Raw genomic sequence first — 114722 nt, 5'->3', positions numbered from 1 at the left:
TATTGTTGCCATTGTCCCTGACTACGGTGTGATCGCAGCCTGGTCTCCACCTTTAAATAGCTACGGCAACTCCGCCCGTGGGATGGCGATGATTCGCAATCTCGCCAATCAATTAGGTCTTAGTGTCTATTAGTACATTGACCCGCGCCGGAGGCCAGGGAAGATCGTAATCAGCCAGCAGGTTTGCCAGGCTACCGTCCTCAATTAACGGCTGCAGCACCTGTTGCCACTCTTCTAAACTAAAGCCCTTTGCCGGGTTGACCAGGGTCCGCAATTCGTAGGTATCGTAGGGCTCGCGCTTAAGCAACAAATCATCGAACCATGGCTCATGGCGAAGCTGGTGCAGGTACTCATCATGCAACATGACCACATCCAGCCGACCGTTGAGCAACATTTTGATGTTCACTCTATGGCTGAGTGACAGGTAGACATTGTAATGATCTTCTAAAACAGCCTGATCAGTCTGGTTATTCAAAAATGGATAATGGTAACCTGTTAATCCGCCAAAGCGTAAGCCTGGCTGCGCAAAGAAACTCTGTCCCCGATCTTCTTTTTGCAGAGCTACAAAGCGTTCAGCACCCTGCACTAAAACTCTTCCCGCGCGAATTCCCGGAAACTGCTGTGGCCAACCCCAGGCCGGCGACTCAAACAGGATCATGTCGCAGCACCCAGCTTCGCTGAGCGCGCGAAAGCGTGCTTTTGAAGGTATGTCCTCAAGGACAAAGAAATAATCGCTCTGGCGGCTGTTGAGGGCCTCCAGGAGGTCTCCTACCAGGTGAGTATCACTGTAAGCTGAGAAATAGGGAGGGAAATCGTATGCAGCTACCACGATCTGCTCAGCAGCCTGAGGTTTGGCAGCCTGCACCGGCGCGAAAGCAGCGGCCACTATAAAAACAAAAAGCAACGTAAATTGACGCACTAGGGCCTCGGTATCAGCTAATCTGCCATCATCTTCGTTTGCACCCCAGCGAATGTCAAGCCATTGCCAGTTGCGCGACTGGAAAGACGTTATGCCACAGTTATAGTCTTACTCCGTCCTCTCAATAAAAAAGGGAGCCGAGGCTCCCTTTTATCAATGCGTCAGTTGTACGCCGCGTAATTAGTCTAAGATTTTAGAAACTACGCCAGCACCTACTGTACGGCCACCTTCACGGATTGCGAAGCGTAAACCTTCGTCCATCGCGATGGGGTGAATCAGGTCAACAACAAACTTCAGGTTGTCGCCTGGCATTACCATTTCCACGCCTTCTGGCAACTGTACTGCACCAGTTACGTCAGTTGTACGGAAGTAGAACTGTGGACGGTAGCCTTTAAAGAATGGCGTGTGACGGCCACCTTCTTCTTTGTTCAATACGTATACTTCCGCTTCAAACTTAGTGTGCGGAGTGATTGAACCTGGCTTCGCCAGTACCTGACCACGTTGGATCTCGTCACGCTTAGTACCACGCAACAAGGCACCGATGTTCTCACCTGCACGACCTTCGTCAAGCAGCTTACGGAACATCTCAACACCAGTTACGATAGTCTTCGTAGTGTCTTTGATACCTACGATTTCTACTTCATCACCTGTGCGAACGATACCGCGCTCTACACGACCGGTAACTACAGTACCACGGCCTGAGATTGAGAATACGTCTTCGATTGGCATGATGAACGGCTTATCGATATCACGCTCTGGCTCTGGGATGTAGCTGTCCAGTGCTTCTGCCAGTTCGATGATTTTCGCTTCCCACTGCTCTTCGCCTTCCAACGCTTTCAGCGCTGAACCTTGAATCACTGGTAAGTCGTCACCTGGGAAGTCGTATTCAGAAAGAAGTTCACGAACTTCCATCTCAACCAGTTCCAACAGCTCTTCGTCGTCAACCATGTCACATTTGTTCATGAATACAACGATGAAAGGTACGCCTACCTGACGTGACAACAGGATGTGCTCACGAGTTTGTGGCATTGGGCCGTCAGTCGCAGCTACAACAAGAATCGCGCCGTCCATCTGCGCAGCACCGGTGATCATGTTTTTCACATAGTCAGCGTGTCCTGGGCAGTCAACGTGAGCGTAGTGACGCGCTGGCGTGTCATACTCAACGTGTGAAGTTGAAATGGTGATACCACGCGCTTTCTCTTCTGGTGCGTTATCGATCATAGCGAAGTCTTTCGCTGAACCACCGTAGGTTTTTGCCAATACAGTGGTGATCGCTGCAGTCAGAGTAGTTTTACCATGGTCAACGTGGCCGATTGTACCGACGTTCACATGCGGTTTCGAACGTTCAAATTTTTCTTTTGACATGACTTTTCCTTAACTTAAGTTAAAAGTCCGGTCCCTTAGAGAACCGGACCAGACTCTACTTAATCTTTAGTTTGACGAGCAGCAATAACCTGCTCAGCAATGTTGTTTGGTGCTTCAGCGTACTTCAGGAATTCCATTGCATAAGATGCACGGCCCTGAGTCTGCGAACGCAGGTCAGTAGCGTAACCGAACATTTCTGATAATGGAACTTGCGCGCGGACTTCTTTCAAATCACCTGCAGCATCTTCCATGCCTTCGATGATACCGCGACGACGGTTCAAGTCACCAACTACGTCACCCATGAAATCTTCAGGAGTAACGACTTCGACTTTCATCATCGGCTCTAGAATCGCTGGATTCGCTTGCAATGCGCCTTTCTTGAACGCCATGCTACCTGCGATTTTAAACGCCATTTCAGAGGAGTCAACATCGTGGTATGAACCATCATACAAGGTTGCCTTAACGCCGAGTAGCGGGTAACCAGCAAGTACACCATTCTGCATTTGCTCTTGGATACCTTTATCTACCGCAGGAATATATTCCTTCGGTACCACACCACCAACGATTTCGTTAACGAATTCGTAGTTTGCGGTCTCTTCGTCAGAAGCATCGAATTCCATCGGCTCGATCTTCAACCAAACGTGACCAAACTGACCACGACCACCTGATTGACGTACGAACTTACCTTCAACTTCCACTGGTTTGCGGATAGTTTCACGATAAGCAACCTGCGGTTTACCTACGTTACACTCAACGTTGAATTCACGCTTCATACGGTCAACGATGATGTCCAGGTGAAGCTCACCCATACCTGAGATGATCGTTTGACCAGACTCTTCATCGGTTTTTACGCGGAAAGACGGATCTTCTGCAGCCAATTTACCTAAAGCAATACCCATTTTTTCCTGGTCAGCTTTAGTTTTTGGTTCTACCGCAACAGAAATTACCGGCTCAGGGAATTCCATCCGCTCAAGCGTAATAATGTTGTTCGGATCACACAGAGTGTCACCGGTAGTGACGTCTTTCAGGCCGATTGCAGCTGCAATGTCGCCCGCCAGGATTTCTTTGATTTCCTGACGATCGTTTGCATGCATCTGAACCATACGACCGATACGCTCACGCTTGCTCTTCACTGGGTTGAAAACAGTATCGCCCTGTTTTACTACACCCGAGTAGACGCGTAAGAAGGTCAAAGTACCGACAAACGGGTCAGTTGCGATTTTGAATGCCAATGCTGAAAACGGTTCAGCATCATCAGACTTACGCACGCCTTCTGACTCATCGTCCAGAATACCGCGAATCGCTTTAACTTCTGTAGGTGACGGTAGGTACTCGATAACAGCATCAAGTACAGCCTGTACACCTTTGTTCTTAAATGCAGAACCACACAAGCACAATACGATTTCGTTGTTCAGTGTACGCTCACGCAGACCAAGCTTGATTTCAGCTTCAGTCAACTCACCTTCTTCAAGGTATTTGTTCATCAGCTCTTCGTTAGCTTCAGCTGCTGCTTCAACCAACTCGGCGTGATATTCCTCGGCTTGATCAACCAAATCTGCTGGGATTGGGTCATAAGTGAAAGTCATACCGGAATCTTCTTCGTTCCAGTTGATCGCTTTCATTTTGATCAAGTCAACAACGCCTTTGAAGTTTTCTTCAGCACCAATTGCCAAATGAATTGGCACTGGCGTCGCGTTCAGACGAGCTTTGATCTGCTTAACAACACGCAAGAAGTCCGCACCTGCACGGTCCATCTTGTTAACGAAGACCATACGTGGAACTTCGTACTTGTTAGCTTGACGCCAAACAGTTTCTGTTTGCGGCTGCACGCCTGATGATGCACACAGAACAACAACAGCGCCATCAAGTACACGCAAAGAACGTTCTACTTCAATGGTGAAGTCAACGTGTCCTGGGGTGTCGATGATATTAACGCGGTGTTCTGGGAACTGTGCATCCATACCACGCCAGAAACAGGTAACCGCAGCAGAGGTAATAGTAATACCACGCTCTTGTTCCTGTGCCATCCAGTCGGTGGTTGCTGCACCGTCATGTACCTCACCAATTTTGTGAGATAAGCCGGTGTAGAACAACACACGTTCTGTGGTGGTTGTTTTACCTGCGTCTACGTGAGCACAGATACCGATATTACGGTAGCGCTCAATCGAAGTTTTACGGGCCATAAATTCCTCTTTAGGTTAACTGTGAATTTACCAGCGGTAATGGGCGAACGCTTTGTTCGCTTCGGCCATACGGTGGACGTCTTCACGCTTCTTCACAGCAGAGCCTTTATTTTCAGATGCGTCTAGCATTTCACCTGCTAGGCGCTGAGCCATGGATTTTTCACCCCGAGTACGCGCGGCATCAACTAACCAACGCATAGCCAGTGCATTACGACGCACCGGACGAACTTCTACTGGTACCTGGTAAGTTGAACCACCAACGCGGCGCGACTTAACCTCTACCGTAGGACGTACGTTGTCCAATGCTGTTTCAAATACTTCTAAGTGCTCTTTCTTGGTCTTTTCAGCCATGATGTCTAAAGCACCGTAGATAATATGTTCTGCGACAGATTTTTTGCCGTCTACCATGACGACATTGATAAATTTAGCCAACAACTCTGATCCGAACTTAGGATCCGGCAGGATTTTACGTTGACCAATGACGCGTCTTCTAGGCATCTTAATATTCTCCGGTTATTTCAGGGTTACCCCAAAACTAAAAATTTACAGTGTTTGGCCTTACTAACGGAGAACCGTTAAGACTTGGGCCGCTTCGCGCCGTACTTCGAACGGCCTTGACGCCGATCGTTTACGCCAGCGCAGTCAAGCGCACCGCGCACTGTGTGATAACGTACACCTGGCAAGTCTTTTACACGGCCGCCGCGAATCAATACGACAGAGTGTTCTTGCAGGTTGTGACCTTCACCACCGATGTACGAAGATACTTCGTAACCATTGGTCAAACGCACACGGCATACTTTACGTAGCGCTGAGTTTGGCTTTTTCGGGGTGGTTGTATAAACACGGGTACATACACCGCGTTTCTGTGGGCAAGCCTCAAGCGCCGGAACGTTGCTCTTAACAACCGGCTTTTGACGACCTTTGCGCACCAGCTGATTAACTGTTGCCATTCAATACTCCTGATTTTGTTGATGTCGCTCAACAGAGTGAAAATCCAAGTTTCCCTGCACCACGGGCTAAATGCCCTAGATATAGGGAGGCCGAATTTTAATGGTCAATAATTGGACTGTCAAGGAAAAGCGGTGATTGGAGGAAAGCGGGTGCTGCTATTTTGCCCTCGTCGGGTCACTAAGTAGATGTTGTGTCTCACCATTCATTAGCGAATGCCATTTTACCACAGTTCTTCATTCGGCAAATAAAAAAGGCCAGCCGATGAAACGGCTGGCCTTTCATATCACAAGCTACGAACGCTTATTCTGCGTTATCGCCGCTGTCCTTTTCTTCGTTGCCGAAGTTCAGAGCATCTGCCAATTGCTGTTCTGCTTCTTCTGCAGTCAGCTTCGGCGCAGCTTCACCCTGACCCAGTGCTTCCATGCGCTTGCGCGCACGTTCGCGGTGGTAGGCGAAACCTGTACCCGCAGGGATCAGGCGACCCACGATAACGTTCTCTTTCAGACCACGTAACGGATCCTGCTTACCTTGTACGGCAGCTTCGGTCAGTACGCGCGTCGTTTCCTGGAACGATGCCGCAGAGATGAATGACTCCGTCGACAATGACGCTTTGGTAATACCAAGCAATTGACGCTCATAAGTCGCTGGCAGCTTGCCATCAGCCTCAGCTTTCGCATTGGCAGCAAGCACTTCAGACAGCTCCATCATTTCGCCTTCAAGCAGCTCCGTTTCACCTGGGTTCAAGATAATCGCTTTACGCAACATCTGACGCACGATGGTCTCGATGTGCTTATCGTTAATCTTAACACCCTGCAAACGGTAAACTTCCTGAACTTCGTTAACGATATAGTTTGCCAACGCGCTTACGCCACGCAGACGCAGAATATCGTGTGGCGCCTCTGGACCATCAGCAATAACTTCACCTTTGGTCACTGATTCACCTTCGAAGATGTTCAGCTGACGATGCTTAGGAATCATCTCTTCGTATTGATCATTACCATCATGTGGCATGATCAACAGACGACGCTTGCCTTTCGTCTCTTTACCGAAACTCACGGTACCCGTGACTTCTGCCAAAATTGCTGGCTCTTTCGGACGACGTGCTTCGAACAAGTCGGCAACCCGTGGCAGACCACCGGTGATGTCGCGAGTCTTCGAACCTTCTTGCGGAATCCGCGCAACTGTATCACCAACTTTCACCTCAGCATTATCTTCGAGGTTAATGATGGCATTACCTGGTAAGAAGTACTGCGCTGGCATATCGGTGTCAGCAATGTTGACATCCTTGCCTTTCGCATCGACCAGCTTAACCATCGGCCGCATGTCTTTACCGGCACTTGTACGCTGACCTGTTTCCAGTACAACGATACTTGACAGACCGGTCAGTTCATCGGTTTGACGGGTCATGGTGACGCCATCAATCAAATCAACAAACTTCAGACGACCTGCTACCTCGGTGACGATTGGGTGCGTGTGCGGATCCCAGTTCGCTACGATTTCGCCAGCTTCGACGGTATCGCCTTCGTTCTTCTTCAGCACTGCACCGTAAGGTACTTTGTAGCGCTCACGCTCACGGCCGAACTCATCAATAAGGGTCAGTTCAGTTGAACGCGAGGTGATTACAATGTGGTCATCGCTGTTGGTAACGTACTTAGCGTTATGCAACTTCAATGTACCTTTGTTCTTCACCTGAATGTTGTTGGCGGCTGAGTCACGTGATGCTGCACCACCGATGTGGAAGGTACGCATCGTTAACTGAGTACCTGGCTCACCGATAGACTGGGCAGCGATAACACCTACTGCTTCACCTTGGTTGACCAGATGTCCGCGCGCCAAATCACGACCATAACAGTTGGCACATACGCCGAAGTCTGTATCACAGGTAATGACCGAGCGAACTTTAACTTCGTCGATTGAGTTCTGTTCCAACACGTCACACATCTTCTCATCAAGAAGCGTATTACGGCCGATCAGAACGTCGTTACTGCCAGGGGCAAGCACGTCATCACAAACCACACGACCGAGGACACGTTCACGTAGTGGCTCAACGATATCACCGCCTTCGATCAATGGTTTGATGAAGAGGCCATCGTGGGTACCACAGTCTTCCTGAACGATAACAACGTCCTGCGCAACGTCGACGAGTCGACGGGTCAGGTAACCTGAGTTCGCTGTTTTCAGAGCCGTATCCGCCAAACCTTTACGCGCACCGTGCGTCGAGATGAAGTACTGAAGTACGTTCAAACCTTCGCGGAAGTTCGCGGTAATCGGCGTTTCGATGATGGAGCCGTCCGGCTTCGCCATCAGACCACGCATACCCGCCAACTGACGAATCTGAGCAGGGCTACCACGAGCGCCTGAATCAGCCATCATGTAGACCGAGTTAAACGAGTCTTGCTGTTCTTCTTCGCCTTTTGCGTTGATAACAGTTTCTTTCGACAGGTTTTCCATCATTGCCTTAGAAACTTTCTCATTCGCAGTCGACCAGATATCGATAACTTTATTGTATTTCTCGCCTGCGGTAACCAAGCCTTGCTCGAACTGTTCCTGAATCTCCGCAACTTCTTCTTCAGCTGCGTCGATGATCTCTTTCTTCGCATCAGGAATAACCATGTCATCGATACCTACCGATGCACCTGCAACCATTGCGTAATGGAAACCGGTGTACATGATTTGGTCAGCAAAAATTACCGTTGGCTTCAAGCCGATGTCACGATACGAGCGATTCAACAAGCGACCGATTTGCTTTTTGCCCATCGACTGGTTGATCATTTCGAACGGCATGCCTTCAGGAAGAATCAGCGACAGAATGGCACGACCAACAGTCGTGTCATAAATCGTCGTTAATTCACTACGCTCGCCTTCTTCACTGATCAGCACTTCGTCTAAACGCACTTTAACGCGCGCATGCAATTCAGTCGCACCAGTACGGTAAGCTTTTTCAGCTTCCTTGGCGTTCTTGAAGATCATGCCCTCGCCTTTAGCGTTAATCTTTTCGCGCGTCATGTAGTACAGACCCAAGACCACGTCCTGTGAAGGAACGATGATCGGATCACCACTGGCAGGTGACAAGATGTTGTTGGTCGACATCATCAGGGCACGAGCTTCAAGCTGCGCTTCGAGTGTTAACGGCAAGTGGACGGCCATTTGGTCACCGTCAAAGTCAGCGTTATAGGCCGCACACACCAATGGGTGCAACTGAATCGCTTTACCTTCGATCAGGACAGGTTCGAACGCCTGGATACCCAAACGGTGCAAAGTTGGTGCACGGTTGAGCATCACTGGGTGTTCTTTGATCACTTCGTCCAGCACGTCCCACACTTCCGGGATTTCGCGCTCTACCATTTTCTTGGCAGCTTTAATGGTGGTCGCTAAACCGCGGCCTTCAAGCTTGCCGTAGATGAATGGCTTGAATAACTCCAGGGCCATTTTCTTAGGTAGACCACACTGGTGTAAGCGTAACTTAGGACCAACAGTGATAACTGAACGGCCTGAGTAATCGACCCGCTTACCCAACAGGTTTTGACGGAAACGACCTTGTTTACCTTTAATCATATCCGCAAGTGACTTCAATGGACGCTTATTGGTGCCGGTAATGGCACGGCCACGACGGCCGTTATCCAGCAATGCATCCACTGCTTCTTGCAGCATACGCTTTTCGTTACGTACGATAATGTCCGGTGCTGCCAGATCTAACAAACGCTTCAGGCGGTTGTTACGGTTGATAACACGACGGTACAAATCGTTCAGGTCTGAGGTTGCGAAACGGCCACCATCCAGCGGTACCAAAGGACGTAAATCCGGTGGCAGCACAGGCAGCACTTTCAGGATCATCCACTCGGGCTTATTGCCTGACTGGTGGAATGATTCCAGCAACTTCAAACGCTTGCTAATTTTCTTACGTTTGGTTTCTGAGTTGGTTTCTGGCAGCTCTTCACGCAAGGTTTTGATATCCGCTTCGATATCAATATGCTTGAGTAAGCTCAGTACCGCTTCAGCACCCATTTTTGCTTCGAACTCGTCGCCATTTTCTTCTAACGAATCAAGGTACTCGTCTTCAGTCAGAATTTGGCCACGCTCAAGCGATGTCATACCGCCTTCGGTAACGACATAAGATTCGAAATACAATACCCGCTCGATATCACGCAAGGTCATATCCAGCATCAAGCCGATGCGGCTTGGCAATGATTTCAGGAACCAGATGTGCGCAACTGGGCTCGCCAGTTCAATGTGACCCATACGCTCACGACGGACCTTGGTCAGGGTGACTTCAACGCCACACTTCTCACAGATCACACCGCGGTGCTTCAAGCGCTTGTACTTACCGCACAAGCACTCGTAGTCTTTTACCGGGCCAAAAATACGCGCACAGAACAGACCATCACGCTCAGGCTTGAACGTACGATAGTTGATCGTTTCTGGCTTTTTCACTTCACCGAAAGACCAGCTGCGGATCATGTCCGGAGAAGCAAGTCCGATGCGAATCGCATCGAACTCTTCAGTCTGATTTAACGGCTTTAAAAACTTTAATAAGTCTTTCACGATTTATCTCCTGGCAATTAGCGTCCGGTGTGGTCTCAGTCTTGGTCCAACTCAATGTTGATACCGAGCGAGCGGATTTCCTTCAGCAATACGTTGAAGGACTCCGGCATACCTGCTTCCATCCGCAAGTCGTTGTCGACAATGTTTTTGTACATCTTCGTCCGACCATTTACGTCGTCCGACTTCACCGTCAACATTTCTTGCAAGGTGTACGCAGCACCGTATGCTTCCAATGCCCAGACTTCCATCTCACCGAAGCGCTGGCCACCGAACTGAGCTTTACCACCCAACGGCTGTTGGGTAACCAAGCTGTACGAACCGGTCGAACGTGCGTGCATCTTGTCATCAACCAAGTGGTTAAGTTTCAACATGTACATGTAACCGACGGTTACATCACGCTCAAAGCGCTCACCAGTACGCCCGTCATACAAAGTGATCTGGCCAGACTCTGGCAAATCACCCAGTTTCAGGAGTTCTTTAATTTCACTTTCTACAGCACCATCGAAAACTGGCGTTGCGGTCGGCAGACCTTTCTTCAAGTTGGTCGCAAGACGCATAACTTCGTCATCGCTAAACTCGCTGATCTGAACGTCCTGACGCGTTGAACCCAGGTCATAGACCTTTTGCAGGAACTCACGCATCTCTGCCACTTTCGCTTGCTGCTTCATCATTTTTTCGATCTTGGTACCGATACCACGAGCAGCAAAACCTAAGTGCGTCTCAAGGATCTGACCGATGTTCATACGCGAAGGTACGCCCAACGGGTTAAGTACGATATCGACAGGATTACCATCAGCATCATAAGGCATGTCTTCAACCGGTTGGATGGTTGAGATAACACCTTTGTTACCGTGACGTCCAGCAAGCTTATCACCTGGTTGGATGCGACGACGGACTGCCAGGTAAACCTTAACAATCTTCAATACGCCTGGGGCAAGGTCATCACCCTGGGTGATCTTGCGGCGCTTGTTCTCAAACTTGTCATCGAAATCGGTGCGCAGTTCTTCATACTGCTGAGCGATCTGCTCAAGCTGCAGCTGGGCATCTTCATTCTTCAAGTTCTGCGTTAACCATTTGCTCTGCTCCAGACCGGCCAGTTTTGACTCATCAAAACCGTTCGCCAGCAACAGGCTACGTGCACGCTCGTAGATACCACGCTCAAGAATCTTGAATTCGTCAGTTAAGTCTTTCTTGACTTGTTCCAACTGCATATTCTCGATATCAAGCGCGCGCTTGTCTTTCTCTACGCCGTCACGGGTGAACACCTGAACGTCGATAACAGTACCCGTGACACCATTAGGCACACGTAATGAACTGTCTTTTACGTCAGATGCTTTTTCACCAAAAATAGCTCGCAATAGCTTCTCTTCAGGCGTCAGCTGGGTTTCACCTTTAGGCGTTACCTTACCGACCAGAATATCACCACCGTTGACTTCGGCACCGACGTAAACAACACCTGACTCATCAAGTTTGTTCAACGCTGACTCACCAACGTTTGGAATATCAGAAGAAATTTCTTCCGCGCCAAGTTTAGTATCACGGGCAACACAGCTCAGTTCCTGAATGTGAATGGTGGTTAAGCGGTCTTCTTGTACCACTCGCTCCGAGATCAAGATTGAATCCTCGAAGTTGTAACCATTCCATGGCATGAATGCCACGCGCAAGTTCTGACCCAATGCCAGCTCACCCATGTCCGTAGACGGACCATCGGCCAGTACGTCACCACGAATTACCGGCTCACCAACATTGACGGTCGGGGTCTGGTTAATACAGGTGTTCTGGTTCGAACGGGTGTACTTCACAAGGTTATAGATATCGATACCGGCTTCGCCAGGTACCATTTCTTCTTCATTGACTTTAACAACGATACGGCTCGCATCGACTTTGTCGACCACACCACCACGCTTGGCGACTACGGTTACACCCGAGTCAACAGCTACAGTGCGCTCAATACCAGTACCTACCAGCGGCTTATCAGCACGCAGAGTTGGCACGGCCTGGCGTTGCATGTTCGAACCCATCAAAGCACGGTTCGCATCATCGTGTTCAAGGAATGGAATCAAGCTCGCAGCGATCGAAACGATCTGTTGCGGCGCAACGTCCATATACTGAACTTGTTCTTTCGACATCAGGGTAAATTCGTTCTTATGACGACACGGCACCAGGTCTTCGACCAATTCACCTTTGTCATTCAAAGCAACGTTTGCCTGTGCGATAACGTACTGACCTTCTTCGATCGCTGATAAGTAATCAACATCGTCAGTCACGACACCATTGTCGATACGGCGATATGGCGTCTCGAGGAAACCATACTCGTTGGTGCGCGCAAAGGTCGACAAAGAGTTAATCAGACCGATGTTTGGACCTTCAGGAGTCTCAATCGGACACACTCGACCGTAATGCGTTGGATGCACATCTCGAACTTCGAAACCAGCGCGTTCACGCGTCAAACCACCCGGACCTAAGGCAGAAATACGACGCTTGTGCGTGACTTCTGACAACGGGTTGTTCTGATCCATAAACTGCGACAACTGGCTGGAACCAAAGAACTCTTTTACCGCAGCACTAATAGGCTTGGCGTTAATCAAGTCTTGTGGCATTACCGCATCCAGATCACCGAGGCTCAGGCGCTCTTTTACTGCACGTTCTACACGTACCAGACCAACCCGGAACTGGTTCTCCGCCATCTCACCCACAGAGCGGATACGACGGTTACCCAAGTGGTCAATATCGTCCACTTCATCGATGCCGTTACGGATTTCGATCAGCTTACGCATGACTTCGATGATGTCTTCTTTGGTCAGGGTACCTGAACCGGTCAGATCATCACGACCCAGACGACGATTGAACTTCATCCGACCTACCGCCGATAAATCGTAACGGTCATCACTGAAGAACAAGTTGTCGAACAAGGCTTCCGCTGCTTCTTTCGTAGGTGGCTCACCCGGGCGCATCATACGATAGATTTCAACCAGCGCTTCCATACGGTTGTTGCTTGGATCAATACGCAGCGTCTCGCTCATGTACGGACCATGATCCAGGTCGTTCACGAACAAGGTTTCAAATTTCTTGAAGCCTGCTTCACGTAATTCAGCTAACAATTCCAGCGTCAGTTCGGCGTTCGCTTCGGCGACCACTTCACCGGTTTTCTTATTGACGTAATCCTTCGCCAGCACTTTACCGACCAGATATTCTAATGGAACTTCCATCTCTGGCTGATTCAGGCTTTCGATCTGTTTGATATGACGCGCAGTAATACGACGTCCTTTATCTACGATCACTTCGCCGTCATCGTTTTTAATATCAAACTTCGCAGTTTCGCCGCGTAAACGCTCTGGCACTAACTGCATAAATACTTTCTTACCACGGAACTGGAAGTACGTGGTATCGAAGAACATCTCAAGGATTTCTTCAGTGGTGTACTCGAGGGCACGCAAAATGATCGACGCCGGTAATTTACGACGACGGTCAATACGTACGAATACGTTGTCTTTCGGGTCAAATTCAAAATCCAACCACGAACCACGGTATGGGATCACACGTGCGTTGTAGAGCACTTTACCTGACGAGTGGGTTTTACCCTTGTCATGGTCAAAGAACACGCCCGGCGAACGGTGCAACTGAGAAACGATAACGCGCTCGGTACCGTTAATAACAAAAGTACCATTCTCGGTCATGAGCGGAATTTCGCCCATGTACACTTCTTGCTCGCGCATATCTTTTACGGTACCTGCCGCTGCTTCTTTATCATAAAGAACCAGACGCAGTTTTACTCGCAATGGAGCAGAATAGGTAATACCGCGAATTTGACATTCTTTCACGTCAAATACCGGCTCACCAAGACGATAGCTCACATATTGCAGTTCCGAATTGCCTGAATACGCAGTAATCGGAAATACTGAGCTAAAAGCTGCTTCCAGACCGTTGTTGCCTTCTGGATCCAGCTCAATGAATTTTTTAAATGAATCTAATTGGATTGACAGCAGGTATGGCACTTCAAGTACATGAGGCCGCTTACCAAAATCCTTGCGAATACGTTTTTTCTCAGAGTAGGAGTACGCCATGGGGTTCCTCAGCTAGCTGATTGATGACCCTAACCACCGGGGAGTCGATGGTTAAAAACAAGCTTTTTAACGACTTGTCGTTCCCGTTTTTGTCACCGCGAGCATGCACCCCAATAACGGGCAAAAATGATACATGCTTAACAGCGCAAAAAGCCTGGTGACTCAAAAAGTCACCAGGCCCAGGCCTAATTGGCCAAGTTTTTTGTATGCAGTTGTTTATTTAATTTCAACTTCTGCACCAGCTTCTTCAAGCTGCTTCTTCAGTGCTTCAGCTTCGTCTTTGTTGATGCCTTCTTTAACGGCAACAGGTGCAGACTCAACCATAGCTTTTGCTTCTTTCAGGCCAAGACCAGTTGCGCTGCGAACTGCTTTGATCGCGCCAACTTTGTTTGAGCCCGCTGCTTTCAACACAACGTCGAATTCAGTTTGTTCTTCAGCAGCTTCAGCAGCGGCAGCTGGACCAGCAGCTACTGCAACAGAAGCAGATGCGTCAACACCAAACTTTTCTTCTGCAGCTTCAATCAACTCAACCAGTTCCATAACTGGCATTTCAGCGATTGCATTCAAAATATCATCTTTAGTAAGAGCCATAACTCTAAACTCCTGGGTTATAAATTACAAAAAATTGGTTAATAAAACCGTCTCTATTTAGCGTCTTTAATTGCCGCCAACACCCGCACAAATTTAGTAGGAACTTCGTTAACTGTACGAACGAACTTACTAACAGGTGCTTTGAAGGTGGCCAGCAATTTCGCCAATGCTTCGTCACGCGTCGGAAGAGATGCAACTGCATCAAGTTTATCTGCACCCATCACACCGTTACCGATATGCAGGGCAGTTACTTTAAGGTGCTTGTTTGCTTTAGCGAAATCTTTGAACAGACGCGCAGAAGCGCCTGGTGCGTCCAAAGAAAAGCCGTAAACAAGTGGGCCTTTCAGTACTTCGTCCATGTCGTTAAACTGCGTACCTTCAAAGGCACGTTTCGCAAGCGTATTCCGAATAACTTTCAGATATACACCTTGCTCACGCGCTTGACGGCGCAGCACGGTCATGTCCGCAACTTCCATACCGCGATACTCAGCAACAGCGACGGATAGAGCGTTTGAAGCAACTTCGTTAACTTCTTTAACGATTGCTTTTTTTGCTGCTAAACCTAGTGCCACTGATATCACCTCTTTTTTTAGTCCTTGGCAAAGCCGCGGACTATCGTTACACATAGGCAGACCGGAACTGCATCTACCACGTTGTCACGGTGAATCTCTTACCCAGAGAGTCTGAGCCGGATTACACCATCTGCGCAGGAAATTAAGTGTCGCTAATCATTTCTTCGCAGAAATCACCGCGAGACACCTGCGGTCTTGGACGGGAGCCACATTCACTTAGCTATTACACTGAAGTGGCGACTCCAACCCACAAACCTTTACTTGCTATCCAACGTACCCTGGTCGATGGCTACGCCAGCGCCCATAGTTGTCGACAAGCTAACTTTCTTGATGTACTGGCCTTTTGCTGAAGAAGGCTTAGCTTTCTTCAGAGCTGCCAATAGCGATTCTAAGTTTTCTTTCAATTTGTCGTTATCGAAATCAACTTTACCGATAGTTGCGTGGATGATACCCGCTTTATCGTTGCGATAACGAATCTGACCCGCTTTCGCGTTTTGTACCGCTGTTGCTACATCAGGTGTTACCGTGCCCGTTTTCGGGTTTGGCATCAGGCCACGTGGGCCTAAGATTTGGCCTAACTGGCCAACAACACGCATAGCGTCTGGAGAAGCGACAACAACGTCAAAGTTCATTTCGCCTTTCTTCACCAGCTCAGCCAGGTCTTCCATACCGACCAGGTCAGCACCAGCTTCTTTAGCTTTTTCTACGTTTGCGCCGCTAGTGAATACTGCTACGCGAACGTCACGACCAGTACCGTTAGGCAGTACAGTTGCACCACGAACGTTTTGGTCAGATTTACGAGCGTCGATACCGAGGTTGACAGAAACATCAACGCTTTCTTTAAATTTTGCTGTCGCAAGTTCTTTCAACAGGCTGATAGCTTCGTTGATTTCGTAATCACGAGCTTCAACTTTTTCTGCGATCATGCGAGCGCGTTTGCTTAATTTAGCCATCTTACAGACCCTCCACATTCAGGCCCATCGCGCGAGCAGAGCCGGCGATAGTACGTACTGCTGCATCAAGGTCAGCCGCTGTTAAGTCAGGCTCTTTAACCTTGGCAATCTCTTCTAACTGAGCACGGGTAACGGTACCCACTTTCTCTGTGTTAGGACGACCTGAACCACTTTTGATACCTGCCGCTTTCTTCAACAAGAAGGCTGCTGGAGGAGTCTTAGTGATAAACGTGAAAGAACGATCTTCGAACACTGTAATTTCAACTGGAACTGGCGCGCCTTTTTCAAGCTGGTCAGTTGCTGCGTTGAACGCTTTACAGAACTCCATGATGTTCACACCGTGTTGACCAAGTGCTGGACCAACAGGAGGTGACGGGTTAGCTGCACCAGCTGCTACTTGCAGCTTGATGATAGCACTTACTTTCTTAGCCATGTTCTATACCTCTTGGTTTGGGTCTAACGCCTTGTAAGTCTTCAATTTTTGCTGTCATTTTCAGACCTCAAAAACCAAGGGGTGACTTACTCAAACGGCTCCCCTACGGAAAAAAGGACGCGAATTATAGCTGTATTCGCACCCTATTGCAATACACCGAGCCACAATAGTGGTCGTTATTCGTACACTATTTTTTAGCATCAGCACAGTTGCCGATTTCGGCCTTACGCTTAAGCTTTCTCGACCTGAGCAAACTCAAGTTCAACTGGCGTCGCACGGCCAAAGATGGAGACCGATACTGTCAGGCGACTCTTTTCGTAGTCAACGCTTTCAACGGTACCGTTAAAGTCTGCAAATGGACCATCGTTAACGCGCACGACTTCACCTGGTTCAAATAAGGTCTTAGGACGTGGTTTATCAACAGACTCCTGCAGGCGGTTAAGAATCGCGTCTGCTTCTTTCTGTGTGATCGGGGTTGGGCGGTCTTGCTTACCACCGATGAAACCCAGTACCCGAGGAATGCTTTTCACTAAGTGCCAGCTTTCTTCGTCCATGGCCATTTCGACCAAAACGTAACCCGGGAAGAATTTGCGTTCGCTCTTGCGACGCTGTCCCGCTTTCATTTCGACGACTTCTTCGGTTGGCACAAGAACTTCACCGAACTTGTCTTCCATACCGTGCATCTTGATGTACTCGCGTAACGATTGGGCAACGCGAGCTTCATAACCTGAAAATGCCTGGACCACGTACCAGCGTTTCTTATCGCTCATTATTTAAAACTCCAGTCCGGTGAAAAAGCCAACTACGCGTACTAGAATGGCATCCATACCCCACAGAATCAATGATACGATCGCTGTTGCGATGACCACGATGATAGTGGTTTGAGTGGCTTCCTGACGGCTTGGCCATACCACGCGGCGCACTTCAGTGCGGCTTTCTTTCGCGAAAGAACGGAAGCGACGGCCCTTACCGGTCATCCCTGCGACAATACCAGCTACCGCAACAAGCACGACCACGGCGATGGCACGATAGAGTACAGATACGGTTTCACCGTAATAGTAGTTACCCACCACGGCTGCAGCCAAAAGCGCGATAGCGATGATCCACTTAATGCTATCGAAAGAACTGCTTTGCGTTTCGGAAGTTGCACTCATTATTCAATCCTGTTCATTAAAAAATCGTTTTCGTGACTCGTACGTTCGGCTCCGCCTCACTTTTCGTGCGTTCGCGATACTCGCTCTTCGTGTAAAACGAACAACAAAGTGCCGAGCAGCGAAGCGTTCGAGTAACGAGGAACGCCTTTGAATATTCTTTGGCAGGGGTGGAGGGATTCGAACCCCCAACCGTCGGTTTTGGAGACCGCTGTTCTACCAATTGGAACTACACCCCTAAAATTTCCCGCGATATTCGTCGGAAAATGGACGCTGTATTATACCGATCAAGTGACTTAAAACAAGAGCGTTCCTTGTTATTCGTGTGTTTCAGTTCACCCCATCAAAAAAGGGAGCCGAGGCTCCCTTTTTTCAATGCGTCAGTTGTACGCAGCGTAATTAGTCTAAGATTTTAGAAACTACGCCAGCACCTACTGTACGGCCACCTTCACGGATTGCGAAGCGTAAACCTTCGTCCATCGCGATGGGGTGAATCAGGTCAACAACAAACTTCAGGTTGTCGCCTGGCATTACCATTTCCACGCCTTCTGGCAACTGTACTGCACCAGTTACGTCAGTGGTACGGAAGTAGAACTGTGGACGGTAGCCTTTAAAGAATGGCGTGTGACGGCCACCTTCTTCTTTGTTCAATACGTATACTTCCGCTTCAAACTTGGTGTGCGGAGTGATTGAACCTGGCTTCGCCAATACCTGACCACGTTGGATCTCGTCACGCTTAGTACCACGCAACAAGGCACCGATGTTCTCACCTGCACGACCTTCGTCAAGCAGCTTACGGAACATCTCAACACCAGTTACGATAGTCTTCGTAGTGTCTTTGATACCTACGATTTCTACTTCGTCACCTGTGCGAACGATACCGCGCTCAACACGACCGGTAACTACAGTACCACGGCCTGAGATTGAGAATACGTCTTCGATTGGCATGATGAACGGCTTATCGATATCACGCTCTGGCTCTGGGATGTAGCTGTCCAGTGCTTCTGCCAGTTCGATGATTTTCGCTTCCCACTGCTCTTCGCCTTCCAACGCTTTCAGCGCTGAACCTTGAATCACTGGTAAGTCGTCACCTGGGAAGTCGTATTCAGAAAGAAGTTCACGAACTTCCATCTCAACCAGTTCCAACAGCTCTTCGTCGTCAACCATGTCACACTTGTTCATGAATACAACGATGAAAGGTACGCCTACCTGACGTGACAACAGGATGTGCTCACGAGTTTGTGGCATTGGGCCGTCAGTCGCAGCTACAACAAGAATCGCGCCGTCCATCTGCGCAGCACCGGTGATCATGTTTTTCACATAGTCAGCGTGTCCTGGGCAATCAACGTGAGCGTAGTGACGCGCTGGCGTGTCATACTCAACGTGTGAAGTTGAAATGGTGATACCACGCGCTTTCTCTTCTGGTGCGTTATCGATCATAGCGAAGTCTTTCGCTGCGCCACCGTAGGTTTTTGCCAATACAGTGGTGATCGCTGCAGTCAGAGTAGTTTTACCATGGTCAACGTGGCCGATTGTACCGACGTTCACATGCGGTTTCGAACGTTCAAATTTTTCTTTTGACATGACAGCCTCTCTTTGGACAACGTACGGTGGCTTACCACCAAAAATTTAGTCAAATAAGTAAATTTACGTAACCGAGGAATGGGCTGCAAGGACGGACCGAAAAGATGGTGCTGATAGGCGGATTCGAACCGCCGACCTCACCCTTACCAAGGGTGCGCTCTACCAACTGAGCTATATCAGCACGACAGATTATGTGGAGCGGGTAGTGGGAATCGAACCCACATCATCAGCTTGGAAGGCTGAGGTAATAGCCATTATACGATACCCGCATGCCTAGAATCGGGCCACCTCAAACCATTCTGGACTCACCGCATTCTAAAGAAATGCAAATTGGTGGAGGGGGCAGGATTCGAACCTGCGAAGGCTGAGCCGTCAGATTTACAGTCTGATCCCTTTGGCCACTCGGGAACCCCTCCGAACAAATTTTGAGTTGGTGCCGGCACCAAGAGTCGAACTCGGGACCTACTGATTACAAGTCAGTTGCTCTACCAACTGAGCTATGCCGGCACCCCGGTTAGGTGGAGCGCATTCTATTGTATCGATTTTGATGATGCAATAGGAAATGCCGATTTTTTTACTATTCCGCGACTGATTGGTTAATTTGCGAACGGATGGCGCAAAATAATCGTTTCAGCGCGGTCTGGACCTGTCGAAATAATGTCCACAGGAACACCAGTCAGTGCTTCAATACGCTTGATATAAGCAAGCGCTGCAGTCGGTAAATCTTTATGTTCTGTGATACCCACTGTGCTTTCTTCCCAACCTGGCATAGATTCGTATACAGGTTCAACCGTATCGTAATCTTCCGCAGCCATCGGTGGGTATTCGGTAATACTACCATCTGGTAATTTATAACCAATACAAATTTTCAATTCCTGCAAACCATCCAGTACATCCAGCTTGGTCAAACAAAAGCCACTGACCGAGTTGATTTGTACCGCACGGCGAGCGGCTACCGCATCAAACCAGCCCGTCCGGCGTTTGCGGCCGGTGGTTGCACCAAACTCGTGGCCTTTAACACCCAGGTGCTCTCCCACATCACAGTCCAGTTCTGTCGGGAACGGACCACTACCAACACGCGTGGTGTAAGCTTTCACAATGCCCAGTACATAATCGATATAACGCGGGCCAAAGCCTGCACCTGTCGATACGCCACCCGCAGTGGTGTTTGATGAGGTCACGTATGGATAAGTACCGTGATCGATATCCAGCAAGGTACCCTGAGCGCCTTCGAACATAATGTTCTCACCGGCTTTACGGGCATCGTCAAGCAATCCTGGGATATCCGCGACCATGCCCTGCAGCTGTTGAGCCACTTCTTTGCAATAGGCAAGAACTTCTTCCACGTCAACAGCGTCAACATGATAGTAATTGGTCAAGGTAAAGTTATGGAACTCGACCACTTCACGCAGTTTTTCTTCAAAACGGGTGAAATTGAATAAATCGCCAACTCGCAGCCCGCGGCGGGCCACTTTATCTTCGTACGCTGGACCAATGCCGCGGCCGGTGGTACCGATGGCTTTATTACCACGCGCTTTCTCGCGCGCCTGGTCCAAAGCAATATGGTAAGGCAGAATCAGCGGACAGGCTTCACTAATCAGAAGTCGCTCACGTACGGGAACGTTACGCTTTTCCAGCATCGCAATTTCTTCCATCAGAGCTTCTGGCGACAGCACGACGCCGTTACCAATCACACACTTCACGTTCTCACGCAAAATGGCCGATGGAATTAAATGCAGAACGGTCTTCTCACCGTTAATTACAAGAGTATGACCGGCATTGTGGCCCCCTTGATAACGAACTGCCAGAGAAGCCTTATTGGTAAGTAAATCAACTATCTTACCTTTACCTTCGTCACCCCATTGCGTGCCGAGAATTACGACGTTTTTACCCATGATACCTGTCACCAGCTTTACTGTTGAAAAAACAGGCGGCGATTTTAACAGGAATTCGCCCCCTTCGGTAGCCCGTTCAGCCGACAACGAACGCTTTTTTCAGTTGTTCGTAGTCACTCGCATCGTGATAGAGGGCAAAGCCAAATCGTAACCTGCGGCCGCGCACATCGGTCTCGATGCCGGCTTGCCTTAACACAGCAGCCAGCTCCGCGGCCTGGGCGGGCGTGTCGAGTTCAAAGGTCAGGAAGTGGCCGTGATGGTCCAACCGATCCGCTAACAAAGCCCCACGATTCAGTAACGGGTGCTCCAGCTCGTCGATAACCTTTAAGAAACGGGCTTGCAACTGCTGCACATAAGCGTGCACCTGCGCCACGTTAATCCCGTCGCGCTGCCACCAGTCCAGTACCGCCTGTAAGCGATACAAAGCGGTAAAATCCATGGTCGCACCGGCAAAGCGCAGGCCATCGCCAGCGTAACCTACCTCTCCCTGTTGCGGCTTTTCCAGGTTGGCAAAATCCGCAAACCAGCCGGTATACTCCGGGCGCAGCTCGCAGTTGCGAGGCACGGTCATAAAGCAACAGCCCTCGCCGGCTTGCAGGTACTTGTAGCTCCCCGCGAGGTAAAACACGCGATCAGCCACACTACGCAGGCTGGTGGGTAACGCACCACAGCCGTGGTAGCCGTCAACCATGACCAGCGTCGACTCACTCAGCATATGCAGCCAGTCTTTGATGGGCGGTGCCACCACACCTGAATTAAAAAACACCTGGCTGGTGAACACCAGCTCATAACAATCTTCTCTGACCGCTGCCTGCCAGCGCTCAGGGAAGCTATGATAAGGCTCGCAGGCAATGCGCACCACCTCAACGTTCGGGCGCTCCTGCAGCCGCCGCAGTTGCCGGGAAAAGCTATGGAATTCACCGTCGGTGGTCAGGATCCGTAAAGGTTGTTGCGGGTCGAAACAGGTCATCACCCGATACAAAAGCTCATGAGTATTTTGCGCAAACACAAACTGCTCAGGTGCCGGGTGATCTAACAAGCGCGCCAGATGCTGCTGCACCGCAGGAATGCGCTCACCAAAAATAATATCCCATTTATGGTCAGCACCTTTGGCACTATCCTCCCAATAATCAAGTTGTGCCTGACGGGTGACGTCGGGCCAGTAATGGTGACTGTGAGGCGAGCAGTGCAGAGTCTGAGGGTGCTGTTGCAGAAAGTACTGATAATGTTTTTTATAAGTCATAAGCTCACAAAATCGATAAAAAAGCCGGCGCGAGGCCGGCTTTTGAATTATTTCCCTGACATGTTTTTCAGGTATTTAAAGAACTCACTGTCTGGCTCGAGTACGAGCACATCGTTACCACCTTCAAAGCTCTTCTGGTAGGCTTGCAGGCTTCGAATGAAGGCAAAGAACTCCGCATCTTTCTGATAGGCTTCCGCGTATATGCCTGCGGCCTCTGCGTCACCTTCACCACGCAACTCGCGTGATTCACGGCTGGCATCAGCTAACATGACGGTGATTCGGGCATCAACATCAGCGCGAATGAATTCCGCCTGCTCACGACCTTCAGAACGGTGTTCCATCGCTACTGCCTGACGCTCTGCACGCATACGTTGGAAAATGGACTGGCTGACTTCCGTCGGCAGGTTAATCTGCATGACGCGAACGTCGATAACTTCAATTCCAAGTTCCTTGGCACTGTCCGCACCACGAATCAATGCTTCACGCATCAGATTATCGCGCTCACCAGAGACGATCTCTTTGATGGTGCGACTACCAAACTCAGCGCGCAGACCACTGTTCACCCGACGGGTCAACAAGTCTTCTGCCTGCGCCTGATTACCACCGTTGGTGGACAGGTAATAAGTTGCGAAGTCAGAAATACGCCACTTCACGTAGGTATCCACGATCAGATCTTTCTTCTCGCTGGTTACAAAACGATCCGGGTCGCCATCAAGAGTCTTGAACCGTGCATCAAGCCGCTTTACTTGCTCGATAAACGGAAGTTTGAAATGTAAACCTGGTTCATAAACCGTTGGCATACCGGTATCGGCATCACGCTGGACTTTACCAAACTGGATGACGATTGCGCGTTGCCCTTCATTCACCACAAAGAGTGAAGAGAAACCTAACAACGCGGCGATAATCACGAGTATTGCTATTAAATTTTTCATGGTTTAGCCCCGACCTCCGTCGTAACGATCACTGGTACGACCCGTTGGATTTGTTGTCGTGCTCCGATTGTTGCTTTGCGCACTGTCCGGGTTGCTTGAGCTTTGCCCCTGGTCACCAATGCTATCCATGCCACTTGAGCTGATTGAGCGACGTTGTCTTTCCAGGATCTTCTCCAGCGGCAGGTACATCATGTTGTTGCTACCTTCCACATCGATCATCACCTTAGCGGTCTCAGAATAGATCTTCTCGATAGTTTCCAGGTAGAGACGCTCACGTGTCACCTGTGGCGCGGCTTGGTACTGTGGCAGCAAGGCATTAAAACGAGCCACCTCACCCTGAGCTTTCAGGATTTGTTGCTCACGATAAGCCTGTGCTTCTTGCAGGATACGCCGTACCCGACCACGTGCTGTCGGCTCACGCTCACGCGCATAAGCTTCGGCTTCACGAATAAAGCGTTGCTCATCCTCTTGTGCTGCAATGGCATCATCAAAAGCATCTTTTACGGCCTCAGGAGGACGCGCAGGAAGCAAGTTGATGTCAACGATTTGAATACCTAACTGGTAAGGCGCGGTAATGTTCTCGAGCAACTCTAAAGTGTTCGCACGAACATTCTCACGACCCACGGTTAAAACTTCATCCATCGTGGTGTGACCTACCACATAGCGCAAGGCGCTATCCGTGGCCTGGGCCAGACTGCTGTCCGCATTTTCTACCGCAAACAAATAGTCACGTGGGTTAATCACCCGGTACTGAACGTCAAGCTCAACGTGGACTACGTTTTCGTCCTGAGTCAGCATAAAGCCTTCTGACTGGAACTGACGTACGTTGCTGACATCGACTGTTTCAACAGTATCAACAAAGATCGGACGCCAATGCAGACCTGACTCAACTAAGTTATGAAAGTTACCAAACCGCAGGACTACGCCGCGCTCTGCTTCTTTCACTGTATAAAAACCGGCGATAAACCAAACCACAACGAGCAGTACCGCGATGATACCAAAGCCTTTACCTGAAAAGCCGCCACCGCTGGACTTGCCGCCACCTTTTTTACCTGAGCCGCCGAAGCCCAGCTTGGCTAATAAATTTTTGACCGCTTCATCAAGGTCAGGAGGACCTTGGTCGCGACCACCTTGATTTTTCCATGGATCACGGTCGTTGTTATTACCGTTTCCCGGTTGATTCCAGGCCATTGATTACTCCAGATTTGGATCGAATTTAAGGTTTAATTACGTTTTCGTTGCTATCTATTCTACAAAGCCTTGCAGACTAGCGCCATACTCATCGGCAACTTGTTTACACAGCCGCCGCCAATCGACCGCTGACATCCGTATTTTCAGGGCCATTGCGCCATCATCGCAAGCTTGCTCTTCAGTGACACTGTGCAAAGCATACAAACGCCCGCGCAACTTACCCATAGACGGCGGAATGCGCAATGAAAGATTGACCATTTCCGGTCGTAAGCGTTGCACCAATGCTTGTTCAAGTAACTCAATTCCCACGCCGGTTTGTGCTGACAGCCAGACTCGAATTGGACGACCATTGTCGTCGTAATCGATGCGGGCATCGGCCTCAGCAAGCTGGTCGATCTTATTACAAACCAATAGCTGAGGAACTTCATCGGCGCCAATTTCCTCCAGCACCGCGGTCACCTGTTCGACATTCTCCTGTTGCCGCTCGTCACTGATATCAATGACATGCAGCAGCAAGTCAGCATCCTGAGTTTCCTGCAGTGTCGCTTTAAACGCTGCCACTAACTCATGGGGAAGATGCCGAATAAAGCCTACTGTGTCGGCCAGAATAACGGTACCAACATCTTCCAGTTCCAGTTTTCGCAAGGTCGGATCCAAGGTTGCAAACAGCTGATCCGCTGCGTAGACCTTACTCTCTGTTATCCGGTTAAACAACGTCGACTTGCCCGCGTTGGTGTAGCCGACCAGAGATACCGTTGGCACTTCCGCGCGTTGCCGCGCCCGGCGGCCCTGTTCACGCTGCTTCTGGACTTTTTCCAGGCGGCCGAGAATATTTTTAATGCGGCCGCGGATCAACCGGCGGTCGGTTTCCAGCTGGGTTTCACCCGGACCGCGCAGACCGATACCACCTTTTTGTCGTTCAAGGTGGGTCCAGCCGCGAACCAGTCGCGTCGAAATGTGCCGCAGTTGGGCTAACTCAACCTGTAATTTACCTTCGTGGGTTCGCGCGCGCTGCGCAAAGATATCCAGAATCAGTCCGGTACGGTCTAGTACCCGGCACTGACACAGTTTTTCCAGGTTACGCTCTTGCGTGGGGCTTAAACTGTGATTGAAGATGACGATATTGGCATTGTGCAGCTTCACCGCTTCCGCGACTTCCTCTGCTTTACCACTACCGACAAAATATCTGGAGCTGGGTGTCGAACGCGATGCAGTCATGACAGCAAGGGTCTCTACCCCTGCCGAAGACACCAGTAATTTAAGTTCAGAGAGGTCTTCCCGATCCGTCTCAATGGGAAAATCGACGTGCACCAGGATAGCCTGTTCACCACTTTCAAATCTATCAAACAAGCTACCACTGCTCCTTCAAGAATCGTTTATTAATCAATTGCCTCTTCACTACCCGCTTCTTGTTGCGGGAGGTAGTTCTGTGGGATGCGAGCTGGAACCACAGTTGAAATTGCATGCTTATACACCATCTGACTTACGGTATTTTTCAGCAGAATCACAAATTGGTCGAAAGATTCAATTTGCCCCTGCAACTTAATGCCATTCACCAGATAGATAGAAACCGGTACGCGCTCCCGACGCAAAGCGTTCAAAAATGGGTCTTGTAATGTTTGCCCTTTAGCCATTAGTTGCATCCTTTTTCTTTTTATTGTTTTGAATCCGGCAGTTTCCTTGCGACCTACTGTGCCAGTCCGCTCAACTATAATCTAACATGCTTTGTCTTACTGCAAGGTTAGACACCCTATTTGTACTCACTCTTTAACTATAAGGCCAATTTGACTTCTTTCAAGGTTTGAACCGAGTAAAGTTTTCAGGCTCTTGCTGGCAATAGCTGACAACCTTCTCAGGCAAGTCCCCGGCCAGGCTGTCAAACCATTTTACGCCTGGCCATTTCCGCAACCAGGTCAACTGCCGTTTGGCCAGCTGCCGGGTCGCGAAAATACCCTTATCGATCATGGTCGCCTCATCGTACTCGCCATCCAGGTATTGCCAGACCTGTCGGTAGCCGACACAGCGCAGTGCTGGCAAGTCGAGATGCAAGTCATGACGTTGCCGTAGCTGCTTGACCTCATCAACGAAGCCTTCTTGTAACATCTGTCTGAATCTCATCTCGATACGTTCATGCAGAACTTTTCGATCGTCCGGCGCCACAGCAATTTGCAGAACTGGATAAGGCAACGCTCCGGTACGGGTCTGGCTCAAGGCTGTCAGGGATTTACCGGATAACCGGTAAACTTCGAGTGCACGAATCAGGCGTTGTGGATCATTCGGATGAATCCGTGCCGCGCTGATGGGGTCGACCTGCCTGAGCTCTTCGTGCAGGCTCTGACTGCCCTCTTGCGCCAGCCTTTCTGTTAATTCCGCACGCACGTCAGGATCCGCCTCAGGTAATTCGGACATACCTTCTAACAGCGTTTTGAAATACATCATAGTTCCACCCACCAGCAAGGGGGTGCGTCCGGCCGCGATAATGGCTTCAATCTCGCGCCGTGCGTCAAGGGCAAACTGTGCTGCCGAATAGCGCTCCGCTGGATCACAGATATCAATAAGTCGATGCGGGGCCTGCGCCAGCTCTGCCGCCGTCGGCTTGGCAGTACCTATATCCATACCACGGTAAATCAATGCTGAGTCGACCGAGACAATGTCGGCATCTAAACGCTGGCTTAACTCAATAGCTAGCCCAGTTTTACCTGCAGCCGTTGGTCCGTACAAACAAATTACAAAAGGCTCACTCATCGCAGTCGCTCCGGCAATGCAGGCAGTTGGACGTTAACACAATACGACGGATCAGCATGCAAATGCTCCTGCCAGATACCGAGCCAGTGCTCACCCTGGACCTTGTTATAACGGGTGGTCAGTTGCTGTTGCGCCAACCAACACCAAAACGATTGCGGCAATTCAGCATGGTCAACCAGAGTCTGACTAAGTTTGGCTAAACTCGCCGTAATATCTGTATGCCGCAAAGCTGCTGGCACTTGCTTCACCACCACCGCGCGGCCTTCGGTGCGCACCATCACGCCCAGCCGCGCCAGGCGCTCTTCATCAAGTTCACGTATCCGCGCGAGGCAGTCCTGCTCGGTCAGCTTCACTGGTATCAACAGCGGCTGTCCGGCCAATCCAGTTTGGTACTGCCGCTGTAACTGCTGCATGACATAAGCCTGCTCGACCGCTTGCAAGTGCAGCAACCTGAACTCGTCATCTTGAATAAACAAGGCCATGCGTTCATCGACGATACTGAGCACTATAGCTGACTCAACGCCTGCAGTCTGGATCGCCGCAGTTGCCGGCACCGATGGTCTGGGCGCTGACGCTGTCGGGACCGCCGGTGCGCCCGGCTGCTGGCCCATTACGCCTGGCAGTGGCAGACGATTGCGTGGTTGCAGTTCTGCAACTTGTTGCTGCAAACTCTCGTTCGCCGCCTGATAGCTATGCGACGGCATCTCGCGAGCTGTTGCCTCAGCGCCGGCCTGCAAGGCCTCGCGGACACTCTGCAGAATAAAGTCATGGACTTCACGGGCCTGTTGGAAGCGCACCTCGTGTTTGGCGGGATGCACATTCACATCCACTTCTGTCGGTGGCAGCTCAAGGTAGAGCACATAGGTTGGCACACGCTCATCGTCCAGCCGATCGCCAAAAGCCTGGCGTATGGCATGGTTGAGCATGCGGTCGCGCATCATCCGGCCATTCACATAGAAATATTGACCGTCAGCTTGATGGCGACAGGCGTGCGGCGGTGCTACCCAGCCCCATAATTTCAATCCCATCGCTTCCACGGTCAGCGCAACCGCATGATCAGTAAAAGCAGTTCCCATAACTCGTGCCACGCGATCAATACGTTGTGCGGGGCTGACCGCCGGATAATTACGTACGCTTTTCTGATTGTGATTCAGCGTCAAGCGCACATCGAACCGGCTCAACGCGATACGCTTAAGGAGTTCGTCGATGTGATTAAATTCGGTCTTGTCGGTACGCAGAAACTTACGCCGCGCAGGCGTATTGAAAAACAAATCTTCTACATCCACGGTGGTGCCGTCGGGGTGGCTGGCCGGTGCCAACTCGGCCTGCATGTCCCGGCCTTCAACCCAAGCCCGCCAGGCCTGTTGCTGCGCGGCAGGTTTTGACGTCAGAGTTAAACGCGAGACCGAACTGATACTTGCCAGAGCTTCGCCGCGAAAGCCTAAGCTCTGGATGGCTTCCAGATCGTGCAAAGATGCTATTTTACTGGTCGCGTGCCGCGCCAGGGCCAGCGGCAGCTCGTCTTTGCTGACGCCCGCACCGTCGTCGCGGATACGAATACGCCGCCGACCACCTTTTTCGATATCGACCACCAATTGCAACGCGCCAGCATCAAGGCTGTTCTCGACCAGCTCCTTCACCACCGATGAGGGTCGCTCAATGACTTCACCGGCAGCGATCTGGTTTGCCAGACTAATAGGTAACAGGCGGATGGGCATGAGAATGGTTATTCCGGACTTGGGATTTCTAGAACCTGGCCAATGCGGATGACAGAGCTGTCCAGGTTATTGTGCGATTTTATCGCTCTCACCGATGTGTTGTAGCGCTGCGCCAGAATAGATAACGACTCGCCGGAGCGCACCACATGGCGACTGGCACGATTTTTCGCAAACAGCGTACCGTCCGGTGGGCGCCGCATGAAATAACCACGTACGCCTTGATAAATGGCTCGCGCTAACTTTTGTTGATGTTGATTACTCGCTAACAACTGTTCTTCTGTCGGGTTTGAAATGAATCCCGTCTCTACCAACATGGACGGCATGGCGGTGGACGTTAATACCGCCAGACTGGCGTGCTGCGGATCTTTTTTATGCATTTTGGTAATGCGCCCTAATTCACTCAGCACCTGTGTTGCCGCTTCATAACCACTAAGCATGGCATGGTCCATTTTCATTGAAACCAGAGTTTCGTTGAGAAATTCCTGTTCGTTGGCAGCAGGTTCTACTCCGGCGAGAACATCCGACAAGCGTTCTTTGTTTTCCAGCAAGCGACCCATTTCGCTGGTTGCGCGGCGATTGGACAGGATCCAGATTGAGGCGCCACGAGGTTGCGGTGTCACAAAGGCATCGGCGTGAATAGAAACAAACAGATCGGCATTGATACGTTCAGCTTTGCGCGGTCGCTCATTCAAATCAACATAGTAATCATCGGAGCGGATCAGGTACGCCTGCATGCCCGGATCAGAGTTAATCATGCTCGCCAGGGCACGCGCAATTTTCAGCACCACGTCTTTTTCATAAGTTCCACGCGGCCCAATCGAACCAGGATCCTCGCCACCATGTCCAGCGTCAATCGCCACCGTGACTTTGCGCTCCTGCAGATCTTCCGCACTTAGAGCTGCGCTATCGCGCTTTAACGATTGGCCCGGAAGATCAATCACCAGCCGATGTCCATACCCGCCCTGCGGCCCCAGTGACTGAATCACCGGCTCAATCAGCTTATTTAATTCGATGACCAGCCGAGTACTGTTGGCATTCTGCGGGGTACTGGTGCGGATCGTCTTGACCAGCAGTGAGTTCGACTCGAAGCGGTCGAGGTTAAACTTAAGATCCGTTTGGGTGAAATCCACAACCAGCCGGTAAGGGTGAGACTGATTGAGTTGGAAGTAGCTGTACGCTGGCTCTTCACCCATGTCAAAGACCACACGCGTGCGCTCGGGGGACGGCCACATGCGAATGTTGTCAATTGTGTTTTTTGCTGTCACAGGTACAGCAAAACCCACTAACATCAGTGAAAACAGGACAGCGATTAAGCGTTGCATCAGAGTTTATCGAGGAGTTCCCGACCTCTTGTTGTTAGCGCACCAAACGTCAACGACCGCGACGTATCCGCGTACTCGATGACAATAGTCATATCCGGCTCTGGTAGCACCCCTGCTCCACGCTGGGGCCACTCCGCCAAAATTATTGTATTAGTGTCAAGGTAATCACGAATGCCCATAAATTCAAGTTCTTCAGGGTCGGCCAGTCGATATAAGTCAAAGTGATGAATCTGCCAAGGGTCCAGTTCATAGCTTTCCACTAACGTGTAGGTCGGGCTTTTGACGTTGCCCTGATGCCCCAAGACCTGGATAAAGCCTCGACTAAAGGTCGTTTTACCGGCCCCAAGCTCACCGAACAAATAGAAGGTAAGTGCCTGTTCCGGGGTCGTTGCACTCTCACTTACCACATTCGCAAGTCGCCGGGCCAGTGCCAGCATCTCCGCTTCATCAGCGAGGAAAAAGTTTTTTTCAATCATGGATTCACTAACTTCCGCAAAGGCTCCATTAAATCGCTCGGTAGTGTACCACGTTCCCCCGCAATTGCAGCCTGTTCACCGGCCCGTCCATGCAACCAGGCGGCACAGGGTAAAATGGCTTCTGCAGCGAGCCCCTGTGCAATCAGACTGCCGGCGATGCCACTTAAAACATCACCGGAACCACCCACTGCCAGTGCCGGGGAGCCGCGAGTACAGATTCGTATCGTTTCGGACTCGGGCCCGACAATAAGAGTTCCAGCGCCTTTAAGTAGCGCAAAGGCATTCAGCTCTTGTGCCAGACGTCTGACGGCTTGCCAGCGGTCTTGTTCAATGGCATCGCTGGTCGTGTCCAATAGCCGCGCGGCTTCGCCCGGATGGGGAGTGATCCACAAGGGCGCGGAGCGGTTTGCCCATGCGCGGTGTTGCGCGACCACATTGAGACCATCGGCATCCAGAAGCACAGGCACCTCGGTACCTAAAACCCACTGACAAAGTCGCGCGCCCCAGTCCTGCTGATCAAGCCCAGGGCCAAGAACAACTGCATCGGCACGCTCGAGAAATTTCACAACATCGGTTTTCGAAGCTGCCTCGGTACTTGAAACCATGAGCTCCGGTTGGGCCGAGGCGATCAATGCATGACTCTCAGGGTGAGTGAGTACTGAAACTTTGCCGGCACCTGCTCGCAACGCCGCGCGCCCGGCCAGAACCACAGCTCCGGACATGCCCGGCGCACCACCAACAATGACCACATGGCCGTGGCGCCCTTTGTGGCTAGTACGACTGCGAGGGGGTAAATGACGTGCGACATCATCCTGCTCTACTAAGGTTGCAAAGGGCTGCTCTAAATGCTGAAAGGCTGCGGCAATTCCCAGTTCAGCGAGTTCCAGGCGGCCGACATAATGGGCCGCCTGAGCAGTCAGCAGTCCCGGTTTCAGCGCCACCATGGTCACCGTGTAATCGGCTTCCACCGCTACCGGAATCGCCACGCCCCGGTCACTTTGCAAGCCGGTTGGGCAATCGATACTGAGGACCCAAAGTTTATGAAAGTTTTTCGCGTCGTTTAAGGTCTCGACCGCTCGACAGTAGGATGCGTCCAGATCCCGGCTCAGCCCTGTCCCCAGCATGGCGTCGACAATGACATCGTATTCAGCGATGTGGGTTCGATCCAACTTCTCTAGTGGCTCCACCGTCCCCTGCTCATCTTCCCAGGCTGCAGCGGCCTGTTTAGCGAGATCGCTTTTAGGCTGAGCCGCCACTACCTGCACGCGATAGCCGTGGGTTCGTGCCAATCGCGCCAGCACCCAACCATCACCACCATTGTTGCCAGGACCACATAAAATCATCACCCGTGCCGGAGCTGGATACTGTCGCTCCAGCGCGGCGAGGCAGCTCTTCGCGGCCCGTTGCATTAACTGCTCGGCAGAGACCGAAAGTGACTCAGCGGCTTCAAGTTCGCGTTCCCGAACCTGCTCCGTACGATAAACTAGTTGCTGTACACTTACCGGCATCAATGCATCTCCATGGGATTTTTGTTATTTTAACCACTTGCACCTAAGCATAAGACGAATTTTATGGATTTCCACCAACTTGCTGCAGATATTAAACAATGGGGTCAAGAACTTGGCTTCCAAAAGGTTGGCATTACCGATCTGGACCTGAGTGCAGAACGTGAAGCACTGCAGCGTTGGTTAGCAGACGGTATGCATGGCGAGATGGATTACATGGAGCGCCACGCTGATTTACGTACCCGGCCGGACCAACTTCACCAAGGCAGTGTGCGGGCGATCTCAGTGCGCATGAATTACCTGCCCGCCGAAGCTGGCTTTGCAAAGACGCTGAAGAATCCCAAACTAGGTTATATCAGTCGCTACGCTTTAGGTCGTGACTACCACAAGTTAATGCGCAAACGCCTCAAACAATTGGGCGAAAAAATTAAAGCGGCTTGTGCCGAGCTTGATTACCGGCCTTTCGTTGACTCAGCGCCCATTATGGAACGTCCACTGGCGGTGAAGGCTGGGTTAGGCTGGACCGGGAAACACACGCTCGTGCTTGACGAACAGGGCGGCTCCTGGTTTTTCTTAGGGGAGTTACTGATTAACTTGCCGCTGCCGGTGGACGAGCCCGTGGAAGAAAAATGTGGCAGCTGTAAAGCCTGCATTACCATTTGCCCGACGCAAGCGATCGTAGAACCTTACAAACTGGATGCGCGCCGCTGCATTTCTTATTTGACGATCGAACTCAAATCAGCGATCCCTGAGGAATTCCGCCCCTTAATTGGCAACCGCATCTACGGCTGTGACGACTGCCAGTTGGTCTGCCCCTGGAATCGTTATTCGCAAATCACTGACGAGGGTGATTTCGCACCGCGCAAAGATTTGCACGCTCCTGAACTACTCACCTTATGGAGCTGGGACGAAGCCACCTTCTTAAAAACTACCGAAGGCTCGCCGATACGCCGCATCGGGTTTGCTTCCTGGCAGCGAAATTTAGCCGTAGCCTTAGGCAACGCGCCGCACGATCCCGCCATTATTGCGGCTTTGGAAGCACAGCGCGGGGCGGTGAATGCTATGGTGGATGAACACATTGACTGGGCGTTACAGCGGCAGCGCAACAAAAGTGCTACCGCCAGCAAACAGGTGTTACGACTGACCCGGGCAGTCGAGAAAGGCTTGCCCCGCGATGCTTAAGCCTCGTTATTCGCGCGGCTCTTGCAGGCACTGAGCACGGCTTCGAAAAAACCAACGCCACGACGTTCGGCTTCAGCGCAGTTATTTTCCGGAATCAGATCAGGGTTTGGATAACGCTTTAGTACCCGCTCCAGGCTTGCTTCGCGGAGTAAATGCAGCACCGGATAAGGTGCCCGATTAGTGTAGTTCGCAGCTGCATCAGGGGCACTGCCAGCAAACTGGTAGCGGGGATGAAAACTGGCAACCTGTAAGATCCCTTCAAGATCAGCTTCGCGCAGATAAACATCGGCATAATCTAACAGTTCAAGATAATCATGAAAGTCGTCAAAGCCGTCGCTCAAGACCAGTAAGGTCGTCTCTTTCTGATCGTTTGCGAGCAGCTGGCTGGCGGCATCCGCAAAGGCCTGCAATGCCGCGCCCAGCTCAGTAGCCGCGCAGTCCTGATAAACAATGGTCTGACGCTCAACTTCCCGGTGCGCAAACGGGCAAAAATTTAGCCCGACAACCACTCGCTCAACCCATTCGCGCACCGCATCACACGCAGGTGTCAACACTCTCGCTGGAGCGTGACCCGATTTACCTGCAGAGAAGTTAACCACTTAGCACTTGCCTGCTGCATGCTCAAGCGCACCGCGCACTGCCGCTACCTGAGCATCAACACATTCAACCGGATTGGTATTTGCACTATCCGGATAAACTTCAGTAGTGGTCACAAACCGCGCGTTGGTCATGCCCATGCACAGCCCCAGCTCTTTAGCGTCGTATTCAATGACACCTTCCTGCACCATAGGAGCACCAATCAGGCAACCACTTTCGTCAGGCGGCGCAATATGCGTTACTGGTTTTATCGTTTCGATAATAGCGCGCTGGAACTCTGGCTCCTCGCGTGAGCTATCCGCCACCAGATAAAAGCCGTCAGGTATATTCCAGTTGTCGTTGGTCGTGCCATTGCGCGCGGCCAGAGCCGGACGAAATTCGGAATTATCCGTATCCGTGGTCTCATGTAAATCGACATGAACACTTGGTGCTATTTCATGCACTTCCAGATACTGCATGAGCAGCGCTGCTTCCTGAGCCGGGCTGTCGGTAACGAAAGAGCGATTCGGGTCCACCGCAGCTGGATTCCAGCGGTTTATCGTCTCGTAACCCCAGGGACTCACACAGGGCGCCACCAAAATATTGAAACGTGCTAGGTGGTTCACCGCTTCCGTTTCCAGAAAGTATAAGGCGCCATGCACACCGCTGGTCTCATAGCCATGCACACCGCCCGTAACCAGCACTGTGGGGCGGTCAACGCGCCAGTTTTGACTGCGCACAACGTATAACGGAAAGCTGCGGCCGTCATAGTTCAGCTCACCATAAGTCTCAACGTCGAACTGCTCCCGCAAGTGATCGATACGACGAATGACATTGTCCTTGTAATCGCGCTGCTTACTCTGTTGCTCGAACCATGCTTGTTTCTCTTCGTCGCCCCAAGGCTTACCCGGAGTTCCAATAGGATACTGCTGCGTCATAGGTGACCACTCCCTGAACGTTGCTGACAAATAACTACTTTCATTAAGTTGCTTTAGTTTAGGCGATTTTAGCTTAAGCCTCCAGCCACCCGAGCTCCGCTAACCCAATATGAGGAGGGTCAGCCAGCCGGCAAGTACTGCCAGCACACTCACACAGACTGTGATAAGCCACATTGAGCGATGGCCCAGCATTACGACTAAGGCAGCTTTGACCAGCGTATTGACACTGGCGGCAATGATAATGGCGCGGGCGGCAACGTCCAGCTCCAGGCTGTAATTCCCGCTCGCGCCTGCCATTTTTGCCATCGATAAGGTGATTGCATCGACGTCTGTCAGGCCGGACACGGCCGCCACAGCGTACACACCGGAGGCATCAAAATACTGATGAGCATAGTGGGCAAGCAGCAACACGATGACCAACAGGCCTGCAAACTTAACTGCGGTGATGATATCAAAGGGATTCTTCAGCTTAACCCTGGGATGATGACCATTTCTGCCGCGACGCCAAAGCAGCCAGAGCACACCGATCAGGGGCACCAGGGTCATGCTGAGTAAAGGCGCCGCAACTCTGGGTAAGAGTTCGCGATTGACGATAGCGACCTCGATCAACATTCGCGGAAACATGGTGCCTGCCGCCAGCAAAATGACCGCAACCAGAAAGCCATGGGAACGGCTTTGCTGGCGTCCTAAATGCGCCATACTCAACGTCACCGCGGTCGATGAAGCTATGCCGCCAAATAATCCGGTGACCAGTAATCCGCGCGCCTGCCCCAATAGTTTTACCGAAAAATAGCCCACGAAGGAGATGCCGGTAATCAATACCACCATCCAACCCACCAGGTAGGGATTGATGACGTCGCCGGGACCATAGCCGGTATTGGGCAACAACGGCAATACCACGACGCTAATCACCAGCATTTGCAATATTGCCAGTAGCTCACGCTGCTGTAATGCCTCAACCCAGCCATGCAACACGGGCTTCAGGCCAAGCAGTAATGCCACCACTATCGCGACGGGCACCGCTATTTCGACCTGGCCAACAAGGCACATAGCGCCTAAGCAGAAGGTCAATAGGAGCGTGGTCGGAGTGGTAATGCCGACGTCATGGTCGCGACGCACTTCAAGTAGGTGCGCGATGATGACAAGCAGAGAAAAACAGCCGAAACTGATCAGCCAGATAAGATAAGCTGGCGGCGCTGCCAGATGTTGGCTTAATAAGGTGACAACCCCACCAAACAAGCTAGCAACGGCAAAGGTGCGTAAGCCAGCGAAACGCTGGCCTTCGGCGCGACCGCGCTGACTCCAGCCGCGCTCGAGCCCGATAATCAAGCCGACAGCAAGCGCGTAAGCCAGTTCCAGCAGCGCGAGTTCCACTGGTCAGCCTAGTACATTGACCAGAGTTGCATTGCGCACTGCACCAAGATTGCAATATTGGCAACTGCACCGAGCGCAAAAAACCAGCTGCGCGGACTTGGGTTCTTCTCTGTCGCAATGGCGTAGTACAAAATCATGTGTAAGATGCGCGCCACGGCAAACACCACAACCCAGTAGCCAAACCATTCACTTTGCAAGCCTAAAAACAAAGCCAGAAACACCGTCGCCACAAACATTGGCACGTTCTCCAGCGAGTTCATAAAGGTGCGGTGGCATCTGAACACCAAAGAGTCATGACTTAAGCCCTGTGGAATTTTGCCGGGAACGGCATCGGCTTGTTTGGCTTTGACCGCAGCGGCGACGGCCCACTGGATCAGCCAGGTGACCAAAATAATCCATAAACCAGTAAATACTAATGTCGTCTGTGCTTGCATAGCTTATCCCTTCTGTAGTTATTATTCGGGTTTAAAAATGCCGATCACATTGTCGTCTTTTACTGCTTTGGCGCTCGCTGTGGCGGGTTCTTGCTGAGGCTTCTTATCCTGTTCTGTGAAGCGGTGGTGGCAGGACACACACTCAACCTGCTCGTCAGGCTCGCCGCTGACTGTCTCAGTTATGAGTAACATCAGGGTATCGCTGGCCTGACAAGCGGGACATTCAGCCCCAGCAATAAAACGTTTACGTGTACGTGCCATATTCACCTCGTTTCGCTTCAGGTATAATTGTCGCAGATTCATTCACCAACACCAAGCACAAGGTTAGTCATGATTTCAATCCGTGGCATGGCGCTCATGCGCGGCGGTAACGTACTGCTCGAAAACACCGATCTCGCTATCTTTCCCGGCCACCACGTCGGTATCGTCGGACGAAACGGCACGGGCAAATCATCACTGTTTGCGTTGCTGCGGGGCGAACTGCAAGTGGAGCAAGGTGAATGTGACGTGCCATCGCAATGGCGCATTGCCAGTGTCAAGCAGGAAACGCCCGCCCTGGATCGTACTGCCCTCGACTATGTGCTTGATGGTGATACGGAGCTGCGCCAACTGGAAGATCAGCTTAGTATGGCTGAGCAGGCCAATGATGGCCATGCCATCGGTCGTTTGCATGATCAGCTTGCCGCCATCGGTGCGTACGAGGCTCCTTCCCGGGCCGCATCTTTACTCTCGGGGCTAGGCTTTACCGATGCGCAATTTCAGCAGCCGGTCAAAGCTTTTTCCGGCGGCTGGCGGATGCGCCTGAACCTGGCACAGGCATTGATTGCTCGAGCTGACCTGTTACTGCTGGATGAACCGACGAACCACCTTGATGTCGACGCCATATTTTGGCTTGAGGACTGGCTACAGCGCTTTCCGGGGACTTTACTACTAATTTCACACGATCGTGATTGCCTCGATGCGATTTGTCAGCAGATCATTCATATCGAACAACAAACCGCGACGTCCTACACCGGTAATTACAGCAGTTTCGAGCGCCAGCAGGCTGAGCAGATCGCCCAGCAACAAGCGCAGTTTGAAAAGGAACAGGCCCAACGTAAACATCTACAGACCTACATTGACCGTTTTCGTTACAAAGCCAGTAAGGCCAAACAAGCACAAAGCCGCATCAAGGCCTTAGAGCGCTTACAGTCCAGCGCTCCCATTGTTGCCAACAGTCAATTTCAGTTTCGTTTTCGCAAACCCATGCAGCTACCTAACCCGCTGCTGACGCTGGAAAATGTCCAGGCCGGCTACGGCGATACGGTGATTTTACGCTCCATCAAGTTTGACCTGGTGCCGGGCAGTCGCATCGGTCTGCTCGGACGTAACGGCGCCGGTAAGTCAACGCTGGTCAAATTACTTGCTGGCGAGCTTGCGCCGCAAAGCGGTACTGTCGCGCTGAACTCTGGCATTAAACTCGGCTATTTTGCCCAGCACCAGCTGGAAACGCTCGATCTTAAAGCCAGTGCGTTACAACACGTACAACGACTGGATCCGCAGGCAAGTGAGCAGCAATTGCGTGATTTCCTGGGTGGCTTTGGCTTTACCGGCGATCAGGCAACGCGGCTGGTGGCTCCCATGTCAGGTGGTGAAAAAGCTCGCCTGGTATTAGCGCTTATCGTTTACCAGAAACCTAACTTACTGCTACTCGATGAGCCGACCAACCACCTGGATAGCGTCATGCGGGAAGCATTGGTGTATGCCCTGCAGGATTTTGAAGGGGCAATGGTGATTGTCTCGCACGATCGGCACCTGTTACGTACTTGTGTGGATGATTTCTTCCTCGTTGCTGATGGTCAGGTGAGTTTGTTTAATGACGACCTCGACGGTTATCACCGCTGGTTACAGGATCGGCAGCGGCCCAGCGACAACACTTCATCCGCAAGCTCTGGCAAAGCCGATCGCAAAGCGGAGAAACGTGATGCGGCCGAGCGACGCAAGCGCCTGAAGCCGTTTAAAGACGCCGTTGAGCGTTACGAAAAACAGGTTCATAAACACGAGAACGACCTGGCCGAGCTCAACACCTTACTGGGCGACAACAGTCTTTATGAAGACGCCAATAAACAGCAGTTGCAGCAGTTATTGCAGCAGCAGACACAAGCGCAACAGTTGCTGCAAGAAGCCGAAGAAGCCTGGATGAGTGCCGAAGAAGCCTTACAACACGCTGAAGCACAGGAGTAACACAAGAGTATGCAAATTCCATGGCAACAGCTGGATCCAGAATTGCTCGATAGCGTAATTGAAGCTTTCGTCTTACGAGAAGGTACAGACTACGGTGAGCAAGAGAAGACACTCACGGAAAAAGTCGCAGATGTGCGTGCTCAGTTAGAGCGCGGCGATGCCATTCTGGTTTGGTCGGAATTACATGAAACTGTCAATATCATGCCTCGGGATGAGTTTGATGGCGAATAAACACATTGCGCCAGTTCACCGCTTCATCTCCCAGAATAACAAAATTTGGATTGCCTAAATCAGCTTCTTTATTGTAGGTGATAGGCTTAAAGTGCTCGCTTACAATACTGCCTCCGGCTTCACCGACGATGACATCGGCCGCAGCAGTATCCCATTCTCCGGTAGGTCCAACCCGTAAAAAGCAATCCGCCTGCCCCTCGGCAATTAAGCATGCTTTAAGTGAACAACTGCCTGCAGGTACGGTACTTATCTCACGGTCTGGATTCATCCGCTGTAATACCCGCTCGCGTGGCTGCCGGCGGCTGATGGCCAACCTTAAGGGATCCTGTTCCGGATTGCTAAATTTATGCACGCGAAGGCGCTGTTCGCCGTTAATGTCCCGCCGAAATGCACCGCGATCTTTTTGCGCCAGATAGAGCTTGTCCCCGGCAGGCCAGTATATCACTCCCAGCGTAGGCTGGTGTTGTTCAACCAGGGCAATGACGACGGTAAAGTCGCCGCTACGGGCAATAAATTCCTGTGTACCATCAATCGGGTCAATCAGCCAGTAACGTTGCCACGCCTGGCGCTCAGCCAACGACAGATGCGCGCCCTCTTCAGAGAGCACCGGAATGTCGGGCGTTAAGGTTTTAAGTTGATCGGTGATGAACTTGTGTGCCGCCAGATCAGCACTAGTGACTGGCGAGCTATCAGACTTTTCATAAGTGGCATAGGCCTGCTCTTCGTAGAGCTCCATGATTAAATCGCCCGCCTGCAGCGCTACATCGGCAGCGCCTTCCAGCCACTGTTGTAGTTGCTTAGTTGGAGTCACGCTCAAGTTTCCTTAGGGTCATCAGTAAAGCCGCGATACTCCGCGCTTCGGTGAAGTCCTCCTGGTCCAGCAGCGCTTGTGCCTTACTCAGCAGCCAGGGTACCCGCTCCAGCGGTTCCGGCTCATCGCCCTCCAGCTGCTCAGGATAAAGGTCTCGGGCGATAAAAATATGCATGGTAGCGGAAAAGAACTGCGGTGCCATAGTGACACTTTTTAGCGGAATGAGTTGCTGCGCACCAAAGCCAATTTCTTCTTTAAGTTCGCGGTTGGCCGCCTGTTCCGGTGTCTCTCCCGGATCGATCAACCCCTTGGGAAAGCCGAGCTGATAATTGTGCAGGCCAGCGGCGTACTCACGGACTAACATTAGGGTATCAGCGTCGACGAAGGGCACGATCATGACTGCGCCGCGACCACTGCTTTGCATGCGTTCAAATTGCCGTTCGACGCCATTGCTAAAGCGTAAATCGACGGCTTCAATGCGCAGCAGGCGACTGCGCGCTACAATTTGTCGTTGAAGAATTTCTGGGGTAGGTTTTCGCGCCATATTTTTTCTGCCAACCAGAGTTGCCATCGCAATCGGTGAAACTGATATCCAGAATAAGCCTGGGTTACTGGCTTCCGAACTGCTGTTTCGGTTACTATAACGGCTTGTAACTAGCGGTACAACAAAGAGGAGCTTTTCATGAGCGAAACCACAGCACAATATGACGCCGTAGTCATCGGCAGTGGCCCCGGTGGTGAAGGTGCAGCCATGCAACTGGTGAAAAACGGTCGCAGCGTCGCGCTCATCGAAAAACACGAATCGCTTGGGGGCGGTTGTACCCATTGGGGCACGATCCCATCAAAGGCATTACGACACTCTGTCAGCCGTTTAATTGAATTCAATAGCAACCCGCTTTTCTCCGGTGAAAACATTCAGCGCGGGTTATCCTTTGCTGACATTCTCCGTCACGCGCAGGGTGTTATTTCAAAACAAGTGCAAATGCGTAGTGGATTTTACCAACGCAACGGGGTAACGGTGCTGCACGGCGTCGCTACTTTTGAAGACGCCAATACCATTAAAGTTACTCAGCCGGACGGAACCCTTGAATACATCGGTGCAAAACAGATAGTTATCGCCACTGGCTCACGTCCCTACCATCCGCCTGATGTAGACTTTAAGCACGAACGCATTTACGACTCCGACACCGTGTTGTCACTTAAATATGAGCCACGCAGCATCATTATTTATGGTGCCGGTGTGGTGGGTAGTGAGTACGCCAGCATCTTCCGTGGCCTGGGCGTCAAGGTCGACTTAATCAATACCCGCGACCGCCTGTTGTCGTTCCTCGATGCCGAGATTTCCGATGCGTTAAGCTACCATCTGCGTAACAACGGCGTAGTGATCCGCCACAATGAAGAATACGAGAGAATTGAAGGGCATGAAGATGGCGTCACATTGTTTACCAAGTCAGGTAAACGTCTTGATGCAGATTGTCTGCTGTACGCTAACGGCCGCTCCGGTAATATCGAAGAGCTTAACGTCGAAGCAGTGGGGTTAAAACCAAACTCTCGGGGACAGCTCGATGTTTCTAACCAGTACCAGACTGAGGTGGAAAACATTTATGCCGTCGGCGATATCACGGGTTACCCATCACTGGCGTCAGCGGCGTATGACCAGGGACGAATTGCCGCCACCGCAATGCTTCCCGGTGATTGCGCAGAACGTTTGATTAGCGACATACCGACCGGAATTTACACCATCCCTGAGATTAGTTCGGTCGGTAAAACTGAAGAAGAACTGACCGAGCAGAAGGTACCTTACGAAGTCGGTCGCGCGCAATTTAAACACTTAGCCCGGGCGCAGATCTCCAATATGGCGGTAGGTAGTCTGAAGTTACTATTTCATAGAGAAACCAAAGAAGTTCTTGGGATTCACTGCTTTGGTGAACGTGCTGCAGAGATCATTCACATTGGTCAGGCCATTATGGAACAGAAGAATGGCGGCAATACCATTGAGTATTTCGTCCGCACCACGTTCAACTATCCAACCATGGCCGAAGCCTATCGGGTGGCAGCATTGAACGGTTTAAACCGGGTTCGCGAATAAGTCGTCGGATTTCGCGGCTGGTAGCTCAATGCGAACTGCCAGACCGCCAAGTTTCTGGCTCCGCCCGAATGATATACGCCCGTTATGCCGCTCGATAATACGTTTCACGATCGCTAGTCCCAATCCTGAGCCTTTCGCTGCGCGAGCTTTGTCGCCCTGAGTGAAGGGTTGCAGTACGTGCTCGACCTGACTTGCCGGAATGCCCTCGCCGTCATCACTGACGGTAACCCAGACGCTTTCCCGGGCGGCATGATAGCCAGTTTCAATACTGATCCGACGGCCTCCATAACGCTCGGCATTTTCTATCAGATTTAGCAGTACCCGCTTAATGGAAACGGCCCGCATCGGGATTTTCGGGATTTCGCCGTAATGCACCTCGATAGTGCTTTGCCAGCTCTCCGGCACATGACCAACGACGTCCTCAATGAGGTAGTTAAGATTTTCGCAGTCACTGTCAGCCTGGGTATCCACGCGCACATAATCAATGAACTGATCGATAATGGCGTTCATATCGTCAATGTCACCAATAATACCCTCGGCCAATGCATCTTCACTCGGCGGCATCATTTCGGTCGCCAAACGTATGCGGGTTAGCGGGGTGCGTAAATCATGCGAGACCCCAGCCATCAGCAATACTCTATCCTGCTCCAATTGCCGTACCCCCTGCGCCATTTGGTTAAATGCCTTGGTCACCGCAATGACTTCAGTAGAACCACGTTCGGGCAAGGCCTCCGGATAATCTCCGCGACCAACCTTGAGCGCGGCCGCTTCCAGTGACTTAAGGGGCTTATTCTGCCAATTGGTAAACAGCATGCCGCCTAAAATACTTAAGGCGCCAATCAGGATGAGATAAAACAGCAAGGGAGAGAACCGGGCTTCATCAAAGGTTTCCAGCTCCACCCGCAGCCAGTATCCTTCAAGGGATTCGGTTTGAATCCAGACGAAGTAGACATCGTCCTGCGAAATACGAACTTCGGTATTTGCCGCAAGTTGTTGGCTCATTTGCTCAGAGAGGAAATTGTAGATCGTGGCCTGCTGTAAGCCGTTCGCCAAAGCTTCTTTTTCGGTGAAACCATCGATACCCACGGCTTGGGTATAACGCTCGGCCAGATTGCGTTTTTCAAACGCTGACATCTCATGAGTACTCAACCACTGGTCAAGCACAATAATGCCCTGCACCTGTTTCGATACCACCGAGCTGATCTGTTGCATGGTTGGCTTCACTACATACAGGCCAACCATGACGTAAGACACTACCTGATTAATGAATAGCAATAGCGCGATCAGGGCGACCGTGCGGGCAAACGCGGAACGCGGAAGGATACGCATCAACTGGCTTTTTTACTGCCATCCGGCACGAATACGTACCCGAGTCCCCATACGGTTTGTATGTAGCGCGGGTTAGCTGGGTCCACTTCCAGCATGCGCCGCAAGCGTGAAACCTGAACATCAATACTGCGCTCCAACGCGCTGTAGTCGCGCCCGCGAGCCTGATTCATTAATTTATCACGCGACATCGGCTGGCGGGGGTGAGTGACCAAAGCCTTCAGAACGGCAAATTCGCCACTGGTCAGCGGCATTGGCTCAGCACCGCGGTACATTTCCCGGGTGCCCAGATTCAGTCGGAAATCACCAAATTTAATTTCTTCATCATCCGCTGACGGTGCACCCGGGATTGACTTGCCTCGGCGCCTCAGCACGGCGCGCACGCGGGCAAGCAACTCGCGGGGGTTAAAAGGTTTAGCTAAATAATCGTCGGCACCAAGCTCAAGACCGATGATGCGGTCGACCTCGTCGCCTTTTGCAGTCAGCATGACAATAGGGATGTCGTTGCTTGCCTGACGCAATCGTTTACAGATGGATAAACCATCTTCACCGGGAAGCATCAGATCCAGCACCATCAGATGAAAGTTTTCACGTTCCAGCAAGCGGTCCATTTGCTCACTTTCCGCTGCGGAGCGCACGTAAAATCCTTGCTCAGTGAGGTACCGCTCCAGCAAGCTCCGCAATCGTGCATCGTCATCCACGACTAATATTTTAAAAGTCTCTTGCCCCATGCCTGCGATGTCCTATGGCTATGTCAGTAGTGCAACTATAAAAGAAGCTTGGCGGTTTGCCAACGCAGCGGGAACTAGCCGCAGCCGCTTTTTGTATCCAAATGTGTTCTGCCCTAGCCCAGCTGATGTTTTAGGACCTTACCGTTGGCGTTGCGCGGCAACTCCTCCATGACCTCATAGAGTCGCGGCAACTTATAATCTGCCAACCGTTCTTGCAGAAACTCGCTCAGTTCCTGCTGCGGAGCTGCCAGCGGCTGCCGCAAAATCACAAACGCCTTCACCGTCTCTCCCCATTCCTTATGTGGCACGCCGATAACGGCAGCTTCGATGACAGCCGGATGCGCCGCCAGAGCATCCTCTATCTCGCGTGGGTAAAGGTTGACACCACCGCTGATGATAATGTCTTTTTTACGGTCCTTAATCCAATAGAAACCGTCCTCATCACGGATAGCAACATCGCCGGTTTTCAGCCAACCATCTGCGGTGAAGGCCGCAGTGGTGGCGTCCGGATTATTCCAGTAACACTGCATCATGCCCTCGCCGCTGATCTCGACCTCACCCGGCTCGCCAGTCGCGGGTTCCTGCCCCGTTTCCGTGCGTAATCGTACTTCGGTGTTAAAAGCTGCGCGCTGACCGACGGACCCCGCTTTGGTTGCATGTTCATGGGGCAATAAGAGCGTGCCCGACGGGCCGGCTTCGGTAAGTCCGTAAACACAATAAAACTGATCTGAACCAAAAGCCTTTTGTACCAGCTGTGTTTGCTCAGTGGACATCGCTGCACCGCCGTAAATCCAATGACTGACACTGCTAAGATCGGCGGTTTCTACTGTCGGCTGCTGAGCCGTCAGTAGGTAAGCCACGGGCGCACCAAAAAAGTGGGTCACCTGATGTTTGGGCACCAGACTTAATAACAGGTCCGGTGTGAAAGTAGGTGCGACCACATGAGCTGCGCCGACCAGGGTGCCGGCCATGAGAAATAAATTCAGCGGCGCGGAGTGCGTAAATGGCATTAAATGCAGCAACTTACTGTGCGGCGTCATCGCCATTTCCAGGGCAATCATGGTGGCTACAGCATGAATTGCGGTGTGCTGGAACAGGACGCCTTTCGGCCGCCCGGTGGTACCCGATGTATAAAGTAAAAGGGCCGGGCGGTCAGACTCCGCCAGCGGCACATCTAACTCTCCGACAGAAACGCCAGCCATCACTGAGAAATCGTCCAGCCAGAGACCGGCCAGGCCTTGCTCAATCAATGGTTTAAGCGCACTGTCCGTCATTGAGCAAGTGAGTACTAACTTTGCTTCAGCATCGCCAAGAATATACTCCAGCTCTGGAGTGGTAAGGCGCACATTGATAGGCACGGCAATAGCGTCTAACCGCTGGATGGCAAAAAAACCGACGATAAAAGCGATACTATTAGGTAAAACCAGCGCGACCCGATCGCCCGCTTGGACCCCCTGTTCCTGCCGTAACCAGGCCGCGGTGCGCTCTACCTGTCTGGCAAGCTCCTGCCAGTTGAGTTCCTGCTGGTCATCGGTGACCGCCAGGCACGCTGGAAACTTGCGCGCATTACGCGCCAGCATCTGATAGATCGTCATCGTCATTCTCTCCTTGTCCCTCAGGTTGTCATTAAGCAGGCCAGGCGCGCGACAGGATCTGCCTGGCTGCAGTAGGGTCAGTTAACCTACCATACCCCATGTGCTCTGTTACGCCTAAACGCGAGCTACAGAACGCATCGGCGACTGCATTGGGCGCATGCTGTTGCAACAAAGCGCCTTGTAGCGCCCGCGCCATCAACTCCACCAGTTGTCTGGCATAGAAAGGCTGCTGCTGCGCCGTTTTCAGGCGCTCGGGCAGCGCTGCAATAGCCGCATCAAGGTTGGCGTGGCTGCCTTTGGCGCGATTGAGCTCCTTTAAAAAGGCAGCAAAAGAGTCCGGCTGTTTTGCCACGGCCCGCAACACATCCAAACACTGAACATTGCCACTGCCCTCCCATATAGCATTGATAGGTGCCTCACGATACAGCCGTGGCATGATGCAATTCTCCATCACCCCACTGCCGCCGATGACTTCCATGGCTTCATAGGCATGTTCTGGAGTGCGCTTGCAGATCCAGTACTTACCAACGGCCACGGCAATACGGGCAAAGGCGCGTTCATGTTCGTCGTGTTGATGATCCATGGCCCGAGCCATGCGCATCGTCAGGGTCATCGCTGCTTCGCTCTCCAGCGCCAGATCCGCCAGCACATTCTGCATTAATGGCTGGTCGATAAGTTGGGCACCAAATGCTGCCCGGTGATGACAATGATGAACAGCTTGCACTGTGGCCTGCCGCATTCCCGCCGAAGAGCCAATCATGCAGTCGTAGCGCGTCATAGCAACCATCTCAATGATGGTGCGCACACCGCGTCCCTCATCCCCCACCATCCACGCCAGCGCACCGCGCAGTTCAGCTTCACTGGAGGCGTTCGCGACATTACCCATTTTGTCTTTGAGGCGCTGGATCTGTAGGGGGTTCTTGCTGCCGTCAGGCCGCCAGCGTGGCAGCAGGAAGCAACTTAATCCGGCTTTTGTTTGCGCCAACACCAGGAAGGCATCGCACATCGGTGCCGAAACAAACCACTTATGGCCCACCAGCTCATAGGCTTGGCCCGGCCCCTCTTTGCCAACGGGATAAGCATAGGTAGTATTGGCTCTGACATCAGAGCCGCCCTGCTTTTCGGTCATTGCCATGCCAATGGTCACCGCCTGCTTCTCGCCATCAGGGACATTGCGCGGATCGTAGCTGTTTTTTAAAATCTTCGGCAGCCAATAAGCCGCCAAATCCGGCTGGTGTTGCAACGCCGGAACTGCAGCAAAGGTCATGGTGATCGGGCAGCCATGCGCAGCCTCGACCTGGGTGTGCAGATAATACCTGCAGGCACGGGCAACATGCGCTCCTGGCCCGGGCTCTGCCCAGGGCGAAGCATGCAAGCCGTGCTTCGTGGCCAACGCCATCAGCTGATGATAAGCGTCGTGATACTCGACCAAATCGGTGCGGTGACCGAAGCGGTCCTGCGGCTCAAACTGCGGCCGATAGGCATTTGCCAAAAATCCGAGGCGGATGGTCTGAGCCTGGCCAGCAAGTTCACCGAACGCAGCAACCGAGTCCCGGGCCCAACTCGCCCCTTCGCGCTTGAGTGCCTCTTGCAGGGCAGTATCTTGCGCAAATAAATTATAGTTCTCGAGCGCCGGAGGTTGATTCTGAACCTCGTGCGTGCGCGCCAGAAATCGTTCTGCCTGTTGCCAGCTTGTCATAAAACCCCCTTATCAAAACCTTACCATCGCACCCGTGCCAGCGCTCATCAGTTGGGCATGCCCGCAGCTAAGTGCTATTATCCGCGGCTAGTCCTCAACCGTTACCGAACCCTTATCGCATGATGGTATACACGACATGGCACGCACGAATCTGATTACCCGCAACGGCTACTATAAACTCCAGCATGAGCTTGACCACTTGTGGCGGGTCGAGCGCCGCGAGACCACCGAAAAAGTGACCTGGGCTGCGAGCTTAGGAGATCGCTCAGAAAACGCAGACTACAAATATAATAAACAAAAACTGCGACAAATCGACCGCCGTATCCGCTTTTTGCGTAAGCGCCTGGAAGCCCTCAAGATTGTCGATTATGCGCCCTCTCAAGAAGGAAAAGTATTTTTTGGCGCCACCGTGACCATTGAAAATGACGATGGTGTCGAAAAACAATTTACCATTGTTGGTCCCGATGAGATCTACGACGATAAGACAGTCATCTCTATTGATGCGCCTATGGCCCGCGCCGCGATCGGTAAACAGCTTGACGACGAGGTGCGGGTCACCACGCCTACCGGCACCCACGAGTGGTTTATCACTGCGATTCATTACCAACGCACGAAACCCGACGCTTGCTAGGTCAGCTCTACCCTGCACAAATCATCACGACGAGGTCGCGCCTGCTGCGCAATGACTGTTATACTGGCGCGCAACTTTTCAGGCATTCACTAACAAGAGAGAATACATGAGCTCGATTCCCCAGCAAATCGCGAACGAGTTAGCAGTCAGTTCGCAGCAGGTTCAAGCTGCTATCGCGCTTCTCGATGATGGCGCCACCGTCCCCTTTATCGCTCGTTACCGAAAAGAAGCCACCGGCGGTCTTGATGACACTCAGTTACGCAATCTGGCGCAGCGGTTAACTTACCTGCGTGAGCTGAATGATCGTCGTGAAGTGATTCTGGCCAGTATCCGCGATCAGGAAAAGCTCACACCGCAACTGGAACAGCAGATCCGCGCCACCCAGTCGAAAACCGAACTGGAAGATTTATATCTGCCCTATAAACCGAAGCGCCGGACCAAAGGTCAAATCGCTATTGAAGCAGGCCTGGAGCCGCTCGCGCTAAGCCTGTTAGAGAACCCGGCTCAAGATCCAGAGCAACTTGCCAGCGGCTACATTAATCAGGATGCGGGCTTTGCGGATAGCAAAGCAGTTCTGGAAGGCGCGCGCTTTATCTTAATGGAGAAGTTCGCCGAAGATGCAGCATTATTAAAGAAAGTACGTGATTATTTATGGAATAACGCCGAGATTTCCAGTGTTGTTGCCACCGGTAAAGAGCAGGAAGGGAGTAAATACCGTGATTACTTTTCCTTCAGCGAAGCACTGAAGAAAATCCCTTCGCATCGAGCCCTCGCTTTATTCCGGGGCCGTAATGAGGGCATGCTGCAGCTCAAACTGAACGCCGACCCGCAACAGGAAGACCCGAAAGCACGCAGCTATGGCGAACAGATCATCGCTGGTCATATTCAGTTTACCCCTGCGGACCGGGCTGCAGACGCCTGGCTACAGCAAACCATTCAGTGGACCTGGCGAATTAAATTACTGCTGCATATGGAAACCGAGCTGTTTGGCACCGTACGCGAACGTGCCGAAGCTGACGCGATAAAAATCTTCGCCAACAACCTGAAAGATCTCCTGATGGCAGCGCCGGCCGGTGCGAAAACGACCATGGGCCTGGATCCAGGCGTGCGCACGGGAATTAAAGTGGCAGTAGTGGATAGTACCGGCAAGGTCCTCGGCACTAATACCGTATTCCCGTTCCAGCCGCAGAATCAGGTAGATAAAGCCATGCGCACCATCGCGGGCATGTGCAAACAGCATAAAGTTGAACTCATTGCCATTGGTAACGGCACCCACTCCCGCGAAACCGATAAACTGGTGGGTGACTTACTTAAAGCGGATGCAGATCTTAAGGCCAGCAAAGTCATAGTAAATGAAGCCGGCGCATCAGTGTATTCAGCATCGGAACTTGCCGCGCAGGAATTTCCCGATTTAGACGTGTCCTTACGCGGTGCAGTCTCTATCGCACGGCGCTTGCAAGACCCACTGGCTGAGCTAGTGAAGATTGAACCTAAATCTATCGGTGTAGGCCAATACCAGCATGACGTGAGTCAGGCTCAGCTGGCGCAAAGTCTCGATGCCGTGGTTGAGGATTGTGTTAACGCGGTGGGTGTGGATGTAAATACCGCGTCCGTGGCACTCCTGGCGCGCGTTGCTGGTCTCAATAAAACACTGGCGCAAAACATGGTCGCGCATCGTGACGCCAATGGACGATTCGAGCATCGCAAGAGCTTACTGGACGTCAGTCGCATGGGCCCTAAGTCGTTCGAACAGGCCGCAGGCTTCTTGCGGGTGATGGATGGCAGTCAGCCGCTGGATCGCTCTGCCGTCCACCCGGAAGCCTATCCTCTGGTCGAGCGCATGGCGGCCGATCACGACAAACAGGTGGCGGAACTTATTGGCGACAGTAACTTCCTGAAGAGCCTGGATGCCAATGCGTACACCGATGACACTTTCGGTCTGCCTACGGTTCGCGACATCATCCGTGAACTCGATAAGCCCGGCCGTGATCCGCGTCCTGAGTTTAAAACTGCCAGCTTCAAAGAAGGCGTGGATACACTGCAAGACCTGCGACCCGGCATGACGCTTGAAGGGGTTGTTTCCAACGTTGCCGCCTTTGGTGCTTTTGTAGATATTGGTGTGCACCAGGACGGTCTGGTGCATGTCAGTGCCCTGTCCGACAATTTCGTCAGCGACCCCCGTGAAGTCGTGAAAGCGGGTGATATTGTCAAAGTGAAGGTCATGGACGTTGACGTACAACGCAAACGCATCAGTTTGTCGATGAAGCTCAATGACGAAGTGACCGCCAGGGACGGGGCGAAGCCTGCCGCTGCAGCCAGCACCAAGGGTTCCGGCAAGCCCAAGTCAGCACCTGCTGGCAAGAAGCCGACCGCGAAAGGCCAGCCATCGCTTGGTAACTCAGCGATGGGCTCAGCCTTTGCTGACGCGTTCGCAAAAGCGAAGAAATAACTTTAGCTAAAGAAGTACCTGAAACAGAGTAGAGCCGAACATACTGTCCACAGGACCAGGCTAAAAACCGGTAGCGCTACCATCACCCGTACTGTCGCTGAGCGATTCCGGGTGGTGGTATCAAGGAAATGCGGTTAATTTATTTGTGGCTGCTGCAGTAACATCTTGAATTGACGCTTATGTTGCAAAAAAGCGTTGCGTAATTCTGCTACCTTTTCGTGCATCTCTTCGAGCGTTGGCATATGCTCAGCCAGCGCTTTGGTCTTGCTGTCAAGCAGCTGTTTGCGCGCTTGATAGTACTCACGTAAGCGCAACAGTAATGCATCGTACTCATCATGGAGTTTCTGCATCGTTGTCTCGCAGCTTATCGGCGCTTTGGCGGTGAGTTTCTTAAACTGCATTTCCAGTTTAGCTTTCTCCACCTGATAGCCATGAGTACGTTTTAGGTTGCGCGTGAGGCCCAGCCAGGAGCACCCGCGAATCAGCCATTTGGTCGGGTCAAACTGCCACCAACGGATACCATTGCGATAGTCCGCGGAGAAGATGTGGTGGTAGTTATGGTAGCCTTCGCCAAAGGTCAGAAACGCGAGAAAGCCGTTATCGCGCGCAGTATTTCTGTCAGTATAAGTCTGCTTGCCCCAGATATGCGCAAGCGAATTAATAAAGAATGTGGTGTGGTGATTAATGACCAGTCGCGCAAAGCCTACCAGAATAACCGCACCCCAAACATCACCCAGCATCAGGCCAATCGCAACTGGCCAGCCGATCGTGGTCAATAAGGTCAGCGTCAGGTAGTGACGGTGTTGCCACATCACCACGCCATCTTTTTGCAGGTCTTTGACGTTGTTGTAGTCGTGATAGCGTGACGCCTGGTACTCGCGCAGCATCCAACCGATATGTGAATACCAGAAGCCGCGTTTCGCTGAGTACGGGTCTTTGTCGTTGTCATCCACATGCTTGTGATGTTCACGATGATCCGAGGACCAGTGCAAGGCGCTGTTCTGCACTGCTAAGGCTCCGCCTAATGCAAAGAGTACACGCAAGGACCAATGCGCATCATAAGTGCGGTGAGCCCAAAGCCGGTGATAGCCAGCAGTGATGGAGATTCCGGCAAAACCAATGGTGCCGATTAAAGCCAACCATAAGCCAAAGGAAAAACCGTGGGTTAAACCATACCAGGGTACGCCAATAGCGGCGACCAGGAACGTAATGGTGAAAACGAGGGTGTTCAGCCAGATGATCTTTGGCTTCGCAGATTGAGACGTCGACATAAAGTACCTACATAAAAAAAACGGCATGCTGCTGAACTGTTTCGTTTAGCGAACATGTGTACGCTGAATTTACTTACATTTAGCGTAGGGTGCAACCCTTATTTGCTCAAAAGCGATGAATTGCGTGAACAGGCGTTCACTGACATAATCGCTGCAAGAGCGCCAGCGCTCATTCGCCAGAGTTAAAAATTTAGGCAACAAAACCGTTAAGGAAGTTCAATTTATGGCCGGTGTTCGTGCTGCGCAAAAAGAAAAGACTCGCCGCGCTCTGATTCAGGCAGCGATGAACCAGTTAAGCGCAGAGCATGGCTATGCTTCGTTGAGCTTGCGCGAAGTGACCCGCGAAGCAGGTATTGCGCCTACTTCTTTTTACCGTCACTTTCAGAACATGGAAGAATTAGGGCTCACTTTGGTCGATGAAGGTGGGCTGGCCTTACGCCAACTGCTGCGCCAGTCACGCCAGCAAATCGCCAACGGCGGCTCTATCATTCGCGCATCCGTCACCACCTTCATGGAGTTTGTCGCCAACAATACGGCGATTTTCCGCTTACTCTTGCAAGAAAAGTCCGGCAACTCGCGCGAGTTTCGCCTGGCGGTGCAGCGGGAAGTTGAGCACTTTACTGCAGAGCTGGTGGATTACCTGGTGGATGAGCAGGACTTCCCGCGTCAACTCGCTGAGCTGCAAGCCGACGCCATTGTCCGTATCGTCTTTAGTGCCGGCGCCGATGCGCTTGATGCTTCACCTGCGGAACGCCACCAGCTGCTAGAAGCAACCGTAGCGCAGGTGCGTATCGTTGCCCGCGGCGCTGCAGTTACCCGTACATCGGCCATGTCAGTGAAATCATAATAACCGCAATCACCGTCATCACGATTGAAAGTGGCAAGCCCAGCCGCCAGTAGTCGGCGAAACGGTAACCGCCCGGCCCCATGACTAAGATATTCGACTGGTGCCCGATCGGTGTTAAAAAGGGTAGTGCTGCACCAAGAGCGACAGCCATCAGGAAAGGATCCATGGACGCCCCCAGCGTATCCGCCATACTGATGCCTATCGGTGCCATCAGCACCGCAGCCGCCGCGTTGTTAATGACATTTGATAACAACATGGTGACCACCAGTAACAAGCTCAGGGCGACGAAATCAGGCGACCCCTGACTAATTGCCAGAGCTGCGTGCGCCAGCGTATCGGCCGCGCCACTTCGTTCCAGAGCGCCACCTAGGGGTATGGTTGCAGCAAGTAACACGATGATCGGCCATTCGATATGTTCATAAAGCTCGCGAATCGGAATGACATTGGCCAGCACCATAACGCCCGCAGCCATAGCAAACGCCACCGGCACACTAAGAAAATTAAACGCGCTTAACCCAATCGCAGTCGCAAATATCGCCAACGGCAGCAGAAGCTTGCGCTTGCTGCCCAGCCGCAGACTGCGCTGCGCCAGCGGAAAACAGCCAAATCGATTGAAAACATCATTCAACACCTCGGCATCACCTTGCAGCAGGAGCACGTCTCCGGGCTTAAAGCGGACGTTAGATAGACTCGGCTTCAACGGCTGTCCTTCGCGCGCCACCGCCAACACGTTCACACCGAATCGATGACGTAACCGTAAGTCCGCTGCAGAGCGTCCAATGAGTCTTGAATCGTGTCCTACAATCCCTTCAATCACCTTGATTTCATCTGAGATCAGGAACCGCGTATCCAGCTCTTCTTCGGCATTTAACTCAAATTTCGTCAGATCAATAATTTGCTGCAATGTCTCAGTATCTGCTTTCACGATCAGCACATCTTCGGCTTTCAAGCGCTGGTAGCGTGGCGGTCCGCTAATCATCTGCTTGCCGCGCTTTAGCGCAACCACCACGAAGGGATCCTTAATTTGCGATTCAAACTCAAACAGAGTTTGCCCTACCAGACTCGAACCGGCAGGAAGGTAGAGTTCGGTCAGGTAGGCGCTGACATCGTAAGGGGAGTTCGAAGTATCGCGGCTTTTGCTACGCGGAACCAGCCAGTGCGCGGTCAACCACATGACCACCAAGCCCGCTACCGCTACGCTTAAGCCGACCGGGGTAAAGTCGAAAATGCCGAAGGGTTCAGCGCCATGACTGGCGCGAATATCTGAAATGATGATGTTAGGCGGAGTCCCTATCATGGTGATGGTGCCGCCGAGCAGAGAGCCAAACGCCATTGGCATCAGCATCAGTGAAGCATGTCCTGCGCCATTGCGGGAAAGCTGCAGCGCCACTGGAATCATGATCGCCATGGCTCCGGTATTACTGATAAACGCCGAAACAAAGGTCGTCAGACCGGTCAGTACAATCATCTGCAACCAGACCCGGTCGCCGACTTTCTTGACACTACTGGCCATTGAGTCGACCACTCCTGAGCGCCACAATGCATGGCTGATTACCAGTACCGCAGCAACGGTGATGACGGCGGCATTGCCAAATCCGGCAAATACCTCCTGCTTCGGTATCAGCCCAACAATGTAAGCGGCAAACAGCGCCCCCATGGCCACGAAGTCGTAGCGCCAGCGGTCAACTACGAACAGCACCAAAGCTGTGATTAGAATAGCGCCAATCCAGATTTGATCCGCCATACAACTTTTCCCTTATGAAAAACCCAAAGGTTAGAGTGGCTTGATTTCGTGGGAAGTCAACTATTTTGCTGCTACTATGGAGAAGGAAAATAACATGTATAGGAGAAAACGATGTTCCTTCGGATAGGTCTCACAGCACTTTGTGCGGCACTTAGCATGAGTGCCTCAGCTCGTGATATTTCACTCACAGAAACAGTCACAACGCAGTCCATCAATAGCGTTGCCATAAGTGATGATGGCCAGGTGGCCGCCTTTACCCGGGTTTCACCGCGTACGCCCTATGTTGATGACGATGGCGGTTCCTTTGTAGAACTTTTCGTTGTTCGTGGCGAGAACGAGCCGGTGCCTTTCATCTCCGACAAACAAGGTGTCAGTGACGTCAGCATTCATGGTGACTTTATTTACTTCACCAGCAAACGTGATGGCGATGACCACACCAGTATTTACAAGATATCCCTCAACGGCGGCGAAGCTCAGAAAGTCTTTGAGCACGAGAACGGCATCTACACTTATGCACTGAGTGCCGATGGTCGTTACCTTGCTTTTACTGCCCGTGCCGCAGCTGATAAGACCGAGAAAAAGCTCGCCAAAAAAGGGTTTAAAGCCGAAGTCTACGAAGAAGAAAACGAGTTCACCCACGCCTGGTTTGTTGACTTAAGTGCCGAGTCACAAATTGCAGCGCAACTGACCGACGACCGTCAGGTGTTCTCGGTTGCCTTCCGTCCGGATCAGGAACAGCTTTTACTGCGCACAGCACCGACGCCGTTGGTGGATGACAGCTACATGAGTAGCAAATATGAGCTGGTTTCTTTCGCCGGCGTGCAGGAATCAAGCTTCGCTACCGTAGGGAAACTGGGTAAAGCAGAGTTTTCACCAGATGGTCGCTACCTGGCGGTGATTGGCGCGGCGGATTACAATGATCCAGCCACCGGCCGCTTGTACGTTTTCGACCTGCAGAACGACAACAGTGTCCGTGATGTATTGCCCGACTATCCCGGCCATGTTCAGGATATCGACTGGCGCAATAACGATGAACTGATTTACCTCGGTCACGTTGGCACCGAATCAGAAGTACATGCCATCACCATGCAATGGCTCGAAACACGGCCACTGCTTGAGCCCGGTAATGCCATTGTGGTGGACATCGAAGCAGCGCCAGGTCAGACCGGTGTTTACGCTCGCGCACACCGCGCTGAACATCCAACGGAGCTGTTCCGACTGGAAATGCAAAGTATGATTCGCCTGACCAACTCCAATCCCTGGTTAAGCGAAATCACTATGCCGACTCAGGAAACCGTAACCTATGAAGCGCGTGACGGTCTCGACCTGCAGGGCATTCTGGTGTACCCCACTGATTATCAGGAAGGTACCCGCTACCCATTGATTACCGTGGTTCATGGTGGCCCTGAGGCACACTACAGCAACGGCTGGTTAGATCGTTACTCCAGCCCAGTGAAGCATGCCGCACAGCAAGGCTACGCTTTGTTCTTCCCGAACTACCGAGGCAGTACTGGCCGTGGTGTGGAATTTTCTAAGTTGGGACAGAACGACTACGCTGGTAAAGAATTCGACGACATCGTGGATGGTAAGAACTTTCTGGTTGAGCGCGGCATCGCAGACGGCGATCGCGCAGGTATTACCGGCGGTTCCTATGGCGGCTTCGCATCAGCCTGGGGCGCGACAGCGCAGACCGAGCATTGGGCAGCCAGTGTCATGTTTGTCGGCATCAGCGATAACATTTCCAAGTTCGGTACCACCGACATTGCCAAAGAAATGCATGCCGTACATGCCCGTAGCTACCCGTGGGAAAAGTGGCAATGGTACCTGGAGCGCAGCCCGATTTACCACGCAGAAAAAGCCCGGACCCCGATTTTAATTATGCACGGTAAAGAAGATACCCGGGTGCATCCTAGTCAGTCCATGGAGCTTTATCGCTATCTGAAAACCCATGGTAACGTGCCGGTACGACTGGTGCTTTACCCGGGCGAAGGACATGGTAATCGCCGCGTCGCGGCACAGCTCGATTACAGCATGCGTCTGATGCGCTGGATGGACAGCTTCTTAAAACAGGGTGCAACTGAAGCACCTGCACACGAGCTTCCTCATGCAGAGCACATCGACTAGTATCAACTCACCATTGGACCCGCGTTATCGGCGGGTCCAATTTTTACGTTCACTGCTATGGGTCCTCATAGTGGTGTCCCCAGTCCTTGCCATTATTAATCAGCTTTTCGATCAAAATCACCTTATGATCGCCCTCGAATACCTGCTCTTTGCGGTCGCTATTGGTCTTTATATCTGGCTTCGCTATCGCCCTCAGCATGTGATTGTTATCAGCTGGATTGTCACGCTTATCATTGCCATATTAATCGCGGTTTACGTAGTGATAAGTAAGGGGCAATCCTACGCTCTTTATTGGCTGGCCACCTTCCCGCCCATCGCTTATTTTCTGCTAGGTGGCAAAAGGGGTCTGATTACCAGTGTCATATTTTTTGCACTGTGCTTTATTTTTCTCACGCAGGCCACAGATGACTGGGAGTCTGCACCTTTTACGTTGCACTCGCTGAACAATATTTTCATCGCAACTGTCGCACTTATTATTATTCTTCGTCACATTGAACAAACCCGTGCTGAAGCTTTTCACTACCTGGAAGAACACAGCCAAAGGCTCGAGTATATCGCCGTAACCGATCGGCTCACCGGCTTATATAACCGCGCCAAGCTGGATAGTGCATTAAGCGATGCGTTGCGCAAAACCAAGCACCATCAGCGCGAGTTTTCGGTTGTTTTATTGGATATCGATCACTTCAAGCGCGTCAATGATACCTACGGGCATCAGGTTGGCGACAGTATTCTGGTTGAGCTCGGTCAGCTGCTACGCTGCAATGTGCGCAGTACTGATGTCGCGGGCCGCTGGGGGGGTGAAGAATTCCTGCTGGTGCTGACGGAACATACACGCCAGCATGCAGTGATGCATGCCGAACGTCTACGTCACGCCATCGAGGCTTATGAGTTCCGTGATGGTATTCGCATCACGGCAAGCTTTGGTGTAGCTTCTTATCGCCCCGGAGATGATGAATCCAGTATCATCAAGCGGGTCGACCAGGCGCTTTATCGCGCCAAAGACGAAGGCCGCAATCGCACCATCAGCGACGCCCAATAAAGGCGCGTCCCATCATTCGCCAGGAAGGCTCTTTGCCATACATGGTAATGCCCATGCTAAACAGCCGGATGGCGGCAGAACGAATGGTATAGGTCATTAATAGCAGTAACAGTAAACTGCCCAGAACTTCCCACCAGCTTACGCTGCCGTCTGCGATGCGCAAAGGCATCACCGCAAAGGAGGTCAGTGGAAACCAGGATAGAATCTGGGCAAGAATGCCCTGTAAGTTATCCATCACGCCAAAGCCGGCACCAACAAAGAGTGCCGGAATTAACATCATCGCGGTGCGTCCCGAGTGATTCGGATCATCAATGGTTGCGGCAAAGCCTGCCATCAAAGCATTGATCATCACCAGTCCAACAATGGCAAACACAGTGGTGCTGCCCAGAACCGTCCAGTTAATGGACGGGAAGTCTAACGGGCGGCCTTCAATCACCATCATTAACAACGACACCAGAACAATAATCAAAAGCACAGTGGCCATGCTTTTCAGACAGTGCAATGTAATTCCCAGAATCTTGCCATCGATCCACTCGGGCGGGCGAATTATGGTCAATAGCTGTTCCGTTACCCGTTGTTGTTTTTCCTGGGTGATGGCGGTCATCATCAAGCCAAAACTACCGAAAACGCCGACCATAATGCTGACCAGAATCAACATCGGAATCACCTTGCTGGCGGAGCGGCTGGTTTCTTCCTCTCCACGCTGCACGGTGATCGACACCCGAACGGGGTCGTTGAGCAGCGCTATCTGACTCGCGTCGAGGGGCAGTGCCTCAAGCTTTTGCTGTTGCAGCCAGGCCTGGAGTTGCGCCTGCATGCGGTCCTGCCAACCACTGGTGTTTGCTGCCCATAGTTCGGCTCCATAGCCCTCTTCCGGACTCGCGGAAACACGCAATACACCACTGTAGTTTTCACCGAGCTCGGTAAGCGCAGTGGTGGTATCTGACACCGGTTGCCATTTAATGTTGGCAAGCTCCGGTAAGGTCACTGGGGCAACAACAGCAACGGTATGAGTCTCTTCCAGCGCAGTTTTTAACACGCCCCAGCCCGCGGTCACACCGAACAGTGCCCCGATCAGGACCAGTGAAAAGAGTTCTTGTTTCCATTTAAAAAAGCGGCGGAATTCAAAGCCGCCAATCCGGATAACCTGGCGCCAGTGTTTCATGAGTTCACCTCCGCGCGAACGGCTTGTAAGTAGAGATCATGCAGTGCTTGTCGCTGGGGGCTAAACTCAGCCACTGGCGCAATGTCCTGCAGTTGCATCAGTAACTTGTCAGCGGCAAGTTGATCATCGCAGGTCAGTTCAAAACGGGTGTCGCTCAGAGGCACAGCCTCAATCACACTTGTCAGTATCGATATCTGCTCCGCCTGCACCGACTGGGTAAACTCCACCTGCAGTCGCTGCTGCTGAACCAGTTGCTGGCGTACCTCTGCCAGACTGCCCTGTGCAATCACCGCGCCCTTATTCATCAACACCAGCTTATTCGCCATGCGCTCGACCAATGCCATCTGATGGGCGCTTAAAATGACGGTGGTTCCGGTACTACGTAAGTCATTAAGCACGCTCAGCACAAATTCCTGATTCATGGGATCAAGTCCAGAGAAAGGCTCGTCCAGCATGACCACTTGCGGCTCATGAAGTAAGGTTGCGATCAGCTGAATCTTCTGTTGATTGCCTTTCGATAGTTGGCGCATGGGTTCACTTGCACGGTCAGTAAGTTCGAACCGGTCCAGCCAGCGCTGGATACTTTGTTCCGCTCTGGTTTTATGGACACCTCTCAAGCGGGCGATGTAACGAAGGTTATCCAGGACCGTGCGCTCCTGATAAAGCCCCCGGTCTTCGGGAAGGTAGCCAAAGGCAGTGCTGGGTAATGCCGTCAAAGGCTGCTGATCCGCTGCGGACCGATAGACAATCTGGCCGCTGTCCGGCTGAGTTAAGCCCACCATCATGCGCACCAACGACGACTTGCCCGCACCATTGGGGCCCAGTAACGCGAGGATCTCGCCACCTTTTGTAACCAGACTCACCTGGTCGACAGCCCGTACCGTGGCGTACTCTTTGGTGACATTATTCACTTCAACGTACATGGATGGTTCTCCAGCTCAACAAGGGATCGCTAGAGATTATTCCACACCACGCCCGATAAGGTCGGTAACTTTAGTTAATAATTTGTTTGCAAATGTGTCGGAGAGCGCTCTGCCGGGCATAAAAAAACCCGCCAGAAGGCGGGTTTTTATTATCTTTTCGTTAGCTTTTACTTTAACTGAGGTCCGGCAGCAACAAGTGCCTGACCTTCTTCATTATCGGTAAATTTTTCGAAATTAGCTACGAAACGGCGCGCCAGATCGTTTGCTTTCAAATCCCACTCAGCGACATCTTCGTAGGTCTTACGCGGGTCGAGTAAAGAGGTATCCTCAACGCCATGCAACTGAGTTGGCATTGCCAGGTTAAAGTAAGGCAGATTCACAAACTCTGCGTCTTCAATGCTGCCATCCAGAATCGCGTCAATAATGGCGCGTGTCGCTTTGATCGAGATACGTTTGCCACTACCGTTCCAACCAGTATTCACCAGGTAGGCTTCTGCACCAGCGGCTTCCATACGCTGCACCAGTACTTCGGCGTACTGCGTTGGGTGTAAGCTTAGGAAAGCTGCGCCAAAACAGCTCGAGAAGGTCGGGGTCGGCTCGGTAATACCGCGCTCAGTACCTGCCAGTTTGGCCGTGAAACCTGACAAGAAGTGGTACTTGGTTTGCTCTTTGGTGAGTTTGGAAACCGGAGGTAATACGCCAAATGCGTCTGCTGTCAGGAAGATAACCTTCTTCGCATGACCCGCTTTGGAGACCGGCTTAACGATGTTATCGATGTGATAAATCGGGTAAGAGACGCGTGTATTTTCGGTTTTTGACCCGTCGTTGAAATCGACAGTACCGTCGTCGCGAACAGTTACATTTTCCAACAAGGCATCACGGCGGATCGCATTATAGATATCCGGTTCAGCTTCTTGCGATAAGTTAATGGTTTTGGCATAACACCCGCCTTCGAAGTTAAACACGCCGTCATCGTCCCAGCCGTGTTCATCATCGCCAATTAACTGACGTTTTGGATCTGTTGAAAGGGTGGTTTTACCCGTACCTGACAGGCCAAAGAAAATTGCTACATCGCCGTCTTCGCCGACGTTTGCGGAGCAATGCATCGAGGCAATTCCCTGCAACGGCAGGAAATAGTTCATCATCGAGAACATGCCTTTTTTCATTTCGCCGCCATACCAGGTGCCACCGATCAACTGGATGCGCTCGGTGAGGTTAAAGGCGACAAAATTCTCTGAATTCAGCCCATGTTCCTGCCATTTTGAATTGATGCACTTGGCACCATTCATTACCACAAAGTCAGCTTTGAAGGTCTTCAGCTCTTCCTCGGAAGGGCGGATGAACATGTTTTTTACAAAGTGGGCCTGCCACGCGACTTCGGTAATAAAGCGCACTGACAAACGCGTATCTTCGTTAGCACCACAGTAGGTATCAACAACGAACAAGCGCTTACCCGACAACTGACCGGTGACGGTGGTTTTCAGGTCCGCCCAGATCTCCGGCGAAATCGCCTTGTTATCATTTTTACCCTGATCAGCCCACCACAAGGTGTCTTTGGTGGTTTCATCACGCACAATGTATTTATCTTTGGGTGAGCGACCCGTAAAGATACCAGTATCCACGGCGACAGCGCCAAGATCAGTAACTACACCTTTTTCATAGCCTTGAAGATCGCTGCGCGTTTCTTCTTCAAAAAGCTGGTCATAGGAAGGGTTGTGAACGATTTCAGTGACGTCTGTAATGCCATAACGGCTTAAATCCAGATCAGTCATGGGGCGGACTCCTGCGGGTCTAGTCTGAGCAAAAAAGAAAGAAACAAAAAAAGAAACGAATTTTGGGGCGCGATTCTAACCTGAAATCATCAAAAATGGTAGCTTCGACCGCGCATTGCAGTGCCATTCAGCAGCTCTTAACGCGATTTTATCTTTTCATTCAATGCGTTTGCGACTCGGGTATCGGTGAACTGTCTGACATCGCCATGGTGCAGAGCCACTTCTTTGACCAGCGTTGAGGAAATAAAGGAATTTTCTTCTGAAGGCGTCAGAAACACGCTTTCAAGACCCGGATACAGACGTCGGTTCATGTTTGCCATTTGAAATTCGTATTCGAAGTCAGACACTGCTCGCAAGCCACGAATCAAGACGGTAGCTCCGTGCTCTTTGGCAAAATCGACCAGTAATCCGCTGAACCCGACCACACTGACATTCGGTAGCTGATCGGTTACCTGCCGCACCAGCTCGACACGTTCGTCGAGGGTGAACATGGGGTTCTTGTTCGGATTATTTGCAATACCAACCACAACTTCACTAAACAGGTTTGCCGCACGCTCTATAAGATCGGCATGACCGTTGGTAATGGGGTCGAAAGTCCCTGGATAGATAGCACGCTTGTGCATGAATTTTCTCCGGCAACAGAAATGAGGATGCGCGATGCCCTGCAGATCAGGTAAACTATAGGACAAATCCTATGGATTACATCCGCGTACGCTATTCAAAGCACGGAGAATTACATGAAGAACGATTTTTATCAACAGCTAGATAGCCAGCTGGAAGAGTTACAGCAAGAAGGCTTATACAAAAAAGAACGCATTATCACCAGCGAGCAAGCAGCTGAGATTCAGGTGGGTGACGGGTCCTCCGTTCTCAATTTCTGCGCCAATAATTATTTAGGTTTGGCCAATCATCCTGACCTTATTGCTGCTGCTAAACAAGGGCTCGACGAGCACGGCTTTGGTACTGCATCGGTGCGTTTTATTTGTGGTACCCAGGATATTCACAAAACCCTTGAGGCCAAGCTTAGCGACTTTCTGGGCACCGAAGACACGATTCTGTACTCGTCCTGCTTCGATGCTAACGGCGGTTTGTTCGAAACCCTTATGGGACCCGAAGATGCCATCATCAGCGACGAACTTAACCATGCCAGCATTATTGACGGCATTCGACTGAGCAAGTCCAAACGCTACCGTTATAAAAATAACGATATGAGCGATCTTGAAGCCCAGTTAAAACAAGCCAAGGCTGACGGCGCGCGCCATATTTTAATCGCCACCGATGGTGTGTTCTCGATGGATGGCGTGATTGCTAACATGAAAGCCATTTGTGATCTGGCCGACCAGTATGGTGCGTTAACCATGATGGACGACTGTCACGCGACTGGCTTTCTGGGTGCCAGCGGTAAAGGCACGCACGAATACTGTGGCGTATTAGGTCGGGTGGATATTATCACCGGCACGCTGGGTAAGGCGCTTGGCGGTGCATCAGGCGGCTACACCTCAGGTAAAAAGCAAGTGATTGACTGGCTCCGCCAGCGTTCACGTCCTTATTTGTTCTCGAACTCAGTGGCGCCAGCGATCGTTCAGGCCTCCATTCGTGTATTAGAGATGTTGGAAGAAGGCGACGAGCTACGCCAGCGCCTGTGGGACAACGCAAACTATTTCCGCACGGAAATGACGAATGCCGGCTTCACCTTGAGTGGTGCTGATCATGCCATCATTCCAGTGATGATCGGCGACGCTAAACTGGCTTCAGAAATGTCTGACCGTCTCTTGGCTGAAGGCATTTATGTGGTCGGCTTCTCGTTCCCTGTGGTGCCGCGTGGCAAAGCTCGCATCCGTACGCAAATGTCGGCTGGGCATACGCGTGAACAGTTGCAACGAGCTATCGATGCTTTTATTCGTATCGGTAAAGATTTAGGCGTCATTTAAACGCGGAGGAGCTTATGAAAGCTTTAGCAAAATTACACGCTGAACCTGGCATTTGGATGACCGATGTCGAGCAACCCGAATACGGTTATAACGACCTGCTCATCAAGATTAAGAAAACCGCCATCTGCGGCACCGACGTACACATTTACAAGTGGGATGAGTGGTCGCAAAAAACCATTCCGGTGCCTATGGTGGTGGGTCACGAGTACGTAGGTGAGGTTGCCGCCATGGGTGAAGGCGTACGTGGCTTCGCCAAAGGCGACCGCGTCTCTGGCGAAGGGCACATTACCTGTGGTCACTGCCGTAACTGTCGTGCCGGACGCCGCCATTTATGCCGCAACACTGTAGGTGTTGGCGTCAACCGTCCCGGCGCCTTTGCCGAGTATCTGGTGATTCCTGCCGATAACGCCTTTAAGCTCCCCGACGATATCAGCGATGACCTTGCTGCCATTTTTGACCCCTTTGGCAACGCTGTGCACACGGCCTTAGCCTTTGATCTGGTAGGTGAAGATGTGCTGATCACCGGCGCGGGTCCGATTGGTATCATGGCTGCCGCGGTCGCGCGTCATGTGGGTGCACGCCACGTTGTTATTACCGATGTGAACCCTTACCGCTTAGATTTAGCGAAAAAGATGGGTGCGACCCGCGCGGTTGACGTGAGTAAAGAAAAGCTCCGCGACGTGATGTCAGAACTTGGCATGAAAGAGGGCTTTGACGTCGGCCTGGAGATGTCCGGTGTTCCCTCTGCGTTCAGTCAGATGCTGGAAACCATGAATCATGGCGGCAAAATCGCAATGCTTGGTATCCCGCCGCAAAGTGTCGCCATTGACTGGAATCAGGTCATCTTTAAGGGCTTGGTCATCAAAGGTATCTACGGTCGTGAAATGTTCGAGACCTGGTATAAAATGGCGAGTTTGTTGCAATCCGGGCTCGACCTGTCGCCTATCCTGACGCACAACATGCCCGTCGATGAATTCGAAAAAGGTTTCGAAATCATGACCTCAGGCCAGTCGGGTAAGGTTATTCTCGACTGGGAAGCCTAAGCCACTAAAAGAAGGATGTTACCATGAGCGAGTTCAGCCGAATCAATACCGCTGCAGCACATGAACTATGGCAAAGCGGAACGGCAGCTTTTGCCGATATTCGCGATGCCCGTTCATTTGCACTCGGGCATATCCCGGGCTCGGTGCATTTGACCGATGCTTCGCTCACCGACTTCCTTGCCGATCTGGACGACGACCAACCTGTAGTCGTCGTCTGCTATCACGGTAACAGCAGCCAAGGTGCCGCGCAGTATCTGGCGCAGCAAGGCATTGAGCCAGTCAGCAGTCTCGACGGCGGATTTACCGCTTGGGCGCAGTTTTACCCCGACGCGGTGGAGCATAGTTAACATGCAAAAATTACTGACCACCCGCAACGCCGATATGATGAAACGCCTGCACAGTTTTCTCCAACGCCGCGGGGTGCCAGTAACCGTCAGCGAACATGGCAACCAGCTTGAGCTCTGGCTCGTACAATCAAGCTACAGCGCTCTTGCCAAGGACCTCATAGCTGAATTTAAAGCCGACCCCGACGGCGCTGAAGCAGAGTTGGAGCAAGCGTCTCAAGCGTCCCCAAGAGCACAACAAACGCCTTCGCTGGTGCAGCAACTACTGCGCCAGGCAGGTCTGGTCACCATCATTTACGCCGTTCTTGTATCCCTTGTGTTTGCCCTGCTCAATACCCAACTGGCAATGCCTTTATTTGAGAATCTGCGTATCAGCGATAGTTTCACGGATCTTCCCTGGCTCCAGCCCTGGCGTTTCTTAACCCCAACGCTGTTGCATTTCAGTGTGCTTCATTTCCTCTTTAATGTGTTCTGGTGGTGGTATCTGGGTGGTCGTTTCGAGCGTGCCTACGGCTCCTTGTATCTGCTGATCGCGCTGGTGGCCTGTGCGGTGTTCTCCAATGTCATGCAATTCATGGTAAGCGGGCCCTACTTTGGCGGGCTTTCTGGTGTAGTTTACGGGCTCTTTGGCATCGCCGTGGTGGTCGCCTGGCAGCGCCCTGCCCACCCGTTGTTCTTACCCATAGGTCTCATCGGCTTTATGTTGGTCTGGCTGTTGCTGGGTTATACCGATTTGCTATGGGTCAATGTTGCCAATACCGCACACTCCGCAGGTCTGATTGCCGGGCTCGTGTTGGGCATCGCTATTCGTGTCATTGAACATATTAACAAAACCAACACCGCGCATGGCAGCTGAGTTTCCTGAGATCCGTTTCCCGGTCGTCGCACAAGGCGGAGAGGCGAACTGGGATGCTCCACAGGCTACGGCAAACTGGTCTTCCTGTGCCAAAGACTGGCTGTTAGATCCTGACTCACTCACGGCGAAGCTGAAATCACGCTGTCAGCAGTTTAGCGTCCAACTTTTAGGTCAACATGAAGCCTCGTTACTGGCTGATGAGCAGCGCTGGCTGGGCCAGCAGCAGGCCTGCGTCGTACGCGAAGTCATCCTTTGGTGTGACCAGCAACCCTGGGTTTTTGCCCGCAGTGTGTTTCCGCTGCAAGCCCTTGCCCAGCAGCAGCTGGGGCTGAAGCAGCTGGGCGACAAGCCGCTCGGCGAACACTTGTTCAAACAGCCGGATTTACGCCGCAGTAGCGTCGAAGTCTCGAGTTTTGCGCCTGACTCAAAAGTTGGCCAACTGCACCAGCAGCTCGGTTTCCCCCCTGCTACACTATTTGGCCGTAGAAGTTGTTTTACCGCCGCTGCCCAGCAAGTTCTGGTCGCTGAAGTTTTTATTGGCGCCTCACCTTTAGCACAGGAGAATTCCGATGACTAACCCTTACTGGCGACTGATGCGCGCCGATCGTCCTATCGGCACCCTGTTACTGGCCTGGCCCATGCTCGCTGCACTGTTGATTGCCGGCGCGGGCAATCCACCGCTGAAGGTTGTGGTGTTATTTTTAATCGGCGCCTTCGTTATGCGCTCTGCCGGCTGCGTCATCAATGATTTCGCCGATCGCGCAATTGACGGCCACGTGACGCGAACCAGACAGCGTCCGCTGGCCACAGGAGAAGTGAAAAGCTGGCAAGCGCTGCTGCTCTTTATCGGTCTGCTCATCATTGCTTTTCTGATTGTACTGCAGTTCAACAAGGCAACCATTTTATTGAGCTTTGCAGCGGCCGGAGTGGCGATACTCTATCCTTTCTGCAAACGCTTCACCCAGCTGCCGCAAGTGGTTCTCGGTATCGCCTTCAGCTTTGGCATTCTGATGCCCTTTACCGCACTTGAGCAAGGTTTACCTCTTGCTGCGTGGCTTCTGTTTGCGGCGAACATCTGCTGGACCGTAGCCTACGACACCGAGTACGCCATGGCTGATCGTGCCGATGATATGAAGATAGGGGTGAAATCCACGGCGATATTGTTCGGCGGTTTTGACAAGCTGGCAATTGCCCTGCTGCAAGTGGCAACTTTAGGATTTTTGGCAGCCTTAGGGCATCTGCTGGTATTGGGTTGGATTTACTGGATAGCTTTGCTGGTGATTGTGCTGCTCTTTGTCTGGCAACAGTTCCTGATCTGGTACCGCGAGCCGCAACGCTGTTTCCGTGCGTTTTTGCATAACAACCACGTAGGATGGGTGCTCGCGGCGGCAATAGCCGCGAGCTACTGGTACTAGTCCTGCAGGCGGCGCTGCACCGATTGGCGGATGGTTTGAACCACCGCCGGCTCGAGCAGCCGATCAATGGTATCGCTGAGTTCGCCAACGTCGGCGTGGGCAACAAAGTTACCCTCGCTGTTGACCTCAATGAGATCTTGCCGTTTAAGGGTTGAGATCAGCGCGCTAAGCAACTTTTTATCAAAAAACTCAGGTGCATTCACACCGTGCATCGCACTTAAGCGCTCGGCCAGTTCCACTGAAGCCTGTTCCAGCTGTGCCCGACTCTCTGGCCCGCCCTGCTGCAGGAGTTCAAATAGAATCGCATAACGCTGCAGCGTTTCACCAGCCGCGCGGGCAAGTAATTCCAGTTTGAAATAAGCTGAACTATCACGAGCTGTGGTTGCGTAACTTCCGTCTTCCGTCTCGGTCAGCATCCTCTCGGTCTGCATGTGATCGACGATCGCCTGGGTCCAGAGTTTCATGTCCTCGCGGGTGTGGCTTATAAACAATTCTTCTTTTAACAACGGCTGCACCTGCTCAAGCAATTTCACCACGTCGGCAATCTCAAAACGGTGATGGGCGCAGGCAAAGGCAGCGACAATCGCCGGGACAATGACCATGTGCATGATGTTGTTACGATAGTAGGTCATCGCGATGGCCGAGGTGCCATCCAGCCGGATCATTTCACCCATGGTATCGGCCACCACAGTGAACTTATCGTGACGTTTCGCCAGTTGCCAAAGCTCTTCGCCTGACTCCGCAGGAACGTAAGCGTCCTTGCTGTAGGGGACATCGCGTAGCAGCTTGGTGTACACGTCGAGCTGCGCCACCAGCTCCTCGCGCGACAGGGTATGATGTTCAGCACTCAATAGCGCGAGTGCCGACAGGTTGACACTGTTCATGCCTGCGGCATCGTTGATGCGCTGCATGATTTGTTCCGCGACCAGATTCACTGTTGGCGTCAGCCACTTAGGACGCTCCGGCTCTTCAGCGCCATGGGTAATAGAGTCACGCCAGTTTGGCGTCAGTTTATCCAGCGTTTGTCCAACATTGATGGGCGCGCCAAAAGTGACGAAGCCCTGTCCAAAATTGCGCAAATGGCGCAGGCTGGAGATCACTTTCCATACGGATTCTTTTTCTTTGGACTTACCTTTGAGCTCTTTTAAGTAGGTGCCGACTTCCATGACATGTTCGTAGCCTATGTAGACTGGCACGATCGACATCGGCCGCTGCTGGCCACGCAACATACCCTGGATGGTCATGGCGATCATCCCCGTCTTCGGTGACAGTAAGCGTCCGGTGCGGCTGCGCCCGCCCTCTGTGAAGTATTCCACGGGGTAGCCTTTTTGGAACAAGCGGTTCAGGTACTCACGGAAAACTGCAGAGTACAGTTTGTTACCCTTGAAACTACGGCGAATAAAAAATGCGCCGCCGCGACGGAACAGCGGACCAGCGGGGAAGAAATCGAGATTCACCCCGGCCGCAATGTGCGGGGGCACCAAGCCCTCTTTATAAATAACGTAACTCAGCAGCAGGTAATCCATATGGCTGCGATGGCAAGGTACATAAATCACTTCGTGCCCCGCTTGAGCCAGACCCCGAATGCGCTCACCGCCTTCCACGTGAATGCCGTTGTAGATGCGACTCCACATCCAGCCCATGAAACGATCCAACATACGCACCAAGGTATCACTGTACTTGGCAGCGATTTCATCCAGGTAGTCATAGGCGCGTTGATGCGCCTTTTCGGGGGAAATCTTCTTACTTTTGACTTCATCGGCAATGGCTTTTTGCAAAGCCGCACTGGCCAGTAGCTCCTTAATGACGCGATCGCGGTGCGCTACTTTTGGGCCTGCCACCGCATGCCGTAAGCGCACAAAGTGCACCCGCGCGACCCGCGCCAGTTTGTGCGCGATACGCCGGCTCGAACCATGCTGATCGGTCATTCTCCGAAGACTAACCGGGCGGCTTCCGCGTACTAAAATGTTGCGACCTGAAAAGACCACTAACCAAAATTTACGCCAGCGGCCCGGATTATCAAGATCGGCAACCATAGTGTTGCCTTCGCGCAGCTCCTGCCCGGCCTTACGCCCCCAAAACAAGCCCAGCGGCACCAGCTGTACATTTAGTTTGCTTTCTTTCTCGTGGCTTTCCAGCAACTGCAGGAATTCTTCAATGGCGGCCTCACTGGTATCGGCTTTAGCCTGCTCGAGGTACATCACCCGCGCGTGCTCTGTGCCGTTAATCAATAAGGGGTCTGTTGGATCAGGTAGTCCAGCATCGCGTAAGGCGCGTTGCGCAACCAACAAGTCAGTGACTGATGTCGAGCGCATGACATACACCACATGTTGAGCGCCAGTATCAGCGGCAGTCTCGGCACTAATGGTTTCGTCAAAAATCACTTCGAAGCGCGTTAACCAACGCACTGGCCAATACATTACCTTGGCAACAAAGCCTCTCCAGCTCATGGACTTCCCTCACTAAAATAGACCCTTAAAGGATATCATTGATTCGGCTGGTTTGCTGACAGAAAAAAAACGTACAAAAAAGTTGCGATCTCAAAACACCTGTATATACTCACAGTATTACTGTATAGATAAACAGGTAAAAAGATGCGACCTTTAACGCCACGACAACAAGAAATTCTGGATCTTATCAAGGATACAATTGACGCTACGGGCATGCCACCGACGCGCGCTGAAATTGCGGCCCGGCTAGGCTTCCGCTCGGCAAACTCTGCCGAAGAGCACCTCAAAGCGTTAGCCAAAAAAGGCGTCATCGAAATGCTGCCAGGTATGTCCCGTGGCCTGCGTCTGGTCGGCGTTGAGGAGGAAGATATTCCTCAGGGCCTGCCTCTTATTGGTCAGGTCGCCGCCGGCGAACCGATCCTCGCACAGGAACATATCGAAAGTCACTATCAAGTGGACCAGAACCTGTTCCGTCCACACGCCGACTTTCTGCTTCGTGTAAATGGCATGAGCATGAAAGACATTGGCATTTTGGACGGTGACTTACTCGCAGTGCACAAAACCCAGGAAGTACGTAACGGCCAGATTATCGTCGCCCGCGTGGAAGATGACGTCACCGTGAAACGTTTCGAGCGAAAAGGAAATACGATCTTACTGCATCCAGAAAATGAAGAGTTTTCACCTATCCAGGTCGACCTTACTCATCAGTTCTTCACTATCGAAGGACTTGCGGTCGGCGTGATTCGAAATGGAGCATGGTTATGAGATACAACTATCCCCACGCGAGCCAGGAGCTTGCGGTCAATACCCTAGCTATTACTGATGACAGCAGCTTTTCAAGCGAGGAGTTTGCCAGTCTGATGCCGCGTATCCAGTCACTGGCATTACGCACTAAACAATGGGTAACCGTGATTGGTGGCAGTCGTGAAGCGATTCAGCAACTGGTTAATGCTGGCGTTAGCCGCTCGCGCATTCGCTGGGTCGCCGGACGTGACGCTGATCAGCGTGAATGGGCAACAGAGCAGGCACTGCTCGCCGGTACCAGCAGTGTCGTCCTCAGCTTTCTTGGTGATGTCTCATCATCGCGAGTTGCGCAACGCTTAAAAATGGCGCGCAAAGTAAGTCAGACCCATAGCTTTATTTTCCACAATCAACCTTCTCGATCCCCACTCCACTAATTGAGAAGGTTTTCCCTGCAAGGCTGCTTCGGCAGCCTTTTTTTTCAATCTAATCTGAAAAATCTTAACTTTGGCGGTGGCTTTTTCATCTACTCATGGTATTTTGTTCGAGCAGCTTACTGCTAACACACTAAATAAAAATAACTATTAAATACAAAACAACAAAAGGGTTAGTAGGGAAAGCGATTTTTCTCCACAGAAATGCTGTTCCTTTTTCTGCTCACCTCGTTGTTCTTCAGGCTCGCACTTCGGTGTATTCGCGGAATAATCCGCGTCGGAAGAATGAGAGGAGATGTCGCGTGAGTATCAGACTCATCACCGCGCTAACAGCAATGTTTCCCATTGCTGCGCAAGCGCAATCGCAGTTTAACCTAACTCAGGGCGTTACTGAGATTAGTCAGCGCGTTTACGACTTACACATGACGATATTTTATATCTGTTGTGTGATTGGCGTAATCGTTTTTGGGGCAATGTTTTGGTCAATGATTCGCCATCGCAAATCAAATGGCCGGAAACCCGCAACTTTTCACGAGAGTGTTAAAGTTGAGATTTTATGGACCATCATTCCGTTTTTGATTTTGATTGGTATGGCGATTCCCGCTACATCGACCCTTATCGCAATGGAAGACAGTTCAGAATCCGACGTCACTGTTTTAGTGACCGGCTCGCAATGGAAATGGCATTACAAATACTTTGACAGTAACGTCGAGTATTTCAGCCTGCTCGCAACTCAGCGCGATCAAATCGAGAACAAACTCGAAAAAGGCGAAAACTACTTGCTCGAGGTTGACCGTCCATTGGTCATTCCTACCGACCGTAAAGTTCGTTTCCTCATCACCTCAGATGACGTTATCCACTCCTGGTGGGTTCCGGACTTTGCTGTGAAAAAAGACGCCAACCCGGGTTTCATTAACGAAGCCTGGACCAAAGTCGATCAACCCGGTATCTATCGCGGCCAATGTGCTGAGCTTTGCGGTAAAGACCATGGCTTCATGCCAGTAGTCGTTATTGCTAAAGAGCCAGCCGAATACGACAAGTGGCTCGCCGCGCAGGAAGAGATTCAGCGCAAGGCAAAAGAAGAGGAACAACGTCTATTGGCCATGTCTATGGACATGACCGAGCTGATGGATCTTGGTGAACAGGTGTACCTGGGTAGCTGTGCCGCCTGTCATCAGGCAAATGGCGAAGGCATTCCAGGGGTATTCCCGGCACTCAAAGGGTCGCCTATGGCACTTAACGATATGGAAGGTCACATCGATATCGTAGTGAATGGCAAATCCGGCACCTCGATGCAGGCGTTTGGCAATCAGTTGAGCTTACGCGAACTTGCCGCAGTGATTACCTATGAGCGTAACGCCTGGGGTAACGACACTGGCGAAACCGTACAAGCTTCTGATGTTAACGCGTACATGAACGAATAAGGGAGACCTGACTATGAGCACAGTTGTTGGCGAGATGGATCAGCACGACGATCATCACCACCATGCGCCGTCGGGTGTTACCCGTTGGCTGTTTACCACGAACCACAAAGACATCGGCTCGATGTACCTGTGGTTCAGTTTCATTATGTTTTTGGTTGGCGGTTCAATGGCGATGGTTATTCGCGCTGAACTCTTTCAACCTGGACTACAACTTGTAGACCCCCACTTTTTTAATCAGATGACCACGGTACATGGTCTTATCATGGTATTCGGTGCAGTTATGCCGGCCTTCACCGGCTTGGCGAACTGGATGATTCCAATGATGATCGGTGCACCGGATATGGCCTTGCCACGGATGAATAACTGGAGTTTCTGGATTCTGCCGTTCGCTTTCGCCATTTTGTTAGCGTCACTGTTCATGGAAGGTGGCGGCCCGGCCTTTGGCTGGACCTTCTACGCACCGCTGTCGACCACTTACAGTAGCGATTCCACCGCATTGTTCGTGTTCTCCGTGCACATCATGGGTATCTCGTCGATCATGGGGGCGATAAACGTTATCGTTACCATCATGAATATGCGTGCACCCGGCATGACCTACATGAAAATGCCGTTATTCGTATGGTCCTGGTTTATTACTGCCTTCCTGTTGATAGCAGTCATGCCAGTACTAGCCGGCGCAGTCACCATGGTGTTGACAGATAAATACTTTGGCACCAGCTTCTTCGATGCCGCAGGAGGTGGTGACCCAGTCATGTTCCAGCACATTTTCTGGTTCTTTGGGCACCCCGAAGTTTACATCATGATCTTGCCGTCCTTCGGGATTGTCTCAGCAATTATTCCTGCGTTCGCCCGCAAACCTTTGTTTGGCTATGCCTCAATGGTCTATGCAACGGCGGCCATCGCCGGACTCTCCTTCCTAGTATGGGCACATCACATGTTCACCACGGGGATGCCAGTCTTTGCTGAACTCTTCTTCATGTACTGTACGATGCTGATCTCGGTGCCGACCGGGGTGAAAGTCTTCAACTGGGTTGCCACCATGTGGCGTGGCTCAATCACTTTTGAGACGCCCATGCTGTTTTCACTGGCATTCGTGATTCTGTTTACCATTGGCGGCTTCTCCGGCTTAATGCTGGCGATCACTCCAGTAGATTTCCAGTATCATGATACCTACTTCGTCGTCGCGCATTTCCACTACGTACTGGTCAGTGGTGCCATCTTCTCTATCATGGCCGCCGCCTATTTCTGGCTGCCAAAATGGACCGGCCATATGTACGATGAGGGACTTGCAAAACTGCATTTCTGGGCATCCTTAATTTCCGTCAACGTGCTCTTCTTCCCTATGCACTTTGCCGGTCTTGCAGGAATGCCACGGCGTATCCCGGATTACTCAATACAGTTTGCTGATATTAATCAGATCGTCAGTATTGGTGGCTTTGCCTTTGGCTTATCGCAGTTGATCTTCCTGTGGGTTGTTATCAAGTGCGTGAAAGGTGGCGAGAAAGCGCCTGCTAAACCATGGGAAGGTGCCGAAGGACTGGAGTGGACAGTACCATCACCAGCTCCGTATCACACCTTCGATACACCGCCTGACACCTCCAAGACACCACCTGAGGCACAGGACCATGGCTGAGCAACAAGGCAAACCTGACAACACCCGTATCGTCCGCCGTCTATTACTGACGGTGGTGGGGATGTTTGCGTTCGGTTTCGCCTTGGTGCCACTGTACGACGTGTTCTGTGATATTACGGGTTTCAACGGCCGCTTCACCGATGGACAAGCGGCCGCGAACACCAAAACAGTGGATACCAGTCGAACGGTTAACGTGCAATTTATTACGCGTGTGAATAAGGGCATGCCCTGGGGATTCGAACCTGAAGTCAACTCAGTTCGCGTGCACCCGGGCGAGACCAAGGTGGTCAACTTTCTCGCCAACAACCCAACGGGCGGCAATATGATTGCACAAGCCATTCCGTCCGTGGCGCCTGGCGAAGCCTCCCTGTATCTGAATAAGGTCGAGTGTTTTTGCTTTAATCAGCAACCACTCGCCGCGGGGGCGAAAACGGCGATGCCGATGCAGTTTTATCTCGATCCAGAGATTCCCGACGACATTCACACGGTTACCCTGTCATACACCATGTACGATATGACAGAAAACGCTACACCTGATGCGCTGGCTGCGATCGCACAGCCAGTAAACTGAGGATTTTTGCAATGGCAGAACAAAAACACGAAAAATACTATGTGCCTGCATCAAGTCCATGGCCGATCGTAGGCGCCATTGGCCTCGGCCTGATCGCTTTCGGTGCTGGACACACAGTCATTGATATGAAAAACGAAGCCGATGGCTGGGGCATTAACGTCCTGTTAGCCGGCATTGTTGTCATTCTGGTGATGTTGTTCGGTTGGTTTCGCGACCAGATCAACGAGTCAATGTCCGGACTTTATAGTAAGCAGCTTGGCCACTCCTACCGACAAGGTATGGCATGGTTTATCTTCTCGGAGATTATGTTCTTTGCGGCGTTCTTCGGCGCGCTTTTTTACGCGCGGGTTATCGCCGTTGAGTGGCTCGGCGGCGCCAGCAATAATGTCATGACCAATGAGGTTCTGTGGCCGGGTTTCGAGGCCATCTGGCCGTTGACTGAAACCCCTGGTGGCATTGAGTCAGGAGCCATGGGCTGGCTGGGACTGCCACTCTACAACACCTTGATCTTGATCACCTCCTCGTTCACCTGTCATTTCGCTCACGTTGGCCTGGAAAAAGGCAAACGTAAGCAGTTGATCGGCTGGCTGGGTGTGACCATTGTGCTGGGCCTTATCTTCCTGTACCTGCAAGGCGCAGAATACGTGCACGCTTATCAGGATTTAGGTCTGACGCTCGACTCAGGAATTTACGGTAACACCTTTTACATGTTGACCGGTTTTCACGGCCTTCACGTAACTCTGGGAACCATCATGTTAATCGTGATGTTCCTGAGGGTTTTAAAAGGTCACTTTACGCCAGAAGGCCACTTTGCCTTTCAAGCCACCAGTTGGTACTGGCATTTTGTGGACGTGGTCTGGGTATGCTTGTTTATTTTCGTTTATATACTCTAAAGCATGGACCCGCGGCCTACTGAATCCATTCAGTAGGGTCGCGGGTTAGGTTCCAGAAGACCGGAAGCCAGCAGCAATACAATGATAATAATGGCCAGCACGGAGGCACCTACGCGGCGCCCTAGATAGCGCGTCATTGGCGGTTTGGTCGGATCATTGCGCAGCATGGTAATTAAAGCGCGCATGAGGTTGTAGACCATGAATAACATGAGTAGTACCAAAATGAGTTTTGCAATAAAGACCATATTATTTTCCTCTTTCGGTTTAAGCTGATGCGCTACGGCACCACGTTAGCAACTCTAATAACTGTGCTGGCAATTGCCTTTTTGGTCAAGCTTGGATTTTGGCAACTTGACCGTGCCTCAGAAAAACAGGCTCTGTTTGACGACTTTAACAATGCTCAGTCCCAGGTCGATCAGAGTGCGTTTCAACCTTTGCCGGAAGACCCTGCAGCAAGCTCCCGCTATACTCCCGTCACTGTCACAGGTGCCTTTAGCGATAATTATTTACTGCTCGACAATAAAATCTTTAACGGCAAGGTCGGCTACCAGGTGATTGGACTGCTTAAGGTCAGCGATCGCCAGGCGCTCATACCGGTCAACATGGGTTGGGTACCCGTCGGCCAAGACCGCCGTCAGCTTCCCAATCTGCCTTTACCTGACGGCCAGGTCCAAGTGAACGGCTGGCTCTATCCAGCGAACGCCGATGCTTTCACTTTTGCTGAACAGATCGTCGAACCTAGCAGCAAAGCGCCGTGGCGCGTGCAGCAGCTGGATTTTAACGCCATAAGCGAGGCCCTGGAGCTTCCCTTAGCCAACTATGTAGTGCTACTCTCAGAACAATCGAATTTTGGCTGGCCGCGGCAGTGGTCTCCACAAGTCATGACCCCAGCTAAACATCAGGCCTATGCCATGCAGTGGTTTTCCTTAGCTATCGCTTGCCTGATCGTATTTTTCTTTGCCCGACGTTCCATAATCAGAACAAAAAAGGAATGTGAATGACTTCCGTAAAAAAATCTCGTGCCACCTTAATTGGCGTAATTCTGGCATTTGCACTGCCGGTGATCGGTGCCAAGTTCGTACTGGATCAAAGCTGGTACCAGGGTGCCGCCACTAACAAAGGCACCATGCTTATGCCGCCCATCAAGCTGAGCGACGAACTGCAATCACGGCTGCCCGAAGGCTGGCGCGTTGCTTTGGTCGCCGACAACGAATGTGGCGCAGCTTGTGTACAGGGTCTCTATGCCATGAACCAGCTTGATGTCGCCTTAGGCAAAGAAAGTGATAGGGTCAAACCCATCGTCTTTAGCCGGACGCCGCTAGATTTTGATCTCGAGCAGACGCCGTTGGTCATACCGATTATTTCTGACGAATTCCCCGCGGCTTTTGCAGACATCCCGCCGCACCGTCTATTTATTATTGATCCCCTTGGCAACGCGATGCTCCACTACGCGACCTTTTCAGAAGAAGAAGCCATGCGCGCAGAAGCAAAGAATTTGCTCTCGGATCTACGTACCTTACTTAAGCTCTCTCGAATTGGGTAATTTATGCGTACTCTGGTAAATTTAAGTTTAATTCTGGCGTTGGTCGTGATCGTACTGGGTGCTTACACAAGATTAACGGATGCAGGTCTTGGCTGCCCTGACTGGCCTGGGTGTTACGGTCACTTAAGCGTGCCTATGGATGTCGATAAAGCGGCAGCGGCGCAAGCACTGTTCCCGGACTCCCCTTTGGAGCATGAAAAAGCCTGGAACGAGATGATTCATCGCTATGCTGCCGGGACCCTTGGGTTATTTATTCTTTTTATCGCCATCAGCGCTTTAGTAAAAGCTCGCAAACACGCTGAAACACCGGTAAAGCTGCCCCTCTTTTTATTGGCTCTGGTGATTTTCCAGGCCGCGTTAGGCATGTGGACGGTCACTCTGAACCTACAGCCGTTGGTGGTCATGGGGCATCTGCTCGGCGGCTTTTCCACGCTGGCCTTGCTCTATCTGCTGCGCTTGCGCCTGAAACGTATTCACCTGCCCATGGGCGATGCCAAGATGCGCCCGCTGGCAAGCTTCGCGTTGTTCGCCCTCCTCGTGGTGGTTGCTCAGATTGCGCTGGGCGGTTGGGTGGCTGCTAATTACGCCGCCCTCGCCTGTACTGATCTACCTATCTGTGAGGGCGACTGGCAGAGCCAGTTAGACGTTGCCGGGGCCTTCTCAGTACCTGAGGCGGTCACTTATCAATACGGTGCGCACGATTACGCTGAACGTATGACCATGCATGTTGCCCATCGGATCGGTGCCATTATCACCCTCATTGTGGTCGGCATTTTACTATGGCGCGGCTTTAACCGGGCTCAGTCAGCTGTGATTCGCAGCAGTCTGAACTGGGTGGGCCTGGCCCTGGTAGTGCAAATCGCTCTTGGTTTAAGTAACGTTATTTTCATGCTGCCACTAAGTGTCGCCGTTGCCCATAATTTGGTAGGTGCATTGTTGCTACTGAGTCTGGTAGGCTTGAACTATAAAATCGTACGCCACGCTTAAAACAATAATAACCGCGTGCGAAAAGGAAGTAAGTTGTATGACAGAGATTACATATAAGAGACACGCTCACTGGCGTGACTATCTGGAATTAACCAAGCCACGGGTAGTTCTGCTACTCCTGCTCACCGCACTTGTCGGCATGTGTCTGGCCAGCCCTACCTGGGTCGGCTGGTCGGTGGTAGTGCCAGCCATGATCGGCATCGGCTTGATGTCGGGCTCGGCTGCCGCTGTCAACCATCTGGTCGATCGCCATATTGACGCACAGATGGCGCGTACATTGCGTCGGCCGCTGCCATCCGGTGTCTTGTCACCACGGCACGTGCTCAGTTTCGCCGCCATCATTGGTGGCCTGGGTTTCGTGGTGTTGGCAATTTGGGTGAACATGTTGACCGCCTGGCTCACCTTAGCCAGCCTGGTCGGCTATGCCATTGTTTACACGATGTATCTAAAGCGCGCGACGCCGCAAAATATTGTCATCGGCGGTCTCGCTGGTGCTGCTCCACCGCTCTTGGGCTGGACTGCTGTCACCAATGAGATTCATCCTCATGCGATTTTGCTGGTGATGATTGTCTTCACCTGGACACCACCGCATTTTTGGGCATTAGCCGTACATCGCGCCAAAGATTACGCCAAGGCCAACATCCCTATGCTCCCGGTGACACACGGTATCGAGTTCACCAAGACCTGTATCTTGCTGTACACCGTTTTGCTCGCCATTATCTGCCTGTTACCTTATATTGTCGGCATGTCAGGAATTATTTACCTGATCGGTTCGAGCATCTTGAGTATCTGGTTTTTACTTTACGCCTGGAAGCTTAAGTTTGCTCCAACCAAACATACCGCATATGGCATGTTCAGTTTCTCAATCTGGCAATTGATGGCACTCTTTGTGCTATTGTTAGTAGACCACTATGTTGTAACGCCAGCACTCTGATAGGAGTGTTGCAACGCTAATGCGAAGGTGCAGAAAACAATGCAGAAATTATTAGTTAGTGTGGTCGCTATTGTGGCATTACTTGCCGGGGTAGTGATCTTTAACAGCTTACCGCGTCCCGAGCCACAAGCACTGGTTTACGAACCACCGCGGGAGCTCGACCCCTTCATGCTAGAGGCTCACAATGGCGCCCAGCTGACCAATGCCGATCTTACCGGGCAATGGACCTTTCTGTTCACTGGCTATACCTCATGTCCGGATATTTGCCCGACCACCATGGCGGACTTTAAGAAAGCATTACCGCAGCTCGCTTCGGTGACCAACCGCCCGGTGAAAGTTTGGCTGATCAGCGTTGATCCACGCCGCGATACTCAGCAAAAGCTGGCGGACTACACGACCTATTTTGGTACCGAGTTTATGGGCGTACGCGCCGAGCATAAAAACCTTTACCCCTTCGTCAACGGTCTTGGTTTGATGTACTCGATTCCCGGCGAGGAAGAAGTGGATTACTTAGTGAACCACAGCTCTGCCATTGTCCTTGTTAATCCAGACGGCAACCGGCATGCCATCTTTAAAGCCAGTCACACGCCTGGCACGCTGCCGACGGTCGATATGGAGCAGATGGTTCAGGATTTCCAGCTCATCACCCAGCAATATCAGTAAGCTTAGTCTGGCCAGCGCCCCTCTGCATCGGGGCGCACCAGCGGCACCGAATGCCAGTAAAAACGTCCCTGCTGTGAGCGACTGGGTACCGTGCAATTCACCCGTGAGCGTCCCAAAGGCGGATTTTTGAGATGCAGCGTTAACTGCCAGCCATCACCAAGCTGGTGCTCAAGCTTGCGCCACTGTGGTTTGAGTTGCTCACCCTGATAAAAGCAGTTCAGCAGGGAAGTATCAAAGTCATTGCTGCTAGCCACGTCGACCTTGACCTCCAACTTTTTACTACCGTCCTCCAGCACCATGTTACGTGGCGCTGTCGTCACTGCTGGCAATGGCAAACTGAGTAATTTCGTGCGTAATGTTTTCAGGTCAGCGTATTGAGCTGATGCAGGAAACCGTGGGATTTGAGTTGTTGGCGTCGCAGGTCCCCAAGGGCCCGAATGCTGACCAAAGGCAATATATCCTTCCTCGGCCAACATCGCTTCCAGCTGCGGGTTAAATTCCCCGTAAGGATAGGCAAACTGACGTGGCTGTTCGCCGGGCAGCGCCTTCTGTAACATCTGCTGCGCTTCAACAACATCCCGGCGCTGCCGCGCCAGCCATTGCTGTTCACTTTCTCCTTGCTGACGCCAGGTCATGTGGCCGTGACTGTTGGAGTGATTGGCAATGGTCGCACCGTAACTCTGGAGTTCGGTTAACTGCTCCCAACTCATATACAGGTGCGGAGTCTCCTCCATGAGCTTCGGATTGATAAAAATCGTGAACGGAAATTCAAATTCTTTAAAGATATGTATCCCGTTGTCGTAAACATTACGCCAGCCGTCATCGAAGGTAATCGCCACCGCTTTGTTTGGCATAGGGTCCGGGCTTTCCAGCAACCGCTGCGCTTCCGTCAGCGACACCACGGTAAAATCATTGTCCTCAAGAAACTGGAAATGTTCCTCCAGTTCTGCGGCTGTCACTGAGGTCACCCGCGGTGTATCATCACCGATATGATGATATTGCAAAATCACCACACCATGCTCGGCCGCATGGCTAGCGCCAGCGCTGAAAGGGAACAGGATGAGCCAAATCACGCCTAATAACACACCACGCATTGTCGATCTCCAAAAGTTTTGGGGGTCGTGGCCAGCTCACCGGAAAATTTTTGCCATCGCCTTGCCGATGATCATTTCCAATATTGCTGCGCCACTTTTAGGTCTTGTCGATACTGCCATAATAGGCCATCTACCTGATGCGATCTACCTGAGTGGAGTGGCATTAGGCGCCATGGTAGTTAGTTTTATTTTCCTGCTGGCTATTTTCCTGCGAATGACAACGACGGGAGAAATCGCCCGCGCTTTCGGCCGCGAGGTTCTCGCTGAGCAGCGTCAGATCGGACTCCATGCACTGGCCTTCGCCGTGATACTGGGCGTCGGTCTGCTGCTGCTGACGCCCTTGATTCTCGAGCTGGCGTGGTGGTTGATTGCGCCAAGCCCGGAACTTCAAGAGTATGCCACTCGTTACATTGAGATTCGCATGTGGGCGGCGCCCGCGGCGCTCATTAATCTGGTGGTTCTTGGCGTGCTGTTAGGGCGTCAGCAAAGCCGAAGGGCCATGATCCTGGTGATTTTTACCAACGCCGTGAATGTGATTGCCGATATCATTTTGATTATTGGTCTGGATATGAACGTCGCTGGTGCCGCGTGGGCGTCAGTTACTGCTGAGGTGAGCACCGCATTGCTCGGCCTGTACCTGATACGGAACGTGCTGCAGTTAGGCCAAAGCTGGCACTTACAACGTCAGTATTTCAGTCGTTTTTTTGGCATGAACCGTGATGTCTTTCTACGCTCTTTGCTGCTGCAGCTGTGTATGGCCACAATGACCGGTTATGCCGCTCGATTTGGCGATATTTACGTGGCGGTGAATGCGGTATTGATGCAGTTCTTGATGCTGATTTCGCTGGGACTTGATGGTATCGCTTACGCCGTTGAAGCCTTAGCGGGTGCCGCGGTTGGCCGTCAGCGCCGGGATGAGGTCAAGTATTGGCTACGTCTCACGCTACTCTGGTCGATGCTCTTTGCCATCGCTTATAGCTTTTTGTTCTGGCTTGCTGGCGATTCTGTCGTACGCTTGCTGACGGATCTACCGGAGGTCATCGCGACGGCGCAACACTACCTGCCATGGATTTATGTGCTGCCGCTGCTCGGCCATTGGAGTTACTATTTTGATGGTGTTTTTATTGGGCTTGGCTACACCCGCGCCATGCGCGATACCATGGCGGTCAGCGCGCTACTGGTGTTTGTCCCGCTGTGGCAGTTGGCGGCAGTCTGGTTCAGTAATGAAAATGCCAACCACGGACTGTGGTTGGCATTAAGTGCTTTTTTGCTGGCCCGTGGCGCAAGTCAGTGGTTGTACTTACGCTACTGGGCGAAACCTGTGCCGCAGTTCACTACCTAGCAGGGGAGCAGCTGATGGCAGCCCTTTCTGTTAGTAGTAGGAATGCTCGCCGGGTTGATGCTCGGTCACATCCTTGACGCCCTTGAGCTCTTCAGGGAAGCGCTGCAGTAGCTCTTTTTCGATGCCTTCTTTGAGCGTGACATCGACCATGCTACAGCCATTGCAACCGCCGCCAAACTGCAGCACCGCAAAACCGTCATCGGTAATTTGATTGATAGCCACACGGCCACCATGGCTGGCTAGCTGTGGGTTGATTTCCGCCTGAATCACGTACTCAACACGTTCAATCAAGGGCGCATCATCATCGACCTTACGCGCTTTCGCGTTAGGTGCTTTTAATGTCAGTTGCGAGCCGAGTTCCTGCTCTTCAAAGTCGATCACGGCATCTTGCAAAAATGGCGCACTACCCGAGTCAACGACGGCATCAAAACCTGAAAATGGCAAGGTCTCGTCATCCGGCTCTACGGAGTCTGGCGGACAATAGGAAACGCCGCACTCGGCTGATGCGGTACCCGGGTTCACCACAAACACACGGATATTGGTGTTATCCGGCTGTTCGGCAAGCAATTTGCGAAAATGCGCCTGGGCGCTTTCTGTAATACGAATCATGGGCTTACCACCTCACTGCTATACTTGAGTATTTTAGTAGGGTATATCTTATCGCAAAAATCGGTCATTGCATAGTAAGGAGCTTGGGGTTCTCCCGGTATTTTGCTAGCTTAAGCTGATGTTTCATTGGCTTAGGAAGTTGTTATGCGTTATCTAAAACTAGTCGCTCTGGCGCTGCTGTTGGTAAGCACCAGTGCTTTCAGCGCGACGCTAAAAGATTATCTCCCGCAAGATGTCACCTATGACCCAAGTATTCCTACACCAGAATCCGTGTTGGGCTATCAGGTCGGTGAGTGGCACGTACGTCACGATCAGCTCGTCCGTTACATGGAAGTGCTTGCTGAAAACAGTGACCGATTCCAACTTGAATACACCGGTCGTACTCACGAAGACCGCCCTTTGTTACTGATTACCGTAACAACTCCTGAGAACCATCAAAATATTGATGCCTTGCGAGACGCCCACATGGCAGTTGCCGACCCGGCGCGCAAAGGCGACCCTGAGACTGCTCCTTTGGTGCTCTACATGGGCTATAGCATCCACGGTGACGAGCCTAGTGGAAGTAACGCAGCGCTGTTATATGCGTACTATCTCGCCGCAGCCCAAGGTGAAAAAATCGAAGCTGTGTTGCGCGATTCGATTATTTTACTCGACCCAAGCCTGAACCCTGACGGCTTAGCACGTTTTGCCCAGTGGGCCAATCAGCACCGCAGCCAGAACCTGGTTGCTGATCCGCAGCATCGCGAGCATGTCCAGGGGACTCCACGTGGCCGCGTCAACCACTACTGGTTCGACTTGAATCGTGACTGGTTGTTGCTGCAACACCCTGAGTCACGGGCACGTGTGGTGAACTTCCAGAAATGGAAGCCTAACGTCCTGACTGATTTCCACGAAATGGGTACCGACAGCACTTTCTTCTTCCAGCCGGGCATCCCAACCCGCCGTAATCCGAACACCCCGGAAGAGAACGTAACACTTACTGCCAAGTTAGCCGAAGGCCATGCTGCCGCGCTCGATGAGCAAGGTCGTTTGTACTTTACAGAAGAAGCATTTGACGACTTTTATGTCGGTAAAGGTTCAACCTACCCTGACGTACAAGGCGCAATTGGTATATTGTTCGAGCAAGCCTCAAGCCGCGGTCACGCACAAGATTCAATTAATGGTGTAGTTGAATTCCCCTTCACCATCCAGAATCAGTTCACCACTTCGTTGACCACCATGTACGGTGCTCACGCAAATAAGACTGCATTTCTTGATTACCAGCAGCGTTTCTTCGACAGCGCGCTGGAATTAGCTGACGACGCCGATTTCCGTGGCTACCTGTTTGGCGATGAGACCGACCCGGCCCGGGTAGAGGGATTACTTAAGCTGTTAGCGCAACATGAAGTGCAGGTGTATCCGGTCACGCGCGACATTGAAGACAATGGTGTGACCTTTAAAGCGGGCACTAGCTACTATGTACCATTACAGCAGCCACAGTACCGCTTGATTCGTGCCATGTTCAGCACGCGCCAGGACTTCCGCGACAATACCTTCTACGATGTTTCTGGCTGGACCTTGCCACTGGCATTTAACCTCAAATTCACCCGTACCGATGAGCGGGTTCGTCACAGCGATACCGCATGGCAGGCAGCTCCGGAAGCGCCGGCTGCGACCGCACTAAGTGCCGATGCCTATGCGTATGGTTTCGACTGGCATAATTACTTCGCACCACGTGCGTTGCAGGAATTGCTGGAAGCCGGCGTACACGTTCGTCAGGCCGACCTCGACTTTACTGCCAAGGTAACCGATGGCACACACGCATTTGATGCCGGTGCTGTGGTGATCACCCAGGCTTATCAGGACAAGCCATGGGCCGAAGTTCAGCAACTGGTGCAGACCATTACTGCACGCAATGGCCTCAACGTGCACAGCATCACCACCGGGCTGACGCCGTCGGGCATGGATCTGGGCAGTCGCAATCTGCGTCCGGTTGAACCTGTTAAGGTCATGATGCTGGTCGGCGACGGTGCCAACATGTACGAAAACGGTGAAGCATGGTATTACCTTGATCGCCACGTTGGCATCCCGTTATCGATGATTGATACCGACCGTTTTAACCGCATTGACCTGCAACGTTACACCCATATCCTGATGGTCGACGGTAGCTACCGCAACCTCAACGACGCTAGTGTTTCGCGTCTGCAGGACTGGGTGCGCAAAGGCGGTGTGGTTGTCGGTCAGCAAGGCGGTGCCAAGTGGCTTTCTGAAAACGAAATCCTGGCCGCCAAGTTTGTTGAAGATGAAGCTTTCGATGAAAAATTTGATAGCTCTGCGCTCAGCTACAGCGACCGTGACAGCTATTATGGCAAGCGTCGCGTTGCCGGTGCGATCTTCGGCGTTGAACTTGATTTGAGTCATCCGCTAACCTTCGGCTTCCCACGTCAACAGCTACCTGTTTTCAAAGACAGCCTGAACGCTATGACGGTTCCGAAGTCACCGTTCATCACTGTTGGCCGTTACCTGGATGAGCCACTACTTAGCGGTTATGCCGCCAAAGAAAACCGTGAAGTTATCGCTGATAAAGCAGCTCTGGTCGCGCACCGTCTTGGTGGTGGCCGCGTGATTGCCTTTGCCGACGACGTCAACTTCCGTGCGTTCTTCTGGGGCAGCGCGAAATTATTGAGCAATGCCATCTTTATGGCGCCTGCCATCGACGCTTATGCCAGCGAAGATAAAGACGCCGCAGCTGCGGCAGCAGAAGCTGAGGAAGCAGCGCACTAAAGAACTCCCGCCCGATGCGGTTCGGTGTAGCACAATGCCCACACATCGACCGCTTTTGCTCCCCGCCGTTGCAGTGCTGCAGCGGCGGCGGTTACTGAAGCCCCCGTAGTGACCACATCATCGACTAATGCCACCGTTAGACCCTGTAGCGAACGGGTACAGTGCATGGCCTTCGCCATGGCCTGCCAACGTTGCTGACGGTTTAACCGATGCTGTTGCCCTTCATCATGCAGCCGTCGCAGTAATCCCGCGGCAAACGGCAGTTGTACCAAAGCCCCAACCTCACGGGCTAACAATGCCGCCTGGTTAAAGCCTCTTTTGCGCCAGCGTTTACCTATCATCGGCATCGCCACTATCAGATCTGGCCAGCTTTCCGGCTGTCCCCGGTAGCAGGCGTAGACGTGCGCCGCCAGCAACGGTGCCAGACTGTTGACCAGCTCCGGGCAACGTTGGAACTTGTACCTTTTCACCAGCTGCTGACTTTCAGCTTGCCAGGCTAACGCCGCAAACCAGTGCCGCCCATAGCCCGTCGCATCAGGCGGTCCACGCCAACGCAACGAGTTTGGTGGCAAGCGCGGCAGGTCGTGATAACAGGCTCGGCAAAAGCCATAGGATTCATCACGATGCAACGACTGCAGACACAGCCAGCAGCAGCCGCCGGGTAACTTGGCAAGCAACGATTGCAGGGGTACCATAAGCTCCTCCGTGAGCGGTAACAGGAATAACTATGGTAGCCAAGGTTTGGTCAGACGTCAGTGGCACAGGAGAGGATATCGTTGTCCTCCATGGCTGGGGTTTAAATGGTGCAATCTGGACACCGGTGCAGGACGAGCTCGCCCGCCTCGGCCGCTTAACCCGGCTCGATCTGCCAGGGTATGGCGAGTCACCATGGCCCCCTGAGCGTCCGCTCAACTTCACCCAACTCTGTGAGCTGACCCTCGACGCGCTACCTGCGCGCTGCCACCTGATCGGCTGGTCGTTAGGCGGGCTGGTGGCTACGCAGCTGGCACTGCAGGCACCAGCACGGGTTGCCAGTTTGACTACGGTCGCCTCCTCGCCCTACTTTCCGGCAGAGCCGCCGGCCTGGCCCGGCATTGAGCCGAGCATCCTGAGCCAGTTCGGCAAACAACTGAGCAAAGACTTCCGCCGCACTGTGGAGCGGTTTCTAGCCCTGCAGTCGTTGGGCAGCCCCCATGCAAAACAAGATGTGAAAGCGATTAAAGAATGGTTGTTTAGCAAGCCCATGGCGAGCGTTGAGGTGCTGGATGCCGGTCTGGATATGCTCGCCGAGGTTGACCTGCGTGAGCAACTGCAGCAACTTACCTTGCCGTTCCTACGTATCTATGGCCGCCTCGATGCGCTGGTTCCCAGCACTGTTGCGGAGCAGGTGGACCGATTGGCTCCGCACAGCGAGCGCTTCATTGCGCCGCAATGCAGTCATGCGCCGTTCATCAGTGCCCCCGAAACCTTCTGTGAAGTATGGCGTGAGTTCTTCCTGCGCGTGCGCTAGCGCTGGCAACGTTTACAATACACGGTGCTACGCTGACCCAGGCGAATTTCCGTGAGCTCCTGTTTGCAGACCATACACTGCTTGCCGCCGCGGCCATAAACATTCAGATGCTGCTTAAAGTAACCAGGCTGGCCATCGGCCTGGGTAAAATCCTGCAAGGTGGTACCGCCTTGTGCAATGGCTTCGGTCAGGGTTTGCTTGATAATAGGCACCAGGCGCTGCAAGCGCGCCAGACTGACCTTACCCGCCGCACGTTTAGGGTGAATACCCGCTTTAAACAGCGCTTCATTGGCATAAATGTTGCCAACCCCTACCACCACATGATTATCCATAATAAAGGTCTTGATGGCTTGCTGGCGGCCCTTGGCCCGCTGATGCAAGTAGCCTGCGGTAAACGCCTCAGTCAGCGGTTCGGGTCCCAGATCTTTAAGCAGGGGGTGGTCCAGACCAGGATGCTGCTCACTCAGCAATACACAGCCGAACCGACGTGGATCGTTGAACCTTAAACATTGACCGCTGCTGAGCTGAATATCGACATGATCATGTTTCACCACCAGGCTATCCTTTGGCACCACGCGCAATTTGCCTGACATGCCCAGATGAATGATAAGGTAGCCTTTATCAGTGTGCAGAATGAGGTATTTGGCGCGCCGCTCGACCCGCGCAATTTTCGCTCCGGCAAGCGCCGTCACGCCCTCGGGGATCGGCCACCGTAAACGTCGATCGCGCACCACTACCGAAGTGATGGTTTGTCCTTCAAGATGCGGGGCGATGCCCATTCTGCTGACTTCAACTTCTGGTAATTCTGGCATCTGCTTTCTCTTGTGCTGAGGGCCTATGTTTAGTGCTTGTCTTTACAGCTTGTCTTTAACTACGCTGTAAACTATATTTCGCGCCGACGATAAAGGAGAGCCTCCACCTGATGACCACTGCCCCACCAGTACTAACGGTTGCTGATTTTGCCACCGAGTCGATCGCTGTCGACCAGCTGGCACAGGCTGGCTATGTCATTGTACCTAACTTTCTTGCCCGCGAACATTGCCAGCAACTTTACGACTATGCCCTTAATTTGCCAGCGCAAGGATGGCAGCAGGCAGGCATTGGCCGGGCTGACAATTACACCACCAACAGCGCGGTTCGACAGGATAAAATCCGCTGGTTACGGGCTGACTACCATTACGAAAACGCCTACCTGAGGATGATGGATCAGTTACGCCTGGAGCTCAATCGTGAACTCTTTATGGGGCTGTTCGATTATGAATGTCACCTCGCTCACTACCCACCTGGCGCCTTTTACCGTAAACATCTAGATGCTTTCAAGGGCCGCAGCAATCGCATTCTGACCACGGTGTTCTATCTGAATCCTGATTGGCAGGAACAGGATGGCGGTCAACTGGTGATTTATGGGGAACGGGGAGAGGTGCTTGAAACCGTGCTGCCGGAAGCTGGCAAGCTGGTCGTGTTTTTAAGTGATGTGTTCGTGCACGAGGTGCTACCCGGCGCCCGTGATCGATTCAGCATTACCGGCTGGTATCGTTTAAATACGAGTATTGGCGGCGTCGTCGATCCGACCCGTTAAAACAAAAAACCCGACACGAGGTCGGGTTTTTCAGAACATGCTGGAACGAAGCTTACTTAATTTTAGCTTCTTTGAACATCACGTGTTTACGAACCACGGGATCGAACTTTTTGATTTCCATCTTTTCTGGCATGTTACGCTTGTTCTTGTCGGTAGTGTAGAAATAACCAGTACCGGCAGAAGATACTAAACGAATCTTATCGCGCATAGTTTAATTCCTTACACTTTTTCGCCACGTGCGCGCAGATCCGCGAGCACAGAGTCGATACCGTTTTTATCAATAATACGCATACCTTTAGTGGTAATACGCAGCTTCACCCAACGCTTTTCTGATTCAACCCAGAAGCGGTGTGATTGTAGGTTTGGCAGGAAACGACGCTTGGTCGCGTTGCGCGCGTGTGAACGGTTGTTTCCGCTAACCGGACGCTTTCCTGTAACTTGACATACTCGTGACATCGTTTTTTACTCCAAAAATTGCTTCAAGCTCGCCTGTCGCCCATCGCGGCCTTGCCTTGAATCCGAGGGCGCATTTTATACAGTAATCCGACTCGGTAATCAAGTGATCGACGCGTTTTTTTGATCTTTTCTGATCGTCTTGATGGTGGCGCTACTCTACTACAATAGCCCGCGCTCGGCAAACGAAACTGGCTCCCCGCTCCCAATCACAAAGTGATCCAGCAATGCCACATCGATCATTGTCAGCGCATTTTTAAGACGATCCGTGACCCGCTGATCCGCCTGACTGGGTTCGGCCACGCCCGAGGGGTGATTGTGCGCTAAAATCACCGCCGCGGCATTATGTTGCATCACCAGTTTAATGATTTCACGCGGGTATACCGGCGCTGCGTTAATGGTCCCATGAAACAACTCCACGTATTTTAGTAAGCGGTGCTGGCTGTCTAATAGCAACACCACGAACACCTCCCTTTGCTGATGGCGTAACTGAGCGGTTAAATAGTCACGGACCATGGCAGGTTGGGTAAAACCTTCATCACGCCGCAACTGCCAGGCCAAATAACGTCGCGAAATTTCCATGACCACTTGCAACTGCATCACCCGCGCCGGCCCCAGCCCCGGCTGTTGCAGCAGCTCTTTGGTCGAGGCGGCCAGCATGCCGCCAATGCCCTCAAACGCGTGCAGCAGTTCGCGCGCATAAGTGACCACATCCTTGCCCCGTACCCCGGTGCCCAGTAATATTGCCAGTAATTCGGCATCACTTAAGGCGCTCACGCCCAGCTCCGCCATCTTCTCTCGCGGGCGCTCCTGGGCTGGCCAATTTTTAACTGTACTCATTGTTCCTCCATGAACCTCTTCGCTGTCTCAATTCCAATGTCAGATTACCAGTGAAACACGTCTGGATTCGGGGGTGATGGTGAAAAGTTGGTCGCTTCGCTCATCAACTGCATGTTAAAAGTTCCGTAAAGACAGTATCTCGTGCTAGGCTAACGGACCTGGATTGGTGAGGACTTACTATGACGGAAACCCCTATCAAATCGTTATCTGGACGCCATGTTCTGGTTGCTGTCAGTGGCGGTATTGCAGCCTATAAAAGCCCCGACCTGGTGCGTCGCTTACGTGATGTGGGCGCCATCGTACGGGTGGTTATGACCAAAGGCGCACATGCTTTTATTACCCCGCTGACACTACAAGCCGTATCTGGCCATAGCGTCCACGATGACCTGCTGGATCCGGCGGCGGAGGCGGCCATGGGCCACATCGAACTCGCCAAATGGGCCGATGTGATCCTGATTGCACCGGCCAGTGCCAACACTCTTGCCCGCCTCGCCCATGGCTTTGCCGACGATCTGTTAAGCACCCTGTGTTTAGCAACCACGGCACCTGTCATGCTGGCGCCGGCGATGAATCAACAAATGTGGTCGGCCAGCTCGGTGCAGCGTAATATGCGCGAACTTGAGGATCTTGGCTTTCATATCATCGAACCCGCCAGTGGCTCGCAAGCCTGTGGTGACTTCGGTGCTGGGCGCATGCCTGAACCCATTGCATTGCGCGATGCCGTGGTTGAGCTGTTAGCTCCGGGCAAGGGTGCTTTTGCCGGAAAACATATCGTAATTACCGCTGGTCCGACGCGCGAAGCCATCGATCCGGTTCGCTACCTGAGTAATCATAGTTCCGGCAAGATGGGCTATGCACTGGCGACACAAGCCCTGCGCGCAGGCGCGCAGGTGACCTTAGTGACCGGCCCGACGCAATTAACACCCCCAAAAGGGGCAAAATTGGTCGCGGTAGAGAGCGCCGAAGAGATGTTGGCTGCCGTTGAAGAAGCCGTGTCTGCGGATGATATTTTCATCGCCTGTGCGGCCGTTGCCGACTACCGCCTGGCCCGCGTGGCGGAGCAAAAAATCAAGAAACAGGACGGCGCAACCCAGCTTGAACTGGTGCGGACTCCGGATATTCTTTCGACCATCGCGCATCGTGCAAAGCCTCCCGTATGTGTAGGTTTTGCCGCAGAAACTCAGGATGTTGCGCGCTACGCTGCCGATAAGCTCAAACGCAAAAAGCTCACTCTCATTGCGGCTAACGACGTCAGCGATAAAAGTATCGGCTTTAACAGTGATGATAACGCCATGACCCTGTTCTGGCATGACGCAGACGGTGAGTTGCAGCGACGCGATCTCGGCCGCGCGCCAAAAGCGCAAATTGCCGACGCAATTTTGACCCAACTACACGAATTACAGACTTCACGCTGATGTAACTGCGTGCCCCATAAGAATAAAGAGAGAACGTTAACGATGACGACGAGTAAGAAACCGAATCGTAAAGAGCAAATTTTAGGGACGCTGGCCGCCATGCTGGAAACCAGCCCGGGTCAACGGATCACGACCAAGAACCTGGCTGCTGAACTGGGCGTCTCTGAGGCAGCCCTATACCGCCATTTTCCGTCCAAAGCACGGATGTTTGAGGGGCTCATTGAGTTCACCGAAGAAGCTGTATTAAGTCGCATCAATCAAGTCATGGAAGTCGAGAAAGACACCCTCATTCGTTGCGAAATGATGTTGCGAGTGGTCCTTACCTTTGTCGAACGCAATCCGGGTATTACCCGTATTTTGACCGGTGATGCCCTGATGGGTGAGCATGATCGTCTGCGCTCGCGGGTGCAGAATCTGTTCGCTAAAATTGAGTCGAACCTGAAGCAGGCGCTGCGGGAACGTCGCCTGCGGGAAAACGTACAAAGCCGTCTTGATGAAGCCGTACTGGCTAACCTGTTGATGGCTTATGCGGATGGCAAAATTGCGCAGTTTGTACGCTCAGAGTTTAAACAGACCCCGACCACCGAGTTTGATGCGCAATGGCAAACCATTGCCCACCAATTACTCTGAAGTCCGCGCCCGGCTCAGCAGGTTGATTGCCGCCTGCTGAGGCGTGGTATCGCCGTAGAGAACATCATAAATCTGTTCACAAATCGGCATTTCTACGCCGTGCCGTCGGGCCAGCATCACCACTTCCTTAGTGTTACGATAGCCTTCGATGGCCTGACCAATATCGCTCATCGCCTGTTCAACAGACTTGCCCTGTCCCAGGGCGAGACCGAAGCGTCGATTTCGCGACTGATTATCGGTACAGGTTAAAATCAGGTCGCCCAAGCCCGCCATGCCAGTAAAGGTTTCCGGTTTAGCGCCGAGTTCCAGTCCCAGTCGGGTCAGTTCGGCCAGACCGCGAGTGATCAGTGCGGTGCGCGCATTGGCGCCGAAGCCAATACCATCGGCCATACCGGCACCTATAGCGATCACGTTTTTCACCACGCCACCAAGCTGAACACCAATAAAGTCATCGTTAGTGTAGACCCGGAAGCTGCGATTACAGTGCAATAACTCCGAGAGCTCGTGGACAAAGTCAGGGTCCGTTGACGACATGGAAATTGCCGTCGGCAGACCTTTTGCCATTTCCATCGCAAAAGTAGGTCCGGATAACACTGCCAGTGCATGTTCGTTGCCCAGAATTTCTTCAGCAACCTCAAACAGCAGACGGCCGGTGTCGGGCTCCAGGCCCTTGGTCGCCCACGCCACGCGGGCGTCACTGCGGATCAATGGCTTGATATCATGCAGCACCTGGGCAAAACCACTACTGGGCACGACCACCACGATATTACGGGCATCGGCAACGGCTTCAGCAAGATCGCTGGTGACCGTCAATGCATCAGGAAGAGGAATACCTGGCAAGTAGCGTTTGTTTTCCCGCTGCTCGGCCATAGAAGAGGTTTGCTCTGCGTCGCGGCCCCAAAGACAAATTGGATTTCCCTTGCGCGCAAAACAAAGTGCCAGGGCGGTTCCATAAGAACCGGCTCCTAGCACTGTCACTTGAGTATCACGCATGAGTTAGCGTTATACCTGATTGCTTACGCGTCAGCTTGCTGTTCAGCTTGCTGCTGTTGCTGTTGCATATGCTGTGCGAACACTGCGTCGAAGTTTACTGGCGCAAGGTTCAATTGTGGGAATGTTGCACGGCTTACTAAGCTCGACAGGCATTCACGTGCATATGGGAACAAGATGTTCGGGCAGAATGCACCCAGCAATTGCGCGCGCTGTGCTTCTTCAATCGAGTCAGCAATAGTAAAAATACCGGCCTGATGAACTTCAGCTAAAAACGCAACGTCTTCACCAACCTTGTTGGTCGCGGTGATTTTCAGCACGACTTCATAGGTGTTGTCTTCCAGCTTGGTGTTTTTCACGTTCAGATCAAGGTTTAACTCAGGCTTCCATTCTTTACGGAAGATCTCTGGTGAATTCGGCGCTTCGAAAGAAACATCTTTGGTGTAGATACGCTGAATTGCGAATGCTTGTTCTTGTTGTGCTTGCGCTTCGCCTTGAGCGGCGCCGTTTACTTGCTGTTCATCAGCCATGGTTATACTTCCTATTAACGATTTGGTTTTACGAGTTATTTGTTAACGAGCGGAAAACTTGCGCCTTTCCAGGCTGAAATTCCACCTTGTAATAAGGCAACGTTTTCATAGCCCGCTTTAGTCAATTCTTGCGACACTGATTTTGCGGTCATGCCAGTTGCACATACCACAACGATGGGGGCAGATTTGTATTTCTCAAGTGCCGCAGTGTCATTTTTTCGGATCCGCTCAGCAGGTAAATTGACTGAGCCATGGATATGCCCTTTGCGAAATTCATCAACCGAGCGGGTATCGACAAATACGCCATCGTTGCGGTTGACCTCCAGCGTCGCCTGCTGCGGGGTAAGCGCTTTAACATTGGACGTTGCGGCCTGCACATAAGAAACGATGAGGGCGATTAGCAACACTACCCATAAGATACTCATCAAATAGTGGTCGGCTGCGAAGGCTAGGATTTGCTCCATGATTGCTCACTACTCCTACTGAAAAAATCAAGCATCAGAGTATACCTGCTGAAACGCCAGTTACCAGTAAAATTTGGGGGCATTTCGACCGACAGCGGGTGCGTTGCGACGTAAAATCGCATAAACTAAAGATCAATCAAGAACTACCCACAACAACCAAGTGAGGATGTGCAATGGCGAAGCCACATACCCCCCTAGCGCTGTTGATTTTAGACGGCTGGGGTCACCGCGAAGCAACCGATGACAATGCCATAGCGGCGGCAAATACGCCCAACATGGACAAGTTATGGGCAGAATGCCCGCATACACTCGTTGACGGTTCTGGCATGTCGGTGGGTCTTCCCGACGGTCAGATGGGCAATTCCGAAGTTGGCCATGTCAATCTGGGCGCCGGCCGCGTTGTTTACCAGGACTTTACCCGGGTCAGCAAGGCCATCCATGATGGCGAGTTCTTTGCTAATCCCGCGCTCACTGAGGCCGTCGATAAAGCGGTAGCGAATGAACGCGCAGTGCATATTATGGGGTTGTTATCTCCGGGTGGCGTACATAGTCACGAACGGCACCTGCTGGCAATGGTCGAGATGGCCGCTCAGCGCGGCGCGAAGCAGGTTTATGTGCACGGCTTTCTGGACGGTCGCGATACTCCACCGCGCTCGGCTAAACCAAGCCTTGAACGCTTTGAACAGCTGTTCAGCAAGCTCGGTGTTGGCCGTTTTGCCAGCCTGTGCGGCCGCTATTATGCGATGGATCGGGATAAACGCTGGGACCGTATCGAACAAGCCTGGCAACTCTTGGTCGATGGTAGCGCTCCCTTCGCTGCGCCCAGCGCGAGCGAGGCCCTGGCGCAAGCCTACGAGCGCGGTGAAAATGACGAGTTTGTGAAGCCTACCCGCGTGGCTGACGCCGCGCCCATGCAGGACGGCGATAGTGTTATCTTCATGAACTTCCGGGCCGACCGCGCCCGCCAGCTTAGCCATGCTTTTGTAAGCGAAGATTTTAACGGCTTCGAGATCACCCGCCGGCCAAACCTGGCAAGCTTTGTCTCGCTGACCGAATATGCGAAAGATATCAACAGCACAGTAGCTTTTCCTCCAGAAAGCCTGGATAACGTGCTTGGCGAATGGCTAAGCAAAGAAGGTTATACCCAGTTACGCATCTCAGAAACTGAGAAATATGCGCATGTGACTTTCTTTTTTAGCGGCGGCAGAGAGCAGGAATTCGAAGGCGAAACCCGTGTACTGGTGCCTTCCCCGCAAGTAGCAACCTATGATCTGCAACCAGAAATGAGCAGTGTCGAACTGACCGATAAGCTGGTTGCGGCGATTAAGAGTGGCGCGCACGATGTCATTGTCTGCAATTACCCAAATGGTGATATGGTCGGCCACACCGGCGACTTTGCCGCGGCAGTCAAAGCGATTGAAGCCGTGGATGCCGCGGTGGGTCGAGTGGTAGCCGCGTTACGCGAAGTGGGCGGCGAATGCGTAATCACCGCCGATCATGGCAACGCCGAGCAGATGGAAGATCATTCGACCGGGCAGTCGCACACCGCCCATACCAGTGAGCTGGTACCCTTCATTTACGTTGGCCGCGCGGGCTCTGCCCGGGATGGCGGGATCCTTTCCGATGTGGCGCCGACGCTGCTACATCTACTTGGACTGCCGCAGCCCGAGGAAATGACCGGCAAATCCATTATTACGCTTGACTCATGAAGCGACCGCAATGAGGCGTAATCTGGCGTTTCTGTTCCTGGCATCCCTGCTGTTGGCGAGTTCTGCGTCGACAGCAGCGGGCTGGCAGCAAGCACGCCCGGAGGATGCCGCTGAGACTCAGGCGCGGATTGATGCCATCAGCCGGGAGCTGGAGCGGCGGCAATCGGCAATGGAGCAGCGCTCAAAACAAATGAGCTTAACCGAGCGTGAGCTGCAGCAGCTGGAAATGCAAATCAGCACGGTCGCCAATGAACTGGCGCAAACAACGGCCAGACTGGCACAAACCAATCAGCGTATTGGCGCGCTGGAACAGCAACAGTCCACCCTCGAGTCAGAACAACGGCAACAGGCCAAATGGCTGGCAAAGCAGCTCAATATGGCCTATCGCATTGGTGAACACGACTTTTTGAAACTGGTTCTGAATCAGGAGAATCCCGCCGATTTTGAACGATTGCACGGCTACTACGGTTACTTTAACCGGGCCCGCTTAGAAAAGCTCGATGAACTCAAGGCAACTCAGGCACAGCTAGCCCAGGTGATGGCTGATCTCGCAGCCGCACGCAACGACATTGCCGCGCAACAGCAAGAGCAAAAACGCCAACAGGGCGTGCTGCGTGAACAGCAAAAAGAGCAACAACAACTCATCGGCCGTTTGCAGCAACAGCAACAACAGGATCAGTCGCGGGTCGCCCAGCTGCAGCAGGATCAGGAAGAGCTTGAGCAAGTGCTGGCCGCAATTATCGCCGCGCTACGCGACGAGCCTCAGTTGGATGGCCTGGCTAAGCTAAAGGGCGACCTGAACTGGCCAGCGCAAGGTAAAGTACAGAATCTTTTTGGCCGCACCCGTAGTGGTGGGGTCAAGTGGAAAGGTACCTTAATTGACGCAGCGGCTGGCAGTCCGGTGCGCGCTATTGCCGATGGCCGGGTCATTTTTGCCAACTGGATGCGTGGCTACGGTCTGCTGCTGGTACTTGATCATGGTGACGGTTATATGAGCCTTTACGGTCATAATCAGACGATTTTGCCCAATGTTGGTGAAGTGGTGCGGCGCGGCGAGGAAATTGGTCTGGTGGGACAAAGCGGCGGGCGTGAATCCCCTGCGCTTTATCTTGAGATTCGAGTCAAAGGCGAGGCGGTGAACCCCGCGCAGTGGTGCCGCTGATGGCACTTATGACTTCGCTCAGGTCGGCTATTGTCCTACTCTCAGCCATGGTATTAGCCCCTGCTCAGGCCCTTCCCCTGCAAGGCGAGCCGCCAGTGCAGCCGCGAATTGCCATCGTCATCGATGACCTAGGTCATCATCAGAACCATTTCGACTTTGTCGAGCTCTCCTTTCCTGTCACTCTGGCGATCATGCCATTTACCCCCAAAGCTGAAGCGCTGGCAACGAGCGCAACCCGTCAAGGGCATGAAGTGATCATTCATATGCCCATGCAGGCAGAGCACCGCGATGAGCAGCGCCAGGGAGAACTTGATCGCTTCGATACGCCCGCGCAGTTTATTGCGACCTTAAACGCCGCATTTTCCCGCCTGCCCCAGGCTAAAGGTCTTAACAATCATCAGGGCAGTCGATTGACTGCGGAAGTTGCGCCGATGCAGCTGTTAATGAAGGAACTGACCGCGCGCCAGCTTTACTTTCTTGATAGCCGGACGACCACTGCGACACAAGCAGAGGAGCTTGCCCGGACAGCAGGTATCCCCGCATTAAGGCGCCACGTTTTCCTGGATAATGAGCCGCATCTGGAGGCTATCAAGAAGGAGTGGTCGCGGCTGCTTGATATCGCCGCAGAACAGGGCTTCGCTGTGGCTATCGGGCATCCCTACCCAGCGACTCTGGAGTTTCTGCAACAGCATTTACCGCAGCTTGCCGAACAGGGACAGGTCGAGCTGGTGTACTTGTCTGAGCTCCTGCCAACACCCCGGTAATGTCTCAGGACGTCTCCGCTTCCAGTCGGGTCAGTAAGATCAAGGCTTCATCGCGGTGACTTCCGCAGATCGAAGGTTCGGCGTCAAAATCCGCGCAGACTTGCGGCCGATCAGGATGACCGAAAATGCCACAGAGATGATTTTCAGTGAGGTGAATACAACGAATGCCAGCTGGTTTCCCGGCTGGCATCCCTGGTATTGCTGAACTTATTGACGGTGCGATACAACAGGCACCACAGCCGGCGCGGCATTGCACGCCTTAGGCCATCGCCATACGCAGCTTTTTAATCGCGTTTGCTTCAAGCTGACGGACCCGCTCCGCAGAAACTTCGTATTTGTCGGCAAGCTCTTGCAAAGTGGTTTTATTGTTATCGTCCAGCCAACGGGCACGAACGATGTCCTGACTGCGCTCATCAAGGGTGTTAATTGCAGAGAAAAGGCGTTTTTGCGTGTGTGCCTGCCACTCTTCCTGCTCAACTTCTTCAGCGAGATCAGAACGTTTGTCTTCTAAATACTGTGCTGGTGAATAGTTGCCGCCTTCACGTGCATCATCATCGTCCGAGCTTAATTCGAACGCCTGGTCATGAGCACTCATGCGCGCTTCCATTTCCATCACTTCTTTGGTGCTGACGCCCAAAGTTTCAGCGACTGTGCTTACTTCTTCATGGGTGAACCACCCCAGACGCTTTTTCATTTTACGCAAGTTGAAGAACAATTTGCGTTGCGCTTTCGTGGTTGCAACCTTAACTACGCGCCAGTTTTTCAGCACGTACTCGTGAATTTCTGCTTTAATCCAGTGAACTGCGAATGATACCAGGCGCACACCCACCGATGGGTCGAAGCGACGCACGGCTTTCATCAGACCGATATTACCTTCCTGGATCAGATCTGCCTGCGGCAAGCCGTAACCGGAATAGCTACGTGCCACATGCACCACAAAGCGCAAGTGCGACATGATCAGCTTACGTGCAGCTTCTAAATCATTTTCTTCGGTTAATCGAACCGCCAGCTGATTCTCTTCCTCAGCAGTGAGCATTGGAATGCGATTGACCGACTGAATATAGGCCTCAAGGCTTCCGCCGCTTTGCGGGACCGCTAGTGCCATATTTGTCATTTCAGTACTCATTCAACAACATCCTCTTTTGCAGGTAACTGCACCTGTGAATTGATTCTGCAGTCACACAATCAGACCTTATACAGCCTGAGAAGTTCCCTCATTCTAGCAAATCTGACGCTGCTGACAATGGGATCCTAATGATCTTCATAAAACTTACATGGGGGATAAATTAGCGCGGTTCAATAGCACTCACGTGTTTTCTTACCGCAATATACGAACCCACTAACCCCAGTCCGATAGCAATCCCCCAGACCACCGCCATTTCCGTCAGATTCAGACCAGTTAAACGAAATTCGCTATCATAAAGATCAGCGATATCGCGCACTGCACCACTGAGCCACCACAACAAGGCTCCGGTCGCCAGCCAGGTAATGATGCCGCCCACCAGACCATACCAGACGCCGGTGTACAAGAACGGTCGCTGGATATAGGCATCCGTCGCCCCCACCAGCTTCATCACCATGATTTCGTCACGTTTGCTACTGATATTCAGGCGAATGGTATTGCCAACAATCAGGATAACAGCGACACAAAGCAACAGCGCCAGGGCCAGAAAACCGTCTCTGACCAGATTCACAATGGCCTGGAACCGCTGTAACCAGCCAAGATCAAGGCGCGCCTGCTCGACTTCGCGCTGCTCACTGAATTTGCGAACCAATGCTTCGGCGGCAGCTGGGGTGCGAAAGCCCTCGCGCGGAATCACGATCAGAACATTCGGCAACGGGTTGCTGCTCAGGGTATCTAAGGCCTCGCCGAAGCCAGAACGCTGGCGAAATTCGGCCAGTCCCTGCTCTTTGTCAATCAGGCGCACGGCTTCGACCTCTTCAGCCAGTTCGGTACGCTTACTAAAAGTCTGCACTTCCTGCTGGGTGAGTTGCTGCCGTAAAAACAGGGTGATTTCCGAGGCCTGTTGCCAGTTCGCGCCCACATCATCAGTATTTTTTACGATCACATACAAAGTCGCTGGTAACGTCAGGCTGAGTCCAAGCACCGCCATCGTCATCAATGATGCGAAAGGATAGCGCGCCAGCTCACCAAGACTGCCGATACATTGCTGAATGTGATGGACCCAGAACATGAGAAAGCGTCGCATGCCCGATATTTTGACCTGCTGAGCGCCTTGCTGACGGGAGCGAAACAGCACACTCATAACGCTTCCTCCGTCAGGCCGTCGTTAATCATGCGACCTTCTTTGAGGTTTAAGGTGCGGTAACGTAAACGGGCAATCAAACCCAGATCGTGCGTCGCGATAAGCACTGAAACGCCGACCCGATTGAAATCTTCAAACAGCTTGATGATCTCGCCAGAGAGCTTCGGGTCAAGATTACCAGTGGGTTCATCTGCCAACAGCAACGGTGGCTTATTCACCACCGCCCGGGCAATACCTACCCGCTGTTGTTCGCCGCCCGAGAGCATTTGCGGATAATGCCGGACCTTATCGCCTAGCCCGACTTTCTCAAGTGCGGCTTGCACACGCTTGCGCGCCTCGGCGAGACTGTACCCCTCAATCATCAGGGGTAATGCAACATTATCGAATACCGTGCGATCCATCAGCAGCCGGTGGTCCTGAAAGATCATGCCGATATCACGTCGTGCATAGGCAATTTGCTTACGCTCAATGCGCTTCAGGTCGTGACCGTTGATCATCACCCGTCCCGCGGTGGGCCGCTCCATCATACTAATGAGCTTCAGCACGGTACTTTTGCCTGCACCGGAGTGCCCGGTCAAAAAGGCCATTTCCCCTGGCTCAATGTGAAAACTGACATTTTTCAGAGCCTGAAAACCACCAGGATAGACTTTGCTGACTTGCTCAAATTTGATCATTGCTGCTGCGGTTCCTCAATGGCACGCTGAAACAGTGCCTGGACAAAGGGCTTAGCGGCAAAAGGTCGTAAATCATCAATGCCTTCGCCGACACCAATATAGCGGATCGGCAGCTTGAACTGATCCGCTATAGCGAAGATCACCCCGCCTTTCGCGGTACCATCGAGCTTGGTTAAGGTAATACCTGTCACGCCCACGGCTTCGGTAAATAGTTTCGCCTGACTAATGGCATTTTGCCCAGTTCCGGCATCAAGGGTCAACATCACTTCATGGGGCGCATTTTCGTCGAGTTTCTTCATTACCCGCACGACTTTTTTCAGTTCGTCCATCAGGTGCGCTTTGTTCTGCAGGCGTCCGGCAGTATCAGCGATAAGCACGTCAACATTACGTGCTTTTGCGGCCGCTACCGCATCGTAAATGACCGACGCGCTGTCGGCACCGGTATGTTGCGCAATCACTGGAATGTCATTGCGTTCCCCCCACACCTGCAACTGTTCAACCGCCGCGGCACGAAAAGTATCGCCTGCGGCCAGCATCACGGACTTGCCTTCACGGCGCAATTGTTGTGCGAGTTTACCGATAGTGGTGGTCTTACCGACGCCGTTCACGCCAACCATTAAGATCACATAAGGGCCTTGCTGCTTAGCTGGAATCGTCAATGGTTGCTCGACTTCCTGTAAGATTTCGACCATGTCGTCTTGCAATAACTGATAGAGAGTTTCGGCATCCTTGAGCTGCCGGCGATCGGCTTGCTCGGTCAGACGCTCCACGATGCGCATGGTGGTGGGTACACCAATATCGGCCGTCAGCAGCTGGGTTTCCAGGTCTTCAAACAGCTCATCATCAATTTTTTTGTCTTTGAAGATGCCCCACAGCCCATCGCCAATAGCGGTCGACGTCTTTTTCAGCCCCGTGGTCAGGCGTTGCCACAGGCTCGGTTTAGATTGCTCTTGGGCAGGCTCTGGCTCTGGTTCTGGTTCTGGCTCTGGTTCTGGTTCTGGTTCTGGTTCTGGCTCTGGTTCTGGCTCTGGCTCTGGTTCTGGTTCTGGTTCTGGTTTAAGCTGCGCAGCACGGCTTTCGGCGGTCACCTGGGCGCAAATTTCCGTTGCATCCGGCGCGACCAGTTCCGCTACCGATGTCTCAGGTTCGGGTGCCTCTGCCTCTGCATCAGCATCCGCCTCATCTTGTTGTTCGACCTCCGGTTCCTCAGACTGCTCGTGCTTGTCGTCTTTCTTTTTCAGGAACCGCGAAAAAAATGATCCTTTAGCCATGCCTTGTTTACCTTTGGAAGTTCGCTGCGACTCAGTTTACAATGGCGGCAGTTTAACACGTACACTGGCGGTCGGCATCTTGCCAACGCCAACTCACTGCGCCAAATCAGTCAATCCGAGGGCTACTTTAGCATGGGTCGCACTTCAAACAAGCAGAAAAGCGGCAGCCGCGGAGCAGCTGGTCAGCTGCGCATCATCGGCGGCCGGTTACGCGGCCGCAAACTTGCTGTTGCTGATCTGCCAGGGCTACGCCCCACCACCGATCGGGTGCGCGAAACCCTGTTTAACTGGCTGCAATTCGAACTGCCCCAACGCCGTTGTCTGGATCTGTTTGCCGGAACCGGTGCGCTGGGTTTAGAAGCTCTGTCGCGAGGCGCAAGTGAAGTGACCCTGATCGAACGTAATGCGACGGCTGCAGCTCTGTTAACAGAGCACACCCGCGCTTTGAATGACCAGTGCCATGGCAGCGCAACTGTGGCCCAGGCCGATGCGTTGCAATGGCTGACGCAAGCCCAAATGCCGCCCTTTGACATCGTCTTTGTCGACCCACCCTTTCACAGCGATCTCGCAGCACCAGCCTGTGCTTTATTGCAGCAACAGCAGCTGATTCACTCAGGCAGTCTTATTTATCTGGAAACAGAGAAAGAGTGGCCGTTAAAAGTGCCGGCAAACTGGCGTCTGGAACGGGAAAAATTAGCCGGGCAGGTCTGTTATCGCTTATTCACAGTTGCTGCAGAAGAGGATCTTACATGAGTGCTTTAGTCTGGGTTGGCCGTAGTGTTTTCGCCATTATTTGGGGTGCTATGCTGGCCAATATCGTCTGGCCTTTTCCCGGTAAAGGCTTTCCGCTGTTTTTAATTTTGTTGTTTATTCTGGTCACCCTGCACCTGCTCCAGTTGCTGATGTTTGCCACTGTTTATCGGGAGCATATTCAGTGGCGTCGCGGTGACTACTGGCAAATCATTTTTTTCGGGGTGGTCGGCTGGCTGGCCATCGTCCAGGACCAGCCGCACCGGCAGCAGCGAGACTAACTCTCGCTGTCACGTTCCATGCCAATATTGGTAATGCCCTCGGTCACCACCATCTCCTGCAGTTGCCGTACCATCATCTGCGTCGGTGCGTCGGCTGAGCGCTGCATTGCTTCCAGGAAGTCGAGCAGAGCTTGCTGCACCTCCACTTCATAAACAGCCAGCTCATGCTCACGTACCAGCTCGCGGCGTGCTTCAGCTTCAAGTTCAGCGCCTTCTGTCAGCTCTAGAAACTTGGCCACACTCGCCTGCGAAACTTTCGCTACACTGACCAGATCGGCCGTTTTTGGATCCAGCAAACTTTCCAGCATGGTACTGATTGCGGTGCAGGCATCCATCGCCGGATAAACCCCCAGCATGTCATGGCCATATTCACTTGGGGTAACGTCATCGATCTTTTCCTGCCAACGGGCAAAGTTAACCTTCACTTTTTTGCCCTGCCAGCTCCAGTCCCAGCACGCATTCAAGGCGCCACGCAACGGCTTAGGGTCGCCAAATCCGGTCACCTGATGAAACAGTTCGTAGTTCGGGTACATACGTTCACACAGATAAAGCGCAGCCAATACCTGAAAATTGAAATTGAGTTCGCGAAAACGTTGGAAAGTATTCAGCATGTAACGTCCATTAATCCTTGTCCTGTGTTGGTCATGGCCACATCATAGCACTCGTGACGAATTCCATGTAATCTGTTCGCAAATACCTAAGTATCAGATAACTGCATGATGACTTTTGAAGCGATTGCCGCAGCCGCCGACCGGATCGCCGCCCGCGCACTGCGTACTCCGGTAAAACGGTCGGATGAACTTGATGCCGCGTTGGGCTGTCAAGTGTATTTGAAATGTGAAAACCTGCAAAAAAGTGGCGCGTTCAAATTTCGTGGGGCCTGTAATGCCTTATTGCAACTTGCTCCAGAGCAACGCTCCCAGGGGGTCATCACCGTATCCTCCGGCAATCATGGTGCCGCCCTTGCCTGCGCCGGCAAAATGCTCGGCGTCGAAGTAACCGTTGGCGTCGCCAGCAACGCATCGCCGTTAAAGCGCAGCAATATGGTGCGTTACGGCGCAAAGATCATACCTATTGAGCCGGGTATGGAGGCGCGCGAGGCCTTTTTAGCAGAACACCGGGCACAAGGTGCCATCATTATACCGCCCTACGATCATCCAGACATCATTGCCGGACAGGGTACCGCGGCGTTGGAGTTGCTCGAAGCTTACCCACGCTTATGGGGGCTGGTGGCGCCGCTTGGCGGCGGCGGTCTGTTAAGTGGCAGTTGCCTGGTTGCGACGCATTTCGACACCTTTTGTTATGGCGTGGAGCCAGAGCTTGCTGCCGATGGCAAGCAGTCGCTGGAGCGTGGTGAAATTCAACCGGCAATGCCACCGAAAAGTATTTGTGACGGTCTGTTAACCAGCCTGGGCAAACACACCTTTGCGATCTTACAGGAGCAAGTCACCGATGTTTTGCTGGTGTCGGATCAGGAAGTGGAAGCCGCTCAGCAGCTCGTTAAGGAATGTACAGGAATGTGGATAGAGCCTTCATCAGCGACAACTATTGCTGCACTTAAGCGCTATCCTGAAATCTTTGCAGAAAAACAGGTGGGCGTCATCATTAGCGGCGGCAACGTCCCGCCTCGCGAGTAACCCACTAGCTGTTTCAGGAAGCGAACAGCTGTGACAAGTCTTTGAACGCTTTAAATTCGAGTGCGTTGCCACTGTAATCGTAGAAAAACATGGTCGCCTGCTCACCGGGCTTGCCAGCGAAGCGCACATGAGGTTCGATGACAAATTGAATGCCCTTCGCGGCAACGCGATCGGCTAATTCACGCCAGGTTTCCATTGTCAGCACCACGCCAAAGTGCGGCACTGGAACGGCATGCCCATCGACCGGATTATGATGCGCAACACCCGTTTGTTCAGGTGCCAGATGGGTAACCAGCTGATGGCCGTAAAAATCCCAGTCCACCCATTCTTCGGCACTGCGGCCTTCACTACAGCCGAGTACGTCGCCATAAAACTCACGCGCACGGGCGATGTTATCGACAGGAATGGCGAGATGAAATGGTCGTACTGCAGAATCGACAGAGCTCATAATGAATCTTTACTCAAGCTAATGTTTAACAGTCATCATAGTTGCAGGTCGACGCCACATGCGGACGCCAACAGCAACCATCAATAGTGCCCAATTGATCGGTGGAATCATTCCACAAATTAGAACGGCAAGCATACTCCACAACGGCTGGCGATGGTGTTGACCGACCAGCACATAAAACAACAATGCCGCCACTAAACCTTGTAATAAGAACAGGCTAAGAGGCATAAGATAACCCTTGTTTTTGTGTTTCTAATAATTGTTGAGTAAGCCTACCGTAACTTCATTCAATTGTAAAAGAATGTAAATGGACCTGTATTATCAGTCAGTTAGCGCCTGATCCAGATCAGCAATCAAGTCATCTACGTCTTCAATACCCACCGAAATTCGCACGAAATTATCCAGAATACCGAGTTTCTCGCGGTTCTCTTTTGGAATCGATGCGTGGGTCATAATCGCCGGATGTTCAATCAGGCTTTCCACTCCACCCAGACTTTCCGCAAGGGCAAAAATCTCGACTTTCTCGAGGAAAGTGCGTGCTTTTTCGATGTCGCCTTTTAACAGGATTGAGATCATCCCGCCAAAGCCAGACATCTGCTTTTTCGCCAGCTCATGTTGCGGATGACTCGTCAGGCCCGGATGGATAACTTTCTCCACCGCTGGGTGTTGCTCAAGCCATTTAGCGATGGTCAACGCTGCTTCATTGTGCTGTTTCATCCGCAAGGCGAGGGTTTTCACACCGCGCAATGCCAGGTAGCTATCAAAAGGTCCGGCTACCGCGCCCACTGAGTTTTGTAAAAACGCCATTTGCTCAGCCAGCTCTTCATTATCACCCACCACCGCAATGCCACCGACCATGTCTGAGTGACCATTGAGGTATTTCGTAGCTGAGTGCATGACAATATCCGCACCCATATCGAGCGGCAGCTGGTTATAAGGTGTCGCAAAGGTATTATCGACCACCACAATGATGTTGTGCTGTTTCGCAATCGCTACGATGGCTTCAATATCCACCAGCTTTAACATCGGATTACTTGGTGTCTCGACCCAAATCATCCGGGTTTTTTCAGTGATAGCTGCTTTAACTTCGCCCATGTCACTGAGGTCAACATAGGAGAATTCCAAGCCCGCAGAACGTCCGCGCACCTTATCAAACAAGCGGAAAGTGCCGCCGTAAAGGTCATCCATCGCCACCACATGATCGCCACTATTAAGGATTTCCATAATGGTCGAAGTAGCAGCCATACCCGAGCCAAAAGCGAATCCGCGGCTACCATTTTCCAGGCTTGCTACGGCGCGCTCCCAGGCAAATCGTGTTGGATTGTGTGAACGCGAGTACTCAAACCCTTTGTGCACACCCGGGCTTTCCTGAATATAGGTTGAGCTGGTAAAAATCGGTGGCATCACCGCGCCAGTAGCTGGCTCAGGTGATTGTCCGCCGTGAATACTTTTGGTTGCAAATTTCATCTTCTTGGCGTCCGCCATGCTTACTCCTCCAGCAGATTTTGAGCGGCCATCCACTCATCATTGTATAGTTTCGAGAGGTAACGATTGCCGGTATCACAGGCTAAAGTTACGACACGTTTCGGTTCGGTTTGGTCGCGGCAATAACGTAGTGCCGCAGTGATCAGCGTGCCACTTGAAGACCCCACCATAACGCCCTCTTTGACCAGCAGTTGCCGGGCCGTTTGGAAGGCATCTTTATCGCTTACGGCATAGGCTTTGTTGGCGAGCTTGATTTCACAAATATCTGGAATAAAGTCTTCGCCAATGCCTTCTACCAACCAGCTTCCGGCTTCTACGGTTTCATCGCGATTGACCAAAGGTTCGAGAATCGAGCCTTCCGGATCCGCCAGCACCAAATCCACATCCGGGTTTTGTTCACGTAAATAACGACCGACGCCAGTTAAGGTACCACCTGAGCCTACCCCACAAACGAACGCATCAAGATTGCCTTCCATCTGATTCCAGATCTCAGGACCTGTGGTCTCATAATGTGCAGTCACATTGGCGTCGTTGGTAAACTGGTTCACGTAGAAGTAGCCGTGCTCTTTAGCTAAACGCGCAGCGACATCCTGATAATATTCCGGATGCCCTTTTTGCACGTCCGAGCGGGTGCGCAGCACCTCCGCGCCCATAGCTTTAAGGTTATTCACTTTCTCAGATGACATTTTATCAGGCATCACGATTTGTAACGGATAGCCTTTACTTGCGGCAACCAAAGCCAGACCTAAACCGGTATTGCCCGCAGTGGCCTCGATGATCGTCATGCCCGGTTTTAAATCACCAGACTGCTCGGCCGCTTCGATCATACTGACCGCAATTCTGTCTTTAATCGAACCGCCCGGGTTTAAGTTTTCTAATTTTAAATACAACTCACAGGGGCCGGTATCGATATTGCTGACTTTGACCATTGGCGTGTTGCCAATCATTTCCAATACGTTTTGATAAACTCGCATGCTGTGATTCCCATTCAATCTTTAAGTTGCGGCATTATCGCACGATGCACACTGATGATGCCAATTTGTGCCTGTTCTTTCATCATGCTTTTTCGCATAAGTTATGGCACATTATGAGCACACACTCTTAAGTTAGGATAGTTGCATGTCAACTTCATCACAGTTTTTCCGTCCTTTGATTATCCTTGGCAGCCTGATCGGTATCACCGCGTGTCAGCCCCAGGCTGCGGATCCACAGGACGCCTTTATGGCTAAATTTACCCCCTATTGCGGCAACGCTTACGCCGCTGAAATCGTTGCGGATAATCAACCGAGCGAAACCTGGCAGCAGGATCTCGTCGTCCACATCCGTGATTGCGAAGCGAATGTTATCCGTATGCCTTTGCACGTCGGTGAAGATCGCTCCCGCACCTGGGTGCTGACCCGGACCACCGATGGCATCGACTTCCAGCACATTCATTTACATGAAGATGGCACGCCGGACGCGGTGTCGCCTTATGGTGGCCAGACCGTGGCCATTGGCAGTCCTGATATGCAGGCCTTCCCGGTGGATGAGGCAAGTAAAGCGTTGTTTATCGAAAATGGTCTTGATGTCTCCACCGCCAATACCTGGATCATTTCCTTCGAAGACGAAACCATGTATTACGAGCTTACCCGTCCGGGTCGCGAGTTTGTGGTGGCCGTTGATTTATCTCAACCTGTCACCGAGCCGCCTGCGGCTTGGGGCTATGCGAAATAGGAGCGCAACGTGGTACTCGATTTACGCAGTGATACCGTGACGCAACCGACCGCCGCCATGCGCGATGCCATGGCGGCCGCGCCGGTTGGGGATGATGTGTTCGGCGACGACCCGACTATTAATGCCTTACAGGAACGTGTTGCCGCAATGACCGGCAAAGAATCGGCGCTGATTGCCGCCAGCGGCACGCAAACCAACTTACTGGCGCTATTGAGTCACTGCCAGCGCGGTGAGGAGTATCTAGTCGGTCAGGAATACCATACCTATCGCTACGAAGCCGGCGGTGCTGCCGTGCTTGGTGGCATAGTGCCGCAACCCTTCGAAGTCGAAGCCGACGGTACTTTAGATCTCGCCAAGGTAGAGCAGCGCATTAAGCCCGACGACCCGCACTTCCCTATCACTCGGCTGCTGGCACTGGAAAACACCCATACCGGAAAGCTTATTCCGCAAGCGTACATGGAGCGCGCGCGAAAGCTGGTGGAAAAGCACGGTCTGAAACTGCATTTAGATGGTGCGCGTATCGCTAATGCTGCGGTCGCCAGTGGTCTTTCTCTGGCAGAGTTGGCAGCGCCATTTGATAGCGTTTCAATTTGCTTCTCCAAAGGTCTGGGTACACCGATTGGCTCGGTGCTGGTTGGCGATCGCGCATTTATTGCCCGTGCTCACCGGTGGCGTAAAATGCTGGGTGGCGGTATGCGCCAGGCCGGAATTGTAGCCGCTGCTATGGATTATGCCCTCGATCATCATATCGAGCGTCTCGCCGACGACCACGTCAATGCCGAAAAGCTTGCCGCAGGCCTGAGTCAGCTCGATGGCCTCGATGTTGAGCCGGCGCAAACTAATATGGTCTACGTCAATTTTGCCTCTGCAGACAGGGCCAAAAAAGTAAGTGAGTACTTACGCAAGCACGACATCATCGTTGGTACAGCGCAACGCATGCGATTGGTGACCCACCTTGGTATTCCGGCCACGACCATCGACCAAATCGTCAGCAGCTTCGCTAACGCGTTAAAGGTCCTGTAATTGCTGCAACAGGCGGTCCAGAGCCCGATAGCTTAAGGCTTCGGCGAGGTGGGTTTTGCTGATGTGCTCAGCGCCCGCCGCATCGGCTATGGTGCGGGCAAGCCTTAACACCCGATGATAAGCTCGGTGCGATAAGTTAAAGCGTTCGATGGCGGAGACCAAAAAACCGTGGTCTTCGTCACTGAGCCGACAAACATCGGCAAGTTGCGCGGTTTCCAGCTCTGAGTTTAAGCACTTTTGACGTTTCAACTGCAACCCGCGAACCGCCTCGACCTGTTCGCGCAACAATGGCGTTTGCGGTTCCTGTTGCTGATGCTGTTGTTGCAACACAGCGGGTTGCCGGGGAACCGAGACCTGCATATCAATGCGATCTAACAGCGGGCCGGAAAGTTTCCCCAGGTAACGCGTGATCTGATCCGGGCTGGCGCGCGCACTCGCCAGGGTGCCATCAAAATGTCCGCAGGGAGACGGATTCAACGCACACACTAACTGAAACTGCGCCGGAAACTTGGCTTGATAGCCCGCGCGACTAATTGAAACCTGCCCGGACTCCAGGGGCTCACGCAGCGAGTCCAGTACATGCCGGGAAAATTCGGGTAACTCATCTAAGAACAACAAAGCCTTATGAGCCAATGAAATTTCGCCCGGCTGCGGCGGTGAGCCTCCGCCCACTAAGGCCGCGGCCGAACAGGAATGGTGCGGCGCCCGCATACTTCGTTGCAACCAACTCTGTGGGGTTGCGGCGCGGTGTTCGTAGCCCGCGACACTGCGTACTGCAGCAACTTCCAGACCTTCCTCGTCGCTTAACGGTGGCAACAATCCGAGCAACCGTTGGGCCAGCATGGTTTTACCGGTGCCCGGTGGTCCGACAAATAATAAATGATGTCCACCCATCGCAGCCAGTACTAAAGCTCGCTTGGCTTGCTCCTGACCGATGACATCGGCAAGATCACCGCCCGGGTAAACATAGCTGGTCTCGGCTACCGGCTTCACCGGTGGCAGTCGATGAGGCCCCGACAAATGTTCGACGACATCACGCAGGCTCTCGCCCACCACACATTGTTGCTCCCGAATGACCTGTGCCTCTGCCAGGTTATCCAGTGGAATGACCGCCTCCCGGCCTTCCCGCCGACACGCCAGTAACGCTGGCAACATGCCCTCTACCCCGCGCAATTCACCATTGAGCGTCAGCTCACCGTAAAACTCCCGCGATACCACCGAACTCTCGCTTAACTGACCATCGGCAGCGAGAATGCCCATGGCAATAGCCAGATCGTAACGCGCGCCATGCTTAGGTAAATCGGCTGGTGCTAAATTGACGGTGATCTTGCTGCCCCGGGGAAAGTTAAATTCACTCGCCTGAATAGCTGAGCGCACCCGGTCACGCGCCTCCCTCACTCCCGCCTGCGGCATCCCAACGACCGTAAAGGCCGGCAACCCCGCCGCCAGGCACACTTCAACCGTCACCAAGGGTGCTTCCATGCCATACAATGCCCGGGTAAACACCCGCGCCAAACTAATCGATCCCATCGTCACTCCTTTGACCGTCGCCCGCAGGCACACTCCATCAAACAAGTATAACGATGTCTCTCGAATGAAACGTCATCAGAGCGACTGATTTAGCTGTACGCCATCATCGTTTGGTTTGTAAATCGTAAAATCGGGGATTACAACCATTCCACTACAGATACGCAAGAGAACGCTCCTATGCGAAGCTCGCTCAAAAAAATGGTCGTCCCATTAAAAGTATCTTTGAAAGTTGACAAATCCACACACCGTTCTTATTTTTTTTAACTTAAATGCTACATTTTTGAAAATCAGCTTTACTACCTTTAACGCTTAAATTACATGAGCAATGAGGATTATCCATAATGAAGTTACCACTTATATCATTATTACTAATTGCATTACTGTCATCACTAGGGACTGTTCCTGTCAATGCTAAAGAAAGACCAAGACCAGATCCAGGTGCAGAAGTAATGCTCCTTGTGGCATCGACGGTGGGTCTCTCACGAGACGAGCTTAACCGAGCTTTTAAAGTCATATCAGACTTTCAATCTCGTAAATTTACCCTCTCGGAACTTGATTCACTTTCAGATGATGACGTACTTGCCAAAATTAACTTCGCAACAGAGCCTTACGCGAGTCTCGACAGCCAGCAATTAATGTTAGTTGCTAAGCGCTATGAAATTGAAACTGAATTGTTGGCTGATCGAGCTGGTGTTGATGTTGAGAAGTTTCGCCAGTTTTATCGAACTTTTGATAGGACATTGACGCTCGCTCTGCGTCTAAATCGCTACGTTTCAGCAAAGCAGAATACTATATCCTCGACTGATTCCTCACTCAGCTATTTTGATGAGGATGACTTCGACGGCCCGCTTATAGATTGCGACCGTTCTTGCGAGGCGGTTCAAGAGAAAGTTTGGGACGATTTCATAGACCAGCTAAATATAGTCGGTGATATGCAGGACTGGGAGAATCAACAAAATGACGAGCAACCAATAGGAACCGTCGCCCGCATTGTTGATAGTGAATCAGGAAACTTCATTGAAGTCAGAAAGCAGTTTAGTACCGTTTCCTGGGTACCATTAACAGGCGGTTCGGACTGTGGAGCTGCAGCTTGCATTTGAATCTTAGCTAGTCGAGTACTCATTTTTCAATCGAGCAAAACTAAAGGCGTTCGCTTGAGCTTCATTCAGCCAGGGAAGCCGACACAGAATGTGTTTGTGGAAAGCCTGAACGGCAAATTCAGGAACGAGTGTCTGAGCCAACACTGGTGTCAACAACAAGGTCAAAGACGACATCCCGCACGGCTCCTACTTCAGGCGCTTGCGTGACCGGTGTGCCAAGGTGTGGAAAGCTTTTTAGTAAACTCAGCTTTTCGATAAGTTGCGCTGCAGTCTCTGCTGCTGCATGAGGGTTATGGACTGCAATGAATGCTTCTAAGCGCTGTAAATCCTGAATGGCCACGTCCGTGTAAACCAAGTTCATTTTCATTCAAGCGGTCCTTTTTTATCTTCCTCTCCTTCAGTGCCCCAGCTTGCCAACCAATCGTGGACTGTATCACCGGGAACAACATTCCCTTGCGCGGCAAATTCCATCGCTTGCAACGTCTCGTTCCACCGTTGCTGTTCTAGTTTCCGCTTTTCAATGAATTCAGATAGCGCCTGCTTGATCACCCATCCCTTGGAGCGATGCAGTTTATCAGCGATAGCCTGAACCTCTTGTTCAATATCGTCTTGTAAACGCACGGTAGTTACACCCATAAGTCCGACCTACTTTTGACTACAATGTTATACATTGTGGTGGAATAGAGTTTAATCGCCAGAGCTGGTGTCCACTTTTGTCGTTAAACGGTCTCTCAAAGTACGAAAATTTTTAGGAAAGTCTTAACAGCAACACCTTTAAGCCGTGGCTAAACCTAGCTTTAACGGTTTACCACAGTACCCATGACTGCCGTTTTGGACATACGAGCATGCCCGAAGGACGGAAGGCAGGATGCCAGTTCTGCCATGTGGCGCGTTCGCTGTTCCAATACTGGCCTGAACAAACATGTCTGTAACATATTTGAACATCGCTTGCGATGGCCGGAGGGACGAGAAAAGCTCGTTACATCGCTTTTTCATCCTTGGCATTTATAAAACTACTCAAATCACTTATTTGTAAACGCTTAGGACAGAGCTCAAGCTGCCCCTCTGGGTGATAGGCGATATCGATCTCAACACGATAATCCTGATTTAACGGTAAACAACCGACGGAAAGATAGCGTTGCTCCCACAATTCAACACTTAGCTTTGATACCGCAACAAGTTTATCTTGGGCCGTCGAGTATATGGAAACCGTAGAAATTACATTGCTTAATAACTTTCCGTCTCGCTTAAAAGCTGGGGTTTCAATTTCCACAATTGAACACATCGCTCGATAGTTTTCGCCCAAAGCTTCGACGCGCACCTCCACACCTTCAAGATGAGTCTGCGCTGGTAAAACGGGTGACATCGAGATCAAGCATAGCGCCGAAACAGGCAATAATATTTTCAATTAGTGTCCTCCATTCTGAGGCCTAAATGTCACCCAACGCCCCATTTTGCAGTCCTTGCCAACCATTTTAATTTACCAGATAAGGGACTGAGGGAGCCGTAACAGGTTGATTTAACGGGTTTGCTAATTTTTGTCCAAATGAGCTCGTCCCTTTTGAACCCGTCTCGCAAGAGTAAAGCTTTACAGGTTGTTTACGATCGCTAACTCGCCTTCGAGCCAAATATAGCTTTTCACATGCGAGCCGTCTTTGGTTTCACTCAGCAGTTCGCCGCTTTGGCCATACAAAAAGTGGCACTCCGCGGTCAGCGATCCCACGATAAGCTCAATATGCAAGACGGCATTGCTTTTTTAGCAAACTAATAAACAGTTCTCTGTGGGCCATATCTTTTAGCAAGCGAATACGGTATTCCTGCTCGTCACCCGCCTCATCTTTGGCTAGTATACAAAGTATATCGCCATGCGAATCCAACTCAATAACACCGACCCAACTGCGCTTTTGTTCAACTTTCAGCAGACTCTGAAAAGGCACTACTACCTTTCCTGTTTGCACACCATCAAGCTCGACCGTTTCATCTCTAAATTCAGCAGAATTAAAGATTGCTGGGATCAACGTAGCGAAGTAGATATAGAAAACAAGAAGGATAGGTATCGGCAGTAGTAGTAACGGCGATGGTTCCTTCACAGAATAAAGCATCAACAGGTATATCGGTGTTGCGAGAGAACAAACCATCATGCCTTGAATAAGCCGATTACGTCTGGCTTTGGGGGTCATAGACACGAACTTAGTCGCGACCACTTTTGTTCTTGCTGGCTCGTTCAGCACCAGCTTTCGGGATAATTGTGAGACAATGAACACTGCCGCGAGTATTGCTAACAGGAATCCTGTACTGGGTATGTTCGCGTAGGGCGCGTCGTTGGATGGACCTTTGAGCATCGGCGGTAACATAACAAGGCCAACTATCACCACCGCTGCGCCAACAATTATTCGATAAATTACCTTCCTAGTGGCAGGATTCTTTAAACTAAACATAAAAGTATTTCCTTTAAATCGGAAAACAAATAACGTGGGAAGTGGGGTCTGAGAATGGGCTACTAGTGGTTGCTGTTCTGCAACGATATAGCTGGTCCCATGCAAGATCAACTAGGGGATTACTGTCAGGAGTCGTTACAGTTCCCGGTGCTACACTGCCGCCACCCTGGTTTTGGTCGTCGTCATTACGCTCCAACTCACACGCTTCTAGCTCAAACTGGGTTTGGTTAAATGACGCAAGGCACACATCTATTCTTGATCGAAAGCTGTTGTGAGACGCAGCAACTGCGCTCATTCCAACAGCGCAGGTCGCCCCGCCTGTAAGAGCGCATCCAGCGATAGCGGCCATAAACGTAGCTAAATCTGTATAACGTTCACTTCTTGAGCATTGCTCAAGGGTTGCTGAGCCATCATAGGGATAAGCGCTACGAGCTCCTACAACAGAACAAAAAGCAGAAGTTTGCGTAGTCAAAGTCTGCTCAAATGAATCTATACCTATATGTGGAGGACACGGCATTCCTGGACGAACTTCTACATGGCAGAATGGGTCTGTCGGGGCTTCTGTCTGAGAAATATACGGATGATGATTGGCGTAACTTGAGAGAACATTGGTTGCATCTTCTGTCATGTTGAATTGCGACGGGACTCCAAACATTCCAGGTTGGATACTATTGGTCTCGGGATTGAAGTACACGATGTCATCTGTGGATTGATTTAAAACAAAGAAACTTCCGTCGTCAAACGTAACCGTGATCAGCTCATTCGCGTAATCAAGATTCACGATAAAAGAACTAGCTTCTTCATCCACGTTAATGAACCTAAATTGACCATGATGATCGATATATGAAAAGCCGTGCGGTGACGTATCCATAGTATCCTG

The 114722-nt window shown here is 52.0% G+C and carries 112 protein-coding genes, 5 tRNA genes and 1 pseudogene (2 of these 118 cut by a window edge); 43 read left to right on the top strand and 75 right to left on the bottom strand.

The annotated features are described in order from the left end of the window. Positions 1-133, top strand: the 3' portion of a protein-coding gene (gene glsA / locus J6J28_RS00805) for a glutaminase A (protein ID WP_301719356.1). 824 nt of this gene lie to the left of the window's left edge; only the last 133 of its 957 coding nucleotides appear in the window; the start codon falls outside the window, past its left edge; its stop codon occupies positions 131-133. Here glsA and J6J28_RS00800 read toward each other — a convergent pair. From J6J28_RS00800 to J6J28_RS00655, 30 genes are all read right to left on the bottom strand, one after another. Further along, positions 113-919 (bottom strand): type 2 periplasmic-binding domain-containing protein, encoded by an 807-nt coding sequence (locus tag J6J28_RS00800; protein WP_301719355.1) that lies wholly within the window; start codon positions 917-919, stop codon positions 113-115. The two genes, glsA and J6J28_RS00800, sit on opposite strands and share 21 nt — an antisense overlap. Positions 920-1099: 180 nt before the next feature. Further along, complete coding sequence (tuf, locus tag J6J28_RS00795) at positions 1100-2284, bottom strand: elongation factor Tu (protein ID WP_301719353.1); 1185 nt, start codon at positions 2282-2284, stop codon at positions 1100-1102. 59 nt (positions 2285-2343) lie between these two features. Then, entirely contained in the window at positions 2344-4467 is a 2124-nt protein-coding gene (gene fusA, locus J6J28_RS00790; RefSeq protein ID WP_301719352.1) for an elongation factor G, read from the bottom strand. Positions 4468-4494: 27 nt separating this feature from the next. Next, positions 4495-4965 carry a 30S ribosomal protein S7 gene (gene rpsG, locus J6J28_RS00785; protein WP_301719351.1) on the bottom strand — a complete coding sequence of 157 codons (471 nt, stop codon included), beginning with the start codon at positions 4963-4965 and terminating at the stop codon, positions 4495-4497. Between the two features lie 77 nt (positions 4966-5042). After that, entirely contained in the window at positions 5043-5417 is a 375-nt protein-coding gene (rpsL, locus tag J6J28_RS00780; RefSeq protein WP_126763550.1) for a 30S ribosomal protein S12, read from the bottom strand. Positions 5418-5718: 301 nt separating this feature from the next. Next, positions 5719-9960 (bottom strand): DNA-directed RNA polymerase subunit beta', encoded by a 4242-nt coding sequence (gene rpoC, locus J6J28_RS00775; protein ID WP_301719350.1) that lies wholly within the window; start codon positions 9958-9960, stop codon positions 5719-5721. A gap of 35 nt (positions 9961-9995) precedes the next feature. Next, entirely contained in the window at positions 9996-14024 is a 4029-nt protein-coding gene (rpoB, locus tag J6J28_RS00770; protein WP_301719349.1) for a DNA-directed RNA polymerase subunit beta, read from the bottom strand. 216 nt (positions 14025-14240) lie between these two features. Continuing rightward, complete coding sequence (gene rplL / locus J6J28_RS00765; protein WP_301719348.1) at positions 14241-14615, bottom strand: 50S ribosomal protein L7/L12; 375 nt, start codon at positions 14613-14615, stop codon at positions 14241-14243. A 53-nt stretch (positions 14616-14668) separates the two neighbouring features. Continuing rightward, positions 14669-15187: a 50S ribosomal protein L10 gene (rplJ, locus tag J6J28_RS00760; protein WP_301719347.1), complete on the bottom strand. Its 519-nt coding sequence runs from the start codon at positions 15185-15187 to the stop codon at positions 14669-14671. Positions 15188-15444: 257 nt separating this feature from the next. Further along, positions 15445-16140, bottom strand: a complete 696-nt coding sequence (gene rplA, locus J6J28_RS00755) for a 50S ribosomal protein L1 (RefSeq protein WP_301719346.1) — start codon at positions 16138-16140, stop codon at positions 15445-15447. A 1-nt stretch (position 16141) separates the two neighbouring features. Next, on the bottom strand, positions 16142-16573 hold the full coding sequence (gene rplK, locus J6J28_RS00750) for a 50S ribosomal protein L11 (RefSeq protein WP_126763538.1): 432 nt from the start codon (positions 16571-16573) through the stop codon (positions 16142-16144). Between the two features lie 230 nt (positions 16574-16803). Then, entirely contained in the window at positions 16804-17343 is a 540-nt protein-coding gene (nusG, locus tag J6J28_RS00745) for a transcription termination/antitermination protein NusG (protein WP_301719345.1), read from the bottom strand. Positions 17344-17346: 3 nt separating this feature from the next. After that, a complete protein-coding gene (secE, locus tag J6J28_RS00740; protein ID WP_301719344.1) occupies positions 17347-17727 on the bottom strand; it encodes a preprotein translocase subunit SecE in 381 nt (126 codons plus the stop codon). A gap of 159 nt (positions 17728-17886) precedes the next feature. Continuing rightward, a tRNA-Trp gene (locus J6J28_RS00735) sits at positions 17887-17963 on the bottom strand. Positions 17964-18123: 160 nt separating this feature from the next. After that, on the bottom strand, positions 18124-19308 hold the full coding sequence (gene tuf, locus J6J28_RS00730) for an elongation factor Tu (RefSeq protein ID WP_301719343.1): 1185 nt from the start codon (positions 19306-19308) through the stop codon (positions 18124-18126). A gap of 105 nt (positions 19309-19413) precedes the next feature. After that, a tRNA-Thr gene (locus J6J28_RS00725) sits at positions 19414-19489 on the bottom strand. Positions 19490-19502: 13 nt separating this feature from the next. After that, a tRNA-Gly gene (locus J6J28_RS00720) sits at positions 19503-19577 on the bottom strand. 62 nt (positions 19578-19639) lie between these two features. Next, positions 19640-19724: transfer RNA gene (locus J6J28_RS00715), tRNA-Tyr, on the bottom strand. A gap of 15 nt (positions 19725-19739) precedes the next feature. After that, positions 19740-19815 (bottom strand) — tRNA-Thr (locus J6J28_RS00710). A gap of 89 nt (positions 19816-19904) precedes the next feature. Continuing rightward, on the bottom strand, positions 19905-21203 hold the full coding sequence (locus J6J28_RS00705; RefSeq protein WP_301719342.1) for an adenylosuccinate synthase: 1299 nt from the start codon (positions 21201-21203) through the stop codon (positions 19905-19907). A gap of 76 nt (positions 21204-21279) precedes the next feature. Then, the gene (locus J6J28_RS00700) at positions 21280-22446 is read right to left on the bottom strand and encodes an aminotransferase class V-fold PLP-dependent enzyme (RefSeq protein WP_301719341.1); all 1167 of its coding nucleotides are present in this window, start codon (positions 22444-22446) and stop codon (positions 21280-21282) included. Between the two features lie 47 nt (positions 22447-22493). Then, a complete protein-coding gene (gene hflC, locus J6J28_RS00695; protein WP_301719340.1) occupies positions 22494-23378 on the bottom strand; it encodes a protease modulator HflC in 885 nt (294 codons plus the stop codon). A gap of 3 nt (positions 23379-23381) precedes the next feature. Next, a complete protein-coding gene (gene hflK / locus J6J28_RS00690) occupies positions 23382-24569 on the bottom strand; it encodes an FtsH protease activity modulator HflK (protein WP_301719339.1) in 1188 nt (395 codons plus the stop codon). A 54-nt stretch (positions 24570-24623) separates the two neighbouring features. Continuing rightward, a complete protein-coding gene (gene hflX / locus J6J28_RS00685) occupies positions 24624-25919 on the bottom strand; it encodes a ribosome rescue GTPase HflX (RefSeq protein WP_301719338.1) in 1296 nt (431 codons plus the stop codon). Positions 25920-25948: 29 nt separating this feature from the next. Next, positions 25949-26203 (bottom strand): RNA chaperone Hfq, encoded by a 255-nt coding sequence (gene hfq, locus J6J28_RS00680; RefSeq protein ID WP_034733993.1) that lies wholly within the window; start codon positions 26201-26203, stop codon positions 25949-25951. Between the two features lie 160 nt (positions 26204-26363). Continuing rightward, positions 26364-27314 (bottom strand): tRNA (adenosine(37)-N6)-dimethylallyltransferase MiaA, encoded by a 951-nt coding sequence (miaA, locus tag J6J28_RS00675; RefSeq protein ID WP_301719337.1) that lies wholly within the window; start codon positions 27312-27314, stop codon positions 26364-26366. Beyond that, entirely contained in the window at positions 27311-29032 is a 1722-nt protein-coding gene (gene mutL / locus J6J28_RS00670; protein WP_301719336.1) for a DNA mismatch repair endonuclease MutL, read from the bottom strand. Before mutL ends, miaA begins: the two co-directional genes overlap by 4 nt. A gap of 8 nt (positions 29033-29040) precedes the next feature. Next, positions 29041-30354 (bottom strand): N-acetylmuramoyl-L-alanine amidase, encoded by a 1314-nt coding sequence (locus J6J28_RS00665; RefSeq protein WP_301719335.1) that lies wholly within the window; start codon positions 30352-30354, stop codon positions 29041-29043. Continuing rightward, complete coding sequence (gene tsaE, locus J6J28_RS00660; protein ID WP_301719334.1) at positions 30354-30830, bottom strand: tRNA (adenosine(37)-N6)-threonylcarbamoyltransferase complex ATPase subunit type 1 TsaE; 477 nt, start codon at positions 30828-30830, stop codon at positions 30354-30356. Before tsaE ends, J6J28_RS00665 begins: the two co-directional genes overlap by 1 nt. Next, complete coding sequence (locus J6J28_RS00655) at positions 30827-32338, bottom strand: NAD(P)H-hydrate dehydratase (protein ID WP_301719333.1); 1512 nt, start codon at positions 32336-32338, stop codon at positions 30827-30829. Before J6J28_RS00655 ends, tsaE begins: the two co-directional genes overlap by 4 nt. 63 nt (positions 32339-32401) lie before the next feature. Between J6J28_RS00655 and queG the strand changes: the two genes are divergently transcribed. Then, entirely contained in the window at positions 32402-33517 is a 1116-nt protein-coding gene (gene queG, locus J6J28_RS00650) for a tRNA epoxyqueuosine(34) reductase QueG (RefSeq protein ID WP_301719332.1), read from the top strand. On the opposite strand, the gene J6J28_RS00645 is transcribed toward queG, so the two are convergent. The 5 genes from J6J28_RS00645 to J6J28_RS00625 form a co-directional block, all read right to left on the bottom strand. Continuing rightward, positions 33514-34071, bottom strand: a complete 558-nt coding sequence (locus J6J28_RS00645) for a DUF1415 domain-containing protein (RefSeq protein WP_301719331.1) — start codon at positions 34069-34071, stop codon at positions 33514-33516. The genes queG and J6J28_RS00645 overlap by 4 nt on opposite strands. Positions 34072-34116: 45 nt before the next feature. Then, on the bottom strand, positions 34117-35031 hold the full coding sequence (locus J6J28_RS00640) for a M14 family metallopeptidase (RefSeq protein ID WP_301719330.1): 915 nt from the start codon (positions 35029-35031) through the stop codon (positions 34117-34119). Between the two features lie 99 nt (positions 35032-35130). Beyond that, positions 35131-36405, bottom strand: coding sequence for an MgtC/SapB family protein (locus tag J6J28_RS00635; protein ID WP_301719329.1), 1275 nt, complete (start codon positions 36403-36405; stop codon positions 35131-35133). Positions 36406-36413: 8 nt separating this feature from the next. Next, positions 36414-36839, bottom strand: a complete 426-nt coding sequence (locus tag J6J28_RS00630; RefSeq protein ID WP_301719328.1) for an MAPEG family protein — start codon at positions 36837-36839, stop codon at positions 36414-36416. 21 nt (positions 36840-36860) lie between these two features. After that, complete coding sequence (locus J6J28_RS00625; RefSeq protein ID WP_301719327.1) at positions 36861-37100, bottom strand: YheV family putative zinc ribbon protein; 240 nt, start codon at positions 37098-37100, stop codon at positions 36861-36863. Positions 37101-37169: 69 nt separating this feature from the next. Here J6J28_RS00625 and J6J28_RS00620 point away from each other — a divergent pair, with 69 nt between their 5' ends. Next, positions 37170-39062, top strand: a complete 1893-nt coding sequence (locus J6J28_RS00620) for an ATP-binding cassette domain-containing protein (protein WP_301719326.1) — start codon at positions 37170-37172, stop codon at positions 39060-39062. Between the two features lie 9 nt (positions 39063-39071). Beyond that, positions 39072-39293: a YheU family protein gene (locus J6J28_RS00615; RefSeq protein ID WP_301719325.1), complete on the top strand. Its 222-nt coding sequence runs from the start codon at positions 39072-39074 to the stop codon at positions 39291-39293. Here J6J28_RS00615 and cysQ read toward each other — a convergent pair. Further along, the gene (cysQ, locus tag J6J28_RS00610) at positions 39262-40104 is read right to left on the bottom strand and encodes a 3'(2'),5'-bisphosphate nucleotidase CysQ (protein ID WP_301719324.1); all 843 of its coding nucleotides are present in this window, start codon (positions 40102-40104) and stop codon (positions 39262-39264) included. The genes J6J28_RS00615 and cysQ overlap by 32 nt on opposite strands. Further along, positions 40091-40648, bottom strand: coding sequence for an ADP compounds hydrolase NudE (nudE, locus tag J6J28_RS00605; protein ID WP_301719323.1), 558 nt, complete (start codon positions 40646-40648; stop codon positions 40091-40093). The genes cysQ and nudE overlap by 14 nt, the downstream gene beginning before the upstream one ends. 138 nt (positions 40649-40786) lie before the next feature. Between nudE and sthA the strand changes: the two genes are divergently transcribed. Next, positions 40787-42193 carry a Si-specific NAD(P)(+) transhydrogenase gene (gene sthA / locus J6J28_RS00600; RefSeq protein WP_301719322.1) on the top strand — a complete coding sequence of 469 codons (1407 nt, stop codon included), beginning with the start codon at positions 40787-40789 and terminating at the stop codon, positions 42191-42193. On the opposite strand, the gene envZ is transcribed toward sthA, so the two are convergent. From envZ to J6J28_RS00580, 4 genes are all read right to left on the bottom strand, one after another. Continuing rightward, positions 42173-43522: a two-component system sensor histidine kinase EnvZ gene (gene envZ / locus J6J28_RS00595; protein WP_301719321.1), complete on the bottom strand. Its 1350-nt coding sequence runs from the start codon at positions 43520-43522 to the stop codon at positions 42173-42175. The two genes, sthA and envZ, sit on opposite strands and share 21 nt — an antisense overlap. Next, positions 43522-44250, bottom strand: a complete 729-nt coding sequence (gene ompR, locus J6J28_RS00590) for an osmolarity response regulator transcription factor OmpR (RefSeq protein ID WP_301719320.1) — start codon at positions 44248-44250, stop codon at positions 43522-43524. Before ompR ends, envZ begins: the two co-directional genes overlap by 1 nt. 113 nt (positions 44251-44363) lie before the next feature. Further along, a complete protein-coding gene (locus J6J28_RS00585; protein WP_301719318.1) occupies positions 44364-45845 on the bottom strand; it encodes a class I adenylate-forming enzyme family protein in 1482 nt (493 codons plus the stop codon). Between the two features lie 31 nt (positions 45846-45876). Then, complete coding sequence (locus tag J6J28_RS00580) at positions 45877-47544, bottom strand: isovaleryl-CoA dehydrogenase (RefSeq protein WP_301719317.1); 1668 nt, start codon at positions 47542-47544, stop codon at positions 45877-45879. A gap of 136 nt (positions 47545-47680) precedes the next feature. Here J6J28_RS00580 and greB point away from each other — a divergent pair, with 136 nt between their 5' ends. Both greB and J6J28_RS00570 read left to right on the top strand, forming a co-directional pair. Next, on the top strand, positions 47681-48175 hold the full coding sequence (greB, locus tag J6J28_RS00575; RefSeq protein WP_301719315.1) for a transcription elongation factor GreB: 495 nt from the start codon (positions 47681-47683) through the stop codon (positions 48173-48175). Positions 48176-48281: 106 nt separating this feature from the next. Next, the gene (locus J6J28_RS00570) at positions 48282-50624 is read left to right on the top strand and encodes a Tex family protein (RefSeq protein WP_301719314.1); all 2343 of its coding nucleotides are present in this window, start codon (positions 48282-48284) and stop codon (positions 50622-50624) included. A gap of 134 nt (positions 50625-50758) precedes the next feature. On the opposite strand, the gene J6J28_RS00565 is transcribed toward J6J28_RS00570, so the two are convergent. Beyond that, entirely contained in the window at positions 50759-51895 is a 1137-nt protein-coding gene (locus J6J28_RS00565) for a fatty acid desaturase (RefSeq protein WP_301719313.1), read from the bottom strand. Positions 51896-52118: 223 nt separating this feature from the next. On the opposite strand from J6J28_RS00565, the gene fabR reads away from it, so the two are divergent. After that, positions 52119-52742, top strand: a complete 624-nt coding sequence (gene fabR, locus J6J28_RS00560; RefSeq protein ID WP_301719311.1) for an HTH-type transcriptional repressor FabR — start codon at positions 52119-52121, stop codon at positions 52740-52742. On the opposite strand, the gene J6J28_RS00555 is transcribed toward fabR, so the two are convergent. Beyond that, positions 52708-54486, bottom strand: coding sequence for an SLC13 family permease (locus J6J28_RS00555; RefSeq protein WP_301719310.1), 1779 nt, complete (start codon positions 54484-54486; stop codon positions 52708-52710). The genes fabR and J6J28_RS00555 overlap by 35 nt on opposite strands. A gap of 111 nt (positions 54487-54597) precedes the next feature. Here J6J28_RS00555 and J6J28_RS00550 point away from each other — a divergent pair, with 111 nt between their 5' ends. Together J6J28_RS00550 and J6J28_RS00545 are read left to right on the top strand one after the other, a co-directional pair. Continuing rightward, the gene (locus tag J6J28_RS00550; RefSeq protein WP_301719309.1) at positions 54598-56610 is read left to right on the top strand and encodes a prolyl oligopeptidase family serine peptidase; all 2013 of its coding nucleotides are present in this window, start codon (positions 54598-54600) and stop codon (positions 56608-56610) included. Beyond that, positions 56591-57649 carry a GGDEF domain-containing protein gene (locus J6J28_RS00545; RefSeq protein ID WP_335342737.1) on the top strand — a complete coding sequence of 353 codons (1059 nt, stop codon included), beginning with the start codon at positions 56591-56593 and terminating at the stop codon, positions 57647-57649. The genes J6J28_RS00550 and J6J28_RS00545 overlap by 20 nt, the downstream gene beginning before the upstream one ends. Here J6J28_RS00545 and J6J28_RS00540 read toward each other — a convergent pair. From J6J28_RS00540 to coaD, 4 genes are all read right to left on the bottom strand, one after another. Continuing rightward, positions 57633-58814, bottom strand: coding sequence for an ABC transporter permease (locus J6J28_RS00540; RefSeq protein WP_301719307.1), 1182 nt, complete (start codon positions 58812-58814; stop codon positions 57633-57635). The two genes, J6J28_RS00545 and J6J28_RS00540, sit on opposite strands and share 17 nt — an antisense overlap. After that, positions 58811-59737, bottom strand: coding sequence for an ABC transporter ATP-binding protein (locus J6J28_RS00535; protein WP_301719306.1), 927 nt, complete (start codon positions 59735-59737; stop codon positions 58811-58813). Before J6J28_RS00535 ends, J6J28_RS00540 begins: the two co-directional genes overlap by 4 nt. Before the next feature lie 167 nt (positions 59738-59904). Continuing rightward, positions 59905-61509, bottom strand: a complete 1605-nt coding sequence (pckA, locus tag J6J28_RS00530) for a phosphoenolpyruvate carboxykinase (ATP) (RefSeq protein WP_301719305.1) — start codon at positions 61507-61509, stop codon at positions 59905-59907. Between the two features lie 137 nt (positions 61510-61646). Beyond that, positions 61647-62132 carry a pantetheine-phosphate adenylyltransferase gene (coaD, locus tag J6J28_RS00525; RefSeq protein ID WP_301719304.1) on the bottom strand — a complete coding sequence of 162 codons (486 nt, stop codon included), beginning with the start codon at positions 62130-62132 and terminating at the stop codon, positions 61647-61649. Positions 62133-62246: 114 nt separating this feature from the next. Here coaD and J6J28_RS00520 point away from each other — a divergent pair, with 114 nt between their 5' ends. From J6J28_RS00520 to ubiA, 6 genes are read left to right on the top strand one after another with little or no spacing between them, the layout of a single operon-like run. Then, positions 62247-63440, top strand: coding sequence for a glycine C-acetyltransferase (locus J6J28_RS00520; RefSeq protein ID WP_301719303.1), 1194 nt, complete (start codon positions 62247-62249; stop codon positions 63438-63440). 14 nt (positions 63441-63454) lie between these two features. Further along, entirely contained in the window at positions 63455-64483 is a 1029-nt protein-coding gene (tdh, locus tag J6J28_RS00515) for an L-threonine 3-dehydrogenase (RefSeq protein WP_301719302.1), read from the top strand. A 23-nt stretch (positions 64484-64506) separates the two neighbouring features. Next, positions 64507-64830: a thiosulfate sulfurtransferase GlpE gene (gene glpE / locus J6J28_RS00510; protein ID WP_301719301.1), complete on the top strand. Its 324-nt coding sequence runs from the start codon at positions 64507-64509 to the stop codon at positions 64828-64830. 1 nt (position 64831) lies between these two features. Continuing rightward, positions 64832-65683, top strand: a complete 852-nt coding sequence (locus tag J6J28_RS00505) for a rhomboid family intramembrane serine protease (protein WP_301719300.1) — start codon at positions 64832-64834, stop codon at positions 65681-65683. Further along, positions 65673-66260 carry a chorismate--pyruvate lyase family protein gene (locus J6J28_RS00500; RefSeq protein ID WP_301719299.1) on the top strand — a complete coding sequence of 196 codons (588 nt, stop codon included), beginning with the start codon at positions 65673-65675 and terminating at the stop codon, positions 66258-66260. The genes J6J28_RS00505 and J6J28_RS00500 overlap by 11 nt, the downstream gene beginning before the upstream one ends. Beyond that, the gene (gene ubiA / locus J6J28_RS00495; protein ID WP_301719298.1) at positions 66253-67098 is read left to right on the top strand and encodes a 4-hydroxybenzoate octaprenyltransferase; all 846 of its coding nucleotides are present in this window, start codon (positions 66253-66255) and stop codon (positions 67096-67098) included. Before J6J28_RS00500 ends, ubiA begins: the two co-directional genes overlap by 8 nt. On the opposite strand, the gene plsB is transcribed toward ubiA, so the two are convergent. Continuing rightward, positions 67095-69548, bottom strand: a complete 2454-nt coding sequence (gene plsB / locus J6J28_RS00490; RefSeq protein ID WP_301719296.1) for a glycerol-3-phosphate 1-O-acyltransferase PlsB — start codon at positions 69546-69548, stop codon at positions 67095-67097. The genes ubiA and plsB overlap by 4 nt on opposite strands. A gap of 144 nt (positions 69549-69692) precedes the next feature. Between plsB and lexA the strand changes: the two genes are divergently transcribed. The 6 genes from lexA (at position 69693) to J6J28_RS00460 (ending at position 75244) form a co-directional block, all read left to right on the top strand. Continuing rightward, positions 69693-70313: a transcriptional repressor LexA gene (lexA, locus tag J6J28_RS00485; protein ID WP_301719295.1), complete on the top strand. Its 621-nt coding sequence runs from the start codon at positions 69693-69695 to the stop codon at positions 70311-70313. Then, positions 70310-70726 carry an SOS-response cell division inhibitor gene (locus J6J28_RS00480; protein ID WP_301719294.1) on the top strand — a complete coding sequence of 139 codons (417 nt, stop codon included), beginning with the start codon at positions 70310-70312 and terminating at the stop codon, positions 70724-70726. The genes lexA and J6J28_RS00480 overlap by 4 nt, the downstream gene beginning before the upstream one ends. Positions 70727-71058: 332 nt before the next feature. After that, positions 71059-72147, top strand: a complete 1089-nt coding sequence (coxB, locus tag J6J28_RS00475) for a cytochrome c oxidase subunit II (protein ID WP_301720778.1) — start codon at positions 71059-71061, stop codon at positions 72145-72147. A gap of 13 nt (positions 72148-72160) precedes the next feature. Continuing rightward, the gene (gene ctaD, locus J6J28_RS00470; RefSeq protein ID WP_301719293.1) at positions 72161-73780 is read left to right on the top strand and encodes a cytochrome c oxidase subunit I; all 1620 of its coding nucleotides are present in this window, start codon (positions 72161-72163) and stop codon (positions 73778-73780) included. Continuing rightward, complete coding sequence (locus J6J28_RS00465) at positions 73773-74351, top strand: cytochrome c oxidase assembly protein (protein WP_301719292.1); 579 nt, start codon at positions 73773-73775, stop codon at positions 74349-74351. Before ctaD ends, J6J28_RS00465 begins: the two co-directional genes overlap by 8 nt. Positions 74352-74362: 11 nt before the next feature. Continuing rightward, complete coding sequence (locus J6J28_RS00460; protein ID WP_301719291.1) at positions 74363-75244, top strand: cytochrome c oxidase subunit 3; 882 nt, start codon at positions 74363-74365, stop codon at positions 75242-75244. A 29-nt stretch (positions 75245-75273) separates the two neighbouring features. On the opposite strand, the gene J6J28_RS00455 is transcribed toward J6J28_RS00460, so the two are convergent. After that, positions 75274-75489, bottom strand: a complete 216-nt coding sequence (locus J6J28_RS00455; RefSeq protein ID WP_301719289.1) for a DUF2909 domain-containing protein — start codon at positions 75487-75489, stop codon at positions 75274-75276. A gap of 27 nt (positions 75490-75516) precedes the next feature. Between J6J28_RS00455 and J6J28_RS00450 the strand changes: the two genes are divergently transcribed. From J6J28_RS00450 to J6J28_RS00430, 5 genes are read left to right on the top strand one after another with little or no spacing between them, the layout of a single operon-like run. Next, positions 75517-76245: an SURF1 family protein gene (locus J6J28_RS00450; protein WP_301719287.1), complete on the top strand. Its 729-nt coding sequence runs from the start codon at positions 75517-75519 to the stop codon at positions 76243-76245. Continuing rightward, the gene (locus J6J28_RS00445) at positions 76242-76787 is read left to right on the top strand and encodes a hypothetical protein (protein ID WP_301719286.1); all 546 of its coding nucleotides are present in this window, start codon (positions 76242-76244) and stop codon (positions 76785-76787) included. Before J6J28_RS00450 ends, J6J28_RS00445 begins: the two co-directional genes overlap by 4 nt. A gap of 3 nt (positions 76788-76790) precedes the next feature. Continuing rightward, on the top strand, positions 76791-77774 hold the full coding sequence (locus J6J28_RS00440) for a COX15/CtaA family protein (RefSeq protein ID WP_301719285.1): 984 nt from the start codon (positions 76791-76793) through the stop codon (positions 77772-77774). Between the two features lie 37 nt (positions 77775-77811). Beyond that, positions 77812-78708 (top strand): heme o synthase, encoded by an 897-nt coding sequence (gene cyoE, locus J6J28_RS00435; RefSeq protein ID WP_301719284.1) that lies wholly within the window; start codon positions 77812-77814, stop codon positions 78706-78708. Positions 78709-78747: 39 nt separating this feature from the next. Beyond that, entirely contained in the window at positions 78748-79371 is a 624-nt protein-coding gene (locus tag J6J28_RS00430; protein WP_301719283.1) for an SCO family protein, read from the top strand. Between the two features lie 2 nt (positions 79372-79373). Here the strand turns inward: J6J28_RS00430 and J6J28_RS00425 are convergent, their stop codons facing one another. Next, a complete protein-coding gene (locus tag J6J28_RS00425; protein WP_301719282.1) occupies positions 79374-80465 on the bottom strand; it encodes a polysaccharide deacetylase family protein in 1092 nt (363 codons plus the stop codon). On the opposite strand from J6J28_RS00425, the gene J6J28_RS00420 reads away from it, so the two are divergent. Further along, positions 80431-81807 (top strand): MATE family efflux transporter, encoded by a 1377-nt coding sequence (locus J6J28_RS00420; RefSeq protein ID WP_301719281.1) that lies wholly within the window; start codon positions 80431-80433, stop codon positions 81805-81807. The two genes, J6J28_RS00425 and J6J28_RS00420, sit on opposite strands and share 35 nt — an antisense overlap. Positions 81808-81837: 30 nt before the next feature. Here the strand turns inward: J6J28_RS00420 and nfuA are convergent, their stop codons facing one another. Further along, positions 81838-82416: a Fe-S biogenesis protein NfuA gene (gene nfuA, locus J6J28_RS00415; RefSeq protein ID WP_301719280.1), complete on the bottom strand. Its 579-nt coding sequence runs from the start codon at positions 82414-82416 to the stop codon at positions 81838-81840. 144 nt (positions 82417-82560) lie between these two features. Between nfuA and J6J28_RS00410 the strand changes: the two genes are divergently transcribed. Continuing rightward, the gene (locus J6J28_RS00410) at positions 82561-85179 is read left to right on the top strand and encodes a M14 family zinc carboxypeptidase (protein WP_301719279.1); all 2619 of its coding nucleotides are present in this window, start codon (positions 82561-82563) and stop codon (positions 85177-85179) included. On the opposite strand, the gene J6J28_RS00405 is transcribed toward J6J28_RS00410, so the two are convergent. Next, positions 85176-85874 carry a ComF family protein gene (locus J6J28_RS00405; protein ID WP_301719278.1) on the bottom strand — a complete coding sequence of 233 codons (699 nt, stop codon included), beginning with the start codon at positions 85872-85874 and terminating at the stop codon, positions 85176-85178. The two genes, J6J28_RS00410 and J6J28_RS00405, sit on opposite strands and share 4 nt — an antisense overlap. 32 nt (positions 85875-85906) lie before the next feature. Between J6J28_RS00405 and bioH the strand changes: the two genes are divergently transcribed. Next, positions 85907-86689 carry a pimeloyl-ACP methyl ester esterase BioH gene (bioH, locus tag J6J28_RS00400; protein WP_301719277.1) on the top strand — a complete coding sequence of 261 codons (783 nt, stop codon included), beginning with the start codon at positions 85907-85909 and terminating at the stop codon, positions 86687-86689. Here bioH and mutM read toward each other — a convergent pair. Beyond that, the gene (gene mutM, locus J6J28_RS00395) at positions 86686-87501 is read right to left on the bottom strand and encodes a bifunctional DNA-formamidopyrimidine glycosylase/DNA-(apurinic or apyrimidinic site) lyase (RefSeq protein ID WP_301719276.1); all 816 of its coding nucleotides are present in this window, start codon (positions 87499-87501) and stop codon (positions 86686-86688) included. The two genes, bioH and mutM, sit on opposite strands and share 4 nt — an antisense overlap. Positions 87502-87611: 110 nt before the next feature. On the opposite strand from mutM, the gene J6J28_RS00390 reads away from it, so the two are divergent. After that, positions 87612-88268 (top strand): 2OG-Fe(II) oxygenase, encoded by a 657-nt coding sequence (locus J6J28_RS00390; protein ID WP_301719275.1) that lies wholly within the window; start codon positions 87612-87614, stop codon positions 88266-88268. Positions 88269-88320: 52 nt separating this feature from the next. Here J6J28_RS00390 and rpmG read toward each other — a convergent pair whose 3' ends face one another. The 3 genes from rpmG to radC all read right to left on the bottom strand — a co-directional run bounded on the left by rpmG (position 88321) and on the right by radC (position 89561). After that, on the bottom strand, positions 88321-88476 hold the full coding sequence (rpmG, locus tag J6J28_RS00385) for a 50S ribosomal protein L33 (protein WP_126763407.1): 156 nt from the start codon (positions 88474-88476) through the stop codon (positions 88321-88323). An 11-nt stretch (positions 88477-88487) separates the two neighbouring features. After that, positions 88488-88724 (bottom strand): 50S ribosomal protein L28, encoded by a 237-nt coding sequence (gene rpmB, locus J6J28_RS00380; RefSeq protein WP_126763405.1) that lies wholly within the window; start codon positions 88722-88724, stop codon positions 88488-88490. A gap of 159 nt (positions 88725-88883) precedes the next feature. Then, positions 88884-89561, bottom strand: coding sequence for a RadC family protein (gene radC, locus J6J28_RS00375; RefSeq protein WP_301719273.1), 678 nt, complete (start codon positions 89559-89561; stop codon positions 88884-88886). A 179-nt stretch (positions 89562-89740) separates the two neighbouring features. On the opposite strand from radC, the gene coaBC reads away from it, so the two are divergent. Next, positions 89741-90976, top strand: coding sequence for a bifunctional phosphopantothenoylcysteine decarboxylase/phosphopantothenate--cysteine ligase CoaBC (coaBC, locus tag J6J28_RS00370; RefSeq protein ID WP_301719272.1), 1236 nt, complete (start codon positions 89741-89743; stop codon positions 90974-90976). A 42-nt stretch (positions 90977-91018) separates the two neighbouring features. Then, a complete protein-coding gene (gene slmA, locus J6J28_RS00365; protein ID WP_301719271.1) occupies positions 91019-91606 on the top strand; it encodes a nucleoid occlusion factor SlmA in 588 nt (195 codons plus the stop codon). On the opposite strand, the gene gpsA is transcribed toward slmA, so the two are convergent. Genes gpsA through J6J28_RS00350 form a run of 3 tightly spaced genes read right to left on the bottom strand, consistent with a single transcriptional unit; the run spans position 91598 to position 93590 of the window. Then, the gene (gene gpsA, locus J6J28_RS00360) at positions 91598-92599 is read right to left on the bottom strand and encodes an NAD(P)H-dependent glycerol-3-phosphate dehydrogenase (protein WP_301719270.1); all 1002 of its coding nucleotides are present in this window, start codon (positions 92597-92599) and stop codon (positions 91598-91600) included. The two genes, slmA and gpsA, sit on opposite strands and share 9 nt — an antisense overlap. A 23-nt stretch (positions 92600-92622) precedes the next feature. Next, positions 92623-93126 (bottom strand): protein-export chaperone SecB, encoded by a 504-nt coding sequence (secB, locus tag J6J28_RS00355; RefSeq protein ID WP_301719269.1) that lies wholly within the window; start codon positions 93124-93126, stop codon positions 92623-92625. Positions 93127-93161: 35 nt separating this feature from the next. After that, complete coding sequence (locus tag J6J28_RS00350) at positions 93162-93590, bottom strand: rhodanese-like domain-containing protein (RefSeq protein ID WP_301719268.1); 429 nt, start codon at positions 93588-93590, stop codon at positions 93162-93164. A 173-nt stretch (positions 93591-93763) separates the two neighbouring features. On the opposite strand from J6J28_RS00350, the gene gpmI reads away from it, so the two are divergent. From gpmI to J6J28_RS00335, 3 genes are read left to right on the top strand one after another with little or no spacing between them, the layout of a single operon-like run. Further along, positions 93764-95299, top strand: a complete 1536-nt coding sequence (gpmI, locus tag J6J28_RS00345) for a 2,3-bisphosphoglycerate-independent phosphoglycerate mutase (protein ID WP_301719267.1) — start codon at positions 93764-93766, stop codon at positions 95297-95299. A 10-nt stretch (positions 95300-95309) separates the two neighbouring features. Further along, a complete protein-coding gene (locus J6J28_RS00340; RefSeq protein ID WP_301719266.1) occupies positions 95310-96461 on the top strand; it encodes a murein hydrolase activator EnvC family protein in 1152 nt (383 codons plus the stop codon). Continuing rightward, on the top strand, positions 96461-97225 hold the full coding sequence (locus tag J6J28_RS00335) for a divergent polysaccharide deacetylase family protein (protein WP_301719265.1): 765 nt from the start codon (positions 96461-96463) through the stop codon (positions 97223-97225). Before J6J28_RS00340 ends, J6J28_RS00335 begins: the two co-directional genes overlap by 1 nt. 4 nt (positions 97226-97229) lie before the next feature. Here J6J28_RS00335 and J6J28_RS00330 read toward each other — a convergent pair whose 3' ends face one another. The 5 genes from J6J28_RS00330 to ftsY form a co-directional block, all read right to left on the bottom strand. Further along, positions 97230-97436, bottom strand: a complete 207-nt coding sequence (locus J6J28_RS00330; RefSeq protein WP_301720777.1) for a YkgJ family cysteine cluster protein — start codon at positions 97434-97436, stop codon at positions 97230-97232. Between the two features lie 48 nt (positions 97437-97484). Next, positions 97485-98351 carry an RNA polymerase sigma factor RpoH gene (gene rpoH, locus J6J28_RS00325; RefSeq protein ID WP_301719263.1) on the bottom strand — a complete coding sequence of 289 codons (867 nt, stop codon included), beginning with the start codon at positions 98349-98351 and terminating at the stop codon, positions 97485-97487. 160 nt (positions 98352-98511) lie between these two features. Then, positions 98512-99492 (bottom strand): permease-like cell division protein FtsX, encoded by a 981-nt coding sequence (gene ftsX, locus J6J28_RS00320; protein WP_301719262.1) that lies wholly within the window; start codon positions 99490-99492, stop codon positions 98512-98514. Then, entirely contained in the window at positions 99489-100166 is a 678-nt protein-coding gene (ftsE, locus tag J6J28_RS00315) for a cell division ATP-binding protein FtsE (protein WP_301719261.1), read from the bottom strand. Before ftsE ends, ftsX begins: the two co-directional genes overlap by 4 nt. Continuing rightward, the gene (ftsY, locus tag J6J28_RS00310) at positions 100163-101437 is read right to left on the bottom strand and encodes a signal recognition particle-docking protein FtsY (protein WP_301719260.1); all 1275 of its coding nucleotides are present in this window, start codon (positions 101435-101437) and stop codon (positions 100163-100165) included. Before ftsY ends, ftsE begins: the two co-directional genes overlap by 4 nt. A gap of 132 nt (positions 101438-101569) precedes the next feature. Between ftsY and rsmD the strand changes: the two genes are divergently transcribed. Both rsmD and J6J28_RS00300 read left to right on the top strand, forming a co-directional pair. Then, positions 101570-102190: a 16S rRNA (guanine(966)-N(2))-methyltransferase RsmD gene (rsmD, locus tag J6J28_RS00305; RefSeq protein WP_301719259.1), complete on the top strand. Its 621-nt coding sequence runs from the start codon at positions 101570-101572 to the stop codon at positions 102188-102190. Continuing rightward, the gene (locus J6J28_RS00300) at positions 102187-102468 is read left to right on the top strand and encodes a DUF1145 domain-containing protein (RefSeq protein ID WP_301719258.1); all 282 of its coding nucleotides are present in this window, start codon (positions 102187-102189) and stop codon (positions 102466-102468) included. The genes rsmD and J6J28_RS00300 overlap by 4 nt, the downstream gene beginning before the upstream one ends. Here the strand turns inward: J6J28_RS00300 and J6J28_RS00295 are convergent. Then, positions 102465-103079, bottom strand: a complete 615-nt coding sequence (locus J6J28_RS00295) for a YjaG family protein (protein ID WP_301719257.1) — start codon at positions 103077-103079, stop codon at positions 102465-102467. The two genes, J6J28_RS00300 and J6J28_RS00295, sit on opposite strands and share 4 nt — an antisense overlap. Before the next feature lie 105 nt (positions 103080-103184). Between J6J28_RS00295 and J6J28_RS00290 the strand changes: the two genes are divergently transcribed. After that, positions 103185-104105, top strand: a complete 921-nt coding sequence (locus tag J6J28_RS00290; protein ID WP_301719256.1) for a threonine/serine dehydratase — start codon at positions 103185-103187, stop codon at positions 104103-104105. Positions 104106-104118: 13 nt separating this feature from the next. On the opposite strand, the gene J6J28_RS00285 is transcribed toward J6J28_RS00290, so the two are convergent. The 3 genes from J6J28_RS00285 to J6J28_RS00275 form a co-directional block, all read right to left on the bottom strand. Further along, positions 104119-104553 (bottom strand): VOC family protein, encoded by a 435-nt coding sequence (locus tag J6J28_RS00285; RefSeq protein ID WP_301719255.1) that lies wholly within the window; start codon positions 104551-104553, stop codon positions 104119-104121. A gap of 321 nt (positions 104554-104874) precedes the next feature. Beyond that, positions 104875-106038, bottom strand: a complete 1164-nt coding sequence (locus J6J28_RS00280; protein WP_301719254.1) for a cystathionine gamma-synthase — start codon at positions 106036-106038, stop codon at positions 104875-104877. A 2-nt stretch (positions 106039-106040) separates the two neighbouring features. After that, a complete protein-coding gene (locus J6J28_RS00275) occupies positions 106041-107012 on the bottom strand; it encodes a PLP-dependent cysteine synthase family protein (protein ID WP_301719252.1) in 972 nt (323 codons plus the stop codon). Positions 107013-107157: 145 nt separating this feature from the next. On the opposite strand from J6J28_RS00275, the gene J6J28_RS00270 reads away from it, so the two are divergent. Both J6J28_RS00270 and ltaE read left to right on the top strand, forming a co-directional pair. Further along, positions 107158-107751 carry a hypothetical protein gene (locus J6J28_RS00270; protein ID WP_301719251.1) on the top strand — a complete coding sequence of 198 codons (594 nt, stop codon included), beginning with the start codon at positions 107158-107160 and terminating at the stop codon, positions 107749-107751. 9 nt (positions 107752-107760) lie between these two features. After that, positions 107761-108774 carry a low-specificity L-threonine aldolase gene (gene ltaE / locus J6J28_RS00265; RefSeq protein WP_301719250.1) on the top strand — a complete coding sequence of 338 codons (1014 nt, stop codon included), beginning with the start codon at positions 107761-107763 and terminating at the stop codon, positions 108772-108774. Here ltaE and J6J28_RS00260 read toward each other — a convergent pair. After that, positions 108760-110295: a YifB family Mg chelatase-like AAA ATPase gene (locus tag J6J28_RS00260; protein WP_301720776.1), complete on the bottom strand. Its 1536-nt coding sequence runs from the start codon at positions 110293-110295 to the stop codon at positions 108760-108762. The genes ltaE and J6J28_RS00260 overlap by 15 nt on opposite strands. A 350-nt stretch (positions 110296-110645) precedes the next feature. Here J6J28_RS00260 and J6J28_RS00255 point away from each other — a divergent pair, with 350 nt between their 5' ends. Then, positions 110646-111404 (top strand): hypothetical protein, encoded by a 759-nt coding sequence (locus J6J28_RS00255; protein ID WP_301719249.1) that lies wholly within the window; start codon positions 110646-110648, stop codon positions 111402-111404. A gap of 45 nt (positions 111405-111449) precedes the next feature. Beyond that, positions 111450-111551, top strand: a pseudogene (locus J6J28_RS00250) (integrase core domain-containing protein); the annotation flags it as partial. Here J6J28_RS00250 and J6J28_RS00245 read toward each other — a convergent pair. The 6 genes from J6J28_RS00245 to J6J28_RS00220 form a co-directional block, all read right to left on the bottom strand. After that, positions 111523-111765 (bottom strand): type II toxin-antitoxin system RelE/ParE family toxin, encoded by a 243-nt coding sequence (locus tag J6J28_RS00245; RefSeq protein ID WP_418055169.1) that lies wholly within the window; start codon positions 111763-111765, stop codon positions 111523-111525. The pseudogene J6J28_RS00250 and the gene J6J28_RS00245 overlap by 29 nt on opposite strands. A 2-nt stretch (positions 111766-111767) precedes the next feature. Continuing rightward, the gene (locus J6J28_RS00240) at positions 111768-112040 is read right to left on the bottom strand and encodes a CopG family ribbon-helix-helix protein (protein WP_301719246.1); all 273 of its coding nucleotides are present in this window, start codon (positions 112038-112040) and stop codon (positions 111768-111770) included. 343 nt (positions 112041-112383) lie between these two features. Further along, entirely contained in the window at positions 112384-112812 is a 429-nt protein-coding gene (locus J6J28_RS00235; protein ID WP_301719245.1) for a hypothetical protein, read from the bottom strand. A 180-nt stretch (positions 112813-112992) separates the two neighbouring features. After that, the gene (locus tag J6J28_RS00230; RefSeq protein ID WP_301719244.1) at positions 112993-113127 is read right to left on the bottom strand and encodes a hypothetical protein; all 135 of its coding nucleotides are present in this window, start codon (positions 113125-113127) and stop codon (positions 112993-112995) included. Between the two features lie 7 nt (positions 113128-113134). Next, a complete protein-coding gene (locus J6J28_RS00225; RefSeq protein ID WP_301719243.1) occupies positions 113135-113842 on the bottom strand; it encodes a hypothetical protein in 708 nt (235 codons plus the stop codon). Positions 113843-113855: 13 nt separating this feature from the next. After that, positions 113856-114722 carry the 3' portion of a hypothetical protein gene (locus J6J28_RS00220; RefSeq protein WP_301719242.1) on the bottom strand. The gene runs 69 nt beyond the window's last position, so the window shows 867 of its 936 coding nt (coding positions 70-936); its start codon lies off the right edge, out of view — the gene reads right to left on this strand; its stop codon occupies positions 113856-113858.

Origin of the sequence: Pseudidiomarina terrestris, from assembly GCF_030466375.1 — a bacterium.
GTDB classification, from domain to species: Bacteria; Pseudomonadota; Gammaproteobacteria; order Enterobacterales; family Alteromonadaceae; genus Pseudidiomarina; species Pseudidiomarina terrestris.
The sequence above is the reverse complement of the archived record's forward strand: the minus strand, read 5'-3'. Positions and strand labels throughout refer to the sequence as shown.

Excerpts from the sequence above, each read along its gene's own strand:
- tuf (WP_301719353.1), bottom strand. The coding sequence starts at position 2,284 with ATGTCAAAAGAAAAATTTGAACGTTCGAAACCGCATGTGAACGTCGGT.
- fusA (WP_301719352.1), bottom strand. The coding sequence starts at position 4,467 with ATGGCCCGTAAAACTTCGATTGAGCGCTACCGTAATATCGGTATCTGT.
- rpsG (WP_301719351.1), bottom strand. The coding sequence starts at position 4,965 with ATGCCTAGAAGACGCGTCATTGGTCAACGTAAAATCCTGCCGGATCCT.
- rpsL (WP_126763550.1), bottom strand. The coding sequence starts at position 5,417 with ATGGCAACAGTTAATCAGCTGGTGCGCAAAGGTCGTCAAAAGCCGGTT.
- rpoB (WP_301719349.1), bottom strand. The coding sequence starts at position 14,024 with ATGGCGTACTCCTACTCTGAGAAAAAACGTATTCGCAAGGATTTTGGT.
- rplL (WP_301719348.1), bottom strand. The coding sequence starts at position 14,615 with ATGGCTCTTACTAAAGATGATATTTTGAATGCAATCGCTGAAATGCCA.
- rplA (WP_301719346.1), bottom strand. The coding sequence starts at position 16,140 with ATGGCTAAATTAAGCAAACGCGCTCGCATGATCGCAGAAAAAGTTGAA.
- rplK (WP_126763538.1), bottom strand. The coding sequence starts at position 16,573 with ATGGCTAAGAAAGTAAGTGCTATCATCAAGCTGCAAGTAGCAGCTGGT.
- nusG (WP_301719345.1), bottom strand. The coding sequence starts at position 17,343 with ATGAGCGATAAGAAACGCTGGTACGTGGTCCAGGCATTTTCAGGTTAT.
- secE (WP_301719344.1), bottom strand. The coding sequence starts at position 17,727 with ATGAGTGCAACTTCCGAAACGCAAAGCAGTTCTTTCGATAGCATTAAG.
- tuf (WP_301719343.1), bottom strand. The coding sequence starts at position 19,308 with ATGTCAAAAGAAAAATTTGAACGTTCGAAACCGCATGTGAACGTCGGT.
- J6J28_RS00705 (WP_301719342.1), bottom strand. The coding sequence starts at position 21,203 with ATGGGTAAAAACGTCGTAATTCTCGGCACGCAATGGGGTGACGAAGGT.
- J6J28_RS00700 (WP_301719341.1), bottom strand. The coding sequence starts at position 22,446 with ATGACTTATAAAAAACATTATCAGTACTTTCTGCAACAGCACCCTCAG.
- hflC (WP_301719340.1), bottom strand. The coding sequence starts at position 23,378 with ATGAAAAATTTAATAGCAATACTCGTGATTATCGCCGCGTTGTTAGGT.
- hflK (WP_301719339.1), bottom strand. The coding sequence starts at position 24,569 with ATGGCCTGGAATCAACCGGGAAACGGTAATAACAACGACCGTGATCCA.
- hfq (WP_034733993.1), bottom strand. The coding sequence starts at position 26,203 with ATGGCTAAAGGGCAAACATTACAAGACCCATTTTTGAACGCTTTGCGT.
- miaA (WP_301719337.1), bottom strand. The coding sequence starts at position 27,314 with ATGAGTGAGCCTTTTGTAATTTGTTTGTACGGACCAACGGCTGCAGGT.
- mutL (WP_301719336.1), bottom strand. The coding sequence starts at position 29,032 with ATGCCCATCCGCCTGTTACCTATTAGTCTGGCAAACCAGATCGCTGCC.
- J6J28_RS00665 (WP_301719335.1), bottom strand. The coding sequence starts at position 30,354 with ATGCAACGCTTAATCGCTGTCCTGTTTTCACTGATGTTAGTGGGTTTT.
- tsaE (WP_301719334.1), bottom strand. The coding sequence starts at position 30,830 with ATGATTGAAAAAAACTTTTTCCTCGCTGATGAAGCGGAGATGCTGGCA.
- J6J28_RS00655 (WP_301719333.1), bottom strand. The coding sequence starts at position 32,338 with ATGCCGGTAAGTGTACAGCAACTAGTTTATCGTACGGAGCAGGTTCGG.
- queG (WP_301719332.1), top strand. The coding sequence starts at position 32,402 with ATGGATTTCCACCAACTTGCTGCAGATATTAAACAATGGGGTCAAGAA.
- J6J28_RS00640 (WP_301719330.1), bottom strand. The coding sequence starts at position 35,031 with ATGACGCAGCAGTATCCTATTGGAACTCCGGGTAAGCCTTGGGGCGAC.
- J6J28_RS00630 (WP_301719328.1), bottom strand. The coding sequence starts at position 36,839 with ATGCAAGCACAGACGACATTAGTATTTACTGGTTTATGGATTATTTTG.
- J6J28_RS00625 (WP_301719327.1), bottom strand. The coding sequence starts at position 37,100 with ATGGCACGTACACGTAAACGTTTTATTGCTGGGGCTGAATGTCCCGCT.
- J6J28_RS00620 (WP_301719326.1), top strand. The coding sequence starts at position 37,170 with ATGATTTCAATCCGTGGCATGGCGCTCATGCGCGGCGGTAACGTACTG.
- J6J28_RS00615 (WP_301719325.1), top strand. The coding sequence starts at position 39,072 with ATGCAAATTCCATGGCAACAGCTGGATCCAGAATTGCTCGATAGCGTA.
- nudE (WP_301719323.1), bottom strand. The coding sequence starts at position 40,648 with ATGGCGCGAAAACCTACCCCAGAAATTCTTCAACGACAAATTGTAGCG.
- sthA (WP_301719322.1), top strand. The coding sequence starts at position 40,787 with ATGAGCGAAACCACAGCACAATATGACGCCGTAGTCATCGGCAGTGGC.
- envZ (WP_301719321.1), bottom strand. The coding sequence starts at position 43,522 with ATGCGTATCCTTCCGCGTTCCGCGTTTGCCCGCACGGTCGCCCTGATC.
- ompR (WP_301719320.1), bottom strand. The coding sequence starts at position 44,250 with ATGGGGCAAGAGACTTTTAAAATATTAGTCGTGGATGACGATGCACGA.
- J6J28_RS00585 (WP_301719318.1), bottom strand. The coding sequence starts at position 45,845 with ATGACGATCTATCAGATGCTGGCGCGTAATGCGCGCAAGTTTCCAGCG.
- J6J28_RS00580 (WP_301719317.1), bottom strand. The coding sequence starts at position 47,544 with ATGACAAGCTGGCAACAGGCAGAACGATTTCTGGCGCGCACGCACGAG.
- greB (WP_301719315.1), top strand. The coding sequence starts at position 47,681 with ATGGCACGCACGAATCTGATTACCCGCAACGGCTACTATAAACTCCAG.
- J6J28_RS00570 (WP_301719314.1), top strand. The coding sequence starts at position 48,282 with ATGAGCTCGATTCCCCAGCAAATCGCGAACGAGTTAGCAGTCAGTTCG.
- J6J28_RS00565 (WP_301719313.1), bottom strand. The coding sequence starts at position 51,895 with ATGTCGACGTCTCAATCTGCGAAGCCAAAGATCATCTGGCTGAACACC.
- fabR (WP_301719311.1), top strand. The coding sequence starts at position 52,119 with ATGGCCGGTGTTCGTGCTGCGCAAAAAGAAAAGACTCGCCGCGCTCTG.
- J6J28_RS00555 (WP_301719310.1), bottom strand. The coding sequence starts at position 54,486 with ATGGCGGATCAAATCTGGATTGGCGCTATTCTAATCACAGCTTTGGTG.
- J6J28_RS00550 (WP_301719309.1), top strand. The coding sequence starts at position 54,598 with ATGTTCCTTCGGATAGGTCTCACAGCACTTTGTGCGGCACTTAGCATG.
- J6J28_RS00545 (WP_335342737.1), top strand. The coding sequence starts at position 56,591 with ATGCAGAGCACATCGACTAGTATCAACTCACCATTGGACCCGCGTTAT.
- J6J28_RS00540 (WP_301719307.1), bottom strand. The coding sequence starts at position 58,814 with ATGAAACACTGGCGCCAGGTTATCCGGATTGGCGGCTTTGAATTCCGC.
- J6J28_RS00535 (WP_301719306.1), bottom strand. The coding sequence starts at position 59,737 with ATGTACGTTGAAGTGAATAATGTCACCAAAGAGTACGCCACGGTACGG.
- pckA (WP_301719305.1), bottom strand. The coding sequence starts at position 61,509 with ATGACTGATCTGGATTTAAGCCGTTATGGCATTACAGACGTCACTGAA.
- coaD (WP_301719304.1), bottom strand. The coding sequence starts at position 62,132 with ATGCACAAGCGTGCTATCTATCCAGGGACTTTCGACCCCATTACCAAC.
- J6J28_RS00520 (WP_301719303.1), top strand. The coding sequence starts at position 62,247 with ATGAAGAACGATTTTTATCAACAGCTAGATAGCCAGCTGGAAGAGTTA.
- tdh (WP_301719302.1), top strand. The coding sequence starts at position 63,455 with ATGAAAGCTTTAGCAAAATTACACGCTGAACCTGGCATTTGGATGACC.
- glpE (WP_301719301.1), top strand. The coding sequence starts at position 64,507 with ATGAGCGAGTTCAGCCGAATCAATACCGCTGCAGCACATGAACTATGG.
- J6J28_RS00505 (WP_301719300.1), top strand. The coding sequence starts at position 64,832 with ATGCAAAAATTACTGACCACCCGCAACGCCGATATGATGAAACGCCTG.
- J6J28_RS00500 (WP_301719299.1), top strand. The coding sequence starts at position 65,673 with ATGGCAGCTGAGTTTCCTGAGATCCGTTTCCCGGTCGTCGCACAAGGC.
- ubiA (WP_301719298.1), top strand. The coding sequence starts at position 66,253 with ATGACTAACCCTTACTGGCGACTGATGCGCGCCGATCGTCCTATCGGC.
- plsB (WP_301719296.1), bottom strand. The coding sequence starts at position 69,548 with ATGAGCTGGAGAGGCTTTGTTGCCAAGGTAATGTATTGGCCAGTGCGT.
- lexA (WP_301719295.1), top strand. The coding sequence starts at position 69,693 with ATGCGACCTTTAACGCCACGACAACAAGAAATTCTGGATCTTATCAAG.
- J6J28_RS00480 (WP_301719294.1), top strand. The coding sequence starts at position 70,310 with ATGAGATACAACTATCCCCACGCGAGCCAGGAGCTTGCGGTCAATACC.
- coxB (WP_301720778.1), top strand. The coding sequence starts at position 71,059 with ATGTTTCCCATTGCTGCGCAAGCGCAATCGCAGTTTAACCTAACTCAG.
- ctaD (WP_301719293.1), top strand. The coding sequence starts at position 72,161 with ATGAGCACAGTTGTTGGCGAGATGGATCAGCACGACGATCATCACCAC.
- J6J28_RS00465 (WP_301719292.1), top strand. The coding sequence starts at position 73,773 with ATGGCTGAGCAACAAGGCAAACCTGACAACACCCGTATCGTCCGCCGT.
- J6J28_RS00460 (WP_301719291.1), top strand. The coding sequence starts at position 74,363 with ATGGCAGAACAAAAACACGAAAAATACTATGTGCCTGCATCAAGTCCA.
- J6J28_RS00455 (WP_301719289.1), bottom strand. The coding sequence starts at position 75,489 with ATGGTCTTTATTGCAAAACTCATTTTGGTACTACTCATGTTATTCATG.
- J6J28_RS00450 (WP_301719287.1), top strand. The coding sequence starts at position 75,517 with ATGCGCTACGGCACCACGTTAGCAACTCTAATAACTGTGCTGGCAATT.
- J6J28_RS00445 (WP_301719286.1), top strand. The coding sequence starts at position 76,242 with ATGACTTCCGTAAAAAAATCTCGTGCCACCTTAATTGGCGTAATTCTG.
- J6J28_RS00440 (WP_301719285.1), top strand. The coding sequence starts at position 76,791 with ATGCGTACTCTGGTAAATTTAAGTTTAATTCTGGCGTTGGTCGTGATC.
- cyoE (WP_301719284.1), top strand. The coding sequence starts at position 77,812 with ATGACAGAGATTACATATAAGAGACACGCTCACTGGCGTGACTATCTG.
- J6J28_RS00430 (WP_301719283.1), top strand. The coding sequence starts at position 78,748 with ATGCAGAAATTATTAGTTAGTGTGGTCGCTATTGTGGCATTACTTGCC.
- J6J28_RS00420 (WP_301719281.1), top strand. The coding sequence starts at position 80,431 with ATGAGCCAAATCACGCCTAATAACACACCACGCATTGTCGATCTCCAA.
- J6J28_RS00425 (WP_301719282.1), bottom strand. The coding sequence starts at position 80,465 with ATGCGTGGTGTGTTATTAGGCGTGATTTGGCTCATCCTGTTCCCTTTC.
- nfuA (WP_301719280.1), bottom strand. The coding sequence starts at position 82,416 with ATGATTCGTATTACAGAAAGCGCCCAGGCGCATTTTCGCAAATTGCTT.
- J6J28_RS00410 (WP_301719279.1), top strand. The coding sequence starts at position 82,561 with ATGCGTTATCTAAAACTAGTCGCTCTGGCGCTGCTGTTGGTAAGCACC.
- J6J28_RS00405 (WP_301719278.1), bottom strand. The coding sequence starts at position 85,874 with ATGGTACCCCTGCAATCGTTGCTTGCCAAGTTACCCGGCGGCTGCTGC.
- bioH (WP_301719277.1), top strand. The coding sequence starts at position 85,907 with ATGGTAGCCAAGGTTTGGTCAGACGTCAGTGGCACAGGAGAGGATATC.
- mutM (WP_301719276.1), bottom strand. The coding sequence starts at position 87,501 with ATGCCAGAATTACCAGAAGTTGAAGTCAGCAGAATGGGCATCGCCCCG.
- J6J28_RS00390 (WP_301719275.1), top strand. The coding sequence starts at position 87,612 with ATGACCACTGCCCCACCAGTACTAACGGTTGCTGATTTTGCCACCGAG.
- rpmG (WP_126763407.1), bottom strand. The coding sequence starts at position 88,476 with ATGCGCGATAAGATTCGTTTAGTATCTTCTGCCGGTACTGGTTATTTC.
- rpmB (WP_126763405.1), bottom strand. The coding sequence starts at position 88,724 with ATGTCACGAGTATGTCAAGTTACAGGAAAGCGTCCGGTTAGCGGAAAC.
- radC (WP_301719273.1), bottom strand. The coding sequence starts at position 89,561 with ATGAGTACAGTTAAAAATTGGCCAGCCCAGGAGCGCCCGCGAGAGAAG.
- coaBC (WP_301719272.1), top strand. The coding sequence starts at position 89,741 with ATGACGGAAACCCCTATCAAATCGTTATCTGGACGCCATGTTCTGGTT.
- slmA (WP_301719271.1), top strand. The coding sequence starts at position 91,019 with ATGACGACGAGTAAGAAACCGAATCGTAAAGAGCAAATTTTAGGGACG.
- gpsA (WP_301719270.1), bottom strand. The coding sequence starts at position 92,599 with ATGCGTGATACTCAAGTGACAGTGCTAGGAGCCGGTTCTTATGGAACC.
- secB (WP_301719269.1), bottom strand. The coding sequence starts at position 93,126 with ATGGCTGATGAACAGCAAGTAAACGGCGCCGCTCAAGGCGAAGCGCAA.
- J6J28_RS00350 (WP_301719268.1), bottom strand. The coding sequence starts at position 93,590 with ATGGAGCAAATCCTAGCCTTCGCAGCCGACCACTATTTGATGAGTATC.
- gpmI (WP_301719267.1), top strand. The coding sequence starts at position 93,764 with ATGGCGAAGCCACATACCCCCCTAGCGCTGTTGATTTTAGACGGCTGG.
- J6J28_RS00340 (WP_301719266.1), top strand. The coding sequence starts at position 95,310 with ATGAGGCGTAATCTGGCGTTTCTGTTCCTGGCATCCCTGCTGTTGGCG.
- J6J28_RS00335 (WP_301719265.1), top strand. The coding sequence starts at position 96,461 with ATGGCACTTATGACTTCGCTCAGGTCGGCTATTGTCCTACTCTCAGCC.
- rpoH (WP_301719263.1), bottom strand. The coding sequence starts at position 98,351 with ATGAGTACTGAAATGACAAATATGGCACTAGCGGTCCCGCAAAGCGGC.
- ftsX (WP_301719262.1), bottom strand. The coding sequence starts at position 99,492 with ATGAGTGTGCTGTTTCGCTCCCGTCAGCAAGGCGCTCAGCAGGTCAAA.
- ftsE (WP_301719261.1), bottom strand. The coding sequence starts at position 100,166 with ATGATCAAATTTGAGCAAGTCAGCAAAGTCTATCCTGGTGGTTTTCAG.
- ftsY (WP_301719260.1), bottom strand. The coding sequence starts at position 101,437 with ATGGCTAAAGGATCATTTTTTTCGCGGTTCCTGAAAAAGAAAGACGAC.
- rsmD (WP_301719259.1), top strand. The coding sequence starts at position 101,570 with ATGGGTCGCACTTCAAACAAGCAGAAAAGCGGCAGCCGCGGAGCAGCT.
- J6J28_RS00300 (WP_301719258.1), top strand. The coding sequence starts at position 102,187 with ATGAGTGCTTTAGTCTGGGTTGGCCGTAGTGTTTTCGCCATTATTTGG.
- J6J28_RS00295 (WP_301719257.1), bottom strand. The coding sequence starts at position 103,079 with ATGCTGAATACTTTCCAACGTTTTCGCGAACTCAATTTCAATTTTCAG.
- J6J28_RS00290 (WP_301719256.1), top strand. The coding sequence starts at position 103,185 with ATGATGACTTTTGAAGCGATTGCCGCAGCCGCCGACCGGATCGCCGCC.
- J6J28_RS00285 (WP_301719255.1), bottom strand. The coding sequence starts at position 104,553 with ATGAGCTCTGTCGATTCTGCAGTACGACCATTTCATCTCGCCATTCCT.
- J6J28_RS00280 (WP_301719254.1), bottom strand. The coding sequence starts at position 106,038 with ATGGCGGACGCCAAGAAGATGAAATTTGCAACCAAAAGTATTCACGGC.
- J6J28_RS00275 (WP_301719252.1), bottom strand. The coding sequence starts at position 107,012 with ATGCGAGTTTATCAAAACGTATTGGAAATGATTGGCAACACGCCAATG.
- J6J28_RS00270 (WP_301719251.1), top strand. The coding sequence starts at position 107,158 with ATGTCAACTTCATCACAGTTTTTCCGTCCTTTGATTATCCTTGGCAGC.
- J6J28_RS00255 (WP_301719249.1), top strand. The coding sequence starts at position 110,646 with ATGAAGTTACCACTTATATCATTATTACTAATTGCATTACTGTCATCA.
- J6J28_RS00245 (WP_418055169.1), bottom strand. The coding sequence starts at position 111,765 with ATGAACTTGGTTTACACGGACGTGGCCATTCAGGATTTACAGCGCTTA.
- J6J28_RS00240 (WP_301719246.1), bottom strand. The coding sequence starts at position 112,040 with ATGGGTGTAACTACCGTGCGTTTACAAGACGATATTGAACAAGAGGTT.
- J6J28_RS00225 (WP_301719243.1), bottom strand. The coding sequence starts at position 113,842 with ATGTTTAGTTTAAAGAATCCTGCCACTAGGAAGGTAATTTATCGAATA.